The sequence below is a fragment of the Mycetohabitans sp. B8 genome, from assembly GCF_021991875.1.
Classification (GTDB): Bacteria; Pseudomonadota; Gammaproteobacteria; order Burkholderiales; family Burkholderiaceae; genus Mycetohabitans.
In genome coordinates this window covers 1-115,343 of the sequence record NZ_JAHLKR010000001.1, presented here as the reverse complement: position 1 = coordinate 115,343, position 115,343 = coordinate 1, and the positions used below count along the sequence as shown (strand labels likewise).

Here is a 115,343-nt window from a genome sequence, read left to right as displayed (position 1 = left end):
TCTGGCGGTATCTGCTACGGAGCATAAAGATCGAGCGGGCCACCAGTTGTGGGCGCTGGACACAACCTATGTTCCTATGGTGCGTGGCTTCGTGTATCTGACGGCGGTGGTGGACTGGGTTAGCCGCAAGGTAATCGCGCACCGGGTCGCCATCACGCCGGAAGCAACGCACGCTGTCGAAGCGCTCGAGGAAGCGTTCGCGCGCTACGGCAGCCCAAAACCGCGAACACAAACCAAGGCAGTCAGTTCACAGCGAACGCGTTCATTGAGGACGTGCCGTGCTGGGCCGGAGCATTCGAGTGTTAATAATGGGCAAAAGAAGTTGGCGCGACAATGTATTTGTTGAACGAATGTGGCGAAAAATCACTAAAATTGTCCGAATAACTGATGCCAACTCTGGCATCTATTACAAGAATAAATTGTACTAAACTATTTTTCACACTGAACTAAACTTTTAGCCACGGCGATACACTGCCGACTGCGGATGAAGCATCACTCGGGCGGTGCTGGCGCAGGAACCGAGTCAGAGGTGAAGGTCCAGCGCGAACCGGGTGAATTGTCAAAATCACGAAGCATAAGAAGGATACGAAGATGACAACACTGAGTTGGCCTTTATTGCTTGTTCAGCCGCGGGCGGGTGTCGATATTCGAAGCGTTGAAGCTCGGCTTGCTTAGCTGGTCAATCCATTTGCTCAATGAAGCGACGTATTACCGCCGATGAGTTGGGTGCGTCTATCAGCGGATCAAGATATCGCTGAATGGCACGGTAAACGTCGTGTCCACTGTACGCAATACGTGCCAGTCAAACGGCACGGGCTCATGATGCAATCGGGACGCAAGGTTTCCTTTCCTAATACACAATAAAGGAGAAGTTATGGCAACCACGGCAGATCAAATCGCAACAACTTACCCGATTCCGGTTTACCGGTTCAAAGTGACGATGGGCAAAGACGAGATGGCATTTAGCAATGTCTCGGGGTTGGATTTGGGATTTGAGACGATTACCTATAAGGATGGAGCGGGACATGTGTACCGGATGCCCGGGCAGCCCAGTGAGTTAAATATCACATTGCGGCGGGGCGTGATTAAGGGTAAAAACGAGCTGTATGACTGGATTAGCAAGATATCGAAGAACCTGATCGACAAACGGGACCTCTCAATTAGCCTGACCGACGAGGCGGGCACCGCGTTGCTGGTCACGTGGAATGTGACGGATGCATTCCCAAGCAAATTGTCGGGGCCGAGCTTTGATGCGACAAGCAATGAGGTGTCGATCGAGGAGTTGACGCTCGTAGCCGATCGATTAACGATAACATTCCACTGAAAGCGCGATCAGCGGCGCATGCCGCCAGTGCCCTATCCCGATTGAGGTAAGAACATGGCTTACGATTGGCCGGGTGTCTATGTCGAAGAAGAGAAAGGTCTGTCCTTGGCGATTACCAGCGGGGCGACCGCGGTGCCGGTGATTGCGTACGACCTTGGCGACCAAAATAAAGATAAAAGTAAAGCAAGTAACCAAGAGTTAATCTCAGCACCGACCCGTATCGATTCATGGATGGCGTTTATGAATTTGCCCAATGTTCAGTCCGCGGTCGAGAACGAGGCAAAAGATCCAAAAAATCCTCTCACAAAGCATCTGGTCGATTACTCACTCTATGTTGCGTTAAAAACCTATTTCGACAATGGCGGTGGCTATTGCTATGTGTGTCCGACGAACGGAAAAGGTGATACTACCGACGCCTTAATCAAGACTGTACCCGAGCTGGATGACGTGACGTTAATTGTTCAAGCGGGGGTACCCAAGTTGGCAGACGCGGTCTTTACGCCAGGTACAGGTTTATGTGCAGAGGGCAAATCGCGCTTTGCGATCCTGGATGGTCCATCCCTTAAGCTTGCCACGGACCCCAGTCAGAGCATGACAAAGGATTATCCTAATAGTTCATATGCTGCTGCTTACTATCCCCCTTTGCAGGCAAACTGGGCAACGTATGTCACGACGGATAAAGGTACAGGGAAGGATGCACAGGTCGTAAAGGATATCCCGGTGAGTGCGGCGGTTGCTGGTGCATACTGTGCTGTTGACCGTGACCGCGGTGTGTGGAAGGCGCCAGCCAATGTTCAGTTACAAGGCGGGGTCGTGCCGAAGTTTGTCGTATCCGATGCAATTCAGGGGATCTACAATCAATATACCAAACCCCTGAACATCATTCGCTGTTTTCAGACAGACGTGCCATTGGTGTGGGGTGCGCGCACGCTGGCAGGCGACAGCGAGAAGGAGCGTTGGCGATACGTGCCGGTGCGGCGGCTATTCGGTGCGGCGGAAAAAGATATCAAACGGGCGATGGCGTTTGCGGTGTTCGAACCGAATAACCAGCCGACGTGGGAGAAGGTGCGAGCGGCAATCGATGCATATCTGTACGGTATCTGGAAGGCGGGCGGGCTCATGGGTACGAAGCCGGAGGAGGCGTACTTTGTGCGGTTAGGGCTGGGGGTGACAATGACGCAGGACGACATCGATGAAGGCAAAATGATTGTCCAAGTTGGCATGGCGCCCGTGTTTCCTGCGGAGTTCATTATTTTGCGCTTCACTCAGGACATGCACACTGCGTAATGCGGATGGATGGTCGAGCGGATAGGCTGTACTAAAAATTAAGAATGTAGAAATAGTGAGGATAGTCATGGGTGGACCTTATAAAGTTCCTGGCGTTTATATTGAAGAAGACCATTCGTTGTCGCTGAGTGTGCTGTCTGGTGCAACGGCCATTCCAGTGTTTGTTGGACAGTTTTTTAAGCCCGGGAAGAATGAAGGTGATCCTCCAATTTCAATACCAGAGGGCACAAATCCAGTAGCTTGCGTCAGAGTGAATAACTGGGCTGAATTTACTAAGCAGTTTGATAACACGCTTGATTTAAAGGAGGCCGCGCTTCAAGTGGCTAACGACGCCATTAAAGGTACATGCACCGTTGTGCCCAACTCCGCCAGCGCCATATCGGTACGGGCATATTTCGAAAACGGTGGTGGGCCATGCTATATTTTATCAATTCAGCAATCAACACTACAAGCCGATATTGAAAGTGCGATTCTGGCCTACCCTGATATTTCGCTGCTGTGCTATTGTGGAAATGAATCGTCGGAGCCGGAGAATGTTAAAAGTACCTTCAAAAACTTGATTGATCCGCAGAAAAACCTTGGCTATTTTGTGCTGACGGACAGCAATCTTGAAGATGTAACGAAGGTTGATTTCGGCAATAAGGAGCAGGTTGCGATTTACTATCCAGCATTGCAGATGGACTATCAGATGATGATGCCTGATGATGATAAAATTAAATTAAGTGGAAATTTTAAAAGTTTTTCCCCTCCCGGTCCGTCTTTGCCGCCAACACTTAAATCACTGAGCGATTATAAACCAAAAAATGACGCGGAACAGAGGGATAAAGAAGAACTGATTGGAAAGATTAGGACATTGTCAGCCATTCCTCTGCGTGCAAGTGGAGTCATGGCGGGAGTCTATGCGCGTACCGATGCATTGCGTGGAGTATGGAAGGCCCCGGCGAATGTGACCTTGTCGTCGGTAAAAGGGACGGTGTGGCCTTGTCCAACACCCCAGCAAGTACTCCAGCAAGCACCTCAACCGGTGACGGTTACCGATGAGCTTCAGGAGAAACTGAATCCAAAAGGCATCAATGCAATCCGATATTTCACGAATCAACAAGCTTATGTGGTCTGGGGGGGGCGGACACAGAACGGTTTCGACGACAATCCTGATAAGCGTTGGCGGTATATCCCAGTGCGGCGCTTATTTAATGCTGCTGAACGGGATATCAAGGCTGCGATGAGGCAAGTCGTGTTCGAGCCGAACAGTCAGCCGACATGGGAAAAAGTTCGTGCGGCTATTGATGCTTATCTGCACGCGATATGGCGTAAGGGCGGCTTGCAGGGCACAAAACCGGAAGAGGCGTATTTTGTGCAGGTGGGCAAGAATGTGACGATGACCGATGCCGATATTCGCGCGGGCAAATTGATCGTTAAGGTTGGAATGGCTGCGGTGCGCCCGGCCGAATTTATTATCTTGCAGTTTTCACAGAAACAACAAGACGAGTGAGCGCTTGAGTTTGGCACACCGAGTGCCGGTTGGAGGCATTGAAATGCGTTGAGATTGAAGAATTTTGGAGTTTGAACAGTGCATCACGAACCTGGTGTCGGTTTCAATTTTCAAGAGGAAGCTCGTACGACCACACCGGCCGATACGACGGTGCCGTTATTTGCTGGCTATACGGAAAAAGACCCGGAATCACAGGATCCAAAATTAAAATGTCCAAAATCTCCCGTCCTGCTGAATACGTTCGAAGATTTTACGCAGGTTTTTGGTGGTTTTCCGTCATCTAATCCACTGGTTCCGTTGACGCAGGAAGCTGCTTTCTATTACACCGTGAGACATTATTTCGATAACGGTGGTAGTGCATGCTATGGTGTTTCATTGGGAAGCTATGCGAATTTGCCAGAAGGGGACGACTATTACGCACGGCAAGACATAGCCGATTGCATCACCAGAACTGACTGGAATGATTTTCTTGAGCAGGCGCTAGATGCAACGCTGCTGGCGGTGCCCGATATGGTGATGCTATCGGCGCCCCAGTACTATCAGGCAAATGGCAGCGATCAGTTGAGCGATCAGCAGGTACCGCAGGAAGATGCGGGGCTTTGGACGTCGGTGTGGAAGAAGTTATTAGAAACAACCGAATCCCATCGGCAGGTTTTTGTAGTGCTCGATGCGCCGGATAATCAGAAGCTTGTGCGCCAGTGTCTGGATAGCCTGGGGCTAATGGATGAGGCACTGCGCGCGCGCGGTGCGGTGTATTGGCCGCGTCTGCAAACGAATTATTACGTTGATTATGATGACGGCCGTCAGCGTACTCGCCAAATCGTCGTTCCGCCTTCAGGCGCTGTGGTTGCAGCAATCGGTAAAACCGACCGCGATCGTGGTATTTGGAAGGCCCCGGCCAATGTCGAATTAACCCAAGTGACCCGGCCTAACTATCGGAGCTGGCGCGATGTATTGCTCTCTGAGCCGCCGTTATTCGATGAAAATAAAATCAGCATTAATCTGATTCGAAGCTTCGTCGGGCGCGGGGTGCGTGTATGGGGCTGCCGCACGTTGGTTGCCCCACCGTTGCCGGATCGGTGGCGCTACATTCAGGTACGGCGCACGCTGACCTATATAGAGACCACTTTAACAAACATTGGCCGTTATACGATGTTCGAGCCGAATACCGCGATTACGTGGACGACGCTCAAAAGCTTAGCGCGTGCTTGGCTACGCGATCTATGGCTCGCGGGAGGACTGGTTGGGGCACAGGAAGGCGATGCGTTCCAGGTCTTGTTAGGACTTGGCGAGAGCATGACTACAGAAGATATTCGATCGGGCCGGTTAATTCTGATCGCGAAGCTTGCGATGCAATATCCGGCGGAATTTATCGAGCTGCGCGTGTTGTTTCAAACGGGCAGCGATGCTGTGGTAATGGAATCGACGGAGAAAGCGACATCATGAGCAGTGCAATTTTATCAACCGCCGAGGCGATGGCTAAGGCACCGATCACCGGTGATTTTTACGCGCATAGCCACCGGTTTCTAGTCCAAATCTTTGCTAAGAAGAATTGGGGATTCACGGGTAATCTGCAAGCGCTCAATGTACTGCCAACGGTCGTTGATTTTCGTTTTCAACGCATTAGTGGACTGGGCCGGACGATCCAAACACAGAAGTTTCATCAAGGCGGTGATCCTATTAACCAAATTCACTTACCGAAGGAACTCACACAGGAGAACATTGTTTTGGAGCGCGGGGTCACGACATTATCGCCGTTGACGACAATGTTCATCGACACGATGCGTCAATTCAAAAGCCGGTACTTGGTGGTGGTCATCTTGTTGCTTGATTCATCGTCGTTGCCGCTGTGCAGTTGGATTTGCATGGATGCGTTACCTGTGAAGCTGCAATGGGGTGAACTTGATGCCAATAGCAATACCGTCTTGCTTAATACGATGGAACTTGCTTGCCGGGATGTGCAGTGGATGGGATTGGTGGCATGATTGAAATTCATGAATTAATCATCGAGGCGCGCATCGGTACGCCAGGGACACGGAGTGTGCCGGCGACCGCCCTGGATACGACTGCGTCGCCCATACCTTCTCGGGAAGCAGCACAGGGTGAGGCGCGTTGGGTGGATGCGATCGTGCGGCAGGTTATTGAACGGTTGCGTGATGAATGGCGCAGTGATGTCCACGGAGGTAGCGTATGAGCGGAAGCGATCAGTCGTTACAGAAATTGAAGATGACACCCTATTCGCTGGACAAGGGGGGAGCGCTCAAAAACTTGGGCGGGCCCTTCGAAGTTTTGTATAACCCCGAATCATTGACGATTGGGTATGGTGCGGATTTTCGGGAAGAGTCGCTGGCCGACAGCTCCAATACCCGCGTCAAATTCGGCGCGGTGACACCTAGCACGCTGGCGGTGGAGTTGATCCTAGATAGCAGTTTGCCAGACAGCAAAACAAGCGTCGATGAGCAGTTGTCTAGTCTGTACATCACGTTTTTTAGGATCAACGGTGCGGTGCGTACGCCCAACATTGTTAAGGTCGAATGGGGCCATTTTGGCTGGGCGGGGCAAATGAAGTTTACCGGCTGGATGACGAACATGACGGTGACATGTTCGCTTTTTGACCGCAGTGGCGCGCCTCAACGTGCCAACCTCTCGGTCCACTTCCTTGAAGAGTTGGAGCTAGATATGGGAGGCAAGGGAGGCAGCGGCGGTAACGTGTCGCAGGGAGGCGGCCAAGGCGGTAGCGGTGGTAGTACGCGGCAAGCCAGTATGTTGTACGAGGGCGGGCCCGTTCCAGATGGTGCCACATTGGCTCATATTGCCGAGGGAGCGTGGTCTGTGCCGAGCCAAACGACGGCGAGCGATTATCTCTCGTACGCCCGTGAAAATGATCTGGATAGCCTGGAGGCCTTGACACCTGGCCAATTTTTGCGTGTGCCTGGCTCTAGGGAGGCGTGATGGCGCTTCCCTTTGCGAGTAAAAGATTTGACATCCAGGTGCAAGGCCAGCCGCTGTCTAAGCTTGGTTTAACGGTGATTGAAGCGGAAGTTCAGTATGCAGTTAACCGGATTCCAATGGCCCGGTTAACGTGTCGGGTGGATATAGAAGATCCAGCTAACAGCTGGGCATCGTTAGGCCAGATAGATAAGGCATGGCAGCCAGCTCATCCCGTCAAAATCAGTTATACGGATGAAACAGGCACGCGTGTTCCGATTTTTGATGGGATGGTTGCCAGGCCACTGAACCCAAGCTATGTGCAACGGCAACTAACGTGCCAGCTCGAGGTGGTCCATGAGCTGCAAAAAATGGCTAACAGCCACCGCAGTCAGGTGTTGACCCAAAAAGGCGAAAAACTCACCGATGCCCAGGCTCTGCAAAAGCTATTCAAGGAGCACGGCATCAAGGTGAAGAAAATGGATGGCATGACGGTTTCGCACGCACAGCTGATCCAATGGTCTTGCTCGGACTGGGCCTGGTTGATGAGCCGGATTAGCGCGTATCCGGTCTGGTTGATCGGTGCTCCCGAACAATCGGTGTCGATTCTCAAACCGGATATTGGGCAAGCGCCCCAAGGCCTCGTCTTGAAAGCGGCGAAGCAGAATGCTGGGATCGAGTTGCGTGATATGAAGTACCGGCGTGATAGCCGAAGACTACCGAGCCAATTGAGCGTGAATTATTGGGATGTCACGCAGCAGAAAAGCCGGTCTGTGAAGGCGAAATCTCCGACAGTCGGATCGGGCGTATTCAAGCCGCTCACCTATGCTGTGTCCGATGCGATGCACTGGACACTGAACTCAGGCTTGCCGCTTAGCGAGACGGAAGCGCAATCTTTCGCGGATGCTCGCTTGCTAGGTTGCCAACTGGCGGGTACCCAGGCGGAGTTTACGGTGGATTGGAGTGAAGCAACGGCTAAACTGGCACCTGGACAAACTCTGGAGTTGTCAGGCTATGGCACTTTCGACGGCAAAGGGCTAATTGCCGAAGTGCGGCACCAATGGCTCGGTGCTGGCCAAGGTAAGACGATCTTGACGACGGGCCGGCCTAACGCCGTGATCGGCCTTCAAGTACCTGAGATTGATGCGCCCTTGATGCCAAGGGTTCAAGGTATGGCACCCGGTGTGGTTGTGAAGCCTGGCCGCGAAAAGGACCCGACTGGTTGGGGGTGTATGGCGGTGCGCGTGCCAGGTCTGGGAGGCAAGCCAGGACAGGAGCCGCCGGTCTGGGTGCGGCCCGGCATGGCCTATGCCAGCAAAGGCAGCGGCTTATGCTTGTATCCGGAAGCCGATGACGAGGTGATGCTGGCATTTCTGAGTGACGATCCGCGCTTTCCAGTGATCGTCAGCGCCGTGCATAACCCGAAAAACAAGGCACCGTTCGAGCCGAGCGAGAAAAACGAGCAAAAGGGCTTGGTTTTGGCGAAAGATGGCAAGACGCAGTTCCAGTGGCTTTTTGACGTCAAGGACGGTGGCACGCTTACGTTGGAAGCGCAGAAGACAGCACTGATGATGTCTAAGGCAAGCCTGCGCTTGCATGGCGAAGAAGCGTTCGCGCTTGATGCGAAAAAAATCACGGTAGAAGCTAAAGAAGGTCTCACCCTCAAAAATGGTCAATCCGAAATGAAGATGGGAGGAACCTCCCTAAGCGCCAAATCGCAGACGCTTTCGCTGCAGGGCTCAGCCAAAGCTGACCTCAAAGGCGGCCAGGTCAATTTGGGTTAATCGTATGAATGGAGGACAGGATGGCGAACGGACCTCAGGATCAGCTTGGATGCGGCTGGAAGTTCCCAGTGCAGTTCGAATGTGTCCCCGGCAAGCCAAAAGCAGCGCAAGTGACGATGTCACGCGATGCGGACAATATCAGAGAGAGTCTGCAGGTACTGTTTAGTACGCAGCCGTACGAACGGGTGATGCGTGCAGGCTATGGATGTGATTTGCAGACCTTTGTGTTTGAGAACATCAGCGATGGGCTGCGCACCGCAATTCGCCAGATGATCAGTGACGCGGTTCAAACCTACGAGCCCCGGGGCACGCTGGTCTCAATTGATTTCAGACCAGACAGCAATTCGCCGTGGACGCTCAATATCGATATTGCTTACCGGATTCCCCTGAACAATACGGTGCAACATGTCGGTGGCAAGCTGAATATCAGCAGTCCGCAGGGAGGATGGCTTGCACAATGAATAGCCGGATAAGGCGCCCTTGAGCCAGTGTGATGTAGTAGAGCATGCGTACCACGCGGCGAGCCAATGAGAGCAGTGCTTAGAGAAGGAAGTCCAAACCGGGTAAATAGAACGTTCTCTTACGATCAGCTTAAAAAAACCTATTATGACAGTGAAGAAGACATTATCGCCTCAAGAGTCGTTCATACTGGATCAACGCGATTTGGCATGGCACTTAAAGGCTTGGCGAGACTATGTAGCTTTGCTGCCATTTGATGACCCGTTTGCCACGCCGGGCAGCTTTAATAAAGACGATGAGTCGTGGAAGAAGTTTTTTTTTCCGTTCGATGAAGCCGGTGATTCAGTCGACCCCGTCGCGGCCCTACTTGAGGCGGTAGCTCAGCCCAATGGCATGCTGCCTCCCCAGCAAGCCTTTCTGATCGCATTTTTAGCCTCGCTCAACGTGCCGCGAGATCTGCTTAACACGATACCGGCTCGGCATCGCGCGCTTTATTATCGGGACGAGCTTGGTGTGCGGGAAAGCCCTGCCGTGCCGGATCAGGTGATGCTGTCATTCACGCCAAGCCAGCCAACCTTAATGTTGCCGGCCGGTGAACGGTTCAGTGCGGGCCAGGATAGCGCAGGCACACCATTGGAATATCGGCTTGATGAGGATGTGTGGGTGAACCAGGCGGTGCTCACGGACGTGTGCTGGTATCAGTCGGAAAACCATAGCGATAACCCTCAAATCCAGCATCCTGCCACGAAGCGGGTGGTGCTTGATACGCTTGGTCAGTCTGCCACGGTGTGGCCAAACGAAGGGGTGCGGCTATTTAGTTACGATCCTCAAAGGGACCAGACCGTAGTGTCCGGGCGCGTGGTGGCTTCGCCGGTGCTGGCTGTTGCGCAAGGGGAGCGCGAGATCGAGGTGACGTTTGATGGTGCCGGCAGCCTGATGGAAGAAGACCAGAATCTTAGTGCATGGATAAGCGGGGAGGAAGGTTGGGTCCCCCTAAAGAGGCTTCACATCATCGGTATGCCGCCTGATGGCTGGAAGGCGGCGTTTGTATTACAGGCCGATCAGGGCGCCATAGCGGTGCCCGCGGGGTTGGATGATTTTAATGATCCCGTGCCGTTGCTCAAGATAACGTGTTTATTGGCTGATATTCCACGTGTTAAGCAAATTACCGTCACGGTGTGCAACCCCACCCAGGTGATGATGGCGACCGATGACAGTGTGGCAGAAGCAGGTAAAAAGAGCACGCCATTCGGTGAATTTCCCGCATTGGGCAGTAGCTTGTATTTGATGTCGCCTGACTGGTGCAACAAGCCGGATTGTACGCTGACCATCACACTGAATCCGACGTGGACGGGATTGCCCACGCAGAATTTCCACGATTGGTACCAATGGGACAGCGTGGGCGGCCAGGGTGGAGAGTCTGGCTACGCCATTTATGGCGGTGGCGTACCCGCAAATAATCAGGCGTTCACGGTCAAAATGACGGTGGCAAATGGTCAATCAGATGGTGGAACGGTTCCTTTATACGACGACCAATTGTCGGGAGACGCTCCGCCGCCGATAGGCGCTTTACTGGCCTTTAATGAGATTGAGACACTTACCGCCCCCATCATTGAAAGTACCGATCCGCACGACTGGACACAGTATCTTCGTTTCGAATTAACGGGCCAGGACTTTGGGCATGTTGCTTATCAGAATTCACTTGTCGCGCCGCAATATAAGAAGACGCCTACGATTATCGAGCTCCATCCTCCGTATACGCCGTGGTGGACATCGTTATCCGTGTCGTACGAGTTATCGACAACAAAGCAGCTCACCCGGCATCCACTCTCGTTGGGTTGCGCCATTGCTTCGTCGGTGCTGGCCGTTGCGGGCGGGCAGCGTGTGATCGAAGTGACGTTTGATGCCTCTATCGGGGCAAAAGAAGACCTGAGTGCATGGGTGAGCGGAGAGAACCAAAGTTGGATCTCCCTGCAGAACCTCGAGAAGAGCGATGATGATGAAAAGGCTTCATTTGTATTACTGGCCAGTCAAGGCGCAGTAGCGGCGCCCGCAGGGTTGGATGGCTTCGATGATCTTGTGCCGTTGCTCAAGATGACGCGTTCATCGGTTGAGGTTCCAGGTGTTACGCAGATCAACGTAACCGTGCGCAATTCTCCCCACGTGATCATGGCGACCGATAGCGGTGTGGCGGAAATAGATAAAGAAAACAGGCCATTCGGTGATTCCCCAGTATTGGACAGAAGCTTTTATTTGATGTCGCCTGACTGGTGCAACAAGCCGGATTGTGAGCTGACCATCACGCTGGATCCAAGTTGGGCGGGATTGCCCACGCAGAGTTTCCAGAGTTGGTATGAATGGGACAGCGTTGATGGCCAGGATGAGAAGTTTGGCTATGCCATTTATGGCGGCTGCGTACCTGAAAATAACCAGGTTTTCATGGTCGAAATGACCGTGGAAGGCGGCCAATCGGCGATGGCGGGCAATCTATTAGATGACGGGAAGCTCCCGCTATTCAAAGACAAATCGCCGGGAAACGCTTCGCCACCGATCGGTGCTTCGTTAGCCTTTAACGCGATTGATGCGCTGACCGCCGATATCATCGAGGATACCGATCCGCGCCATTGGGACCAGTACCTTCGTTTCAAACTGACGGGCCAGGACTTTGAGCACGACGTCTATCAAAGTTCTCTGAACACACCGCTCTACAAGAAGACGCCCACGATTATCCGGCTTCATCCCCCGTACACGCCGCAGTGGTCATCGTTATCCGTATCGTACAAACTATCGACGGCTGCACTCGACACCCAATACCGGCTTACGCCATTTGGCCATTGTGCGGACGATGCGCCAATGGCCCGCGAGTTGGGCCAGCCAGCGCGTCAATTAATGCTGGGCTTCGCGGGGATACAGCCGGGACAAGATTTGACGCTGTACTGGAAAGTGCGAGCAGCCAACCCCGATGTGCTGTTCTCTTGGGACTATCTTTCCCAGGACAAGGATAAGAAGAGCTGCTGGCAAGCGCTGGACATGCAGGTGCATGATAAAACAGAAAAATTGTCAATGTCCGGCTTATGGCGGACAACGTTGCCGCACGATGCGAATCACCAAGACCCGGCCATGCCCGCAGGGCGCTATTGGGTACGCGCACAGTTCAAGCCGCCTGCCCAGCACGAGCACGATGAGGAGCAGGATGATTTTGCGGTCAGTGACGATGCGGTGCGGCCTTCCGATTTTCCGTGGCTGTTGGGCCTGAATGTCAATTGCATGACGGCTACGCTTGTCAATGTTGAGCATATTGCCGCAGATCATCTGACCACGCCCCTGCCTGCTGATACCGTCACGCGCAGTGTCGAGCCCATCGAGGGTCTGCAAACTATCACACAACCCTGGCCTTCCGAGGGCGGCCAACCCGTGGAAGATACAGGAAGATTTTATCAACGAATTGCCCAGTGCCTGCATCACCGCGGCCGTGCATTGACATGGGGCGATATCCGGCAATTGCTCACGGAGCGTTATACGGAAATTCATGACGTACGAGAGGCCGCCCCCCGCGTGCAAGACAAAGATGATCCGAACGCTCATCCTTTAATTCAGCGTCTGGTCGTCATTCCAAAGCCTGATCAATCCGATAGCGGTGACCGGTTGCGTCCTGCATTCAATGCGTCACGGCTGAAGCAGATGAAACAATTCATTCTCGACAAAGCGACGCTATGGCTTAACCTTGAAATCGGCAACCCAGCTTATCGTGATGTCCCGCTCGCTTATACGATCGACTTTACTGCGAGCACGAATTCTGACCAGGGCTATCGGCTGGTGGCGCAGGCGCTCAGCGCTCAGTATATGCCGTGGGCCAATGGCTCCAGCCCAGGTGAAGTTTATACGGGTGCAACGCTCGACTACTATGCGATGCTTGCTTTCATCGAACGCTTGCCGATCGTGATGCGCGTGAAGAGCCTATTGCTCGATGGACAAGCGCGAACCGTTTCGGCAAACGGTCTAGAGGCGTTGGTGCTCACGTTTGGCGAACGCACGTCAACACTTTTTGGACAACCTCAGCAGGTGAAGCTTCCGGCAGGCTATACCCTTGTTGGCAATCGCGTACGCATTAGCCATGACGGCCAGTATCTAGCGGTCGATGCGACTAAGGAGTCCGACAAGTGGGCCATTGCCATTTATGGACCAGACAACCAATGGCGCCAGATTGACCTAGATGCCGGGCAGGCGGCCATATTTGAGTTGACTGGGCCGCATGCCTGTCCTGGTATTGCCTATCTTCGCGGTACCGCCGTGCAGTTTGATCTGCTCAATAACCAGCCGTTTGGCATCGGCCCAAGCTTCGAGGTGGGCACAAACGAAGGTGCTGTGACGGATCTCAGCGTTGAGGACAACGGGCAGTTCATCGCTGTGGCTCAGAAAGAAGGGTACCTTCGTTTCTGGACACTCAATAACAATACGTATCAGGAAGGGCAGAGGAGCCCGATAACGCTGCCGGATTGGAAAGATCGCCAGATTGACCTCAATGGCGGCGGAACGCTTCCCTTAGTCGCAAGCTGCAAGGACGGTACGGGCGTTTATGTGTACCCGGACGTGATCCATCATCCTGATAAGCTTGTCCAATTGGGAAGTACATCAAGTGCCGTATCTACTCTTAGCCGGAACGCGCAGGTGGTCACATGCGCGTATCAAACGGATATTACTATTGATCAGATACAAAACGGCCTCTGGCAACGTGCCGGTAAGGGCATCTCATTGACCCAGCCGGTGACCAGCGTGAGTCTGAGCGATACCGGCTATGTTCTGGCCGCCGGCGCTGCTGATGGCAAGCAGGTTGAAATTTGGATCGGTGTGAATGGTCCCGATCCCACTTTGTTACAAACGCTTGAGGCGGAAACAGAGTTCGGCACAAGTGTGGGCTTAAGTGGCAATGGCTTAATACTTGCGATGGGCGGCGAACAAGACTCAATCCTGTTGTATCACCGGGCAGCAGAGTCAATATGAGCCCGCTGTTAGTTCGACGGCACGCACCGTCTACGCGCCAGGGAACGGACACTTTTATCGACTGGGGCTTATCTCATGGATGACGCTGAGCAGCAGTACGACGCGATTCACTTTGATAGCCTGTGGGCTACGGCACTGGATACGGTGCGTACGCTCGCCGGCCAACAATGGACCGAGTTTGGCGAGCACGATCCAGGTGTAACGTTTTTGCAGGCGCTCACCTATAACGTGGCCGATCTAGCTTATCGGCACACGCATCCGTTAAAAGATTTGCTGACGCTCAGTCCCGAGGATGTGCAACGGCGTGAAGAAAAAAATCGGAAGCGAATTTTTCCATTGACGTTTGGTCCAGATTGGGCGCTAACCTGCTCACCGGTCACGGAAGACGACTATCGGCGCGCGATTCTGGATCTGCGCTCGGATGAGTCAACGCAGGCTGCGACACTATCGCAGGACTTTTACTTTATGGATGCGCAGCTGATACGAGAGCCCTTCGATCTCGAACAGATGTATAGCTATCGGTACGATAAAGACAATCACCGTTTCCGATTCGATTTCGATTTGCCTTTTGATCAACCGCACCTTGAGCCCAATCAATTCTGTTTGTTAGGCGGATACCACTTGTATGTGGCGAAGCAGCGCGGCATCGATGAAGAGAAAGCCAAGAAGGCCTTGCAAACGTGTCTGCAAAACAATCGTAATCTGTGTGAGCAGGTGCGTAGGGTTATCTGGCTCAAGCCCCAAAACGTGGACGTGCAAATCGATATTGAACTCGACGATGAGTGGCAGGATCCGGTCAAGACAATGGCTGCTCTTTATCAGCAGGTGGATGCTTGCATCAGTTCACCGACGAGGCGCGCGGGGGCGCGGCAGCTCATCGAGCAAGGCATTCCGGCGGAGGCTGTCTATGATGGTCCGCGATTACAGAACGGCTGGATCACCTCAATACCCGGTCCCGTTGACTACATGCAGTCCCGTGCCGTCGATATTAGTGGACTTGCTCAGTCATTACTGGCGCTTGCCGGGGTCGATAGGATGATGAAGCTGCAAATCGGAGATATACCATCCTGGACAATGGTGATCGGCCCGGAATGCTATCCGGTCGCCTGGGGGGACGATCCGATTGCTTCGTTAACCGGTAATTCACCTAAAGTCCGCTTATTTAAGCGAGGCAAACTACAAACTATTAACCCAGACGCTCTCCAACAAGCGATCCAAGATGCGCAACCCGCCATCGTCACGGACACACCTACGGGTGTGCCGATTGGCCGTTGGCGTGGCGATACCTACGCACCGGCGAGCAACCGCATCCCGCCGTGCTACGGCTTACAAGATGATATTAATTATCACGAGGATGAAGAGGATGAGGAAAAAAAACGTCTGCAACGCCAATACCAATTCTTTTTGCCGTTCGAGCAGTGGATTGCGAACGGCATAGCGCAAGCGTCCAATGTTGCCAAATTATTGGCATTCGACCGGTACACTTTGAAGCAAGCTTCGCCAGGGAACATATGGGGATTTCAGTGGCCCTATTTGCCGGATTCTCGCTTGAATGACTTGTTCGATCACTGGAAAAAAGACCTAACCGATTGTATGGTCGAGCGTTCGGACGATTGGGTCAAAGAACTAGCGATTATCGACTATCTGCTGGGGTATTTCGGGGTTCCGCAAGGCCGAGGCGTGTTGCGTGATAAGGCGCGACTTCGTGAATTTCTTCATGTTCAGCAAGGCTACCTCGAACATTTTTGTACGCTGACCTACAACCGTGCCAATGTCCAAATCGGTCAGATTTCCGATCTTCAGAAGCGGATTGCCGCTCGACTGGGCATCGGCGCAGAACTCTTTGCCCTGCCTTGCGGCGGCAAGCTGAATAATCTACCGTTTTACCTGTTCGAATATTGGCTATTGTTACCACCGCAACCCAGAAAATCCATTCAGTTGGGAGCTGCGTCTAAGGCAGTCATTGAATTTTTAGACGAACAGGAAACGGAGAAAAAAGCACTAGCTCTGAGCTTTGTAAAGGGAGCAGATGTTCCCGAAATCGGACAAATTTTCAAAATGACTGTGACAGGCGGTTCCCCACCGCCCGATGTTAGTGCTTATCCTTGGGCGGTTGTTTCGAATGTAAAGGATGAAGGAGGGTCTATTACGCTATCGTTCGATCTGCAACACAATAACCAGTTGTATGTTGATGCCGAATACATTGTGGACGGTGTATCCAATAAAGCATGGCAACTGTCTTGCGAGACATTGAGCGAATGGATGTGGGGCGTAGACTATCCACTCGTCTATGCTGCTGATCAATCTGGCTTACTCGATAATCAGCGAAAGCGTTGCCAAATTGCCTCCAGCGCGACAGCGATCCAGATCGGAGATACGATCGATATTCCATCTAATCCAAACATTCCGGGTGATCCGATCAACGTGGTGGTTGAACAGGTGAACATATCGCAGGGCACCTTTGTAGCGAAATGCGGCAATGGCGCCCAGTGGCCAGGAACCAACGGAGATGGCAAAACACTTCGGCGCTGCTACGTCGAGCGTTCGTTACCCTTGACAGACCAGTTTTCGTTTAGCATCGGCGTCGTGTTGAATCGCGATAACGATTGGTTTTCTCCGTCTTCTAAACCCAGCGATGTTATCGAGTGGGTCGAGCAGGTTGTACGAGATGAAATTCCATGTCATATCCAATCGACTGTCCACTGGTTGAACCGTAGCGCATTCCGTTCCTTTGGACATGCGTACAATGGTTGGCAAAATAGTGGTTGTCCGTTCGGCAATGACGCGTATCAACTGCTCGAGCTCCTGTCACTGAGCCGCTTGCCGGATCAACCGGCTGGCATTGGCACGGTCTCTCTGTATAAAACAGATGGAGATGTAAAGCTCAAGCCTGATGGGACTTATCAAGACGAAGAGGCTGTCAAGAAAAACGAAGTGATGTATATCTTAACAGATAAACAGTACTAATCACCATGCGATATTTGAGCGCGACGTTGCTGATATTACCGTCGAGGAGCTTATGACGCTGCAAAAAGCCATGCGCCGAATATTGGACGCCCGTTTGGAAGTTAAGATTGCCGATTTGAAAAAGCGTTTCGGGACCGGCAGAAAACCGAGTGAAGGTGATTATGTCCTCTTGTTTAACGTGCTCGAGGCATTATGTGATGCGCTGGACATGGCGCAGGATCTAACGAAAGTTGTGCCGGGTGATGGGCTGCGGTTGGAACAAGACCGTCTCGCGCTGAATCTAGAGGCAAAGGGCGGGTTGAAAATCAACGCATTGGCGCCGTATCTTTTTGCCGATTTCGACGGCAGCACATGTTTAGCGGCCGATGACAACGGTATCTATGTTAAATGCCGCCCCGTGCTTCATGATGGCAAAGGCCCCCTGTCTGTGCAGGCGGGATTTGGCGTGAGAGTCGAAACGGTCAGTGGTATCGAAAAAGTGGTGCCGCAAGGCGTGAATCAACCCGTGGGCGGTATTCGGGCTACGGAGGACGGCTTAAGGGTGGAGGCAGCCGGTAGCGGGCTTACTATCGAAGAGGGGCTGGCGTTGAGGTGCGGCAAAGGCATGAGCGCTGAGCAGGGGCTGCAGATCGTGCTGGCTAAGGATACAGCGTTAGCGCTCGATGCCGATGGTCTGCGTGTGTGTACAGGCAAAGGCAATGCGCTGCAGATTGACGAGAATGGTCAATTGACACTTAATCCAAAAGTCTCGGTGAGCACGTTTGAAAAGATGTCATTTGCCGAGCGTCAAGAGATATGGAAGCTTTTGGAAGCGACCGCTTACCCCCCTGCGATCGGTAAACTGCGTATTTTGAGTCAGTCTGAAGATGTGCACTTGAGTGGCATCCTCAATGATCAGGAAAAAATTGAACTGGCCAGAGTTTATTTTGTGCCAGCTGCTTCAAAGCAACCGGATCATGCGGTCACGGGTGATTTGGCATCGGTCATTGTGCAACTCAAGAAGGCATTTCAGACAGAAAAGTTACCGTGTCCCGAGCATTACGTGTCATGGTTCAATGTGCTCGAAGCGTTGTTTGACGCGCTGGGTATGACGCAGGATCTAACGAAAGTCGTACCGGGTGATGGACTGCGATTGGAACAAGACCGTCTTGCGCTGAATCTAGATAAGAAAAGCGGGTTGAGTGTCGATCAAAAATCATGCCTCACGGTCCATCTTGACGACAGCACATGTTTAGTGGCTGATGACAAAGGGATCGATGTAAAGTGCCACCCCGTGCTCCATGATGGCCAAGGCTGCCTGGCTGTGCAAACGGGGCGCGGCGTGACGGTCGAAAAGGTGGACGGTGTCGAAAAAGTGGTGCCAAGCAATTGGCAAAGCAACAATCAACCCGTGGGCGGTCTTCAAGCCACGGCGCAGGGTTTAAAGGTCGCGGTGGCCAGCAGCGGGCTGACGACCCGCGAGGGGCTGGCAGTGGCCTGCGGTGGCGGTGTGAGTGTCCAGGGCGGGCTGCACGTCGCGCTGGCTCAAGACACAGCGTTGGCGCTCGATGCAAACGGACTCCGTGTGCATACCGCCGAAGGCAACGCGCTGCGACTGAACGGCAGCGGTCAATTGACGCTCGACCCGAGCAATTTGGTCTCAGTTGAAACGTTCGAAAAGATGCCGCTTGCCCAGCGTCAAGAGATATGGCGGATTTTAGTGAAAGCAGGTCAAGAAAAAGAGGAGGATGAGTTGACATGAGTTTAGACGATGAAAACGGCAGGCCGCAGAATACGCTCGTTCGGAATAGCCCGCTGAGAGACCGGATTGCAGAGCTAAAAGGATATTTTCAAGCGGGGCAGGTCCCGACTGAAGCTGACTTTTCCGAACTATTGGATCTATTGCAAGAAGCCTGCCAAGCAGTTGGGGCAGTGGATCTTAATCCGGGAGCTGGTTTGCAGCTATCTCCGTCGTCGACAAAATTGGACGGTCCGTTGAAGCTGAGCGTTAAGTGTGACGGCCGGACAACTGAGCTAGGCGCGGAGCAAGAAGGGTCAAAGGCACTGAAACTGAAAACGAACTCGGACGGCGCGTTGCAGGTTTCTGATGATGGAAAGCTTCAGCTTGTTTTCAGTTCGGAGTTGGAAGGGGAGGGTTTGCTTCAAATCCAAACGGGGCCGGGACTGGAAATTATGAGGAGCAAGGGCAAAGAAACCCTTGCGATGAAGTTGCAAGAGGATAAAGGTTTGAGGTTTGACAGCACAAAAGGCGACAGCGTGCAAATCCATTGTGGGCCTGCCATCAAGATCGATAAGGGTCCACTTGAGGTTGTGCTGGGTGAAGGATTGCAGTGGAATGATCAAGATAAAACTCTCGAACTTAATCTGGCAACAGATGGTGGTTTGGTTTTTAAAGAAAATACTGTCGATTTGCTGCTTAATTCTCAAAAAGATAACGTGATAGAAAAGGCCGAAGAGAATGGCCAAAATGCTTTGCGCGTAAAGGAAGGCACGTTGCTTTGTGATGTTGTCACATTTAGAAAGCTCGATGAAAAACCAGAGGGTTGCCAGACCTTGAAGGATATTTATCAGCTTCTATGCAAAGCTGCACAGGAAGATTCGTGATACAGCAGAATGAACGAGAGCGCTGCATGTGGTGGAAAAAACGGTAGAGTATTAATTTTAATCTTTGATAGAAAATGGGGCGATTCGACGAAAGTTGATGAAAGCGTTAAATTTAGATAGCGGAGTATATTCTTCGTATCAACGTGGAATCAGCGGGACTCGATCGAATAGTGAGTAATGGAACCAGATAAAGATCCCGGTACGAAAAAAAATGTCGATGAAGAGGGCTCCTCTACAGAGGGCCCCTGGTCGCTATCAAAGCTGAAATCGTGCTTTGAAGCCAAACATGTTCCACGGCAGGAGCACTTCGAAGCCATTTTGGATGGATTGTCGAAATGTTTTAAGGCTGTTGGTATTGATTCAGAGGGAAAGCCAGAGTTGCCTGCGAATGGGTTGTATTTGAATAAATTATCCAACGATAACTATCAATTATCTGTGTACCTGGATGAAAAACGGTCCATGACCAGCAAGACAGGTAGTGTGGCTGTCAAGGTGGACAAGGGTCGAGGAATCGGTTCTGATAGTAATGGTTTAAAATGTATTTTTAGTAACGAATTGAAAGGAGAGGAAAATGAAAATGGTGTGACAACGCTTGCGCTGCAGGCGGGCTATGGAATTGAGGTCACAAAGGGTGGTGAAGATGGTAAGGGTAAAAAGGTCAAACTAAAAATCAAGAACAAAGATGCATTAGTCTTAGATAAACAAGAAGGTCTGGGGTTGAAGTGCAAGGGGAACAGTGGATTCAAGATCGACTCTACCTTGCAACTCGATATACTTAAGGGAAAGGGGCTAGTCATCCCAGATGAGGGGAGTAATCAAAACGAATTGAGTGTCCAGCTTGATAAGATAAGGGGCGTAGAATTTAATGACGGGTTAAGCTTGAAACTTGATGCGGAGAGTCATTTTGAAAGCCTTTCAGAAGGGCTTTGTTTAAAGCAGAGTGATATATTTTCGAAGGGCGTTTTTGAGGGTCTCGGGAAGGAGTCGTTGAGAAAAATATACAATCTACTTCGTTCTGTTTTTGATGAAGATGGTGTGCCGTTTGGACCTGAAGCTAAGGATTTTTTATGGGCGGATGCCGCTTGCAATCATTACGATAATTATCGCTCAAATGGCGGATGGTTTTCTGTCTTGACTCGTGATGAAAATGGCAAAAAAAAATCATTAATGTTTTTGGATAAAGAGGAGAGAAAGGATATTGGTGGGGAGGTTGGAAATTCAATTGTTATTATTGATAATAAATTGGTTGGCATCGGCGTATGCGAAGAAGAATCTGAAATTCACTATATAGACATAAGTACTACACGCTATAGGGATGAAAAATTTCAACTTGAACAGAAATCTGGTCAGGAAACTTGTTTTTGTGGGTCGTTGTGCTTTAATTCGGATGGGGGGCGGATAATTTTATTGGATGGCGAAAATAAAAATGTCAATGTATATTATTTTAGTGACGAAGGCGGTGGTGACGATGACGATGAAGAAGGCGGTGGTGACGTAAAGAAAAAATACGAAAAAAGTAACGATTTTTTCACTGATGATGATTCTCCTCCCCATGTTACTCCAACCTGTGTAACGTTGAGTGGAAACGGAAGATTTGCAGCGGTGGGGGACGAAGAAAAAATATATTTTTTCAAAGAAGAGGATGGAAAAAAATGGACTAAAGAGCACGAATGTGAGTTGCCCCATTCTGCGCTAGCCATCGGTGAGAATGGAGATTACTTCGCCGCGATAGAGAACGATGTCATTGGAGTTTATCGAATTAAACGGAAGAATTCTGCGACTTTGTCTATTGATAAAGTGCAAACGCTTGATTATTCCGCACGGTCCATCTCGATGAAAGTAATCGAAAACTCGGAAGGACAAAAAGAACAGTATCTTGTTGCAATCAGAGCAGCCAATGGCGAGGCCTCACCTTTGGGGATGGTTTTTAAAGGCTCAGTCATCGTGTGACATCACAGTTTGATGATTGCGCCACGCGTCTGAAAGGGGGCCTGTATGCGCTGGCTGAATGGCAGGCTGTCCCGCTTTTTGGAGAGCTTATGTTAGAAACTCAATTACAAGCTGATGAAGCCGTTCAAGACACCGCGGCAACAGCGCTTGCGCCCTTTGTCTCGGCGTATGACCGCTTGCCGTACACTTCGTATCCGTTCGAGCAGACACACCCAGGAGCACTGGCTGCGCTGGCAGGACTGTTCGGACTTACCGCGCCGCCAGTGCATACCGCGCGGATTCTGGAGCTGGGTTGCGCGGCTGGCGGAAACCTGATTCCGCTCGCCGCTGAATTTCCTGAGTCAGTGTGCGTGGGTATCGATCTGTCGCCGGTCCAAATTGAGGATGGGCAACAACGCATTGCCTACTCGGGTTTGCGCAATGTGCGCCTCGAGTGTCGCGACTTGCTCGAGCTTCCTGGCACATTGGGTCTATTCGATTACATTATTTGTCACGGTGTCTACAGCTGGGTGCCGCCTGCGGTACGTGCGGCGATTATGCAAATCTGCCAACAGCATCTGGCCCCCGACGGAATCGCGCACGTTAGTTATAACGTGCTGCCGGGTTGGCGGCAGCGGCAGGCGATTCGGGATGCGTTATTGTGGCATATTTCAGCGGATGCGGAGCCCGCTCAGCAGCTCGAGCAGTTGCGTGCAATGCTGAGCTTTTTACGAACGCATGCATCGTCCGATTCAATGTATGGCTCGGCAGTATGTGCCATTATCGACGATTTGATGCAGCGTTCAGATCCGTATTTGATGCATGAATATCTGGCCGCAACCAACGCACCGTGCCTATTCAGCGAATTCGTGCAGGCGGCTAAAGGGCTGGTGTTTCTGTGCGAGGCGCGCTTAACCACCATGCTGCCGGAGTTGAGCGCCCCCGAGCGGGCAGCCGCAATCCGCGCGTGGACGGGCGACCGGTTATTGGCGAACGAGCAGGTGAATGATCTCGTCTCGGGCCGCCCGTTTCGCGAAAGTTTGCTCGTGCATGATCATCGGACGATTGATCGCACATTGCGGGCTATGCATTTAGATAAGCTGCACGTCGTTTTGTGTGGGCCTTACCGGTTCGAGTTGGAGAATGACGCTTGGATGTTGCATGCTCCTCAAGGTCAATACCGGACGTCCGATCCCATTGTGCAGGCGGCTTTGAATACGCTTATCTCACGGTATCCGGCTTCGAGTACGTTGGATGAATTGAGCGCGGCTGCGGTGGGATCTGGCATTTCAGAGCCCGTTCGAGCGGCAATACGTGACGCGCTGTTTTACCTCGTGGTGGGCGGGCTTGCGATCGCGCGCACGGAACCGGTGTGCGCACAACCCGCGAGTACACTGGAATGCGCGGTGCTGGAGGATAAACTGGACACAACATTTTTCTGTGCCAGTGCGCTGGCGCGCAGCGATGCCGCAGCCGGCGCGCGGGCCACGGCAAATCTGCTTCACCGGCCTGTGCAGCTTACAGCCATTGATATCCTTCTGTTACCCCGCTTAACGGGGGGCATGTCGATCGCTGCGCTACTCACAGCACTGGCGGGTGCAGTGACAGAAGGGCTGCTCAAGTTTGCTGAGCACGGTGATGTGTCGCTGCGTGAGCTGCTCATCGCACGTTTGCGGCATTATGCGCGGGCGGCATTGCTGGTCGCACAGGCAAAGGACGAACCAGACGGCAACCAGCAGGATGCCGAGCACGGCCAGGTGCAAGCGATGACCTTATCAGGGGAGGTGTCAAGATCAGGGGAGGTGTCAAGCACAGCCGGGCAATCGATTAATGAAGCGATTGTCTCCTTCAGTTCGCCAGAAAATTGACTGGAGAGCAGCCGTGTCCAAAATTGACCGACTGCGCTTATCGTTCAAGGCTGAGCAGTTCGATGGTCACGCGTTGCTGCGTGAATGCAGCCAGTTGTTTCACCAGCGTGTGCTGGCTGATCTCGATCAACTCATCCATCGTTTAGCGAAGCGAGCCTCTCGTCCCAGACTCATCAAACGGCTGGTGGTTGATCTGGGTGTGTTGGATGCGTCCGGCTGGAAAGAGCAATGGAGAACGCGCTTGCTGCAGCAAGTGGAGCAGGCGCTTATCGAGGAATTGGCACGTGCTGAGCAAGACATGGCCAATGAGGATTCGATGACACCGCATGATGAGTCCGAGGCTTGGATGCACTGGCTGCACACGGGCGTTGGGACAGCGTCAGCTGCACCGTCTCTTTCCACGATGAACGTGCAGGCACATCTGGCGATGCCCGCAGCACCTGTGACGCAGTTCACCGAGAGCGCTATGCGCACTGTGCGAACCCGGCTGCAACAATGGCTGCAAGCGAACCCGGTATTGCACTCAGCAGTGCGTCACCGGTTGGCGCAGCTGTGTGCGATACCGGCGCTACAGGATATTTGGGCGGCCTATGAGGCCCAGCACTTCAAACTGGCTAAAGCGGGTAGCCTAGCCCGTGCGGCGCAAGACATTCCATCCGCCACACGTCTGCCGGACGCTATTGCAGAGTCCAATCGGCCAGCTTCGGAGGCAGTGCCCGCACAGCAAGGTACCATCTGGCCAGACGCATCTGCACGCGCACCGGATATGCCTTATCGGATAAACCCCGCGATCGTGCCAAACGAACTAGCTGGCTTTAGCGCTGGTTTTGGGCTGCTCTGGCCGCTGTTGCCGGGCATGTTTCGCGCGCTGGAACGCAATAAACCGGCGGCGGATACTGATGATGCATTGCTGTGGACTGCGTTGGAGTCTTTTCAGTCACATCCGGTAATGCCGACAACCTCCGCAATGCAGATCACCGAGAAAGCCATACATACCGCGCGAGCCCGTCTGCAACAATGGCTGCAAGCGAACCCGGTATTGCACTCAGCAGTGCATCACCGGTTGGCGCAGCTGTGTGCGATACCAGCGCTAAAAGATATCTGGACTGCCTACGAGGCTCAGCACCCCGAACCGGCTAAAGCGGATAGCCTAGCCCGTGCGGCGCAAGACATTCCATCCGCCACACGTCTGCCGGACGCTATTGCAGAGTCCAGTCGGTTGGCTTCGGAAGCCGTGCCCGCACAGCAAAATACCATCTGGCCAGACGCATCTGCACGCGCACCGGATATGCCTTATCGGATGAACCCCGCGATCGTGCCGAACGAACTAGCTGGCTTTAGCGCTGGTTTTGGGCTGCTCTGGCCGCTGTTGCCGGGCATGTTTCGCGCGCTGGAACGCAATAAACCGGCGGCGGATACTGATGATGCATTGCTGTGGACTGCGTTGGAGTCTTTTCAGTCACATCCGGTAATGCCGACAACCTCCGCAATGCAGATCACCGAGAAAGCCATACATACCGCGCGAGCCCGTCTGCAACAATGGCTGCAAGCGAACCCGGTATTGCACTCAGCAGTGCGTCACCGGTTGGCGCAGCTGTGTGCGATACCGGCGCTAAAAGATATCTGGACTGCCTACGAGGCTCAGCACCCCGAACCGGCTAAAGCGGATAGCCTAGCCCGTGCGGCGCAAGACATTTCATCCGCCACACGTTTACTGGATGCTATCGCAGGATCCAATCGGCCAGCTCCAGAGGCGGTGTCCGCACAACGTACCGTTCGGCCAAATGCACCCGTGCTACCAGATACTCCTGATCGTATAAACAGAAGCCGTGACCGGAACGCCGCGTTCGTACCGGCCGAGTTTGCCGTCTTAAGCGCGGGTCTCGTACTGCTGTGGCCGATGTTGCCAGGCTTGTTCCGCACGCTTGCGCTACTCGATGATGCCAATCACTTTATCGATGCCAGCGCACCGTTGATTGCTGCGGGTTGGCTTGATGAACTGGCTTGGGGCGATGACACGGTTGCCGAGTGGCGTACACCGATTAATAAACTACTGTGCGGTGTGGCACTGGACGCTATGTTACCCGATTGGCAGCCTGACCCAACGGTGAGGGCGCAACTGAACGGCTGGCTCGCGGCGTTGCCATCTCGCCTGCCGGGGTTGCATCGCTGTGCTGTGACTGATGTGCGGCAATTGTTCCTGCAACGTCCCGGCATGCTGACGCGTCAGCCCAATAAGCGCTGGACGCTGCAGGTTGAACCGCATGCGGCTGACGTGCTGTTACACACGATTCCGTGGCCACTCGAGCAGGTGTGGTTGCCATGGTGTAACGATTTGTTATGCGTGGAGTGGCGCAGATGAAGAGTAAGTGCTTACCACACTCGTCTTGCGGAAGATGAGCATGGTAAGCACCATGGACTACCCGCCCCCTTCCCACTTAAAGGTGGTACTGGCGGCGAGCGTGGTTTGCAAGGGATTTTGCTCGTCATACCCGCTTTTAAAGTAGCCGAGCGTATATTCGATGCCATTCTCGATGTTTTGACCTTCAGGGAGGGTGAACACACCGTTCCCCTTGTTGGTGTGGATTGGCACCGGCGAAAAGCATCGAGGTCTTTTGTAATAAAGCTCAGATACCGTAGAGCCCTCCCACAGTCCGACCCAATCGTTGTCGTCCTTTGGATTCATCCCTCTTGGCACGCAGAGCCAGTACGACAACGATGCCGGGCCGATCTGAGTTACCGAAAACGATAGGCTATCCGTAGGGGAGGATACCGTGAATCGACCGTCGCCCACACCTTCGATGAGCAGCGTGGCGACAATAGCCCTAACGTTGTCGTTTACCGCGTAGGCCATTAAGTACGGCTCTTTACTCAATGAAAGCCCCGTGAAGTTGGTCGAGGCGTTAGGTTCGTTGCGACTGATGGATTGCAATCTGAAAGGCGTGATTTTGACGAGAACGTCCTCTCCCTTCGTTTGCCAGAGATAGACAGTATTTTTGTTTGTCTTGGGCTGGTTCCCCGGCAGTGTGTCATAGCGAAAGGGGATGATTCTCGGCTTGATGTCCTCCGCTTCGACAGTGAACTGAGTGATCGAAGTTGCTTGGGAGGAGGGCTCGTCCATCATTTTTCCCCTCTTAGTTTGAGAAAAAGGACCGCATACTTTTGACTGACTTGACGCAGCTGATTTAGGCACGGGCGCTCGCCGGGGCCCCTTCATCCGCCCAGGTGCCGCTCGGCGTTTATGGGCCAGTAAAGATGGTAACGGCGGCGAGCGTGGTTTGCAAGGGGTCTTCCTTACTCCCTCCTTCTTGATTGTTATTATAATTTTCTTCTTTACCTCCCACTGCTTGTTCGTTGTTCTTATCTTCTTTTTTACCGATCTCTTCTTTATCGACTTTCTTATCTTTCCTATGCCCGCTCTTGAAGTAACCAAGGATGTATTCGATACCGCTCATGAGGTTTTGGTCTTCAGGCAGCGTCAGTCCACCGTATCCGCTGTTGATGTCGCTTAACACCGGCGAGGAGAATAGGGGTTTTTTATAGTAGAGTTCCGATACCGTAGAACCTTCCCACAGTCCGACCCAGTCGCCATCGTCCTTCGGACTCATTCCTCTCGGCACGCAAAATTGGTAACACAATGATGTCGAGCCGACCTGGACCACTGAGAACGCCAGCTTATCTTCTGGTAGGGATACATCAAATCGGCCATCACCCACACCCTTGATGAGTAGCGTGGTCACAACGGCGTTCACGTTATTCGCTACCGCGTAGGCCATCAAATACGAGTCTTTAGCCAGCGAAAGCTCGTCGAAGTTGACGAGATTATCCGCCCGATTAGAGTCGATGAGCATCGATTTTCGCTGCGGGTCTTCATGGAAGGGGACCTCTTCTCCATTCGTTTGCCAAAGGTAAACGATATTCTTATTTGCCTTCGGCTGGTTCCCAGGCAGCGTGTCATAACGAAAGGGTATGATTGTTGACTTGATGTCTTCCGGCTCGACAGTGATTGAAGTGAGCTGAGAGTGGAACCTACCTGGGCTTATTATCATATTGCCTCCTAGTTTGCGGTCTACCCGGATGCTGCTTAGTGCTTAGGGGCCCCTGAAGTGGACAATGGCGGCGAGCGTGGTCCGCACGGGTTCGTTTGGTTTGTTCTGATTGTATCCGCTCTTGAAGTAGCCGAGCATGTAGCTGGTGTTGCTCGCGAATTGCTGGCCCCCAGGAAGGGTCAAACTATCGTTCCCGTGGCTGTCGTCGATTGATATCGGCTTTAAGCCAAGGGGTTCTTCCGCATCGTTGTATAGTTTCGAGACCGTAGTACCCTTCCACACTCCGATCCAATCCCCATTGGTTTTCGCGCTCATCCCCGCCGGTGTACGGAAGCTGTATGACACCGTTGTCGTATTGACATTGGTTATCTTTAACGAGAGTGCCTCGTCGCTGGGCGGCGGGATAATCTTGTAGCGCTTGCTGTCTTCCTGGTACTCTAGGCGCTGGGTGGTTACAACAGCATTCACTGCTGGGCCCACCGCGTAGGCAATCAAGTAATTCACCCGATCCAACTTAACGCTAAGGTTCTGGGAATCTTCGGCTGTATCAGAGGTGATTAAATACTCCTCGCCCGTCGTTGAGGGGACTGTCCAACCTTCTGTTTTCCAGAGGTAGACGGTATTTTTGTATGTGTTCGGCTGGTTCCCGTCCAGCGTTTTATAGTGAAAATCAATTTCGGTCGCGTCGCTGTTAATAATTTTAACACTGAACTGGGTGAGACTAGGCTTCGGGGGGCCCTTGAAGGAGGTGACGGCAGCGAGCGTGGTCCGCAAGGGTTTTTGCGTATCGTACCCACTCTTGAAGTAGCCGAGCATATAGTTGACGCCGATTTCGAATTGCCGGGCATCGGGAAGGGTCAGGCTACCGTTTCCATTGCTGTCGTCGTCTTCTAACGGCAAGAAGTGAATAGGGTCTTGCTCGTAGAGATCCGACAGCTGGGGATCCCTCCACACTCCGATCCAATCCCCATCGTCCTTCGCGCTCGTTCCACTCGGCATGCGGAAGCTGTACGACACTGTTGTCGGATTAACATCGGTTATCTTAAACGAGAGTGCCTCCTCCTCGGGCGGTGTGATGACCTTGTACTTACCATCGCCCAAGGGCTCTAGGCGCTGCGTGGTCACAACGGCATCCTTTCCTTCGCCCACCGCGTAGGCGATTAAATAATTCGCACGAGTCAACTCAACGCTAAAGTCCTGGGAGGAGCTGGATTCGTCGGCGATAATTAAAGGCTCTCTTATTAGATTCGGGCTCGATGGAGGAAGCTCCCAACCGTCTACCTGCCACAGGTGGACAGTATTTCTGTATGTGTTTGGCTGGTTTCCCTCTAAAGTATTATAGTAAATGGGAATGCTTGTTGCGGTGAGGTGTTGCTCATCGACATTGAACTGGGTAAGAACAGAGGGATCGGCGAGAAATTTAGCTGGCAACACCATCATTTTTCTCCTATTTGACTTTTTGATTTAAAGGATGTTTGACTTGCTCGGCGCAGCTGAACTGAGGGGTAGGAGAGAGGGCGCCCGGGCACCTTCGTCTGCCCGGGCGCTGCTTAGTGCTTAGGGACCCTTGAATTTGACAATGGCAGCGAGCGTAGTCCGAACGGGTCCGCCTGGTTGGCTGGTGTTCCACCCGGACTTGAAGTAGCCAAGCATGTAGCTGGCGCCACTTACGAATTGCTGGCCGCCAGAAAGGGTCAACCTATCGTTCCCGTAGCTGTCGTCGATTGATATCCCCTTCGAACTAATGGGCTGTTTCGACGAGTCGTAGAGGTATGCCCCCGTAGTACCCTTCCACACCCCGACCCAATCCCCGTCGGCTTCCGCACTCGTCCCACTCGGTATGCGGAAGCTGTACGACACCGTTGTCGTATTGACATTGGTCATGTTAAACGAGAGTGCTTCCTCCGGAGGCGCCGAAATTACATCGTATTGACCGCCGCCTTGGGACTTCAAGCGCTGCGTGGTCACGACAGCTCCCTTCCCTTCGCCTACCGCGTAGCCTATCAAGTAGTCCTGGTTAGTCAATCCGAGATCTGCAAAGGTCTGGACGCCACTGGCTAGTGGGGAGTTGATTTTATGGCTTTTGTATACCGATCCGGGAATTTCCCAATTAGCTGTTTGCCACAGGTAAACAGTATTTTGGTTTTTATCCGGTTGGTTACCATCCAGCGTATTATAGAAAAAATTAAGGCTGTTGGCGTTGATGTTATCCTTATCGACCTCGAACTTAGTGAGAATGGCTGGGTCAGCGAGAAGTCTAGCTAAAAACATCATCATTTTTCCCCTATTTTGCGTTTTGGGCAAGGTGGTTGGCTACTTCTTATTAGGACCACGACGCTTTCTCAACTTACCGTTTCTTTCCATCCATTGAGAATGGCGCCGCTAAAAGGCCCCATACATCTGACTTGCCCGATGCAGCTGAACTCGTCATCGATGGGGTGATTGTCCCGCCAGCTTAAGTTCTCTGACCAACCGACAGCGAACTCAACATCACTTTAGTCTATGTTTGAAAATAGTCAATGACTAAATTGACCCGGATGTTGTGGAGGCTCGAGAATGGGGCCATGAACAAGAAGCCGAGCAAGTTTTCCCCGGAAGTCCTAGCCCGCGCAGTGCGCCTGGTGCGTGAGCAGTGGCTACCGGCGCCATGCCGTACAGCTTCGTGATCCGTCAAAACGCTATGCCTGTGCGAAGCGCGATGAGATTCTGCAACTGGAAACAAGCTGCCCACTGACACATTCATTGTTGCAATGTTGACGCATTCAATGCAATCCACGTCTTTTGCGGTGGAATTTTATCTTTTTTATTCACAATTGCATTTCGTTTCCTTCACAATACAATGTGACAAAGCTATTTAGTTAACCTAAATATAAGGCCAAATAGTGTTGTGAGATTTGCAAGAAACGTGCATATTGACGCGTGAGGACTGCACATCCTGAAAGGTGTAGACGGGTCCGAGGACAGCGGTGAGCGAGGGAGATTGATTCCGCTAAGCGCTGCGCGAGCTGTTCCTATAGCGCCCGGGCACGCTGCAGCAAGAAGACGGCAGGCTGCAGTTTAGCGTCGAGCGCGCGGCGATCGACATACTACTCAATGAAGTGCCGTGGCCGCTCACGTAAGTATCGCTGCCGTGGCTGCCGGCCCCAATCAGCGTGATGTGGCTTCAATGAAAACTTTTTCGACTGACTTGTTAGACGCCCTGGCATCGGGCGCTGGGCAACCCGATACGGTTGATCGGGCCAATGCGCCGCCTGCGAATGCACGCGTGGCACATGCGTTCGAGGCGCTGGGGCCATGGCTCGAATACGTCGACCAGGCGCTGCAGCATCTGCTGGTGTGGCAGCACCAACGCGAAGACGACCGCTTTAACATAGCGGAGTTACTGCGCACGCAGGAGGCGCTTGAAGCCACACGCACGCAACCGCGCGGCATGCCGCATTGGAGCACAGCGAGCGGCGACGCTCCTCCGTGGACAACGCTGTGCGCACCCGTGCCGCGCGGCCGGCTCGCCAACGTTATCGACCGATTCGGGCTGACGCATTTTGAAACCCAGGTGCTGGTGCTGTGCTTATTGCCGCTCATCGAGCCACGCTACCGCGCACTGATTGCTTATTTGCAAGGTGATGAAGGTGCGATTTGGCCTGGCGTGGAGCTGGCGTTGACGCTATTTAGCGCCACGCCGGTGGAGCGTATCGCACACCGCCACCAGCTTTACTCGAGCGCAGGCAGCCTGTTGCTTAATGAGCTTGTGCATACGACCGAGCGCAATGGTCGCGCATGCGCGCGCGACGATGCAGCCTACCTGCGCGTGAACGAGACCGTGTTTCGCTATCTCAGTGGGGCGGACGCGATGTCGCTGCCCATGGCACTGACGGAACTCGCGCAATGGCGCCCAACCTCACACGCCGGCGAGGCGCTGCGTCACGGCGCGTGGGCCGCGTGCGCGGAGCAGATTGCGACGTTCTGTTTCGGGACCGGAGCAGGCGCGATGCCTACCCCCTTACTACTACTGCAAGGGGGCGATGGAAGCCAGGCGCTTATCGCACAGCTAGCCAGCGAGGCAGGCCGCCCAGCCTTGATCGTCAATCTGCGGGCGTTGCCAGACGATGCAACGGATGCCTGGCCGCTGCTATTGGCGGTGCTGCGTGAGGCGCGCTTGCACGGCGGCATACTGGTATTACACCACGTCGCCGAAGGCGTATCTCGGCACGGGCCGCTACTCGAGGCACTGGAGCCACGACTGGCGCGGCATGGTCAACCCATCGTGTGTTTATTGCCTACGCAGGAAACAGCAGAGGCGTTTGCAAGCCTGCCGAAGTTGCGCCTGTCGATGCCGCCGCGCATGCACGAGGATAACGTGCGGTTGCTGCAAGCTGGCCTGGGGGCTAGCAGTGATGGGTGGAATTTGGCGGGCTTGTTTAAGCGCACACGGGTGAATCCGGACACCCTGACTTCAACGCTGCAGGAGGCGCAAGGCTATCGGGCACTGCGTGGGGCGCAAGCGCCGCTTGCAGAAGCCGACCTGTGCCAAGCGCTGCGTGTGCGGGGCCAGCAACACTTTGGACAACTCGCACAGCGCATGCAGCCGCAGCGCACCCTCGACGACCTGATCGTGAACGAGAACCTACGTGAGCAGCTGCACGAGATTCTCGCGGCCATCCGGCAGCGCGACGTGGTGCTGACGCGCGGGTTCGCCCGCAAAGTAGGCTATGGCACTGGCATCAGCGCACTGTTCTATGGCGAATCGGGTACGGGCAAATCGATGGCCGCAGAGGTGCTCGCTGGGGAGTTAGGGCTGGATCTGATCCGAGTGGACCTGTCGACGGTGGTCAACAAGTATGTCGGCGAGACAGAGAAGAATCTGTCGCAGATCTTCGATCTAGCGGTGGCGGACACGGGCGTATTGTTGTTCGATGAGGCGGATGCGCTGTTCGGTAAGCGCAGTGAGGTGAAGGACGCGCAAGACCGGCACGCGAACATTGAAGTGTCGTACTTGTTGCAACGGTTGGAACAGTACCCTGGGCTGGTGGTGCTGACCACGAACAACCGTGCGCACTTGGATGATGCGTTCACACGCCGCTTAACGTTTATTACGCGTTTCGAGGCACCCAATGCCGTATTGCGTGAACGCATGTGGCGGGCGATCTGGCCGGAGCAGGTGGCGGTGGATCAGGAAGTGGATTTTGCGCGTATCTCGGCAGCCACGGAGTTAACGGGAGCGGGAATCCGGAACGTGGCGTTGCTGGCGAGCTGGCTTGCTGCCGAGGAGGATCGAGCAGTAAGTTGGGTCGATATCGCTCGCGCGGTGCGCCGCGAGCTGAGCAAGACGGGGAGGATTATGCCGCAGCTTTAAGTAAAGGTCTTTGCCAATGCAAGACGGGAATGATCAAGAACGTCAATTTTAAATGACGGGTGCGGTCATGGCAGACTAAATCATGGATAGGGGCGAGGAGTCAGAAAGTATGCAGCCGATCATCACTCTGAATAAAGCGATTGCACTTTCATTGGAAAAATACTTGTTGCGGATAAGCGATGAGTCAATCGATATTCGTTTTGATATTCCGGACAAAACATTGCTACCGGATATGCCAACCGTTTGTGTGTTCCTCTATGACATTCAAGAAGACCTTGAGCTACGCCACGGGCAATCACGCCAGTATTGCGCAAAGACAGGGACATTTGATGCTAGACAAGTCAACGTGCGTTGTTGTTACCTTGTGACGTATTGGGAGCAACCGAAGAAAGAGGGGATGAAGCCAGACGGTCAACCGATGGTAGTAATGAATGCGGTGCTCGATGCATTACTCAGTGCTGAACTGGATACGCTTCTTCGAGAGGCAGGCCTGCCATCATTTGCGCGGGTGATCGCACCATTGGAGCATTTGTCGAGTTTGGGGAATTTTTGGCAATCATTGGGCGATCGGCCACGCCTGTGCCTGAATTTTCAAGTGACGATACCAATTAAAATAGTTCCGGATCAGCCTGTAAAAGCGCCACCCGTGTTCAGTACGGAACTTGAATCGTCAAAGTGGGAACAGTATGATAAATCGTTGCCTTTCAAGCGTGCGCTGGTTAAACAAGTTCTGCAGAAGTCGGACGTCAATACAATGCCTGAGGTACGAGCACAACTCGCACGTTTGGCCATAACATGTGAGTACAAAGAGCCCAATCAGCCTGCGGTTTACGTAAGCGGTCTACTTGATCAAGCGACAAATAATGCAGCAGAAGAAGTGATTAAAGAGTATAACAATCGTTGGAATGAGATAGATGAGGAACTACCTAATTCTCTATTGGTGATCACTGATTTGACTGTAGTGAACGCTCCCGCGCACGATGCCGATTGATGAATGAAAGCTGACTTGCGTGCCCGCAGTGTCATGAATTTTGAGTATGGGAAAGATGCCGATGGTGGATTGGAGATTGGCTTAGCTGTGACAGCAGTATAGATGCCGTAGTGATATGCCAATTCAAGCTGGTATTCCCGCGTAGACGATTTTGAATTTGATGTGTTGAATACGCAAACCTAGCATTGATTTGTTGCCTATAAAGTAATGTGGTGCCGTTAAGCCTGATGCGCTGGTGCAAGCGGGCCAACGTCATCAAAAGTCCGAGTCTGCAACGGGTGATCATTGACACATTAAAGTTATGAATAAACACAGCTATTCATGAGGTGCACAATGCCAAAGACAAGTTCGTATGATATTCAATCCAAAAAACAAAGAAGAAATCAAGCTGCTCTTGCTACGTCAGACCAGGACGCGATGGACTTACAAGTTATGCCGCTCAGCCGGCGTAACTTGGACCCGGAAAATCCGGATCGACTACCCGAGAATCTGCCACCTTTAGATCACGCAGACCTACCGCCTCAAACACGGTTAACCCAGCTCAACATGCTGGGTTCACACGATGCAGGCACCTATTTGTTTAGTAAAGAAAAAGCGCAAGGCGGCTTTGCGTTGGGAAAAACATGGCCGGGCCCTTTTAAGTGTCAATCCCTAGATTTGGTGGGACAAGCTGAAGCGGGTATCCACTATTTTGATTTGCGAGTAGAACGTGATAAAAGCAATATTTACCGATTTTTCCATGGCCCTAGCTCGACAGGCGGGGATGCATTGGAAGAAGTCAAAAAGCTACTTAGGTATGCGGCCGGAGATGAAAGAAATTTATATATAATGAAGTTGCATTTCAAAAAGAGAGATGCGAGGCACTTCATTCGTCAGCTATCAGATTTCGAGCAACGTATTATTCAAAATAACGCATCAGGTTCAGAAAAGCCTCTTGGGAGTTTGACCGTTGATAATACGATTGGCCAAAATAGAAATATTTTGCTGCTGGTCAAAAATGCGGAGGGTAGTATTATGGATGGGTCTTTAAAGAAATATTTCTGGGACTATGATAAAAATACCAATACAAAATGGGCCAATCAGGCCAGTGGCTCAGGAACAGGATCTCATATTCTAAATTTTCATGGTGATCGTAGTGGTGACAGGGAAAATAAATTCAACATTATACAAACAAATATGCCAATGAGGGCTAATCCTATTTCAAAGGATTTTAATTATTTCCTTGGTATAATGAAATTATTTAGCGTTAAAAATCTGGCTGCGGATCAAAAAGAGCTAGTTACCAATTTTGTTCGCCACCTTGTTTTGCGAGGTGTTAGTCCGGGCATTATTTCGATAGATTATTCGGGAAATAATGATAGATCTGATACGGGTTTATATAGCCAATTGGTTAATGATGAAAATCGTAAATTAGCTAACGCCAACAATGCATAACAAAAATTTAACTGGTGAAATATTTGTTGGTTTAGGCTACTGTATTCGCTGATCGAAACTTGCAAGGCAAATCGCGTCGAATCGTATGGCTATCTCGTCGCGCTGTTCAGGCCCCTACCACTGGCAAACATTGCCGACGATTACCAGGCTCTGCTGCCGTGACGGCTCTTCGCCTCAACACACTGACGCATGGCAGACCACCCAGAGCAAACCATGTCGTCTACTGAAAGCTTACCTTAATCCTGCGCATGCAGGTCCCCCATTAGCGCCTCAACGCTATTGAAGCGCTTGAGGTTACCTGCATGTGCCTCACGCATAGCCGCGATAGTAGTTTCATTCGGCACCAGCGGCTCAAATGGAAGAGTCTTTTCGTGGGCGACGCGGGTCAGCATGATGCGAAAAGCGTCGGGTACCGTAAGGCCCGTCGCCGCCAGTATGAGCGATGCCTCTTCTTTGATACGCTTGTCGATGCGGGCGGGAACAACCGCGTTTGCAGACATCCCATCAAAGCATCCAGGAATCGACAACGTGGAATCCCTTTCAACATTTGTCCAAAGTCCAGTCCTTTCGCCACTATCTATCATCTTCGGCGGGCCGATTATGGCCGGCCTATTTTGGTGGCGTGCCGGCTCGATTCACGTCGTGCTGGACCGGCTCTGGCAGCTGGTTGCCGGCAAGGCCGACGTGCATGACCCAGTACTGAAAGCGCTCCTGCTTGAAAGACGCGACATTGAAAAATTTAAATATACCTATCGGTTGAAGGTAGAGACCATGGCTGCAATCCACAGGCTCGACAAATGGAGAAGAACACATGAAATCAGCATGTCTCGGCTTCAAAAAATGCGCTTTTGGATTGATACCACTTCACACGAGATGGTGCGCCAGCCACCCAGGCACTATGTTTTGATCCATTTAGCGTTGGCTTGCTTGACACTGCTCCCAATGTTCGGGATCAGTCAACTCGCCGGGTCGGGCGATGCTTACCTTCAAACGCGCACATCCAAAGTGTTGTTCAAGACCGACGCTGTCACGGTCAAGGCACCGCTGGGAGGTTGGTCCTTCGATTCGGCAAAATGCGCGGCCGACAAAGCTGGCCTCGCGCAACTGACCGGCTTCAATGCCTCCGAAACCGACGCAATTTGTAATGCTCTGAAAGACGATAATTTGAAAGCGCTGGTCAAACAAACCCTGAAAGAGCAAGCATGGGTCGCAATTGCTGGCGTCCTGGTTGCCGTTGTCGTAGCCTTGAGCAATATCTTGGCTGCGCGTTCAGCAAAAGAAGCCCTGTGTCTGAGAAAGCAACTGTATCCATCCTGTGAAGGTGACGGCAAGGAGGAGGACCAGGCAGTGCAGCCTGGATCGCCAAAGTCCAAATCTTCGCGTTTTAAGAGCCGAATGAAGGCTGTGCCGGATGGCGTGGATGTCGATCACCCATTTGAACCGCACGACCAGTGAAATTCGCCTTCAAGGTTACCGGCCCGATATCGAACTTTGCGCGTTGTCTCACCATCTCAAGTGCCACTTTAAGTCGGTAGTTGATGAAGTACCGTTGTAGCTACGGCGAAGCGCTCTTCAACGCCTCGCCTGTCGCCCGGCTCGACAAAACGTGCACAATGAAGGCCAGAGTCGCAGTGGCCGGGGAGCACAACGGAAAGTCTCACTCTCTCCCGCTAAGCAAACGGCGGATACTCGTTGTCGGTCGATCCGACCGTCTGGTGTCGTCCGGCGGCACGCGGTTGTTCCGGCTCATACAGGAAGATTTTTGCCAAGCTACGAGAACATCGCTGCTCGCAACGTACGCGAGAACGAAGGTAAGCCAGGCCTCAAGCAACTGTTTCCTTCGTGCAGCAGTAGCTGGATGTTGAACGTGACTTGCGCGCTGGCCACAAACCGTCTCGGCACACTAAAAATCTGGCGGGCTCCTACGGCAGCCGTGTCAAATGGGGTTCAGCCAACTTGGCAAGTCGACCGACAATGCATCATGTATCGAATCCTTCAGCGGTCAGCTGTCTCAGGACTGCGTGGACACCAACTGGCTCTTGTCGTTGGCCGACGCGCGGCACAAAAATAAAAAAGACCCATAAGTCTTTCAACTGATGGGTCCACTTTTTTCGGATTATGCGCCTATTTACCGCAGGCCTCAAACATCAATATTCCCCGCCCGCAACGCATTACTCTCGATAAACGCCCGTCGCGGCTCGACCTCGTCGCCCATCAATGTCGTGAAGATCCCATCGGCGGCAATCGCATCCTCGATCTGCACGCGCAGCAACCGACGCACGGCCGGGTCCATCGTGGTCTCCCACAGCTGTTCCGGGTTCATTTCGCCGAGCCCCTTGTAGCGCTGCTTCGATACGTTGCGCTCCGCATCCGCGATCAGCCACTTCATTGCGCTCTTGAAGTCCGTCACGGCTATTGTTCGCTCGCCGCGCTTGATCATCGCGCCGGCGCCGATCAGCCCCTTGAACGTATTCGCGGTATTCGTCAGTTGCTGGAAGTCCGCGGTCAGTAGGAACTCCTCGTCGATGATCGAGACCTTGACATTGCCGTGATGCCGCCGCTCGATGCGCAGCGAATGCAACTCGCGCACGGCGTCATAGTGCGGTAAGACCGATACGTCCGGCTTGAGCGCGCCATCGCGCAGCTTGTCCTGCAGGGCTTGTGCGGATTGTCGCGTCGCGTCTTCGGACGTCAGATCAATGGTCACGCCGTCCATGACCGCTTCGAGCGAAGCCTCGTCATAGAGCTTGCTGAGCCGGTCCACTACCGCCTGCGCAAGCAGGTACGAGCGAGCGAGCTCGCCCAGCGCGTCGCCGACGATCGGTGTCACGCCTTCCGACGGCACCAACTCCGCACCATGTAACGCCAGCTTTAGCATGTGCTGGTTTAATTCGTGCTGGTCCTTCAGATAGCGCTCATCTTTGCCCGCTTTCAGCTTGAACAGCGGCGGTTGCGCAATGTAGACATATCCGCGTTCAATCATCTCGGGCATCTGCCGATAGAAAAACGTCAGCAGCAGTGTGCGGATGTGTGCGCCGTCCACGTCCGCATCGGTCATGATGATGATGCGGTGGTAGCGTAGCTTCTCGAGGTTGTAGTCGTCCTTGCCGATGCCGCAACCGAGGGCGGTAATCAATGTGACGATTTGCTCGGACGACAGCAGTTTGTCGTACCGCGCTTTCTCGACGTTCAGCACCTTGCCGCGCAGCGGCAGGATTGCCTGGAACTTACGGTCGCGCCCCTGCTTCGCGGAACCGCCCGCGGAGTCGCCCTCGACGATATAGATTTCCGATTTCGCCGGGTCTTTTTCTTGACAATCGGCCAGCTTGCCGGGCAGCCCGACGCCATCCAGCACACCCTTGCGGCGCGTCATCTCGCGCGCCTTGCGCGCCGCGTCGCGCGCGCGCGCGGCATCGACGATCTTGCCGCAGATGACCTTCGCATCGTTTGGCGTCTCGAGCAGGTATTCCTCGAGCGCCTTCGCCACGACCTCCTCGACCGGCGCACGCACTTCCGACGACACCAGTTTGTCCTTCGTCTGCGAGCTAAACTTGGGCTCCGGCACCTTGACGCTGAGTACGCATGACAGCCCTTCGCGCATGTCGTCGCCGGTCGTCTCGATCTTCGCCTTCTTCGCGATCTCAGTGTCGATGATGTACTTGTTGATCACGCGCGTCATCGCCGCGCGCAGTCCGGTCAGGTGCGTGCCGCCGTCCCGCTGCGGAATGTTGTTCGTGAAGCACAGGACGTTTTCGTTGAAGCTGTCGTTCCACTGCATGGCGACTTCGACGCCGACGCCGTCTTTTTCGCCGACGACATGGAAGATGTTCTGGTGCAATGTCTGCTTGGTCTTGTTGATGTATTCGACAAAACCCTTTACGCCACCCGCGAATGCGAAATCGTCTTCTTTGCCGGTGCGCTGGTCGGTCAGCCGAATCCGTACGCCATTGTTCAGGAACGACAACTCGCGCATGCGCTTAGCGAGGATATCGTAGTGGTACTCAACCGTGCCAAAGATCGTGTCGTCGGCCAGGAAGTGCACTTCGGTGCCGCGATTCTCGGTGTCGCCGATGAGCACCATGGGCGAGACTTGTTCACCGTCGCGTTGCTCCAGCACACGGTCCTGCACGACGCCGCGATGAAATTCCAAGAAATGCTTCTTGCCGCCACGGCGCACGGTGAGCCGTAGCCATTTGGATAGGGCATTGACACACGATACGCCGACGCCGTGCAGCCCACCGGACACCTTGTAGCTGTTCTGGTCGAACTTGCCGCCGGCGTGCAGCTCGGTCATCACGATTTCGGCCGCGCTGCGCTTCGGTTCGTGCTTGTCGTCGCGCTTGATGTCGGTCGGGATTCCCCGGCCGTTGTCGGTTACGGAGATCGAGTTGTCCGCGTGAATAACCACATGGATGTCGTTGCAGTGTCCGGCGAGTGCCTCGTCAATCGAATTGTCGAGTACTTCGAATACGAGATGGTGCAGACCGGTGCCGTCGGAGGTGTCCCCGATATACATGCCTGGGCGCTTGCGTACAGCTTCGAGACCTTCGAGGATCTGGATCGACGACTCGCCATAGCTGTTATCCGCGCTCGAATTCGCTTGCAGATTGTGCTGTTCAGTCATGAATTTCTTCCGGTTCTGCGTACTGCTTAAACACCCAATAAACATCAAAGGGGCCGGGATGGTTCCCTAGGCCCCTTGGTCATCGTTCTGCTCTGCGGGTTATATCCGCATTGGCATCACCACATATTTAAATTGTTCGTTCTCGGGAATCGTGATCAACGCGCTCGAGGTCGCATCGCTGCCCAACGCGACCTGAATCATGTCGACTTTCAGGTTCGCGAGCACGTCCAGCAGGTACGTGACATTGAAGCCCACGTCCAGTGTATCGCCCTGATACGCGATCTCTAGCTCTTCCTGCGCCTCTTCCTGATCGGCATTGGTCGACATAATTTTCAGCTGGCCAGGCGCGACGATGCACCGCACGCCCTTGAACTTGTCCGACGTCAGGATTGCCGCCCGTTGCAACGAATGCTGCAATTCGTCACGGCCGATCATGAACGTGTTCTTGTAGCCTTTCGGGATCACGCGCTGGAAGTCTGGGAACTTGCCCTCGACGAGCTTGGACACCAGTTCCACTTGGCCGAACGTGAATTTCACCTGCGTGGACGCGATGTCGATCTTCAGCGGGTCGTCGATGTCTTCCAGCAGCCGCTGTAGCTCAAGGATCGTCTTACGCGGGATGATCACTTCCTGGCGCGCGAATGCGCCGTCCGTCTTCATCGACGAGAACGCGAGGCGGTGGCCGTCGGTTGCCACGGCCATCAACTGATCACCGTCGACCACTAGAAGCATGCCGTTTAAGTAATAGCGGATGTCCTGCTGCGCCATCGCGAAGTGGACCATCCCGAGCAATTGCTTGAACGTCTTTTGCGGCACCGACAGGCTCGCGCCGAAGTCCTTTGCCTGCGCCAGCGTCGGGAACTCGTCGGCCGCCAGCGTTTGCAGCGCGAACCGGCTCTTGCCGGACTGAACGGTCAGCCGCTTGTCGGACAACGTCAGCGTGACGTCGCCGATTGGCATCGCGCGCAGGATGTCGACGAGCTTGCGCGCGGCCACCGTCGTGGCGACTTGCTCGTTGCCGATGCCGAAGTCGGCACGCGTGGTGATCTGCAATTCGAGGTCGGTGGACAGGAACGACACGTCCGGGCCGTTTTTGGAGATCAGCAGATTGGCGAGGATCGGCAGCGTGTGGCGGCGTTCGACAATACCGCTGACCGTCTGTAACGGACGCAGCAGGGTGTCTCGTTCGGTCTTGACCAATTGCATAGAATTCCTTCGTTGATATGACGGCTCATCCGCCCCCATCGCCATTGCTGTGCGTAGCGCCCGGTGCGGGGCGGCCCCGGGCCCCGCGCTGCAGGGCATGTGGCGGTCGATCAAACAGGCGTTTGAACAAGGCGTTGCGCCCGGCTGTCGGCCCGCCGGCCATAAACCCGTATTGTGCCTGAAAAACGCCCAGTTTTGCCCGACCCATATGGGGGTGATCATGCAGGCTTCTCAGGCGGTGCCTGCGGCGGCGTATGGGTTCTGCAGCACGGCATCCTCGAGGGCCGCCGCCGGCCACGCAGCGTGGGGGCGACGGCAGCCGGTGCCGTGACGCAGCACCGTGGCGTAGCATGGGCCGCTCGCGGACCGCCGGGGCGGCTACCCCTTAAGAGTTTGTTCGAGCACGTGCAACTCGTGGTTCAACTGCGCATCTTTGCCGCGCTCGTCGGAGATCTTGCGCACCGCGTGCAGCACGGTTGTATGGTCGCGACCACCAAACAGTTCGCCGATCTCGGGCAGGCTCTTCTGCGTGAGCTCCTTGGCCAGGTACATCGCGATTTGACGCGGCCGCGCAATGTTGGCCGGGCGCTTCTTCGAGTACATGTCGGCGACCTTGATGTTATAGAAGTCGGCGACGGTCTTCTGGATGTTCTCGACTGAGATCTGGCGGTTCTGCACCGTCAACAGATCCTTGAGCGCCTCCTTGGTCAGCTCGATCGTGATTTCGCGTCCGTGGAACTTCGAGTACGCGAGAATCTTGCGCAGTGCCCCCTCGAGCTCGCGCACGTTCGAGCGCAGGTGCTTCGCGACGAAGAACGCGACATCCTCGTTCAGCGCGACGCCCTCGGACTGCGCCTTGCGCATGAGGATCGCGACGCGCATCTCCAGCTCGGGTGGCTCGATCGCCACCGTCAGGCCGGAGTCAAAGCGCGAGATCAACCGGTCATCGATGCCGGAGATCTCCTTCGGATACGTATCGCTGGTAATGATCACCTGCGCTTTGTTCGCGACCAGCGCCTCGAACGCGTAGAAGAACTCCTCTTGCGTGCGCGACTTGCCGGAGAAGAACTGGATGTCGTCGATCAGCAGCAGGTCCAGCGAATGGTAGTAGCGCTTGAATTCGTCGAACGCCTTGCGCTGGTACGCCTTGACGACGTCGGACACATACTGCTCCGCATGGATGTAGCGGATGCGCGCATTGGCCTTGTCCTGCAGCAGTTGGTTGCCGATCGCGTGGATCAAGTGCGTCTTGCCCAGCCCGACGCCGCCGTACAGGAACAGCGGGTTGTACGATACGCCGGGGTTGTCGGCGACCTGGATCGCCGCGGCGCGCGCGAGTTGGTTCGCCTTGCCGGTAACAAAGTTTTCGAACGTGAGGACCGGATTGAGCTTGGAGCGCTCATACGCGGAATCGGCCTCGGGCGACGGCGCGGGCGTCCCAGCACGGAAATTGCGCCGCGCCGCCGCGGCTTCGTTCGCGTCCAGGTTCGGCAAGTCCAGTTCCGCGCTGCTGTCTGCGGTCGCGGCGCTGGCCGTGCTGAGCGCTTGAGCCCTCGCCGGGTGAGGCGTTGAGCCATTGGCCAGCGCGGCGGCCGACGTGCCCGAGGCTGCGGCAATAACCGCGTCCACGGCATTGGCGAGCGGGCTGCCGCTCGCGCGCCGCGCCGGCGTGGCCTTCATGCCAGCTTTCGGATCGAGGACGAACTGAACGTGCACCGGATGCTGCCAAAAGTCTCGCGCCAGGTCGGTGATGCGCCCGGAGAATTGACTCTTCACCCAGTCGAGCTTGAAGCGGTTCGGCGCGGCAATGCGCACCGTGTTAGCTTCAGCGTCGAAGTCGACCAGTGTGAGCGGTTTGATCCACGTCGCGTACTGCTGGGGCGTCAGTTCCCGCGCCAGCAGTGTCGAGCAGTGTTGCCAGAAATCGTTCATGTGGTCCGTTGTGGTGTCGCGACGCCGTATCGGCCGCGCCGCTCGACGCGAACGGCGCGGTTTCCCTCAGGATGTTTCATAGGGTTGCATTCGAAGCTGTGGGACGCATTCAGCCGCAGATGCGATAACGCATTGCGGCGGCCGAAGTGGCGTACTGGATTCTTGGGATAGCCGGGATTCTACCGCCAAACGCGTCGGTCAGGGCGAGTTATCCACAGGGTCGGGTCCACGCCGTTGCCGTGACCGCCCGGGGTGGCGGCATGGGCCAGCGGACGTAAGATATTGACGCCGCAAAGAAAAGCGGTTTAAATAGCGGGTTCCGCGAAAACTGATTTTTTGGCTCGGCGTCGCACTGTCGTTGTGCTGGCGCGTCAGGTTCTTGCAAAACACGCCGCGGCCCATCCTCCAACGAGTGAGAGCAACATGAAACGTACCTATCAACCGTCCGTGACGCGTCGCAAGCGCACCCATGGCTTCCGTGTTCGCATGAAGACCACGGGCGGCCGCAAAGTCATCAACGCTCGCCGCGCGAAGGGCCGTAAGCGCCTGGCCGTCTAGGGCCGGCGTGACGCTGGGTGGCGACGGTCGGCGGCCGAGCAGCGCGGTTTGCACGTCAATGCCGGGCGATGCCCGCCATGGGCGGGATGATACCGGGCAGCGCGATGGGCTGGCCCGCTAGATAAAAGGCCTGAGCGCGTGCGCACGACACCTGCTGGTTTCCCAAAGGCCGCAAGGCTGCTGAAAACGGATGAATTCTCATCCGTTTTTCGTTTGCGCCCATGGGAGCGTTCCGCTCACTTCGTGTTGTACGGTCGCCCCACCGGGCAGGCTGCGCGGCTCGGTGTGGTCGTCGGCAAGAAGCAGGCGCCACGCGCGGTGACGCGCAACCTGGTCAAGCGGCTGGTTCGCGAGGCGTTTCGTGTGCGACGCGTGGAGTTGACCGGCTGGGACGTGCTGATCCGGCTGTCGAGCAAGATCGATCGTGCGCAGTTTCCGAGTGCTGGATCTGCGGCGCTCACACAGATGCTGCAAGCACAGATCGAGGGCCTGGTCGGGCGCGCGGTGCGCGAGGCCGCACGTCGCACGGGCGACGTGCGGCTTGTGCAGGCCCAGCCATGGGTGCCCGCGCCGCACCAGGGGGCGGCGGCGTCGGCCTCATCGGGCACGGTGCCGGGCGAGGGCCCGCCGAGCCGGACGTCCACCGACACGCAACGATGACATGCAAACGGTGCTAATCGCGCTCCTGCGCCTGTACAAGCTCGCCGTGAGCCCTTATCTCGGCGATCGGTGCCGTTTTTACCCTTCATGTTCGGACTACGCGCGCGAGGCAATCCAGTATCATGGCGCCGCGCACGGGACCTATCTGGCAGTGAAACGATTGTGCCGCTGCCATCCGTTTTCGGTAGGCGGCGTCGACCCGGTGCCACCGGTCCGTGCCGACAGGCGCTAGTCGCTCAGCTCATTCACCACGAGACAACGCATGGACATCAAACGTACCGTCCTATGGGGCATTTTCTTCATGTCAGTCGTCATGCTTTACGACAACTGGCAGCGGGACCATGGACGTCCGTCGCTGTTCTTCCCGAACACGACATCGACCCAGACGGCCGCTTCGGTGGCGCCGGGCACAACCACGCCGGGCACACAGCCGGCGGATCTGCCGCAGACCGCGGGGACGAGCGACGCGCTGGGCACGGCGCCCGCCGCGCAACTCGTGATGAAGGGCCAGCAGATCCACTTCAAAACGGACGTGTACGACGGCGACATTAGCACGGTGGGCGGCACGTTGTCGCGGCTGTCGCTAGTCAAAGAAGGTGAGGGCAAGCAACCCGACCTGTACATTACGCTGTTCGACCACGCGGCCAACCATACGTACCTGGCGCGCACTGGCCTGATTGGCGGTGATTTTCCGAACCACAACGATGTGTTTACCGTCGTGCCGGGACCGACGTCGCTGGTGGCCGGCGCGAACACGGTGTCGATCAGCCTCGAATCGCCGATCAAAGGCGGCGTGAAGGTCGTGAAGACCTATACGTTTACGCGCGGCAGCTATGTGATCGGCGTCAATACGAAGATTGAGAATGTTGGCTCCACCCCAGTGACGCCGACGGTGTACATGGAGTTGGTGCGCGACGACACGCCGGTTGAGACGCCGCGTTTCTCGCATACGTTCATCGGCCCGGCTGTCTACACCGAGCAGCACAAGTTCCAGAAGATGAGCTTTTCGGATCTGGACAAGGGCAAGCAGGACTATGCGCCGTCGGCCGACAACGGCTGGGTCGCGATGGTGCAGCACTATTTCGCCTCCGCGTGGATCCCGAAGGAGGGCGTGCAGCGCCAATTCTATGCGGACAAGTTTAGCCAGGCACTGTACCGCGTCGGCATGAAGGAGCCGGTGCAGAGCATCGCCCCGGGCCAGAGCGCGGACGTGGCCGCGCGCTTGTTCGCCGGCCCGCAGGAAGAGCGTAAGCTGGAGAAGATTGCGCCGGGCCTGGAGTTGGTCAAGGACTACGGCTGGGTGACGATCATCGCGAAACCGTTGTTCTGGCTGCTCGAGAAGATCCATGGCTTTGTCAGCAACTGGGGTTGGGCAATTGTGTTGCTGACGCTGCTGATCAAGGCGGTGTTCTTCCCGCTGTCGGCGGCCAGCTACAAGTCGATGGCGCGGATGAAGGAGATCACGCCGCGCATGCAGCAGATTCGCGAGCGCTTCAAGAGCGATCCGCAGAAGATGAACGCGGCGCTGATGGAGTTGTACAAATCCGAGAAGGTGAACCCATTTGGCGGCTGCCTGCCCATCCTGATCCAGATTCCGGTGTTCATCTCGCTGTACTGGGTGCTGCTCTCGTCAGTCGAGATGCGCGGTGCGCCATGGGTGCTGTGGATCCGTGATTTGTCGCAGCAGGACCCCTACTTCATCTTGCCGGTGCTGATGGCGGTCTCGATGTTCGTGCAGACCAAGTTGAACCCGACGCCGCCCGATCCGGTGCAAGCGAAGATGATGATGTTCATGCCGATTGCGTTTTCGGTAATGTTCTTCTTCTTCCCGGCCGGACTGGTGCTGTACTACGTTGTGAACAATGTGCTGTCGATCGCCCAGCAGTACTACATCACGCGAATGATGGGCAAGGACAAGAAGGCCTGAGCCCGTGATGGTGAGGCGGGCAGCTTGACGAAGTGCCCGCCGCCGGCATAGGCCGTCGCGGTATCCGACGCGAATCGCCCGGCTGGTGCTGCCCGACCGTCCGGCGTCGCTCCGCCGCTTGGTGCTGCCCGACCGCTCGACGTCGCTCCATCGCCTGGCGTTGCTCGAGCTCGAGCGCTAACGCCGCGACAATGCTTGACATCCCGTGATCCGGCGGCCTTGGCGGGCCGCCGGATCACGTCGTTTAGCGCGTCTTAGCGAACGCGTATCGCGCGATACAATGACCGCAAGCCGTTATCGGCGGCGACCCGTATTGCCGCTCCTATTTATTCGAGTTAATGCAAACCGATTCTGATCCGATCGTCGCGATTGCCACCGCGTCGGGCCGTGGTGGTATAGGCGTAGTGCGTGTCTCGTTCGGCGCGGCTGGGGCCGACGCGGCGGCGCGGCTGATGGACGCATTATTCCGCGATCGGCTTGCGCCCCGCCGGGCCGTCTATGTGCCGTTTTTCGATGCGGCCGGCGTGCCGCTGGATCGCGGCATCGGCCTGTATTTCCCTGCGCCCCATTCGTACACCGGCGAGCATGTCATCGAATTGCAGGGGCATGGCGGGCCGATCGTATTACAACTCGTGCTGCAGCGATGCCTCGACGCCGGCCGTGACATCGGCCTGCGGCTCGCGCAGCCTGGCGAATTCACGCGCCGCGCGTTCCTAAACGACAAGCTCGATCTCGCGCAGGCTGAAGCCGTGGCAGACCTGATCGAAGCCAGTACTGAAGCGGCCGCGCGCTCGGCCGGCCGTTCGTTGGAAGGGGCATTCTCGCGCGACATTCATCTGCTGGTCGATGAGGTGGTCAACCTGCGGATGCTGGTCGAGGCCACCCTCGATTTCCCGGAGGAAGAAATCGATTTTTTGGAGGCGGCCGACGCGCGCGGCAAGCTGGCACATATCCGCGATGCATTGGCGGCCGTGCAGCGCGATGCGAAGCAAGGCGCATTGCTGCGCGAGGGGCTGTCCGTCGTACTGGCCGGGCAACCGAACGTCGGCAAGTCCTCGCTGCTGAATGCGCTGGCGGGTGCCGAACTGGCGATTGTGACACCGATTGCCGGTACGACGCGGGACAAGGTTGCGCAGACTATTCAAATTGAAGGCATACCGCTGCACGTGATCGATACCGCCGGCCTGCGCGATACGCAGGACGAAGTGGAGCGGCTCGGTATTGCACGGTCATGGAACGAGATCGAGCAAGCGGATGTCGTGCTGCACCTGTTGGATGCGCGTGATGGGATGAGTGTGGAGGATCACGCGATCGCCACGCGGTTTCCCGCCGGCGTGCCGGTGGTGCGGATTTTCAATAAGATCGACCTGGCAGGCATCGAGCCGGCGGTGCGCGATGCCGGGGATGGCGCGGCGCGCGAGGTTAGGTTATCCGCAAAGGCGGCGCTCGGTATCGACCTGCTACGTGCCGAATTGCTGCGCATTGCCGGCTGGCAGGCAGGCGCGGAAAGTGTCTATCTGGCGCGCGAGCGTCATTTGCGCGCATTGCGCACAGCAGGCGAGCATTTGGCGAAGGCTGCGGAGCACGCGGCGCGCAATGCGCAGGCGCTCGATCTATTTGCCGAAGAGTTGCGACTGGTGCAGGAGCAATTGAACGCGATCACCGGTGAGTTCACGTCGGATGATTTGCTGGGGGTGATCTTTAGTCGGTTCTGTATTGGGAAGTAATGCCGGGCCCATAGACATCCGTTGGCAACCTTTAATGTCCTAAATTTTCACCTGGACCGGCTCGAACTCGTTAATCCCGACCTGCCTGCGTTGAGCGTTACACCGCAAAACGACCCGTTTTGCTGCGATGTTGCGCGCATGCCTGGATTCCATTCCATGTCAGCGGATCATCGGGTGTCGTAGCGTGCGTCTGAGTCGGCTGGCGACGGGGCGCAATGGTCGGAGTGCGTTGAGACGCTGCATCGCATCTCGATTGTTCTTTTTTTGATAACAGTGAATTCGAGAATTCAATATTTACCCTTATTTGTCTGGCTCCTACACTGCATTTGTCGGCTACGGACCTTGACGTTTGTAGCTTCAATGTGAAACGAATAATCGGAGGTTGTGTCATGCATGCGCTGATCAAAGCTGTCGCCATTACCACTGTTGCCGCCGCTGCTGCGGTGCCGCTGACTTCGTTCGCACAAACGAACGCACCGCTCACGCACGCCCAAGTGCGGGCCGAGTTGATTGAGCTTGAGCAAGTTGGCTACAGCCCCGCCACGGCCAACGACTACGACTATCCGAACAACATCCAAGCGGCTGAGGCCCGCGTGGCGGCCAAGCATGCCGCCGAGCAACGCGGCGCCGCACAAGCGGTGGGCGGCGTGGCCAGCGGTTCGACGCAAGCGGGCGGCCCGACCATTGCCCATGTGTCTCAATCCGTCTATATGGGCCACTGAGCCCGCCACTGCACTAAGAGGAGCCTGCCGGCGCCAACAGTATTCGCGGGTGCACCTGATGTGCAACGTGTGTGAGGATAGCACCGTGAGTGCTGCGTCGGCCGACGATGACGGTAAAGAGCAAATAAAGCTGTGGTGTGCCACGCCGGGTGTCGGCGGGGCGCTGCACCCCTTCGCACCATCGAGTAGGGGCAGATCGATTGTTTTTGGCAAGTCGACGCTCAACGTCTGCAGTGCATCACCCTCCCGGATCTCGACCAGGTCGCTGAGGCTGCCGGCTGCGACGTGATCGCGGGCCCGTGCCACCTTGGACGGCTCGAATTCACTCGTGATCAGCCTACCGCTGCCGTTGTCCCGTAACGCCGCCGCGATGGCGGACATGTTTGGTGCGTACCTGCGCGCGCTCAATGGCGGCTGAATCAACTGGCCGCGCGCAGGCGCGTGTCTTTGCCCCTTTTCGTCGCTATCCGATTGCCTACAATAAAGTGATGAGTGTTCCCAATGGAGGGCAATCATGGAAGGCGAAACGGTTGTAGGTCTGATCGGTGGTGGATTAGGCCTGCTGATTCTATTGTCACTGTGGGGGTTTGAACTCTTATCACGTTGGCGCGAGCATCCGGAACGCAGTCGCGTACTTCATTGGATGGAGACTCGTCATCTGGCGGGATGGCTGCGCCGTCATCATTGATTGGACGCCGCGCGTGCGGTGCGCCGGTGCGCAGGTGCGGCATCATTTGCAAGCGGCATCCTGAAGCCGGCCGGTGATTGTGACGAATCGCGTCACGCATCCGTCAACGAATAAGGCCGCGCGCTCGGCGCGGCGCATGACTGCGTAACCGGTGCTCTTGCCATAGTCCGTCAATGAAAAGAAACGCAACGATCACCAATGGCAGTAAGAGAAATGCGTCCAGGATAATCTGCTCGCCGATGATCGGGTTTCTACGCTAGTTCTTATTCATTTTAGGTCGCTGTCCATTACCCACCAGCATTCCAGCTAGTCGGTCAGCACCAGCATTTCCATCTTGTGTCCCACATCGACATCCAGTTTGCGCACCGGGACTGGCATTCTGGCTGGCGAGCGGGACTAGCGTGGAGGCTGTTAATGGGGCGCATGCCTACCCGGAACAATCCGCACGATTTATCGTGCAATGTGATTCGGATTGCCCCGCTTTGCGTATCCCGGCTTGGGGCACGTATTGTGTCTCTCCCCGGCGGTCTTTTATTCAGCAAGCATTTTAGCGCCATATTAATTTTGGGCAAAATGGCGCTGGTGGCTTACCCGCTGAGCGGGCTAGTTGTTTTTATGCAGACGTTAATGCGGCAAACTACGCGCCATTTTGGCTGCATACTACAGCGCGATATGTGCGGTGCGGCAAAACGCCGCAATGCTCGTGGCAGGCATGTTACCACTAGGTGCGGCATTTTGGCCTATTGCGGCTGCACACAAGTTCTGCTTGTGCTTCGCGTACATTGGTCTACGATGGAACTGCTGCGTTTATCTTTAGCTAATGACATACCAAGGTGTGCGCAGCCTACAGGGGAGAGATTCATGATGAAACAGGCTGGAAGGACTTTTGCTCTCGTCGCGCTCGCCGCCGCATTTTCTGCGGCGCAAGCCCAGGACAAAGTCGTGAAGTGGGCGCCGGACCAGACATTCCGGTTCAAGGCAAATGCCTATGGGTGTTTGTCGCGCGATAAGCTGGACGCGGCTGATCGGCATGCGTTGGCCGGTGAACAAGGAAAAATGCAAGAGTTGTTCAATGCGTATCAATGCCTGTCGACGCCGGAGAATGACGAATTCAGAATTATCCGAGTAGTCGGGCATGCGATTGAATTTCAGAACGCGGGCAATCGAGATCCGAACGGCTTATGGACTTCGGACCGCTTTATCAAGCAATAAATAGCTAGGATCGCTTGCATGGCGATGAATTGCCGTGTTGCGACAAGGGCGCTGCGCTGATTTACAATGCTGCGGCAGCCTGGGTCCAGTTTTGCAGATGGAGCGGACTTGTTTTTTGCAGCGGCCGTGCAATTCCGATTGGGCGCTGACATCTCGCGACCTCGTGCTGCCGTCGGACGTGAAGGCGACATGCGGTTTGTTTTCGCAGATGACGCTTCCGTTGGCCGAGGCCGGATACTATGTGTTATCGGTGGCCCCCACGGAGGAGGCATTCAAGTACAACGGGCTGACCACGCCAACAGATATTCAAGGTGTCACGCCCGCGAAGCTTCGCGACATCTTGGGTGCTGACGCAGCGCTCTATACGAAGGTCAAGCAATATGGCTGCGTCTACACCGTGCTCGACAGTAAGACGGTCGTGGCAGCATCGGCCAAGCTTGTCAATCTGAAAACCGGTGATGTGCTGTGCAGGGCGAGGGGCGCGCTACCGGTGACGAGATGGGCGCCAACGTCAACGAGGATTCGACTATTTGCGCTTGCCTTACAAGGATGAGTCGCCAATGAACATCGACGCCTCTGATGCCGAGCGCGGAGAGAAGTGCCGCTCGACTGGAACGACAAATTGCGCGTGCGAAGCAGGCGCTGGCGAGCGTCGAAGCCGGCTATTACGTAACCGATAACGAGTTCGATGAAAATGCGCAAGCGAGCAAGATCCAGCGTGCGCCGTTCAGGCGCAACTGGATGATTTTGCACGCAAGAGACACCGCTCGCCTTCTCTGACGCCGCCACGCGCAGCTATAGACGGAAAAAAGCACCGCGATCGCTCACAAGTGCTTGATTTCCTACAGCTAAATTCAGTGGTGGGGCGTGAGTGACTCGAACACTCGACCTACGGATTAAGAGTCCGCTGCTCTACCAACTGAGCTAACGCCCCGACAGAAGAAAAATTATAGCAGACTTTTCGCGGCATGCACACATTTCTATGGGCAGGGCTTTGGGGAATCAGACATTCTTCGTGTTATATCAGCCGTGGTCTCTGCGGCCCCGACGCACGTGCGCATCAACGCCGCACCCGCGCCGTGAGGGATTCCGGGTTCACGATGTTTTGCGTATCGCCGTCTAGATACGCGAGGATGTTGTTGAACGCCGCGCCGAAATACAGTTCATAGTTCTCGCGTTCCACGTAGCCAATATGCGGCGTGCAAATCGCATTTTCCATGCGCAGTAAAGGATAGCCTTGCAGGATCGGCTCGCTTTCGAATACGTCCACCGCGACCATGCCCGGCCGCCCTTGATGAAGGGCTGATACGAGCGCGTTCTCCTCGAGCAACTCGGCGCGACTCGTGTTGACGAATAGTGCCGTCGGCTTCATCTGCACCAGGTCATTGACGGTCACGATGCCGCGGGTCTCATCGTGCAGCCGCAGATGCAGGCTCAGTACGTCGCTTTCGGCAAAGAGTTGCTCGCGCGTCTGCGCCACTTTGAAACCATCGTCTTTTGCCGACTGCAACGAATGTTCGCGTCCGTGGACCAACACGGTCATGCCGAACGCACGCCCGTAGTGGGCGACGATCTTGCCGATTTTCCCGTAGCCCCAGATGCCCAGCGTCTGCCCGTGCAGTCTCTGGCCGAGCCCGAAGTTCGGTGGCAGCGCGGTGGTGCGCAAGCCTGATTGCTGCCAGGCCCCTTGCTTGAGGTTCGCGACGTATTGAGGAATGCGCCGCTGCGCCGCCATGATCAGCGCCCACGTCAGTTCGGCGGGCGCAACGGGCGAGCCCGTGCCTTCGAGCACCGCAATGCCACGCTCGGTGCACGCCTGCAGGTCCAGGTGGCTGGATACGCGGCCTGTCTGGCTGATGACTTTCAGTCGCGGTAGTTTGTCCAGCAATTGCGGTGTGATGCGAGTACGCTCCCGGATCAATACGAGCGCTTCGACTTCCGCGAGTCGGCTAACTAATTGCCCGAGCCCGCGCACCGTATTGTTGAACACCTTGACGTCATGCTCGGCGAGCAGTTGGAAACAATCGAGCTTGCGGACGGCGTCTTGGTAGTCATCAAGGATGGCAATCTTCATGGGGACTTGGAACAGTGCGGTCTTTTGCGGTGCACTACTTGCACCACGGACGGGGTGCTATGCTTGACACTCCAACCGGCATTGCAGTGATCGGCAGCGCTGCTGCACCGAGGCCAGGGAGCCGCTTTCATGCGCTTGAGCGCACCTATGCCGTGCCGAGAATCAAACAGCCTTTTCAATTTTTAACAGCTTGTCGAGCGTCGATGCAAGCCACGTTACAAGATGGTACAAGCTGCCATGTCCGCGACGTCCGCTTCGCACGCGCGCCTGTTGGCACGCGCCTCTCGTTGCCAACATCGTCGGACTCATACCGTTTTTTTCTTGTCAAAACGGAGACAGCTCCATGAATCAACCTGCCCAAGGAGGCACGCTCACCGTTGACCTCGATACGCCGACATACGTCAGGCACCGCAAGCTGATCGAGTGGGTCGAGCAGGTCGCAGCGTTGACGCGGCCGGACCGTGTCGTCTGGTGCGATGGCTCTCAACAGGAATATGACCGGCTGTGCGAGCGGATGGTTCGGCACGGAACGTTCAAAAAACTCAACGAAGCGAAGCGTCCGAACAGTTACCTCGCCTGCTCAGACCCGTCCGATGTCGCGCGGGTGGAGGACCGAACGTTCATCTGTTCGCAGCGCAAGGAGGACGCGGGTCCGACGAACAACTGGATTGATCCTGGCCAGATGCGCACGACGCTTGGGCAGCTTTTCAATGGCTCAATGGCCGGGCGCACGATGTATGTTGTGCCGTTCTCGATGGGACCGCTCGGCTCGCCGATTGCGCACATTGGCGTCGAACTGACCGACAGCCCATATGTGGTCGTGAACATGCGGATCATGACGCGGATGGGGCGGCCAGTCTACGACATACTCGGCGAGCACGGTCAGTTCGTGCCGTGCGTGCACTCGGTCGGTGCGCCGCTCGCCCCAGGTCAGTCCGATGTGCGCTGGCCGTGCAACGATACGAAATACATTGTGCACTTCCCGGAGACCCGCGAGATATGGAGCTACGGCTCGGGCTATGGCGGCAACGCATTGCTCGGCAAGAAGTGCTTCGCGCTGCGTATCGCGTCGACGATGGGGCGTGAAGAAGGGTGGCTCGCCGAACACATGCTGATCTTGGGTGTGACTTCGCCGCAGGGGCGTAAGTACCATGTCGCTGCGGCGTTTCCGTCGGCCTGCGGCAAGACGAATTTCGCGATGCTGATTCCTCCGCAGGGGATGAACGGCTGGCGTGTGTCGACGATCGGCGACGACATCGCATGGATCAAGCCAGGCACGGACGGCAGGCTGTACGCGATCAACCCGGAGGCCGGTTATTTTGGCGTCGCGCCGGGTACCAGCGAAAAGACCAATTTCAATGCGATGGCCACGTTGCGCGAGAATGTGATCTTCACGAATGTCGCGCTGACCGATGACGGCGATGTCTGGTGGGAGGGCATGACGGACACCCCGCCCGCGCATTTGATCGATTGGCAAGGTCAGGACTGGACACCGCAAATCGCGCAGGAAACCGGTCGCAAGGCCGCGCATTCGAACGCGCGCTTCACCGCGCCTGCATCGCAGTGCCCGTCGATCGATCCTGATTGGGAAAACCCGCAGGGTGTGGCGATCGACTTATTCATCTTCGGTGGCCGCCGCTCCAGTATCGTTCCCCTGGTGACCGAAGCGCGTAACTGGGAAGAGGGTGTCTATATGGCCGCGACGATGGGTTCCGAGACGACGGCCGCCGCGGCGGGCCAACAAGGCGTCGTGCGTCGCGACCCATTCGCGATGCTGCCGTTCTGCGGCTACAACATAAGTGACTACTTTGCGCATTGGCTCGACATCGGCGCCCGGCTGCAAACGCAAGGCGCGACGTTACCCAGGATTTATTGCGTGAACTGGTTCCGCAAGGGCGCTGACGGCAAGTTCGTCTGGCCGGGTTTCGGCGACAACATGCGCGTGCTGCGGTGGATGCTCGGGCGCATCGACGGGCAGGCGCGCGGTGTCGAGCATGTGTTGGGCGTTTCACCGCGCCATGAGGATATCGATTGGACCGGCCTGGCGTTTTCAACTCAGCAGTTCGAGCAGGTCATGTCGGTCGATGCCGGGGCGTGGCGCGAGGAGCTAGCGTCGCACGGGGAACTGTTCGCCAAGCTGGAGCGGCGGCTGCCCGAGGCGTTGAGCCGGATCAAGGACCGGATCGAGCAACAACTCGCGGCATAGTCCATGCGCACCAGAGGGGTGCGGGCGAGGACTTTTTGCGTTGTGTGGCCCGTTACCCCAACATTACGCCGATTTTGCTACGGGGTTTCGGCGTTTTTTCGGAAGTGACGTGCCGCAGTGCCGCAACTTCTGCAGACTTTCGCAAGTCATAGGAAAATCCCGCATTGCAATTGTGCAACAACGCCATTTCGGTTGCACGCAGTAGGAGTTTCCTTATGGATCATTTGCAGTCGATGCGCGTTTTCGTCAAGGTGGCAGACTTGGGCAGCTTTGCGAAGGCTGCCTCTATGATGGACATGTCGAATGCTGTTGTCACCCGGCACGTCGCCGACCTGGAAAGCCGGTTGGGGACCCGTCTGCTGAATCGAACCACGCGTTCGCTTTCGTTGACCGAGTCCGGCCAAGTTTATCTTGAGCGTGCTCGCCAGATCCTGGACGAGTTGGAAGATGTCGAGCAGATGGTGGTGGCGCGCAATCACGAGCCGGTCGGCACATTGCGCATCGTCGCGCCAGTGGTGTTCGGGCTGCACAATTTGGCGCCCGTGCTGCACTCGTACGCGCAGCGTTTTCCGCAAGTCATCCCGAACGTCACGCTGGTGGACCGGGAGGTCGATATGGTGGAGGAGGGGTTCGACGTCGGTGTCGTGATTGCGCGCAACGTTCGCAGCGCCAGTGTCGTGATGCGTCGGCTGACGACCGGCTGCATCACCGTCTGCGCAACGCCTGAGTACATCGCCAAGCATGGCGCGGCGCCGCAGCGACCCGAGGACTTGCTTGAGCATCACTGCCTATCATTGCCTGCGGACTATTGGGGCGACGAGCGCGTATTTACCGGTCCGGATGGCCAAGAGGTTCGGGTGCGGCCCACCAATGTGATGATCGCGAACAATACCGAGATGTTGCGTCAACTTGCGTTACTCGGCAATGGCATCGCGTTGTTGCCGAGCTACTTGATCGGCCGTGACATGGCCGAGGGGCGCTTGATGCGCTTGTTGCCGCAGTATCACCTGCCGCGGGTCGATATCAACATTGCTTATCCTAGCCGGCACTATCTGCCGGCCAAGGTGCGCACGTTCATCGATCACCTCGTCGAGCACTTCAGCCAGACGCCGAACAGCATGCTCGGTGAACAATGGTCCGGCGTCGATGGCGCGCATACAAAGGCTGCTGACGGCTCGATGGGGCCGGCCGACGCGGCGGCGCACCCGGCCCCGGCACCCCGGCACCCGGAACAAAAGTGCGGCGAAGGTGAGCTGAACCAGCTTGATGAACAATTGCGCGCCAACGGTATCGAACGCAAAGGGACACGCCGTGCGCCGGTGGCGCCACGGCGATATCCGAGCAACGCTGAACGTCGCACGTACGAACCGGCATAGGCAGCGGAATATGTTTGGGCGGCGCGACCTGCCGCCGTCGGCACACCGGGCCTGCGCCGCCAGCACGTCGGGCCTGCGCTCGCCGGGGCAGTCAGCCCGCGGCGCGCTTGCGTGCCGGCGTCTTGCGTGCGGTGGTTTTCGCGGCAGGACCCGCCGTTGCCGTGGTGGTCCGGGTAGCCCGTTTGGCTGCGGGCTTGAGCGACGTCTTGCGGTTGCTGTCGCCGCGTTGCGTCGTATCGGGCACGGCGTCCCCGGCTTCGCTGTTTGCCTTCGCACTACGCGTTGAGGACTTCGCTGCGGTCTTTGCCGCCGGTTCCTTCTTCTCAAACTCGAAGCCAATCGAGCCATCTTTCTGTTTGACGAGGAATGCCTTGAAGTTGCGCCCGGTGCGGGACGACTTGAAATTCGTCAGCAGGTCGGTGCGTCCCTGGTCGAGCAGCTTTGCCATTTGCTCCCGCGTGATTTCCTGCTGCAGGATCACCTTTCCGGAGCGGAAGTCGCAGGTCTTTGGATGGGCGGCTTGATTTTCGCAAACATAACTCATGCCGTGCTCGAACACGCGGGCATGACACTTCGGGCATTGGCCGACGGGTTCCTGTGAGGAGAAGTCGGGTGCTTCACCCTCTTCTCCCATTGTATCCTGACCGAAGTCAAATTCCAACTTGTAATTGTTTGCCTCTTCGTCGCGCGCGAGCTTTAGGATGGCAGAGAAGGGTCGGCCCATCTTCGAACGGAAGCCGGACAGCGGGCCGATCGATTTCTCCGATAGCAACTGCTCGACCTCGTCAATCTCGAACTGTCGGCTGCCCGGTATCTTCGAGATCGAGAATTCGCATTTCGTGCACGCGAAGCGACGGTAGTTCTCTTTGACTTCGCCGCCGCAATTCGGGCAGGTTGTCTTTAACGTCGCGTAATCGCCCGGGATCGTGTCCGAATCATATTCTTTCGCACGTTTAACGATCGTTTGGGTCATGCGCGCGATCTCGCGCATAAACGCTTCGCGCTCCAGGCGGCCCCGCTCCATCTGCGACAGCTTGTGCTCCCACTCGCCGGTCAGTTCGGGGGCGGTTAGCTCTTCGACGCCCAGGCCGCGCAGCAGCGTCATCAACTGGAATGCCTTGGCCGTCGGGATTAACTCGCGGCCCTCTCGGAGCAGGTATTTTTCGCCAAGCAGCCCCTCGATGATCGCCGCGCGCGTGGCAGGCGTGCCCAGGCCCTTGGCCGCCATTGCTTCGCGTAATTCGTCGTCCTCGACCAGCTTGCCCGCTCCTTCCATCGCCGAGAGCAGCGTCGCTTCGTTGTAGCGGGCGGGCGGTTTGGTGGTCAATTGCTGGGCTGCGATCTTGTCCGTCTGGACCTTCTCGTCCTTGGCGACCGGCACGAGGCTCGCATCGTCGCCCGACGTCTGGCGACCATACACCTGCAACCAGCCCGGCTCGACCAATACCTTGCCTTCGGTCTTGAAATGATGGCCCACCACTTCCGTGATCCGGGTCGTCACTTTGTACTCGGCGGCCGGGAAAAACACGGCCAGGAAACGCTTGACCACTAAGTCGTACAGCTTCTGCTCCGGCTCGGACAGGTTCTTGGGCGCCTGCAGCGTCGGAATGATTGCAAAGTGATCGCTGATCTTAGCGTTATCGAAGATCCGCTTGTTCGGCCTGACCCAGCCCTTGTCCAGCACCTGCTTGGCGAACGGCAGGTAGTTGTTGCTTTCCTTAAGTACCTCCAGCGTATCACGGACCGCGGGCATATAGTCTTCGGGCAGCGCGCGCGCATCGGTACGCGGATAGGTCAGCACCTTGTGCCGTTCGTACAGCGCTTGGGCTAGCGCGAGCGTATTCTTGGCCGAGAAACCGAAGCGTCCGTTCGCCTCACGTTGCAGGCTGGTTAAATCAAACAGCAACGGCGAGAGCTGCGTTGACGGTTTCGATTCCTCACTGACCGAACCCATTTGCCCGCGGCATGCCGCGACGATCGTTTCGGCCGCGGCCGCGCTCCAGAGTCGGGAATCGCGTTGCTCGGGATCAAACTCGTTTTTCTTAAATTTCGGGTCGAACCAGCGCCCTTCGTAGAATCCCGTCGCGCAAACAAATTCAGCCTTTACTTCCCAGTAGTCGCGCGGCACGAAGCGACGAATCTTTTCCTCGCGCTCCACGACGATCGACAGCGTCGGCGTTTGCACGCGTCCGACCGTGGTCAGGAAAAAGCCACCGCCCTTGCTGTTGAACGCCGTCATCGCCCGTGTGCCATTGATGCCCACGAGCCAATCGGCCTCAGAGCGGCAGCGCGCCGCGTCGGCCAGCGGTTGCATCTCCTGGTCGCTGCGCAATTGTGCGAAGCCGTCTCGAATCGCCGCCGGCGTCATCGACTGGAGCCACAAACGCTGCACCGGTTGCTTAGCTTTTGCATGCTGCACAATCAGCCGGAAGATCAACTCGCCTTCGCGGCCCGCGTCACATGCGTTGATCAGCCGGTCGACGTCCTTGCGCTTGATCAGTCGAGTCAGCAGCTTCAGCCGAGACTCGCTCTTGGCGATTGGCTGAAGGTCGAAATGGGGCGGAATAACGGGCAGATGCGCGAAGCTCCATTTGCCGCGCTTGACTTCATACTCCTGTGGCGCCGCGATCTCCACTAAGTGGCCGACAGCCGACGACAACACATAGTCATCGCTCTCGTAGTACTCGTCATGCTTTGTGAAGCCGCCCAGCGCGCGCGCGATATCGTTCGCGACAGACGGCTTTTCGGCGATGATCAGGGCTTTTGACATGACTATTGGAAAGTACAGATGCGCGGAATCGAACGCTTTATAGCATATCGGCCGCAAACACATCGCGGCTCGAGCGCGGCAAGCGGCTTGCAGCCATAGTTCAGCCGCGCATGATAAGCGCGTGCCAAGGCTGGCCGCAAGCGCTTAGCGCAATTGCATGCAAGCGCGGCGCAAGGCGGCCATAGCCGGAGACTGGGCAATTTGCGTGCCGCGTCGCTCACGCGTCGACGAGCGCCGGACGCAGTTTAGGCGCGCGCGTCACGCCAGGCAGCGAGGACAAGTCGAGCAGCATCCGCGCAACGATCTGTGGATGGGGCAATACCGTGCCGAAAAAGCGCGTGGCATGAGCATCCTCGATCAGGAGGGTGGGAAAGTTCTCCACATCGAGGTCATCGAGCCGGTCGGCATGCGTCTCGATGTCGATCCAAACAAAGCACGTTTCCGGATGCGCGTCCGCGAGCGCGTCGAAACCGGCCCGGTATTCGCGGCAAGAGCTGCACCATTCGGCGCACAGGCAGGCGACAAACAGCGTGTCAGCGGATGACAGACGCGTGGTAATGACGTCAGCGTCGTGGTCAAGGTCAAGGGCAGGCATGATCGAGAAATCCTGGCAACGCATCGTGACGGCGTGGCTCGCCCGGCGGGTGCCGCCGTGGCGTCCGCCGCTGCTGATGCAATCTAATTTTGGACTGTAGCATGGTCGCCGTGCGACCGGCACGCAATCCGCTCACGCGCGCTGAAAGCGCCCGCCTGGCAGCGCAACGATCGTACCGGCCAATTCCAGTTCCAGCAGTACCGCTTGCAGTGTCGCGCAGTCCAAATGGGTACGCTGTACCAGGGTTTCAAGCGTGACGGGATCGTGTCCAATCGCTTCCAGTGCCGCGCGCCGGGCTGCGTCTGCGGCGTGGCCGGCTTGGGTGTCCCGTGCAGCGGCGAGGTACGCCGGGCGGCGGCGGGCGCTCGACCAGGGTCCGATTGTGCGACGTCGGGTCAGGGCGTGCGCCGCAGCGGTGCCGCGCCGTGCGTCACCGGGCGTGACGGTGTGGTACCGCCGCGGCCGCGCGCGCTGGCCCGTCACCCACGGATCGACCGGTACGACGGCTCTGGCGTCGGCCCAATCGGCTGCCGTCGCGTCAGCCGATTGGGCTGTTCCAGCGCGCGCTGGCCGGGTGGCGGCGTGCTTGGCCGGGTGGGTTATCGAAGCCTCGGCCGTCTCGGTTGTCGAAGCATCGGGTGTGTGGGCCGTCGAAGCATTGAATGTATGAGTCGTCGCAGTATCCGGTGTGTGGGCCATTGAAGCATTGGATGTATGGGCCGTCAAAGCATCCGGCGTGTGGGTTGCTGACGCATTCGAAGCAGGGATTGCCGGCTCGGGCCGATGGGTTGCCGCCGGCTCGGGCGGGTGGGCTGCCGGCGCATTGGGCGCGCAAACGGCCGATGGGGCTGCTTGCGCGCTGGCCGGGGCGGTGGCGGGCGCAGCCTCGACGCCGGGCTCCGGCAATCGAAGCTCGGTCAGCACGTCGTGCGGTGTTTCGACCAGCTTGGCGCCGTCTTTGATCAGCCGGTGACAGCCACGGGACATCGGCGAATGGATGGAGCCGGGAATGGCGAAGACGTCGCGGCCGATGTCGTTGGCCAGGCGCGCGGTGATCAACGAACCGGAATAGGGGGCGGCCTCCACGACGAGCACGCCCCGTACCATCGCGGCGATGAGTCGATTGCGTTGCGGGAAGTGCTGGCTCAGCGGCGCGGCGCCCAACGGCCATTCAGTCAGGATCGCCCCGCCACGCTCGACGATTTCAGCAGCCAGGTCAGCGTGACGTTGCGGGTAGATAACATCCGCGCCAGAGCCGGTGATCGCCACCGTCACGCCACCGCTGTCCAGCGCGCCGCGATGCGCGGCACCGTCGATGCCCAGCGCCAGTCCCGAGACGATGCACACACCCTGTGCAGCAAGCGCCTGCGCGAACAAGTGCGCATTGTCATTGCCTTGCGGTGTCGGATTGCGGCTGCCGACGATTGCCAGCGCTGGTCGGTGCAACGCGCCGATCGCGCCGTGCACGTAAAGCAGCGGTGGCGGATCGTACAGTGTCAGCAGCGCGGGCGGATACGCCGGGTGGCCGAACGGCACGATCAGCCGTGCGCCCCCGGCCGCCCATGCAAGCGCTGCTTCCACGCGCGGTGCCACCGCGTCGCGGCTTTGCAGTAACGCCTGCGCGGCGACGGCGCCGATCACCCGCTCCAGGCCCGTGGCTGTCTCGGTCATAATGGGTCGCGGCGAGCCGAATGCCGCGAGCAGCGCGAGCGCCGCCGATGCCGGCACGCGCGGTGTATGCGCGAGCGTCAACCAGGCGGCGAGCTCGTCTGCTGCAAGCATTGGAGGCTGAATCGTGGTATTCATCGCGTGATAAAATTTCGTCAGTCCAGTAGGTTGGTTTCCGGCGTTCCCGGTCCGCGTCGCAGGACCCGCGCGCCACGTCCGCCAGTGCAAGCGCCAAGCGGCCTTTGTGCGTCCGCCGCCCATGGCTTGATTGGAGTGCGCTGCGCCCTGACTTAACTATTACCGAAGATGAAGAGGTGGGCGATTCGGCCGATTGGCCGACGCTTGCGCGTGAATACGAGTCCGCTCGAGAGGACTGATTGATCATGGCTTTGCTCAATATCCTGCATTACCCCGATAAGCGCTTACACAAGGTCGCCAAGCCCGTCGAACGTGTCGACGAGCGCATTCGCAAGCTGGTGGCCGACATGGCCGAGACGATGTATGCGGCGCCCGGCGTCGGGCTAGCCGCCACGCAGGTCGATGTCCACGAGCGCGTCGTGGTCATCGACGTGTCGGATACCCGTGACGCGTTGCGCGTGTTCATCAACCCGGAGCTTGTCTGGTCGAGCGATGAACGCAGGGTCAATGAAGAGGGGTGCCTGTCAGTGCCGGGCATCTATGACAGTGTGGAACGCGCCGAGCGGGTCCGTGTGCGTGCATTGAACGAGAACGGCGAGCCGTTCGAGTTGGAGTGCGAAGGATTGCAGGCGATTTGCATCCAGCACGAGATGGATCATTTGCTCGGCAAGGTATTCGTTGAATACCTGTCGCCGCTCAAGCAGATGAGAATCAAGACGAAAATGAAGAAGCTCGAGCACGCGATGTGACGGCCGCGATGACATCTACCCTTCGCGTAATCTTTGCCGGTACGCCACAGTTCGCGGCGACCGCCCTGCGGGCGATTCACGACGCGGGCTTCGCGGTGCCGCTCGTGTTGACGCAACCCGATCGTGCGGCGGGACGCGGAATGAAGTCCTCGTCGAGTCCGGTTAAACAGCTCGCGCTGGCGCGGAAATTGGCGCTCGCGCAGCCGCCCTCGTTGCGATGCGACGGCAAATATCCACTCGAGGCGGCCGACGCGTTGGCGCTGTTGCGTGCCACGCCGCACGACGTGATGGTGGTGGCTGCATACGGGCTGCTGTTGCCGCAAGCGGTGCTCGATATCGCACCGCAGGGCTGTATCAATATCCATGCGTCGTTGTTGCCGCGCTGGCGCGGCGCGGCGCCGATTCACCGCGCGATCGAGGCCGGTGACCGAGTCACGGGTGTTACGTTGATGCAGATGGACGCGGGTCTGGACACGGGCCCGATGCTCATGCGCGAAGCCGTGGCGATCGAGCCGACGGACACGACGGGGACGCTGCATGACAAGCTGGCTGCCACTGGCGCGCGGCTCGTCGTCGCCGGGCTGCGCGAACTGGAGCGTACCGGCTCGTTGCCGGCCACGCCGCAGCCAAGCGAAGGGGTCACGTATGCGCACAAGCTATCGAAGCAGGAGGCGGCGCTCAATTGGTGCTTGCCAGCCGACGTGCTCGCATGCAAGGTGCGTGCTTTTGATCCGTTTCCAGCCGCGCATGGGATACTGGATGGCACGCCACTGAAGATTTGGGCCGCCGAGCCGGTACGCGCCGGCGGGTCTGACCTGACTCCGGGCACTATTCTGGCCGTGGACAGCGCCGGTGTGACGATCGCCTGTGGCGAGCACGTGTTGCGTGCTACCCAGTTGCAAAAGCCGGGAGGCAAGCGGCTTGCCGCCCGGGAATTCGTGGCGGGATTTCCGCTGCGCGTGGGCCAGCGCTTTGAGACCGGGCCAAACGATTGGTCACGGGCTGCGCTACCGTCGCAATAGAGGATTGCCATGCTGGGAATCACGCATTTTCCGCTCTTCATCACCGCGGTGTTCCTGCTCAATCTCACCCCGGGCCCCGACACCGCGTACATCGTGGGGCGCAGTCTCGCGCAGGGCCGCAAAGCCGGTGTATTGTCCGCGCTCGGCGTGTCCACCGGCGCCTGCGTGCACACGCTGGCGAGCGCGTTCGGCCTGACTGCGCTGCTCGCTGCGTCGGCGGCGGCGTTTTCGGTGATCAAGATCGCGGGGGCAGTGTACCTCGTTTATTTAGGTATTCGGTTGCTGCTGGCCAAGCCACAGTCCGGCGGTGTGACGACGGCGGGCGCCGCCGCAGGCGTGCCCAGGCCGTGGCGCGCGGTGTACCTGCAGGGTTTTTGGACGAACGTGCTGAATCCAAAGGTCGTGCTGTTCTTCGTATCGTTTTTTCCGCAATTCGTATCGGCGCAAAGTGACCGCAAGCCGCTAGCGTTCCTGGCGCTCGGTGGGATATTGGTCGCGATGAGCCTGGTCTGGTCCTGTTTCGTTGCCTGGATCGCCGGCACCGCGACGCAGCGGCTGTCGGCGCGCGCGCGGGTCAGGCAGTGGCTGGAGCGCGGTGTGGGCAGCGCTTTCATCGGGCTCGGCATCAAGCTGGCGATGACGACACGCTGAGGGGGGCGGGCATTGAATTTTCGATGCATCCCCCTATCTAACACATTCCTTACGACGGGTCGTTTGGTTCGGAGTAGCTAATATGTTCAATTGGTTCAAGACCGCGCTGCTGATGGCCGCGATCACCGCGCTGTTCATCGTGATTGGCGGCATGATCGGCGGCACGCGCGGCATGACGATCGCGCTGGTGTTCGCACTGGCAATGAATTTTTTCTCATACTGGTTTTCAGACCAGATGGTGCTGAAGATGTACAACGCGCAGGAGGTCGACGAAACCAGCGCGCCACAGTTCTATCGGATGGTTCGCGAACTGGCCACGCGCGCTGGGCTGCCGATGCCGCGCGTGTACCTGATCGACGAGGACCAGCCGAATGCGTTTGCGACCGGCCGCAACCCGGAGCACGCGGCGGTCGCGGCGACCACCGGTATCCTGCGCGTGTTGTCCGAACGCGAGATGCGCGGTGTGATGGCGCACGAGCTTGCGCACGTCAAGCACCGCGACATCCTGATCTCGACGATTTCGGCGACGATGGCAGGAGCGATCTCCGCGTTGGCCAACTTCGCGATGTTCTTTGGCGGTCGGGACGAGCAGGGCCGGCCAACCAACCCGATTGCTGGTATCGCGGTCGCGCTGTTGGCGCCGTTGGCCGCCGGTCTGATTCAGATGGCGATCTCGCGTTCGCGGGAGTTCGAGGCGGACCGCGGCGGCGCGCAGATCAGTGGTGATCCACAAGCGTTGGCGGCGGCGCTCGACAAAATCCATCGTTATGCGGCGGGCATTCCGTTCGCTGCTGCGCAGGAGCACCCGACGACCGCGCAGATGATGATTATGAACCCGCTGGCCGGCGGCACGATCCAGAGCCTGTTTTCGACCCACCCGTCGACCGAGGAGCGGATCGCGCGGCTAATGGCGATGGCGCGTACGGGGCGCTACAGCTGAGTGAGCTACGTGCCTCGGAAAAGGCCGGCCTCCGGCGCCATCGCCACGCTGCGGCCGGATTCCCTCGCGTTTGCGTTGGACGGCGCGGCGCGTGCCCTCGCGCGGCTGCGGGCTGGGACTGCGCTACCGGACGCGCTGGCCACCGTCTATGCGGACATCGCGTCGGTGCAGGCCCGCGGCGCGATTCAAGACCTTGCCTATCGCGCGACGCGGCAACTGGCACGGGCTGACGCGTGGTTGGCCGCGTTGGTTCGCAGGGCGCCTGATGAGCACGTGGCGAATGTGCTGCGCTGCGCCTTCGCGTTGCTTGCCGAGCCCGATGCGACGCGCGCGTATCGTGACTTCACGGTGGTCAACCAGGCGGTCGATGCGATCGCGGCCCGCGCGCACGTCGCGCATGCGAAGGGATTGGTCAACGCCGTGCTACGTAATATGGTCCGTTCACGGCCCGCATTGCTCGCCGAAGCGATGCTCAATCCGGTCACCCGCTGGAACTATCCCCGATGGTGGATTGAGGCACTGCAGCGCGCGTGGTTCGACGATGCGCAGCATTTGCTTGAAGTGGGCAACACGCATGCGCCGATGACGCTGCGAGTGAACCGTCGTCAGACGGATGTGGTGGCCTATCTCGAGAGGCTACGGGCAAGTGGCATCGACGCGTTGCGCAACCCGGCTTGCCCGGATACCGCGCTCACGCTGCGCGAGCCGATGCCGGTCGAAAGATTGCCCGGTTTCGCACAAGGCACGGTTTCAGTGCAGGATGCGGGTGCGCAGCGTGCCGCCGCGCTGCTCGACGTGCGCGACGGGATGCGCGTACTGGACGCGTGTGCGGCGCCCGGCGGCAAGACCGGGCATCTACTCGAATGCGCCGACATCGAGTTGGTGGCGCTCGAGCGTGATGCGGCGCGGGCCGCGCGCATCAAGGAGAACCTCGCGCGGTTGAAGCTGCGCGCCAGCGTGCAGACCGGTGATGCGGGCGAGCCGGTCCAGTGGCACGACGGCCGACGATTCGACCGTATCTTGGCCGATGTGCCATGCTCCGCGTCGGGCATTGTTCGGCGCCATCCGGATATTCGCTGGCTGCGACGTCCCACCGACATCATCGCGTTGGTCGCCGAGCAGCGCCGTATCGTGCAGGCGCTCTGGCCGCTGCTGGAGCGCGGCGGGCAATTGCTGTATGTGACGTGCTCGATCTTTCCGGAAGAAGGCGAGCAACAGGCCGCATGGTTTGAACACGCGCTCGAAGATGCGGTACGATTGGACGCGCCGGGCCAGATCCTGCCCACGGCGGCGCGCCCGGGTGATCATTGCGATGTTCACCGTGACGCCCGATCGGACCTCGACCAAGACGGATTCTTCTACGCGCGCTTTCAGAAACGGTGACCCAATCACGCTTTTTCTCGTCACGGCTCGTCGCCGTTTTCGGTCTGGTGCTGGCGGTCTGGTTCGCGACATTCGCATCGGGCTCGCGCGCGGACACGTTCTCGGTGCAGCGGGCGTCGTTACAGGCCGACGGCAGCGGCTGGAGCCTGGACGCGCGGTTCGACTTCCAACTCAACAGTAACCTTGAAGACGCCGTTAACCGGGGCATCCCATTGTACTTCACGACGGAGTTCCAGTTGAGTCGAGCGCGCTGGTATTGGTTCGACGAGCAGCCGGTCAACGTGTCGCAAAGTATAAGGCTGTCGTTCCAGCCGCTCACGCGCGAGTATCGCGTGTCCACCGGCGGGTTACAACTGGGCTTTCCGACATTGGAGGACGCGTTGGCGGTGATTCGCCATGTCACATCGTGGCACGTGATCGATCGCTCGCAGGTCAAGCCCGACGAGACCTATACGGCGTCGGTACGCATGCAACTCGATACCGCACTGATGCCCAAGCCGTTCCAGATCGACGCGGTCAACAATCGCGACTGGAACCTGGCCTCGGACTGGAAGCGGTTCACGTTCACGGCGGGCGAGCATGGCAAATAGCGCGAGACTTAAGAGCCTGCTGGTCAGGCTGCTGATCGGGACATTCGTGCTGACCGCGCTGCTGCTGTTGGGGTTGCTGGCGCTCGCCAGCGCGAACACCGAGTTCTTCGACCGCTATTATTCGTGGCTGTACACGGCAAACTTCGTTGTCGCGTTGATCTTCATGCTGATCGTCGGTGGATTGGTGTGGATCATCGTCAGCCGGCTTAGGCAGGGGCGTTTCGGCACGCGGTTGCTTGCCAAGCTGGCGGTGTTCTTCGCGCTGGTCGGTGTGCTGCCGGGCGGTATCATCTACCTGGTGTCGCTGCAGTTCGTATCGCGCAGCATCGAATCGTGGTTTGACATCAACATCGAGACGGCACTGACCTCCGGTCTGAACCTTGGGCGCGGCATGCTCGATGCGTCATTGTCAGACCTGCAGAATAAAGGTCGGCTGATGGCAGATCAGCTTGCCAATACCGATCCGTCCAATATCACGCTGACGTTGCTGCGGCTGCGCGACCAGTTTGGCGTGCATGATGCGACGATTGTCGAGCCGGCTCGCAGCGTATCCGGCGCGACCGGCGAAATGCGCGTCATCGCGCAGGCGTCGTCCAATTTTGCGGCGCTTGTGCCGGATGAGTTGCCCACGCCGCTGATGCTCGGCCAGGCGCGCGAGCGTGGCTATGCGGCCGTGGAGGGCGAGGTCGACAACAGCGGCGCAGGTGCGCATACCGCCGTTAAGGACGTATTGCGGTTGCGCGTGGTGGTCCGTATCCCGAGCACGGACACGAGCGCGCTGCAACCGAGCGAGCGCTTTCTGCAAATCGCGCAGCAGGTGCCGTCGTCGCTGGCGCACAATGCCGACGCCGTGCAGCGCGCGTACCGCGAATATCAGGAGAAGGCGCTTGGCAGGACCGGCTTGCGCAAGATGTATATCGGTACGCTGACGCTTGCGTTGTTTCTCGCGACGTTTACCGCGATGATGCTGGCGTTGGCGTTGGGCAACCAGTTGGCGCGTCCGCTGTTCCTGCTGGCACAAGGCACGAAGGAGGTGGCGCGCGGGGATTACACGCCCAAGCGCGAAATCAAGACGAACGACGAACTGGGCTTCCTGACCCAATCGTTCAACGCAATGACGCGCCAGCTCTCCGATGCGCGCGCCGCGGTCGAGCGCAACCAGATCGAGCTCGAGCATTCGAAGGCTTACCTGGAAAGTATTCTCGCGAACCTGACGGCGGGGGTGTTTGTATTTGATCACCAGTTTCGGCTGACCACGGCGAATCGCGGCGCAGAGCGGATTTTCCGGCAACCTTTTGATGCCCTGCTCGGCATGCCTCTGGAGCAGATCACCGTGTTGAGCGCGTTTGGCGCGATGATCCGCAAGGTGTTTGCCGAACGCGATGCGGCGCGCTCCGCTGAACAAGGTCTGCCGCCCGACCCGGGGCATTGGCAACAGCAGGTCGCGATCGAGGTACCCGGTGAGAGCGACCCGCTGACGCTGCTCGTGCGCGGCAGCCGCCTCGCGCAGCCCGGCCTGACTCATGCGCCGCAGGTGGGCACCGCGGGCTATGTGGTGGTGTTCGACGATATCTCCGACCTGATCTCGGCGCAGCGCTCGATTGCGTGGGGCGAAGTTGCCCGGCGGCTCGCGCACGAGATCAAAAATCCGCTCACGCCGATCCAGTTGTCGGCCGAGCGGTTGCAGATGAAGCTTGGCGACAAGCTCGCGCCGGAAGACGCGGGCTTTTTGAAGCGCAGCGCGACGACGATCGTCAATCAGGTCGCCGCCATGAAGCGCATGGTTGACGATTTCCGCGAGTACGCGCGCACACCGCCGGCGGTGCTCGTGAACTTACAATTGAACGAGCTCGTCACCGAAGTATTAACGCTGTATGGGATCGAGGACGGCAAGGGTCCGTTGAAGGTGGAGTTGTCGGCATTGCCGGTGATCAAGGGCGATCCGACACAACTTCGGCAGGTCGTGCACAACCTGTTGCAGAATGCGCTGGATGCGGTCGCGGACATTCCGAGCCCGTATATCCTGCTCGAGACCAGGACAGTAGAATACGGCGAGTCCGATGCGCAAGGGCAATCGTGTGTCGCGGTCCGGCTTGCCGTATCGGATAATGGTCCGGGCTTTCCCGCACGCATCCTGACACGCGCGTTCGAGCCCTATGTCACGACCAAAGCTAAAGGGACAGGTCTCGGGCTTGCTACGGTGAAGAAGATTATCGACGAGCATGGTGCGCGTATCGACATTCGCAATCGCACGAAGCCGGGAGGAGGCGTGGCCGGCGCGCAGATATCAATCTTGTTCCTGCAGTTGGCCGACGGCGTCGATGCACCGGACCCTTCAGGCGGCGCGCGCATGCCGCGGTCCGCGACGGCGGCGAAGGACACGGCGCATACAAAAGCAATAGCGGCAACAGCGCAGACAAAGGTAGCGTAAATGGCAACCATCCTGGTGGTAGACGACGAAATGGGTATCCGGGAATTGCTCTCGGAGATCCTGAGCGACGAAGGACATGCGGTCGACGTCGCCGAAAACGCACAACAGGCCCGCGAGTATCGGCAGCAATCGACGCCGGACCTCGTGCTGCTCGACATCTGGATGCCGGATACTGACGGCGTGACGCTGCTCAAGGAATGGGCGGCACAGGACCAACTGACGATGCCGGTCATCATGATGTCAGGGCACGCGACGATCGACACCGCGGTCGAGGCGACGAAGATTGGTGCACTGAATTTCCTTGAAAAACCCATTGCGCTGCAGAAGCTGTTGAGCGCGGTTGAACAAGGGCTGGCGCGCGGGGAAGCCGCACCGTCGGCGATGGCGGTCAGTAAGCCGCCGGTGTCGGCGACGCAAACGGTCGCTGGAGCGGCGGCATTGCCGATCGCGGACGCATTGGGTGCCGCGTCCAATGGCGTGGCAGGTGTGCCGACCACGGCCATCTCGTTCGACATTCCGCTTCGCGATGCGCGCGACGCGTTCGAGCGCGCGTACTTTGAATATCACCTCGCGCGTGAAAATGGCAGCATGACGCGCGTCGCGGAAAAGACCGGGCTGGAGCGTACCCATCTGTATCGCAAACTCAAGCAACTTGGCGTCGAACTGGGCAAGAACAAGGCAGAATGAAGCCGCCGCGCGCCGCCTGCTTCGCTAAGCCGCCCGCGCCACGTCTGCTATGTCGACAAAAAACTTGAGGCCTACAGCCGACCTTGATATACTTCTTGCTTCGCGTGGCCCGGTAGCTCAGTTGGTAGAGCAGCGGATTGAAAATCCGCGTGTCGGTGGTTCGATTCCGCCCCAGGCCACCATCGATTGATTGACAAAAACCCAAGAGCCGAAAGGTTCTTGGGTTTTTGTTTATTGATCGCTTGTTCATGGATGTGAGGCCCGCGCTGTCAGTGTATGTGGCGCTCAAGGTAACGCAGACAGGCAAGGGACCCTACGAATCATGCAACACGACAGGTATGTGGCACGCGCGGCTGAGAACACACGCACCCGCATCGCATTCCATATCCACCATTTTGGGCTTGGCGGGACCGAGACTGCACTGATGGGATGGTTGCATGCGCTGGATCGGGGCGTGTTCGACGTCGACTTGATCGTCGGGTTTCCGACGAAAGAATTCGAACAGCATTTCCGGGCGCAGCTGCCTGACGACGTGCGTGTGCACTTTCTCGCCGACCGGCCGTGGCAGTATCGGCTCGAGACGTTGCGGCTGCAACGCCGGCTCAGCCGGATGGGTCGTATCGTGCAACAACTGGTGTTGCGACCGTGCTTGCGACAGGTGTTCGCGCGCCGGATTCGCGCACTTGCGGCTCGCTACGACTTAATCTGCGACTTCGATCTGTCGCTACGCCAGCATGCGGGTGCCGGCGGCAAGCCATGGATCGGCATCAGCCACTTCAGCCTCGCGGCCCGGCTCGGTAATCGGCCAGCCAAGGTTAGGCGGCTCGCATGCCAATACGCACGCTACGCGGCGGTCGCGGCGCTCAACGCGGACATGGCGCGCGAGGCGCGGCAGATATTTGGTGCGCAACTGCGCGACGTCATCGAATTGCCGAATGTCATTGACCCTGCGGCGATCCGGGCACAGTCCGAAGCATCGGTCGAACTACCGACACGTCCGTATATCGTATCGGTCGCACGGCTTGACGGCGATCAAAAGGATTATGAGACGTTATTGGACGCGTACGCGCGGATGCGCGAGCGCGGCCACGGCGACGCGATGCTCGTGCTGGTCGGTGATGGTCCTTATCGCCCGGTATTAGAGCAGCGGGTCAGCCGTCTCGGCCTGGCTGATAGCGTCATGTTTGCCGGCTTCCATGCGAATCCGTTCCCGTTCATACGACATGCGCGCGTGTTGGTTCTAAGTAGCCGCTCCGAGGGGTTCGGGATGGTGTTGCTCGAGGCGATGGCGCTTGGCACGCCGGTTGTGTCAAGCGATTGTCCGAACGGCCCACGCGAAGTACTGGCCGGCGGTGAAGCAGGACTGCTGGTGCCGGTGGGTGACGCGATCGCGATGGCAGAGGGGGTGCAGCGCGTACTGACGGATGACGCGTTACGCAGGCATTTGGTGTCGCGTGGGCTCGCGCGCGCTCAAGAATACGGCCCGTACGCAGCGAATCGCCGCTTGGTGGAGTTGGCTTCCCGTTTATGCCAGCGCGATGCTGGATTGGCCGACGTGGGTGCGTCCGTGAAGTCCGCTGGGTCCGCATGATAAAATCCATTGTTTTGCGCAACCCTCCGGCAGGTCCGGCAGGCCGATGACCGTATAACACTCGCGCGCAGTGGCCCGCGCGGCGCCGGCCTATACTGCCTGCATCTGATCGAAGGAGTGCCACGGTGACTCGGACAGACGCCCAACGCGGCGCGCTCGTATTGTTTTCCGGTGGGCAGGACTCGGCCACCTGCGTGGCATGGGCGCTTTCGCGCTACGATCGCGTCGAAACCATCGGCTTCGACTATGGGCAGCGGCACCGCGTCGAACTGGAATGCCGCCAGGGGTTCCGCGATGCGTTGATCCGCGCGTTTCCTCAATGGAAGCCGGCGCTCGGCGACGACCATCGCGTTGACCTGTCGGTGCTGGGGGCGATCAGCGACACAGCAATGACGCGCGAGATCCAGATCGAGACCCAGGCCAACGGGTTGCCGAACACATTCGTGCCAGGCCGCAACTTGATGTTCATGACGATCGCGGCAGCGGTAGCATACCGGCGCGGGCTCGGTGTGCTGGTAGGCGGCATGTGCGAAACGGATTTTTCCGGATATCCAGATTGCCGCGATGACACGATGAAGGCGCTGCAAGTGGCGCTGAATCTGGGCATGGACCAGCGTTTCGTGCTTGAAACCCCGCTGATGTGGCTGGACAAGGCGGACACTTGGCGGCTTGCAGAATCGATCGGCGGCGAAGCGCTGGTCGAGCTGATCCGCGTCGATACGCATACATGCTATGTCGGCGAGCGGGCTGAATTGCACGATTGGGGCTTCGGTTGCGGCGAGTGTCCGGCATGCAGGTTGCGCGCACGTGGCTACCACGCATTCCGGCATGGCGGTCGCGTTGACCCCGCGTCGCTTTGACGTTTCAAGGGCAGGCAGTGAGATGACGTACGCGGTCAAGGAAATCTTCTACACGTTGCAGGGAGAGGGCGCCAATGCCGGTCGACCGGCGGTGTTTTGCCGCTTTGCGGGCTGCAACCTGTGGTCGGGCCGCGAACAGGACCGCGCGGATGCGGTGTGCCGCTTTTGCGACACCGATTTTGTCGGCACCGACGGCGAGAACGGCGGCAAATATCGCGATGCCGATGCGCTGGTGGCGAAGATCGCGTCGCTGTGGCCGCCCGGCGAGACTGCGGCACAATACCGTTTTGTCGTTTGTACCGGCGGCGAGCCGATGTTGCAACTCGATGCGGCGTTGATCGACGCGCTGCACCGCGAGCGATTCGTCATCGCGATCGAGACCAACGGCACCGTGCCGGTGCTATCCGGTATCGATTGGGTCTGCGTGAGCCCGAAGACCGGCTCGTCCCTCGTGGTGACGCGCGGCAATGAACTGAAAGTCGTGATCCCGCAGGACAATCAGCAATTGTCGGAATACGCGCAGTTGGATTTCGAGCACTTTCTCGTGCAACCGATGGATGGTCCATCGCGCGAATTGAACACGAAGCTAGCCGTGGATTGGTGCAAGCGGCATCCCCAATGGCGCCTGTCGATGCAGACGCATAAGTACTTGAACATTCCCTGAACCAGGCGCTGGACCACCGTGCTGACTATCACGCGCAAACTCGCATTCGACGCAGGCCATCGTATCCCGGATCACCGCAGCCAGTGCAGGAACCTGCACGGCCATCGGTATGTGCTGGAAATTACCCTGCAGGGCGAACTCATCGATACGGAGGGCGCGCCGGATCGCGGCATGGTGATGGACTTTGCCGACGTGAAGCGGCTGGCGATGGAGCACTTGGTGAACGTGTGGGATCACGCGTTCATCGTCTATGAGCAGGACGTGATGGTCCGCTCTTTCCTTGATACGCTGCCCGAGCACAAGACGGTCGTGCTGGACCGGATTCCGACTGTCGAGAATTTGGCAGCCAAGGCGTTCGAGATCCTGGCCCACGTCTATGATGCGCATTACGGCATTAACCTGCGGCTGGCCAAGATACGCTTGTATGAGACGCCCAATTGCTGGGCCGATATCACCCGCGACTGAGCGGGCGTATGATCGTGCCATCTGCACTGGAGCGGCACGATGAATACGTTGACCAATTCGCTCAAACCCCGACTTCGCGAGGCCGAACCGTTGTTCGGCTTGTGGTTGTCGCTGGGCAGTCCGACTGCCGCGGAAGCGCTCACGCACGCCGGCTTCGACTGGTTGTGCATCGACATGGAGCACGCGCCGAACGATACACACGATGTGGTCGAGCAGTTGCGCGCAATCGCTGCTGCGCATTTGCCGACCGAGGCCATTGTGAGGGTACCGTCGCACGACGGCTGGCTCGTCAAGCGAGTACTGGATGCCGGCGCGCGCACCCTGATGTTTCCGAACGTAGAGACAGCCGAGGATGCCGCGCGCATTGCGCGCCTGACCCGTTACCCGACTTCCGGTGCGCTCGATGGGCTGCGCGGTGTTGCAGGCGCAGTGCGCGCGGCCGCCTATGGCGCGCGGCGCGACTATTTGCAAACGGCGAACGAGCAGATCGCCACGATCGTGCAAGTGGAGTCGTCGCGTGCGCTGGAGCAAGTGGACGCGATCGCTGCGACGCCCGGCATCGACATGGTGTTCGTCGGCCCAGCGGACTTGGCGGCCAGCCTTGGGCATCTGGGCGACATACGCCATCCAGATGTACAACAGGCCATCGCAACGGTGCTGCAGGCCACGCGCCGCGCCGGCGTCGGCGCAGGGATCTTTGCCGCAGACGTCGCAACGGCACGGCAGGCGCGCGATGCGGGATTCAATGGCATCGCACTCGCCGCGGATCTAAGTTGGATGGTCTGTGCGGCGCGCGATGCGCTGCAAGAGGTGCGGCGATGAGCCCTATGCGGGCGTGCGACCCGGCCGAGGTGCACCGCTGGTTCCTGCTCGCGGCGCGACACGGCCATACGCAGGCTCGGCTTGCGCTCGCAAACCCGTCCTGGACAGGCGCGGCACGGTGCGCGACAACGCGCAGGCGTTCTATTAGTACAAGAAGGCCGCAGAGGCTGGTGACATAACTGTGCCGTACGTCACTGGTCGTTAGCTTTGCATCAGGCGCTTTTGTCGCGCCACGCTCATGATCATCCCGATCGCGATGCCCAGTGTGATCAGCGCGGTGCCGCCGTAGCTCATGAATGGCAGCGGTACGCCTACCACGGGCAGAATACCGCTGACCATGCCGATATTGACGAAGGTGTACATAAAGAAGGACAGCGCCAGCGCCCCGGCCAGCAATCGGCCGAACAGCGTGGCGCCGTTGGCCGCGATGTACAGGCCACGCGCGACGAGCAGCAGGTACAGGAACAGCAGCACGAGCCCGCCGGCCAGGCCAAACTCTTCGGAGAACACGGCGAAAATGAAGTCCGTGTGTTTTTCCGGAATGAACTCCAGGTGCGCCTGCGTTCCCTTGAGCCAGCCTTTGCCGAAGGCTCCGCCGGAGCCGATCGCGATGACCGCCTGGATCGTGTGAAATCCTTTGCCAAGCGGGTCTGAACTTGGATCGAGCAGCGTGCAGACGCGGTGCTTCTGGTAGTCGTGCAGCAGAACCCATTGCACGTCTGGCTGACAAATCCGGTCCTCGGTTGCGATCAATGAGCCGACGCCGATCACCAGCGCCAGCAACAGCGGCACGATGAGCTTGAAGCTCAGGCCCGCGAAGTAGATCACGAATAGTCCCGTGGACAGCACCAGGATCGCAGTACCCAAGTCGGGCTGTTTGGCGATCAGCCCGACCGGCACTGCCAGGATGATTAGGCCGATCAGGTAGTCGTACCACCGTATCACGCCCTCGCGTCGCTGGTAGTACCACGCGAGCATCAGCGGCATGGCAATTTTCAGAATTTCAGATGGCTGGACCACGACGCCGACATTGATCCAGCGTTTGGCGCCTTTCTTAGTCAAGCCGAACAGCGCCACGGCGATGAGCAGTGCCACGCCGAACGAGTAGGCGGGCACGGCAAAACGCATCAGCGTCTGCGGCGGGACGTTCGCGATCGCCCACATCAGCACGAATGTGAGCAGGATATTGCGGATCTGGTCCTCGACGCGTCCGGGTACGTCCATGCTGGCGCTGTACAGCGTGAGCAGACCCACGCATAGCAACAAGAAGACGATCAGCGCAAGTGGCTTGTCGAAGCCAGCAAACATCCGTTTTGCGCGTCCAATCAGCACGCGGGGCTCGATGGGCATGGCGACTCCTAGTGCGCCGGGGTAGCGCCGTGCGCGTCCCCGGATCGATTCAACGTGGCCGGCGTGTCGGCCGCCGACGCGCCCACAGCGCCCGCAGCGCCGCGTGGCGGAGTGCTGCGAGTACTTTTGCGCGCCGCATCTGCGAGCGCCGACGCAGACGTCACCGCCGCTGCGACGGCTGGGTTCGACGCGGCCTGTGGCGCGAAGGCGGCGCTACTGCTGACTACCGACGCTGGCAGTGCGGCTTGCATCGGGGTCTGTGCGCCGTCGATCATCGGCGTACCACCGAGGTCAGTCGCCGACGCCGCCATCGCGATGGCGGCGGCTTCGGCACCGGGTTTGACGCGGTCAATCAGATAATAGTCAAGCACCTTGCGGGCAATTGGGCCGGCCGCCCGGGCTCCCCAACCGCCATTCTCGACGATCAATGCGAGCGCGATCTGCGGGCGCTCGACCGGCGCGAACGCGATGAACAGCGCGTGGTCACGCAGGTGTTCGGCCAGCGCGTGCGCACGGTATTTCTGGCCTTGCAGCGAAAATACTTGCGCCGTACCGGTCTTGCCGGCTGACGTATAGGGGGCGTTACCAAAGATTTTGTACGCGGTGCCTGAAGGGCTGTCCATCACGCTTTTCATCGCATGCTTGACGACGTCGATGTCCGCTTGCGTGATGCCTTGGATGCGGCCACTGGGTTTGGGCACCGTCAGCCGGAATTCGCGCGTGATCGGGTTCTCGACATCCTTGACCAAGTGAGGTTTCATGATCACGCCGTTGTTCGCCAGCGTCGCGACAGCGTGCGCGAGTTGCAAGATCGTATACGAATTGTAGCCTTGGCCGATGCCGAGACTGATCGTCTCGCCTTCGTACCAGCGCTGCTGCTCGGGCTTGCGATAGGCGCGTTTCTTCCAGTCGGTGGACGGCAGCACACCGCGGGCCTCGCCCTCGACGTCGATACCGGTCTGCTGGCCGAACCTCCACTGCTTCATAAAATTCGCAATCGTGTTGACGCCCAGATCGTGCGCAAGCATGTAGTAATACGTGTCGTTGGACACGACGATCGAGCGGTACATGTCGACCCAGCCCTGCCCCTGTGGCACGTCGTTGCGGAATGTGTGGCCGCCGAGCGTGTACGAGCCCGGGTCCTGGAAGCCCCAGTTCGGCGTACGCTTGTGCGTGGCGAGCGCAGCCAGCGCCATGAATGGCTTGTATGTCGAGCCAGGCGGATAGGTCCCACGTAGCGGCCGGTTCAGCAGCGGCCGGTCGGGTGACGTGTTCAACTCGTCCCAGGTTGGCTGATCGATGCCATCGACGAACAGGTTCGGATCGAAGCTGGGCGACGACACGAACGCAAGCACGTCGCCCGTGGACGGTTCGATGGCGACCAGCGCGCCGCGCTTGCCTGCAAATGCCTGTTCCGCGCTTTGCTGCAGGCCGATATCGAGTGACAGCCGCAGATTGTTACCGGGCTTGGCCTGGGTGCGCGACAGCGTGCGCACCGGGCGGCCGCCCGCGGTCACCTCAACTTCTTCGAAGCCCGTCACGCCGTGCAACTCGGTCTCGTAGCTCTGCTCGACGCCGATCTTGCCGATATAGTCGGTGCCGTTGTAGTTGTTCGCATCGAGCCGCGGATCATAGTGCTCCGGGTCACTGTCGTTTTTTTCGCTGGCCGCGTCGATGCGCTCCTGGTCGCGTTGTGAAATACGGCCGATGTAGCCGATCACGTGCGCCGCGGTCGTACCGAGCGGGTACTGCCGGAACAGCCGCGCGCGCACTTCCACGCCCGGAAATCGGTAGCGCTGCACGGTGAAGCGGGCCACTTCGTCGTCGGTCAGTCGCGTGCGAATCGGTAGACTCTCAAAGTTTTTCGAGTCCTCCTGCAGCTTCTTGAAGCGGCGGCGGTCGCGTGCATCGATATTGACCACGTCCGACAGCCGCTCGATGACCTCATCCAGTGTGCCGTCGATCTTCGATGGCGTGATCTCCAACGTGTAGGCCGAATAGTTCTTCGCGAGCACCACGCCGTTGCGGTCGATGATGATGCCGCGATTTGGCACGATCGGCGCGACCGAGATGCGGTTTTCGTTAGCCTGCAGCGAATATTTATTGTAGTTCCAGACCTGCAGGTACAGAAAGCGACAGCCGATCAGCGCGAAGCACGCGAGCATGAACACGCCCGCGGCGGCCACGCGAAGCTTGAAGCGCGCCAGTGCCTGCCGGGGATTGTTGAACTCCGTCATCTGAGAGCGGGCCCGGTCAAATCGGTCGCGTGTCGTCGGGGTCGGCCGCGCGTTTCTGCGGCAACAGCAGCAGCACGCTTGTAACCGGCCACAGCAGTGCGCCGACGAAGCCGTCCAGCAAGTAGCCCCAGCCCGGGAATGCGCCGCCGGCAAGCAGCCGAATCACGAACGGCACGGCCTGCGCGACCACCAGCAGCGGCATCACGACAAAGACCTGCGCGCCCAGCGAGAGCCACAGCACGCGCCGGTGCACCATGATTGCTCCGTACGACAGCAGTGTGTAGGCGAGCGCGTGCTCGCCAAACAGGCCCGCATCGTGTACGTCGATCAGCAGCCCAAGCAGGAACGCGATGCCCATGCCGACCTTGCGCGGTTGATGCACGTTCCAGAACAGCAGCACGATCGCGACGAAATCGGGCACGCCGACCCACTTGCCCCATGGCAGCAGATTCAAAAAAAACGCGGCGGCCAGGCTGAACGCAATGAAGTACGGATTGACCGGCAGCAGGATGTGATGGGGTCGGTTCATTGCCGTGCTCCGGTTACCGTGGCCGACGCAGTTCGGGCGGGTGTGGCGGCCGGTTTCGCGGTGCTGTTGCCAGCGGCTGCCTTCGCGTCCTTCCTGGCCTTTGCCTTGCCGGCGACCTTGGCCGCGCCGGTGTCCGTGTCGGTAGGACGCGGCGGCGTGCGCGGATCGTAGCGCAGTACCAACAACTGACGGGCGCCTCGCACCGGCGCGAGCGGCTCGCAGACCACTCGGGCGAATGTGGTGTCCGCTTGGTGGTCGACGCGAATCACCTTGGCCACCGGCAGTCCTGGCGGGTAGACGCCGTCCAGCCCGTTTGTGACCAGTTCGTCGCCAATTTTCACATCGGCGCTGGTCGGCACGAACCTCAGATCCAGTACGTCACCCTTGGGGGTGCCGTAGATCACGCTGCGAATACCGGTGCGTGCCACCTGCACCGGCACCGCCTGATCCTTATCGGTCAACAGCGTGACTTCAGATTGCAACGGGAAGACGCGCGTGACTTGCCCGATTACGCCTTTTTCGTTCACCACCGGTGCGCCTGCCTGCACATCTTGCTGGCTGCCGCCGGCGATGATGACCTTCTGCGTGAACGGGTCGCGCGTGTCGTACTGAATCTCGGTGGGCGTTGTCTGTATCGTTGAATGCTGCTGCAACTGCAGCAGCCGGCGCAGATGTTCGTTCTCGGCCAGCAAGTGGGCCGCTTGCGACGCATGTACCGACAATTGCAGGTTTTTGTCGCGCAGCGTCTGGTTCTCGCTGCGCAACGAATGGATCGTGACGAATAGGTCGGTGCCGCCGACGATTAGATCACGCGGCACCAGCGCCGCGCGTTGTAAAGGATAAAGCCCCGTGCCGATCACTTCGCGCACGACTTCGAGCGTCTGGAAACGCGCGTCGGTAATCAACAGCATGAGCGCGAGACCGACAAACGTGAACAGACGCGCGAGCGCCGAAGGACCTTGCTTGAACAGGGGCGGCGGACTGTATTCCATGGTCGACGCCCGAAACCGCGCTTACTTCAGTCTGATCACTCGTACGAGAAGATGCTGCCGAGCTTGTCCATCCGCTCGAGCGCCATGCCGGAGCCGCGCACCACGCACGTGAGCGGATCCTCGGCTACCAGTACCGGCAGCCCCGTTTCCTCCGCGAGCAGCCGGTCCAGGTCGCGCAGCAGGGCGCCGCCGCCAGTCAGCATCATGCCGCGCTCGGCGATATCGGCGCCCAGTTCCGGCGGTGTCTGCTCCAGTGCGATCTTGACCGACGAGACGATCTGGTTCAACGGGTCTGTCAGCGCTTCTAAGATCTCGTTGCTTGAGATCGTGAAGCTGCGCGGGATCCCCTCGGACAGGTTGCGGCCCTTGACCTCCATTTCCTTCACTTCGGAGCCGGGGAACGCTGAGCCAATTTCCTTCTTGATCGCCTCGGCGGTCTGCTCGCCGATCAACATGCCGTAGTTGCGGCGAATGTAGTTGACGATCGCCTCATCAAACTTGTCGCCGCCAACCCGTACCGAGCCCTTGTATACGATGCCGCCGAGCGAAATCACGCCCACTTCGGTCGTGCCGCCGCCGATGTCCACGACCATCGAGCCGGTCGCCTCCGACACGGGTAGGCCGGCACCAATCGCCGCGGCCATCGGTTCCTCGATCAGGTAGACCTGCGATGCGCCGGCGCCGAGCGCAGCTTCGCGAATCGCTCGACGCTCGACCTGTGTCGAGCCGCACGGCACGCAGATGATGATCCGCGGCGACGGCGAGAACATCCTCGACTCGTGCGCGGTCTTAATGAACTGCTTGATCATCTGCTCGGTGACGCGGAAGTCGGCGATCACGCCATCCTTCATCGGGCGGATCGCTTCGATGTTGCCCGGCACTTTGCCGAGCATCTGTTTAGCTTCTCTGCCCACGGCCTGGATCGTCTTTTTTCCGTTGGGTCCGCCTTCTTGGCGGATCGACACAACCGACGGCTCGTCGAGCACGATACCCTTGCCGCGCATGTAGATCAGTGTGTTGGCGGTGCCTAGGTCGATCGCCAGATCGTTCGAGAAATAGCTGCGGAGAAAACCGAACATTAAAAATCCTGTCTCGCGGATGCCGGTCGCGGGAAATGTGCGTATGCGCCGGCGGCGGGTAAAACAACAGCTTCGGCAGAGGTCCGGAAGGCGGCCGCCGCGCAGTCACGAAGCTGCGGGAACAAAAATTTTACCGGCGCAGGCGGTGCGCGCATCTGGGCAACACGAATGCCGCAGCCACGGGAGGACGTGCGTGCGGAGGACCATTGCTGAAAGATGACGGTAAGGCCGACCGGGTTTGGGGCGAACGCGTAATGATACCTTATAATTTCAGCTCATTCGAAGAAAAGCGGGGGACGTTTTGGCCCGCTTTTCCCCCTCCATCCTTGGTGACCGCATGGCCTTGACCCCCACTGACGTAAACCGCATTGCGCACCTAGCGCGCATCGAGCTCGGGCAACGCGAGGCCGAGCACACACTCGAGCAACTGAACCAGTTCTTCGGCTTGGTCGAGCAGATGCAGGCCGTGGACACGACTAGCATCGCGCCACTCGCGCATCCGACCGAGCAGATCGAGGACGTCGCGCTGAGGCTGCGCGAAGATACTGTGACCGAGCACGTGCGGCGTGAGGACAACCAGCGCTGCGCGCCGGCGGTGCAGGACGGCCTGTATCTGGTACCGAAAGTGATCGAATAACGCGACGCAGGAAAACCGCACGATGCATCAGAAAAGCCTTACTGAATTGCGCGCCGCGCTCGATACGAAGCAGGTATCGGCACTCGAGCTTGCGCAGCACTTCCTGCAGCGTATCGAGGCCGCACGCGAGTTGAACGCGTTCATCGATGTGAATCCGCCACTGACGTTGGACGCGGCGCGCGCGGCTGACCAGCGGCTCGCGCGCGGCGAGCGCGGGCCGCTGCTCGGCCTGCCGGTTGCGCACAAGGACGTGTTCGTGACCCGCGGCTGGAAGTCCAGCGCCGGCTCTCGGATGCTGGCCGACTACGTGAGTCCGTTCGACGCGACGGTCGTCGAGCGGCTGGCGGCGGCGGGCATGGTCACGCTGGGCAAGACCAACATGGACGAGTTCGCGATGGGCTCGTCCAACGAGAATTCGTTCTTCGGCCCGGTACGCAACCCGTGGGACCGTAATGCGGTGCCGGGCGGCTCCTCGGGCGGTTCGGCCGCAGCGGTGGCCGCCGCACTGGCGCCTGTGGCCACCGGCACCGACACCGGCGGCTCGATTCGCCAGCCGGCGTCGCTGACTGGGATCACCGGCATCAAGCCGACCTACGGTCGCGTCTCCCGCTACGGGATGATCGCGTTCGCGTCGTCGCTCGACCAGGCAGGGCCGATGGCGCGTTCGGCAGCCGATTGCGCGCTCGTGCTAGGCGCGATGAGCGGTTTTGACCCGCGCGATTCGACGAGCTTGCAACGCGACGCGGAAGACTACACGCGCTGGCTCGGTAAGCCGTGGCAGGATGCTGGCGCGCTCGCCGATCGCCCACTCGCCGGGCTGCGCATCGGATTGCCGCGCGAGTACTTCGGCGCAGGGCTGTCGGGCGACGTGCGGGCGGCGATCGATGCGGCACTGCGGCAATACGAAGAGCTTGGCGCGACACTGGTGGACGTATCGCTGCCTAAGACGGAGCTGTCGATCCCGGTCTACTACGTGATCGCGCCAGCCGAGGCATCGTCGAATCTGTCGCGTTTTGACGGCGTGCGCTACGGCCATCGCGCGGCCGAGTACCGCGACCTGCTCGACATGTATACGAAGACACGCTCGGAGGGCTTCGGCGCCGAGGTCAAGCGCCGCATCCTGGTCGGCACATACGTGCTGTCACACGGCTACTATGACGCGTACTACCTGCAGGCTCAAAAGATCCGCCGGATCATCGCGCAGGACTTCCAGGACGCGTTCGCGCAATGCGATGTGATCATGGGCCCGGTGTCGCCGAGCGTCGCGTGGAATCTGGGCGAGAAGGCCGACGATCCGCTGCAGATGTACTTGGCGGACATCTATACGCTGTCCGCGAGCCTGGCCGGATTGCCGGGCATGAGCGTGCCGTGCGGCTTTGGCACCGGCGCCCATGCGGCGCGGCCGATCGGCCTGCAGATTATCGGCAACTATTTCAACGAAGCGCGGATGCTGCAAGTCGCTGATGCGTTCCAGCGCGTCACCGATTGGCACCGGCAAGCGCCCGCAGGAGTCTGACTATGCAGTGGGAAGTGGTAATCGGGCTGGAGACACACGCGCAGCTGTCGACCCAATCGAAGATTTTCTCCGGGGCCTCGACGCGGTTCGGCGCTGAGCCGAACACGCAGGCCTGCGCAGTCGACCTAGCTTTGCCCGGGGCGCTGCCCATCATGAACCGGGGCGCTGTCGAGCGGGCAATACGCTTCGGGCTGGCGATTGGCGCGACGATCGCGCCGCGCAGCGTGTTTGCGCGCAAGAATTACTTCTATCCGGATTTGCCCAAGGGCTACCAGATCAGCCAATATGAGTTGCCGGTCGTGCAAGGTGGCTCGATCACGATCCAGGTGGAAGCGAACGAAAAGGCTGGCCGCGACGCGTACGAGAAGACTATCCGGTTAACCCGCGCCCATCTGGAGGAGGACGCTGGCAAGTCGTTGCACGAGGATTTCGCCGGGATGACCGGCATCGACCTGAACCGCGCGGGCACACCGCTGCTGGAGATTGTGACCGAGCCGGACATGCGCAGCGCCGCCGAGGCGGTGGCCTATGCAAAGGCGTTGCATTCGCTGGTCGTCTGGCTGGGTATTTGCGACGGGAACATGCAGGAAGGCTCGTTTCGCTGCGACGCGAACGTGTCGGTGCGCCGGCTCGGCGAGCAGGCATTGGGCACACGCGCCGAAATCAAGAACCTAAACTCGTTCCGCTTTCTGGAGGAGGCCATCCAATACGAGGTGCGCCGCCAGATCGAGTTGATCGAGGACGGCGGCACCGTCGTGCAGGAAACCCGGCTGTATGATCCGGACCGCGGCGAGACGCGCTCGATGCGCAGCAAGGAAGACGCGCATGACTACCGTTACTTCCCTGACCCGGACCTGATGCCGCTTGTGATCGACAGCGAGTGGATCGCCGAGGTCCGCCGTGCGATGCCGGAATTGCCGGACGCGATGAAGCGCCGCTTTGCCGAGCAGTACGGCTTGCCCGGCTATGACGCGGGCGTGCTCACGGCGTCACAGGCGCTTGCCGCGTACTACGAGCAAGTGGTGTCCAAGGTGGGCGTTGCGAATGCGAAGATGGCGGCGAACTGGGTGATGGGCGAGCTTGCGTCGCAGTTGAACCGCGATGGGCTGGACATCGCGCGCTCGCCGGTATCGGCCGCGCAATTGGCGCTGGTTCTCGTGCGGATCGCCGACGGCACGATCTCGAACAAGATCGGCAAGGAGATTTTTGGCGCAATCTGGGACGAGAAGGCCACCGACGATGCGGCGGCCGACCGCATCATCGACGCCAGGGGACTCAAGCAGATTTCCGACAGCGGCGCGCTCGAGGCCATCCTGGACGAGGTGCTTGCCGCCAATCCGAAGTCCGTCGACGAATACCGCGCGGGCAAGGACAAGGCGTTCAACGCGCTGGTCGGCCAGGCGATGAAGGCCACGAAGGGGCGGGCAAATCCGCAGCAGGTCAACGAACTGCTAAAGAAAAAGCTGTCCTGACCCTACGCGGCAAGTGCGTGGGTAGGCCACGGGCATCGCTCAACGGCATCGTCGTCGAGTCATCCGTGGCGGCTGCCGCGCGCCGCCGGCTCCCACGATCGTGCGTCAACAAGGGAACAACAACCATGCTACGAGTCATCACTGCCAACCTGAACGGTATACGTTCCGCCGCGAAGAAAGGCTTTTTCGACTGGTTCGGCGAACAGAACGCCGACATCGTCTGCGTGCAGGAAATCAAGTGCTCGCAGGAGGACATGACGCCCGAATTCCTCGCGCCGCACGGCTTCACCGGCTATTTTCAGCATGCGCAGAAGAAAGGTTACAGCGGCGCCGGGCTCTATACAAGGCATGAACCGGACGAGTTCATCGCCGGCTTCGGCAGCAAGGCGTTCGACCACGAGGGACGCTATGTCGAGCTGCGTTACGGCGACCTGTCGCTGGTATCGGTCTATGTGCCGTCGGGCTCGAGCGGTGACGAGCGGCAGGCGGTCAAATACCGCTTCATGGACGATTTCTATGCGCACCTGGACGCGCTTCGGCGCGAGCGCGAAGTGATTTTCTGCGGTGACATCAACATCGTGCACAAGGAAATCGATATCAAGAATTGGAAGGGCAACCAGAAGAACTCTGGGTGCCTGCCCGAAGAGCGCGCATGGTTAAGCAAGGTATTCGACGAGCTCGGCTATGTGGACGTCTTTCGCATGCTGGATCCGCGGCCCGAGCAATACACGTGGTGGAGCAATCGCGGCCAGGCCTATGCGAAAAACGTCGGATGGCGGATCGACTACCAGATCGCGACAGCCGGCATTGCCTCGACGGCCAGGCGCACGTCGATCTTCCGCGACATCAAGTTCAGCGACCATGCACCGCTGACGATCGACTACGACTACACGCTGCGCCGCCGCGCGGCGTGACACGGCACGCGGCGCGTGCGCTGCGGCGGCGCCACATGGTTCAACGGTTGCGTCGGTAGCGCGGCAATGCGTAGGTGGTCGTGCCGAGCGCCTTTGCGTACAGGGGCAGCATGTCGGGCAGTCGCTTGCGTAGGTCGGCAGCGCGCTGCGGCGTCATCGGATGGATCGCGATAAAGCTCGTCTTGCTGGCGCCCGGCAGGGCGGCGGCGCGGCTCCATACCGTCAGCGCGGCCCTTGGGTCAAAACCGGCACGCGATGCGATCTCATCGCCGATTACGTCAGCCTCGGTCTCGTCGGCCGCATCGTAGCGTAAGTGCGCGAGCGGCGTGCCGATGCCCAACGGCGCGGACCCGGGCTCGGCCAGTCCGAGCAACTGCGGGACCGTGCCGGCACCCCATTGCGTGGCTTGTTGCCGCCCCAGGCGCTCGCGCGCGTGTTCGCGCAACGCGTGGGCTACCATGTGGCCCATCAGCATCGCCAGTTCGTCGTCGTTCGGGCGTAGACGCGTGAGCAGCGCGCTGTCAATCAGCAGTTTGCCGCCGGGCAGGCAGTGGATCATCACGTGCTGCGAGCGCACCACATAGGCTTCCCATTGCCACAGTTTCGCGCGCTCGTTCCATTTCAGCGCATACGGGATGAGCCTTTGCAGCATCGCGCGGACCCGTTTGACCTGCGGGTCGCTGTCGGGCAGCAATTGTCCTCGCTGCTGGGCGTTGTGCACCCATTGCCGGTATTCGCCGCTGGCCTGTTGCTCAAGCATCGACGGCGGAATCAGGTGGCGGGACGCCGCCGCATTGCCGAAGCGCACCGCCTGCGCCGGATCATATGACCCGGCGTTGCCGGTCCTCGGCTGCGCGCCGGACGGCGGCGCGACAGCACCGCCGATCAGCAGCGCCACGCCAGCCAGTCGTCGGGCGAGCGCCAAGACGCCCGCCCGAGGCGGCCGCGGGCACCGAGCGCGTCCAGGGCACCAACCGACATACAGGCGCCGCATCAGCGTGCTCTCCATGGTGCAACCCGCGGCAGCAGCAGCATGCCCGGAATGGCCAGTACGGTGCACAGCAGAAAGAACTCAAACCAGCCGATCTGCGCGACGATATAGCCGGCGCCGGCATTGGCGAACGTGCGAGGCACCGACGAGAGACTGGTGAACAACGCAAACTGCGTTGCGGTATAGCGCGGGTCCGTAGTGCTGGCGATGTACGCGGTGAACGCAGCCGTCCCCAGGCCTGTGGCGAACGCCTCGAGGCTGATGACCACGGCTAGTCCAGGCAGCGTATGGCCCGTGCGGGCGAGCGCCGCGAAGCCAAGCACCGCGACCATCTGCGCGACGCCGAAAATCCACAAGCTGCGCGCCGTGCCGATGCGCATTAGCCATAGGCCGCCGAGGATGCCGCCGGCAATACTCGCCCAGAAGCTGCTGGTCTTAGACACCAGTCCGATTTCAGTTTTCGTAAAGCCGATATCCAGGTAGAACGACGTCGCCAGCGACGTCGCCATGTTGTCGCCGAGCTTGTACAGGAAAACGAACGCCAGCACGATCAGCGCCTGCTTGGCACCGTCGCGCGCGACGAATTCGCGAAACGGCATTACCACGGCTTCCTCCAGCGTGCGTGGCAGTGTGCCCTGCACCTGCGGCTCGCGCACCACGAGCGCCGTCGCCACGCCAGGTAGCATGAACGCCGCGGTGACCGCGAAGACCGTCGACCATGCGAAGTGGTCCGCGAGGATCAGCGACAGCGAACCGGGTACGAGGGCGGCCAGCTTGTACGCGTTGACGTGGATCGCCGTGCCGAGGCCCTGTTCGGTATCTTTCAGCAACTCGCGTCGGTACGCGTCGAGTACGATGTCCAGACTTGCGCTGGCGAATGCAAGGGAGGCCGCGAGTACCGCCACCGTGCGGATTGAGTTGCTCGGCGACACGAAGCCCATGGCGACGACCAGCGCTAGCACGCCGAGCTGAGTCAGCAACATCCAGCCGCGCCGGCGCCCAGGGCGCCAGCGGCCAAACCTGGGCACGAAGCGGTCCATGAACGGCGCCCACACGAATTTCCACGTATAGGGAAACTGCAGCAACGCGAATAGGCCAATAATTTTGATATCGACGCCGCCGCTGCGCAGCCACGCCTGCACCAAATTCAGCAACGTAAACAGCGGCAGGCCCGACGTGAATCCAAGGAACACGCAGATCAACATGCGTGTGTTGAAGTAGGTTCGCCAGCCCGAGTGGGGAGCGTGTGCGGCCAGTGTGCGGGTTTCGTGAGGCGGAGTGGACATGGATCTGCGGTCAACGAACGGAGGTGGTCAAATTTTCTTGACGCGATAGACCGCAAGACTACCACGCCAGTTCGTCCCCCACCGGATTGCACGGCCGCCGTGTAGTACGGCCCGGTCCAGGATCCGGATGCCGACCTCCGGGGCGAGTGTTTCGAAGTCGCGGATTGTTAGCACGCGCACGTTCGGCGTGTTGTGCCACTGGTAGGGCAGCGACTTGGAGACCGGCATGCGGCCGTTGAGCACCGTGAGCCGATGCCGCCAGTAACCGAAATTTGGAAACGACACGATGCACTCTTTGCCGACCCGCACGGTCTCGCGCAGAATCGCCGCGGTCTGGTGGATAGTCTGCAGCGTCTGAGACAAAATCACGAAATCGAAGCTCTGGTCCTCGAATAGCCGCAGGCCGTCTTCCAGATTTTGCTGGATCACGTTGACGCCCTTTTGTGCGCAGCCGAGCACGCCCACATCATTGATTTCGATCCCGTAACCTTGCACGTCCAATTCCTCGGCGAGGATGGCTAGCAGCGAGCCATCCGCGCAGCCGGCATCGAGTACGCGCGCGCGCGGCTCGACCCAGCGTGCAATCATGCGGAAATCGGCGCGGGTGGACAGGGTATCGAAGGCTTGCTGGTTCATGCGCCGATCTCCGTGGCGATGCGTTCATAGTAGGCGCGCACCAGGTTGTGATAGCGCGCGTCGTCGAGCAGGAATGCGTCGTGGCCGTGCGGCGCGTCAATTTCGCCATAGGTCACGTTGCGCTTATGGTCGAGCAGCGCCTTGACGATTTCGCGCGAGCGCGCTGGCGCGAAACGCCAGTCTGTCGAAAAGCTGATCACGAGGTAGTCGGCTTGCGTTTGCGCGAGCGCCGCGGTCAGGTCGCCGTTGTACGCCTTGGCGGGGTCGAAGTAGTCCAATGCGCGCGTGATCAGCAAGTAGGTATTGGCGTCAAAATACTCGGCGAACTTGTCGCCCTGGTACCGCAGGTACGACTCGACTTCGAATTCGACGTCGAAATTGAAGTTGTAGGCATCCAGCGCCCCGTGCGCGCGGCGCAGCGCGCGGCCGAATTTCGCGGCCATGTCGTCGTCGGACAGGTACGTGATGTGCCCAATCATGCGCGCGACCCTGAGGCCGCGGCGCGGCTTGACGCCGTGCGCGTAGTAATCACCGCCATGGAAATCCGGATCTGACAGGATCGCCGAGCGGGCGACCTCGTTGAACGCGATGTTTTGCGCCGACAGCTTGGGCGTCGAGGCGATGACCACGCAATGTGCGACGCGCTGCGGATGCAGGGTGCTCCAGACGAGCGCTTGCATGCCACCGAGCGAGCCGCCCATCACCGCGGCAAAACGCTCGATGCCGAAATGATCGGCGACGCGCGCCTGCGCATTGACCCAGTCTTCTACGGTGATCACCGGAAAGCGCGCGCCATAGGGCAGGCCGGTGGCCGGATTGATGCTCATCGGACCGGTGGAGCCGAAGCACGAGCCGAGATTGTTCACGCCGATCACGAAGAAGCGGTCCGTGTCGAGTGGCTTGCCCGGACCCACCATGTTGTCCCACCAGCCGAGGTTTTTGGGCTCGTGTTCATACACGCCGGCCACGTGGTGTGACGCGTTCAGCGCGTGGCAGACGAGCACCGCGTTGGAGCGCGCGGCGTTGAGCGTACCATAGGTTTCAATCGTCAGTTCGTAGCCGGCGAGTGACAGGCCACTTTGCAGGTGCAGCGGTGTGGCGAAGTGGAGCGTTTGTGGAACGACGATGCCGATCGAACTCATACCCTTGCCTGTGTTGTTGCCCGCTTGTGCGGGCGGGCGGACAGCAAGTCGGCGAAGGGTCAAGGGCGCTGCGTGCATGGGCGCACGCATGGACCGCTGACGACCGCTTTAGCCGGATTTGTACTGAACCGCGTGGGTTCGCGCGCCCGCAATCAAGTCAGCAAATCGGCGCGCAGAGGAAAGCTTGTGGCTGACAAGTATAAACGAAATTGTTCCGCTGACGTAAGCGACGCAGGCATGGCCGCCAGCGCCTGTAGGATCTGCACGCGTTGCTTGCCTGGCTTGGGCGACGGGCGCGATCCTGTGGGCCGGCTGCGGCGCCGGACGGCGCGTGCGGCCCCGTGCCGTCCGTGGGCGAGGACCGGCGAGGTCGGTCAGTGCGCACGGCGATTCGGGCGCCGTGCCGGGGAGTCTGGGCTGCCGCATGGTGCCCTGCGCGATGCGTTTAGAGGCGTGTGAGTCGTAACGATTTTATCGAACGTACGCGGCGGTCGATATAGTGCGCACGTCCAGTGCCCGCCAGCGCCGGCGTGCCGCCCGATGCTCTGGGCACGGGTGGTAAGTGCCCAACCATCCATACGGTGCGTAGTCCCAGGCGCTTGTAGCGTTTTAAGTGCAAGCGGGTGTCTTCGACCAACGTTGCGTCGCGCGCCCGTACTCGCGTGCGGCGCAACGTGCGTCGCAGCATGCCGGCATCGGGTTTGGCATGCCAGCGGCCGCGGTACTGCATCTGCTCGATGGCGATTACCTGCTCAAACAGCTCGGAGATGCCTAGCGCGTCGAGCACGGCCTGCGCGTAGCGGCGCGGGCCGTTGGTCAGCAGGATTCGGCGCCCGGGCAGCGCGCGCAGTAGCCGGGCGAGTCCGCGCTCGGCGCGCAGCATCGAATGCAGGTCGTGGAATCGGTGGACCTGCGCGAGAAAATCGTCGGGATCGAGTAGATGGTGCCGCGCGAGTCCCAGTAGTGTTGCACCGTAGCGCTGCGTGTAGTGCACGCGCAGCCGGTCCGCTTCGTCCCGGCTGACCTGCAGCGCACGCTCGATGTAGTCGGTCATCGCCCGATTGATCTGCGGGAATATCGCGTGCGATGCGTGGTGTAGCGTATTGTCCAGGTCGAACAGCCAGACCGGGCCGCGCGGATGGGCAATGCGCCGCCGGCGGGCACGTGCGGCCATGGTCAGTGCGACCGGATCATCGTGCCGAATGCCTGCTCGGTCAGGATCTCGAGCAGCACCGAGTGCTCGATGCGTCCATCGATGATGTGCACGGAGCGCACGCCGCTCCTGGCCGCATCCAGGGCCGACGAGATCTTCGGCAGCATGCCACCGGAGATCGTACCGTCGGCAAACAGCGCATCGATCTCGCGCGCCGACAGGTCCGTGAGCAGTGTGCCACTCTTGTCCATCACGCCCGGGATGTTCGTCATCATCACCAGCTTTTCTGCGTTGAGTACGACCGCCAGCTTGCCCGCGACCAGGTCCGCGTTGATGTTGTACGCGAGCCCATCCTCACCGAAGCCGATCGGCGAGATGACGGGGATGAACGCATCGTCCTGCAGCGCTCGCACGACTGCGGGATTGATCGAGTCGACCTCGCCGACTTGGCCGATGTCGAGAAATTCACCCGGTTTTTCCCGGTCTGGCATGAGCAGCTTGCGTGCGTGGATCAGTCCGCCGTCCTTGCCCGTCAAGCCGACCGCGTGGCCACCAAAATGGTTGATCAGCGTGACGATGTCTTGCTGCACCTCGCCGCCGAGCACCCACTCGACGACCTCCATCGTTTCCTCGTCCGTCACGCGCATGCCTTGTATGAACGTGCCCTGCTTACCGATTTTCTTCAGTGCCTGGTCGATCTGCGGGCCGCCACCATGGACGATGACGGGATTGATGCCCACCAGCTTTAACAATACGACGTCGCGCGCGAAGCCTTGCTTCAGGCGCTCCTCCGTCATCGCGTTGCCACCGTACTTAATCACGACCGTCTTGCCGTGGTACTGGCGGATGTAAGGCAGCGCTTCCGCGAGGATTTCGGCCTTCAGCGCGGGTGAGATGGCAGGCAGATCGTGGGTGTCGGACATGGTGCGAGCGGACTGAGCAGGCAAACAACCGCGAATTGTACAGGACTGAGGTGTCGGCACGATGCCGCCCGGCAGGCTTTTTTGACTAGACTGTATCGGGCTAGGTGCGGCTACCCACTCGTCGTTGACGCTGTGCTCGGCGACCCAGGCGTGTGCGTCCCTCATGGAAAGCTTGGGTTTGACTTCGCGAGCGCTGCGCCGTGTCGGCGCTGCCAGTTTCAGAGCCCGTCCTCCCTTTGCCGGGGAGCGGCGCCGGGCGTCGCGTTCCCTTCGCACGACACAGGGCCACACGAATGGCACCGTGGACGACTGCGCGGGCCCGTCTTCAAGTGGCCGAAAGTGGCGTATCCTTCAGTGCCGTCTCGAGCGTGCAGGGCGCGGGCCGCGACTGCAGCGCGTCGGCGATTGCCTCCATCAACCGGGCGGCATGGGAACGAGCTGCACCCGCTTGCTTTTGCCGTGCCGCAACGCGGCCGGCGCGAAGTGTCGCTGCATGGCGCCGACAACAGCGACGCGATGGCCGTCGTTCTGGACGTGTGCGACGCGCTGTTTGACATCACCGGACATTGCCGCGAGATGCCTCGAGACTGAGGCCATCCGAGCGCGTTGCTCAAGCAAAAGCCGTTTTCTAGAGAGCTTTCAAGCGTGCGTCGCCCCGCTGCTTGATAAGCTTGCCCGGTTTTTCATGATGCGGGAATGGTTGGGGCTTGAACCCGACGCGATTTTCGGGAATGGCGCATGAGCCCGGCCCATGCGTGGGCCATGCTGTATTGCGCCTGCATGCGCTTGTGCGTATGCCTGCAACGCAATGGGTTCGACGGCGTGGCCCCCGAAGGCCTGGTTCCCGGGACAAAATGAGTTTTCCTCAAATGTCATGAAGCGCATCGGTTGGCGCGGGCGCAAATGGACGGGGAACTATCGCGGCTGGAGACGTTGCGGCATGCGGATGTGCCCGAGTTGCGGCATGTGGATGCGCCCGAGCATGTACGGCGCTTGTACGCGGATCGGCGCACAGGCGAGGTTGATTCGACAGACGATGCGGCGCACAGGCGCTTGCGTCATAGTGTCGCGAGCATGATCGAGCTTGAGGTGACTGCGGGGTTGTGCCACGTCAAACCGGTAAACTTGTCGCATGACACTGTATGCAAATCCCGGCCGGGTCAATCTCGGCCATATGTTCTGGCTCCGTTGCCTGGCCATCATTGGCCAACTGGTGACGATTGCCGTCGTGCAGATCGCCTATGGCGTGCATTTGCCGCTCACCGCGATGCTGATCGTTATCGCGTTGGAAGTGGTCTTCAACATTCTGACGTGGATCCGCGTGGCCCAAGCCAGGCCGGAAACGCACATCGAGCTGATGGGGCAGCTGTGGGTTGACCTTGGTGCGCTGTCCGCGCTGCTGTTCCTATCCGGTGGCACGACCAACCCGTTCGTGTCGCTGTACTTGCCCTCGCTGGCGATTGCGGCGGCGGTATTGCCGTGGCGTCTGGCCGCCTGGCTCGCGGCGTTTGCGGTCGCCTGCTATTGGCTGCTCGGCTTCGACTCGGTGCCGTTGAACATGGACAATCCGGCCAACCTGTTCGATTACTACCGGGCCGGCATGTGGGTGAACTTCATGGTCAGCGTCGGACTGATCTCGTGGTTTGTCTCGCGCATGTCGTCCGCGTTACGCAAGGGGGATGCGGCGTTGGGCGAGGCGCAGGAGCGGCTGTTGCGCGACGAGCGGGTGGTGGCGTTGGGCGCGCAGGCCGCCAGCGTCGCGCATGAGATCGGCACGCCCCTGTCAACTATCGCGATGGTGGCCGAGGAGTTGCGTGACCTGTCCCACACCGACCAGGCGCTTGCGCCCTACCAAGCCGATTTCGACCTGCTCGAGCAACAGCTGGCGTTGTGCCGCTCGGCGCTCGCCCGGCTGCGTACGCGGGCGGCGTTGCCCACCGGCCAGCAACCGGTGGCCAGTTGGCTCGACGCATTCATCGAGCAATGGCGGTTGCGTCACCCGCATGTAAATTTCTCGCGGATCGGCACGGCGCCCGCCGACGTGTTGGTCGCCGATACCGTGGCGGTCGGGCAGATTCTGACCATCTTGCTGGACAATGCGGCTCGAGCCAGCCGCGAATCAGTGACGTTGGAGGTGGCGCGCGACGGCGGCATGCTGGTCTTTGACATTCGCGACCGCGGTCCCGGCATTGCGCCTGAACGGCGCGCCAAACTTGGGCAGGCACCGGTCGAAAGCACGCAAGGGGGCCACGGTGTGGGCTTATATCTCGCGTTTACGACAGCGGCGCGGCTGGGCGGCTCGATCGAGCTGACCGAGTTGCCGCAGCCGGCCACCACGGGCACCCGCGCAATACTGCGCCTGCCCGCGATCCGAGCGCATTCAAGTGGAGAAGCACAATGAGCGAAATGAACTTTCTGGTGATCGACGATGACGAGGTATTCGCTGGCATCCTCGCGCGCGGTCTGACCCGGCGCGGCTATACCGTTCACCAAGCGCACGACCGCGACAGCGCGCTGAAGCTTGCCGATGCGCTGCCGTTCGGCCAGATCACGGTCGATCTGAACCTGGGCAATGATTCGGGGCTGCATTTGATCGCGCCACTGCGCAAGCTGCAGCCCGAGGCGCGGATTCTCGTGCTGACCGGCTATGCGAGCATTGCGACGGCGGTGCAGGCCGTCAAGGATGGCGCGGACAATTATCTAGCCAAGCCCGCCAACGTGGAGACGATTCTGGCGGCGTTGCGCGTGGACGCCAGTGAGTCGCAAGCAGAGGAGGCGCTCGAGAATCCGATACCGCTGTCGGTGGCGCGGCTCGAATGGGAGCACATCCAGCGCGTGCTGTCCGACAACGGTGGCAATATTTCGGCGACCGCGCGTGCACTGAACATGCACCGCCGCACGCTGCAACGCAAGCTGGCGAAACGGCCAGTGAAGCAATGAGCGATGCACGCACGGCGGTGAGCCGCGTTATAGCACGTAGCGTGACAGGTCTTCGTCCTGCGACACATCGTTCAGCGCGCGGTCCACGTACGCGGCGTCAATCTTGACCGATTGGCCCGAATGGTTGCCGGCCGAGAACGAAATGTCTTCGAGCAGCTTTTCGATCACCGTGTACAGCCGCCGCGCGCCGATGTTCTCAGTCTTTTCGTTAACCGAAAAGGCGATTTCTGCCAGGCGCTTGATGCCGTCGTCGGCAAACTCCAGGTGCACGTCTTCGGTCGCGAGCAGGGCCTGGTATTGCTTGACCAGGCTCGCATCGGTGCGTACCAGGATCGATTCGAAGTCACCGACCGACAGCGAATCGAGTTCGACGCGGATCGGAAACCGTCCTTGCAGTTCGGGAATGAGATCGCTCGGTTTGGCCAGGTGAAACGCCCCGCTGGCAATGAACAGGATGTGGTCGGTCTTCACCATGCCGTACTTGGTGTTGATCGTCGTGCCTTCCACGAGCGGCAGCAGGTCGCGCTGCACGCCCTGGCGTGACACCTCGCCGCCGCCCGCTTCCTGACGCGACGCAATCTTGTCGATCTCGTCGAGGAAGACGATGCCGTTCTGTTCGGCGTTCTGTACCGCGCGGGTCTTGATATCTTCTTCGTTGACCATCTTGGCGGCTTCCTCATCGGTCAATAGCTTCAAGGCTTCCTTGATCTTGACCTTGCGGTGCTGCTTCTTGCCGCCGCCGAGATTGGCGAACATCGAACGGATTTGCTCCGTCATTTCCTCCATGCCGGGCGGGCCCATAATGTCCATACTGGCCTGTGGCGCCTCGATGTCGAGTTCGATTTCCTTGTCGTCGAGCTGGCCTTCGCGCAGCCGCTTGCGCAATGTCTGGCGCGTCGCGTTCTCGCGCTCGCTTTCCTCGCTGGTCGGGCTGAAGCCAACGGGGCGTGCCTGCGGCAGCAGGATGTCCAGGATGCGGTCCTCCGCCAGGTCCTGCGCCTTCGTGCGGACCTGACGCATTGCCGATTCGCGTGTTTGCTTGACCGAGATATCGATCAGGTCGCGCACGATGCTATCGACATCGCGTCCGACGTAGCCGACTTCCGTGAACTTTGTGGCCTCGATCTTGATGAACGGCGCGTCGGCGAGCTTAGCCAGGCGTCGCGCGATTTCGGTCTTGCCCACGCCAGTCGGTCCGATCATCAAAATGTTCTTCGGGGTGATTTCCTGGCGCAACGGGTCCGGCACCTGCTGACGGCGCCAGCGGTTGCGCAGCGCGACCGCGACGGCGCGCTTGGCGCGGCCCTGGCCGATGATGTGCTTGTCCAGTTCGGAGACGATTTCAGCGGGGGTCATGGTAGTCATGTTCGGCATCCTTCAGGTGGCGCCGGGCCTGAATCGGCCCGCAAGCCTCGATGCGCAGGCATAATGGGCCGCGCATGGTCGCCCGGCACCCGGCTTCATTTATTCGATGGTTTCGATGACGCGGCTGTGATTCGTATAGATACACATGTCGCCGGCAATCGCGAGCGACTTTTCGACGATGTCGCGCGCGCTCAGCTCAGTGTTCTGCGCGAGTGCGCGGGCCGCAGCCTGCGCGTATGCGCCGCCCGAGCCGATGGCGCAAATGCCACCTTCCGGATCCAGCACGTCGCCGTTGCCGGTAATCACCAGCGTCGTTTCCGTGTCCGCGGCGATCAGCATCGCTTCCAGGCGGCGCAGCATGCGGTCGGTGCGCCAGTCCTTGGCCAGTTCGACAGCGGCGCGGGTCAGGTTGCCCTGGTGCTTTTCCAACTTGCCTTCGAAGCGGTCCAGCAGCGAGAATGCGTCCGCGGTGCCGCCGGCGAAACCCACCAATACCTTGCCACCGTAAATGCGCCGCACTTTCTTGGCGCCGCCCTTCATGACGATGTTGCCCAGCGTCACCTGACCGTCGCCGCCTAATGCAACGCTGTTGCCTCGCCGTACCGAGACGATGGTTGTGCCGTGATATTGCTCCATGTGAATTCCTTTAAAGCGGGGTCGCGTGCCAGCGGCGCAGGACAGGACTGAAGTCGCGCGTTCCGACCTATTTTAGGGCGGTTGGCCCAATATCAAGGCGTGCGCACGCGGCGCGGTATCGATATTGACGCAACGCGCGCGCAATGCTCGTGCAATAAGCGCACGCCATAAAAAAGGCACGCCTATCGCGTGCCTTCCGACGGGAGTCGGCCGGACCGTACCGCGCGCCATGCAGGCGCACCACGCTTTAGTCGCCGAACAGCTTCTGGCGCAGTTCGCGGCGCTCCTGCGCCTCGAGCGACAGCGTCGCAGTCGGCCGCGCGAGCAGGCGCGGAATGCCGATCGGTTCGCCCGTTTCCTCGCACCAGCCATAGTCACCGGTTTCGATCCGCGCGAGCGATTGCTGCACCTTCTTCAACAGCTTGCGTTCGCGGTCGCGGGTGCGAAGCTCAAGCGCGTGCTCTTCTTCGATCGTCGCGCGATCGGCCGGATCGGGCACAATCACGGTTTCCCGAAGATTTTCCGTTGTCTGCCCGGCATTGCGCAGGATTTCCTCCTGCAACTGTTCGAGCCTGTGCTTGAAGAAAGCGAGCTGATCCTCGTTCATGTAATCCTTGTCGCTCATCTTCAGGATTTCGGCTTCGGTCAAAAGTCGTGTCGTCGTCATCTGGCTTGCTGTCTTCATTGTGAGGCGATGCATCAAGCATTGCCCACTTACCATTGCCCGCAATTGCGGCGGCCGAGTGCCTTGCGGCGGCCACGCTGGATTCGTCGTGGCAGGTGCGGCGGCCGTTGCGGGGCCGAACTCCTTCTGGCGCCGCGTCGTTATCATTCTCCAGTGGGCACGTATTGTAACTGAACCACAATCGGTGCCAATAGCGGCGGAAAACCCTGTCCGAAACGGTATTTCGCGGTCCGACAGCGGACTTCCGGCGTCGTTGCGAATGTCTCAATATACGCCAAAAGAAATGAAATCTCGACCAAGCCGCCCCTTATTTACCAATGCGAGATACCGCCGCTACACCGAGGTAGAGAGGTCGGCGCGCGATCTCGTGCGCTGCCGCGACCCAGTGACCTGGCGCACGACGTTGTTACGCCACGCACGCGTCCAGGCCGTCGGTAATCAGATCTTGAGGCAGGTCCACGCCAATGAACACCATCTTACTGGTCTTCTTCTCAGCCGGTAGCCAGCGCGCGGCCAAGTCGCTGCCCATCATCTGATGTACGCCCTGGAATACCACCTTGCGCTCGATTCCCTTCATGAACAGCACGCCTTTGTAGCGGAGTAAGCGCTCACCGTAGATTTGCAGGATCCCGCCGAGGAAATCCTCCAATTTTTGGGGATCGAACGCCCGGTCGCTGCGGTACACAAACGATTGAATCTTGTCGTCGTGATGCGCATGGTGGTGACCGTGCGTACAATGGCCATGATCATGGTCACAATGCTCGTGCTCGTGCTCGTGGTGGTGCACGTGATCGTGCCCGTCCTCGGCGAGAAAATCCGGGTCAATTTCAAGCTTCGCGTTCAGGTTGAATCCGCGCAGGTCAAAAATCTCCTTGATATCGGCGTTGCCGAAATTGACCACCTGAATTGGCGCCTTTGGGTTCATATGCAGCAGTCGATGGCGCAGATCGGCGAGCGTCGCCTCGTCCACCAGATCGGCCTTTGTGATGAACAAGCGATCGGCGAAGCCCACTTGACGTTGCACGACCTCGTGTTCGTCAAGCTGCTGGTTAGCGTGCTTCGCGTCGACCAGCGTGATCACTGCGTCGAGCAGGAATTCGTCGGCGATCGACTCATCGATAAAGAACGTCTGCGCGACCGGCCCCGGATTGGCCAAGCCCGTGGTCTCGATCACTACCCGGTCGAACTTGAGCTTACCTTCGCGCTTTTGCTCGGACAGGTCCGACAACGCACGGGATAGGTCGCCGCGGATCGTGCAGCAGATGCAGCCATTGCTCATTTGCACGATTTGTTCCGCCGACTCCTGCACGAGGATGTCGTTGTCGATGTTCTCTTCGCCGAATTCGTTTTCGATCACGGCGATTTTCATACCATGCGGCTCGTTTAGGATACGCTTGAGCAGCGTGGTCTTACCGCTGCCGAGAAAGCCGGTCAGGATGGTGACGGGAATCATATTCATCGTCGATCGTCTGTCTTTACTTACGTGAAGTTTCGTGGAATTTTTGAGTAGGTCCGCGTGAGCGCAACGCGAAATGTTCTATTGAAGCACAAATGCGATGGCAGCGTTGTGATCGGTGTCGCTCACCGATGATGTGGCGGCTGGGTGGCCCACGAAGGAGTGCTTGCCCGGGGATGGCTTGCCAATTTCATCCAGTACAGATCGCGCGGCTCGATGCGGCACCCTTACCTGCATGAATTCCATAAAGTATGAATAAAATGACCTGTGAGGACATGCATATCCGATGGGGCAGTCCGTATTTTTATGAATGTTTGACGAATAATTCATCGCAGCCCTCTCTGCTTCGCTGAGCGTCGAACAATGCCTGATTTAAGCAATTTCCCAACTGAGCGCGATGATGAGCATCATTCATTATAGTGGCATGGTTGCCAGGAATTTGAATGGTTTTGATCCCATTGGGGGACGTAATCGCTTGCCATCCTCGGTCCGAAGGCAATGACACACGCTCCTCAGTGGAGCCAGGACGCCGCATTGATGTAGGAAGTGGCAATGTTTCGGTTGAATAAAGTTGGTGCACGGTAATAGGTAAGGGTCGGGGTTCATAGGCGATCAACTGTCGTGTGATATGGGCATGAAATTCCCACCTTTCAGCCTCAGTGCAGGCAGACAAGCCTCGAGGAAAGAGTCCCAATCGTTGGACTTCTTCTATCAGTTGAACTAGCTCCATGTGGTCAGCATCGCGACGCAATCTTCCAATCAGTGTGGGAGATTCGACTTTAAATGCATATTCGACATAATCGAGAAAGAGCGACTTTGTCTGAGTTGGCCATGCTCGAAGGCAGTACGGCGCCAGTGTGTCGATGAGTCCGACAAAGGCTACCTCGTCGCCGTTGGCCAATAAAACCTCTGCGATGGTATAGGCGAGTATGCCTCCCCCCGAATATCCAATAAGGCGGTACGGTCCCGTCGGTTGGACAGCTTTTAAGAAAGAAATCAGATAAGAAGCCAAATCTTTTGCCGTGGCCGGGGGGGACTCTCCCACCGAAGGCCAAGGTAAGCCATAGATAGGCCAACTGGCATCAAGATGTGGAGCCAGTGCGAAGGCATAGGAATAGTCGCCCAAACCCGTGGGTACGAAGAAAATGGGCAACCCGGTTCCGCCGGCGCGGACGTTAATGACACGTGAAAGCGGCCCGACATCAGAGGTGGGCGTGATATGCGAAGCCAAGTTCCCCAGTACTGGAAACTGAAAAATATCCTTAAGCGCAACGTAATAGCCATAATCAGCCATGCGGTTAACCAGCAACACCGCTAGCAGGGAGTGCCCACCCAAAGCGAAGAATGCATCATGCCGACTGACCTGCTCAACACCGAGCAACTCGCTCCATAGGGACGCGAGCAGTGTTTCGATTTCGCCCTGCGGCGCCGCGTAGCATGAGGTATGGGCCCATGCATCGCCGCTCGGCGCCGGGAGGGCTTTGCGGTCGAGCTTGCCGTTGGGCGTGAGAGGCAGTGCGTCGAGCCGAACGAAGGCGGCGGGGATCATGTACTCGGGTAGCCGGGTCTCGAGATGAGCCCGCAGTGCATTCGCGGGCGAAGCATCGACAGGTGCGCCCTCGCGCAGCGTGACATAGGCGACAAGACGTGTCTGGCTCTGCTGTCCATCACGCGCGAGCACGATCGCATCGCGCACCTCGGGATGCGTCGCAAGCTGGACTTCGATCTCATCGAGTTCGACGCGAAAACCGCGGATTTTGACCTGGTGGTCGTTGCGGCCCAGGAACTCAAGCGTGCCGTCAGTCAGGTAGCGGACCATGTCACCCGTCTTGTACATCCGTGCATCGGGTACATGGGTGAACGGATCAGGCAGGAAGCGTTCGAGGGTCAGATCGGGGCGGTTCAGATAACCGCGCGCGACCCCAGCTCCACCAATATACAATTCACCGACCGCGCCTGGCGGCACGGGTTGCATCCACGCGTCCAGAATATAGATCCGTGTGTTGGCGATCGCGCGGCCGATCGAGCGCCATCGGCCATCATGGCGGGTGACCTCGTGCGTCGTGGCGCTAATCGTGGTTTCGGTCGGACCATAAGTATTTAACAAGCGCGGCCGATGGCCATCGCCGGCAAACCACGCGCTCCATGCTGATGCACTCAACGTGTCCCCACCCACGATGACCACGCGCACACTGTCCGGGATGGGTGCTTTTTCCTGGATCAATTGCGCCCAGAACTGGGTAGGTAAGTTCACCACGCTGATGCGGTTGGCCTCGCAAAGGGTCCAAAATTGCCGGGCTCCTGCCAACCAGGTGTCGCTACGCAGTACCAATGTCGCGCCGCTAGTCAAAGTGGAGAAAATCTCTTCGACCGACGTATCAAAAGATAGCGAGGCAAATTGCAGCGCTCGGTCCTTCGCGCTGAGTCTAAGCGCCCGGGCCATTGCTGTAACTTGGTTCACCACACCGCTGTGCTGGATCATCACGCCTTTCGGTCGGCCCGTAGAGCCCGACGTATAGATCACATAGGCCAAGTGATGCGCATTGAGCCCTACTTCTTGAGCGTCGAGATTGTTTGCACTCCGGTCCCTCCATTGCACAGCATGAGCCTGCAGATCCAGTACTGGTACACCAGCTCCCAGGCGTTGTGCCACGGCGGTATGCAGTGCTTGTATGCTGAGTACGGCCACTGGCGTGCTGTCCGTCACCATGTCAGCAAGACGTTCGGGTGGGTAAGTGGGATCTAGCGGCACATAAGCGCCACCCGCTTTGAGCGTGGCGAGCATGCCAATCACCATCTCCGGGCTGCGCTGCACATACAGCGCCACGCAACTGCCGGGACGTACGCCCAAGGCCCTCAAATGGTGTGCGAGCCGGTTGGCTCGCGCGTTCAGCTCCTTATAACTGAGCGTCTGATTCTCGACTATCAGCGCAGTGGCGTCCGGTGTGCGCTCCACCTGCGCTTCGAACAGCTGGTGCACGCACAGATGCGACGGATACTCACACTCAGTCGCGTTCCACTCAACCAGTAACCGCCGTCGTTCCGCGGCATCAAGCAGGTCAATGCTCTTAATCGGCCGCGACGGATCGGCAGCGAGCGTTTCCAGCAGCTTAACAAACCGGCGTTGGTGGGCAATCAGTTCATCTGCCGTATAGCATGCAGAATTGGCGTTGCAGTCAACCCGTAGCCGAGGGTTGTCCGGCAATAGATAGACTCCGAGCATGAGATCTTCGATTGGACCATTGAGTAGATTATGGTTCGTCGATGTGTGTCCCCCGAAAGACAAGTTGTAGTCAAACGGCATGATATTGACCGTGGTACTGAACAGTGGCTGACTGGATATCCGTGCAAGCTTGCGCCGCAACGCTTCACTCGGATAGCGCTGATACCGAAGCCCGCGTTGAATGCCTTGTGCTATTTGCTGCATCAACGACGATAGGTTCATGTCCGGTTGCACGTTCAACCGAAGTGGCACAACATTCGCGACCATGCCCGGGGTATGGCGGTCAGCGCCGAAGCGGGCTGTGACCGGCAGACCCAATACCACGTCCTGCGTACCCGTCATTCGATGAAGATAGGCGGCCATAGCAGCTGTGACAAGCTGTGCCAGCCGGCTAGCATCAGCTGCGTAATCGCCTATCGACTGAGATGAAAGATAGCTTGTCTGACGAATCCGGTGCTGCAAAGAGGAAGCGGCCCGACTTGCCAGTGTTGTGGGTTCGGGCCAGTCCGTACAGTACTGGAGCCAGTATGCTTCGTCGCGCGTCCATTGATTGCCAGTGCGGTACTGAGCGTCGCTCTCTAGCAACTGGCGTACTGATCCAAAAGGACACGGCTCCGGTTCGACTTTGTCGCACATCGCGCTGTATACATGGGCGACGCGTTGAGCGATGAGATGCATACCCACTCCGTCCATCACGATATGGTGATAGAACTGGTACCACAACACTCGGTCCGAGGCGATTTTCAACACCGCATAATGGAAAAGCGGACCGCATAAAATATCCACGGGCCGCTCATAATGGGCTTGCATCCATGCTTCAGCGGCTGCTTTGGGATCCGCTTCTGCACTGAAGTCAACCAGTGGCAACGACCATGGTGGTGAGTCGACATACTGACGCAGACCGCCATCGCTTTCGATGAAGCGCAAACGCAGGATTTCCGCTTCATTGATCACTTGCCGCAGCGCAGTTTCAAACAGAGAGGGTTCAATGGCGCCGTGAATGGTCGTGTACTGGGCGATGTGATAGACAGGGGCGTTTGTATGGATTTGCTGGGCGAGCCAGATCTCTGTTTGCGCAGTAGTTAACGGACAGGTAAGCGGGGTAACGTCAGCAGACATCAATATCTCCAAAATCCAGGTAGGAAAAACTGGACTGACTTCGAGTTTGTCAGTGAGATAACTACTCGGCCCATGTTGGCAGAGCGGCGCGCGCAATAGGTCATGGACGCTCTCCAGAAAACTGTTGGGTTGAGCGCCAAGCTTAAGTTAAGGCACCTATCCCGCTCACGCTTTGCTATTTCATCGTTTTGCCTCCGCCATACAGTGCACGCGGTTACGAGGCTCGACTGTTGTGCGTACAGATTGAGTTGGCTAAAGCAAAAGTACTATAAAGTATCTATCGAGAGAGTCCAAGCTTCTTGCCATTATTTGCACCGCTAAGTTGCGAAGTTGGCGAGCCTATAGATCCATCTGTGTGGCACGTCAAGCCCCGACTTCTGGGCGCCATGTTTGGTAGAAATGGATCAGGCGAAATTTCGAAAAAAACCTCAAACGGATGGTTTTTAAATCGTTTGTTGCGCAAACGTGCTAGGTCAGTGTATGCCAAATCGGACATGGCTAAATTCATGGGACCCGCGGTTGATGAAACTCAGCCAATACAAAGCTTGATTTTTTTGAGTAGGTGCTCTATACCTATAGGCCTGCAGTGAAATCTACGCGCGTACTAGCAGTTGAGTGCCGTAGTTCGGTCCTAGAGGGCTGGTGGTAAGAGGTGACTCGTCAGGGGCGCAGGCGCATCATAGTGTTTAGCTTCTGTTTCATGAAAGCGTTGTCTGGAGTGAGCAAACATGACGAAGTACGGGTTTTACGCCGGTTGTACTAGCATTAGAAGTGAGAACCTGGTCTTAGCGCAGTACAGCGTTACCCTCGCAAGGCTGAGTGCATACGATGTCCTCGATGTGGGTTATCGGCACGGCTTCATCCGCGGTGTGGGGCGGCTGATGCCCAAAGCGCCGATTCGCGGGTTGATAACTTTTCTTTTCCAAGCGGGCCAAAGCAGGCGATCGTTGGTTGATCGTGTTCAGCGCTGTGCATATCGCATGGGTGCGTGGCCCGCAATCATGGCAATAAAGTTGCGCGAATGCGTGCCGCAAAGACTCGGCGTTGCATCAGCTGCCTGATCGGCATGCATCAACTGGGCGATCCAGTGAGCCACGTAAAGATGCTATGTCGCGATACGCTCAAAGCAGCGGATATTGCTTGCATAAAAATTGACCTTCTTCATTGAAAATAAAAAAGGTGTAGATAATATTTTTTTGGTGTATTGGGATTTTTAAAAATCTTGTTTTAGATGAATTTCGCTAGCTGCTAGCCTGGGCGGGGCAGCTATTAACAGCTATGTATGAGAAGCTGTAGTGGGGTTGAAAATTTATTTGAAATTGGTTGGCAGTACTATATAGTTGGGCGGACAATAAGCGTGAGAGGGTAAGGTCAAGCTAGTCTATATGGCCTATTTGCCGAGATAGTGCGGCTGCGGTTTCCGGCTAAGCATGCAACTGTTTTAAAGGGATGATACAGGATGTACATTGCTTACGTTTTCCCCGGCCAGGGCGCCCAGTTCAAAGGGATGGGCACCGAATTATTGGACGCGTTTCCAACGTATGTTAGAGAAGCAGACAGGATACTTGGTTATTCAATCAAGTCGCTTTGCCTAGAAGATCCGCGTGGGGTGCTGAGCCAGACCGAATACACCCAGCCCGCGTTGTATACGATTGGCGCTTTGACGTATCTCGAACGCAAGCAAAACGGTGGCGCCGAGTCTGCCGCTTATCTTGCTGGCCATTCGCTCGGCGAGTATTGCGCGCTCTTTGCCGCCGGCGCATTCGACTTTTCGACCGGGCTCACGCTCGTCAAGCGCCGTGGCGAGCTGATGAGCCAGGCGCCGAAAGGGGCGATGGCAGCAATCATCGGCCTGAGCGTCGAAGCGATCCGCGATATTTTGCGACAGGCTGATTTGGAAGCGGTCGATCTCGCGAACATTAATTCCGGCAATCAGATCATTCTGTCCGGTCTCTACGATGACATTCATTCAAGCCGGATGGCGTCAATGTTCGAGAAAGCGGGCGCGACATTCGTCCCGCTGAATGTGAGCGCAGCTTTCCATTCCCGCTATATGCGCAACGTCGAGCGGCAATTTTCCGACTACCTTGCGGCCTTCACGCTGCGACCGTTGTGTGCTGATGTCATCTCGAATGTGACGGCCCGGCCTTATCCGCGGGAAGGTTACGCTGACTTGTTAAGCAAGCAAATTTCGAGCCCGGTGAAATGGTATGAAACCGTGTCGTGGTTGCTCGCGCACGGCTGCGAGCGCATCGAGCAGCTCGGTCCGGGCACGGTACTGACGAAGCTCACAACGTCAATTAAAGCGGCGCCGATGAGGATTGACGCCCATTCCATGCCTGTTTCGTCGCCCCCCAAAAAACGCGGCGCGAACCGTGCGCTGTTCATGTACGGCGGGCAAGGTACCCAGTATTTTCAGATGGGGCGACAGCTCTACGATAAACATTCGGTGTTTCGGCAGCACTTCGACGCGTGCAGCGCGTTAGTCGAGCCAGAGTTGGGGCAATCACTTGTTCAGATTGTCTACGATGATGCGCGCCAGGTTTATGACCCGTTCGATTCAATCCTCCACACACACCCGGCGCTCTTTAGCGTGGGTTATGCGTTGACGGCTGTGCTGCGGGAAGAAGGTATCGAGCCGCAGGCGGCGCTCGGATATAGTCTCGGCGAATACGTTGGATTGACCGTGGCAGGCTATTTGTCTTGGCAGGACGGTCTGCGTCTTACGATGCGGCAAGCTCGGTTGATTATGAACATGTGCCCGAAAGGCGGCATGCTCAGTGTGCTTACACCGCTTGCGCACTTTGACACTCATCCCGAGATTTACGATGGCGTGGAGCTCGCTGGCGTAAATTTTGACGAAAACTTCTGTGTGTCGGGCCCGCGGGCCGTACTGGATCGAACCAAGGCGAAGCTGACTGAAGCAGGCGTGCTGTCAATTGATTTGCCGGTCCAATATCCGTTCCATTCAAGCTACATCGGATCGATGCGCGATGAAATAAAGGCGCTTGCTGTTGACATTGTGCCGCGTTCACCGCGCATTCCGTACTATTCGCCGACCTATGGGCGAATGATTGACGAGCGTGATCTCACCGACCTAGGTGAGTATGTCTGGAATATCGTGCGCAAGCGGGTGGATTTTTACCGGCTCATTCGGACGCTCACCCTCGATACGCCATCGCGCGTTTTTCTTGACCTGAGTGCGTCCGGATCGCTGGCTAATTTCATCAAGTACATATCGCGCGGCTCGACGCGGCACCATCACGTAATCAACCAGTTCGGCAAGGACCTGGATAACCTGGCTGCCTTGCGTCAAGCGTTTGCAGACCTTCAAGAAACTGAATATGTTGGCTGACCATGTTTCATCGGCATGGAACCGCACGGCGCGCGATATCGACGTCGATGTCGGATTCCATCATATTTTCGAAACAGTGGCGAGCGCACGGCCGGACGCGCTGGCAATCAGCGATGGCGAGCGTGCGCTCAGTTACGCCGAGCTAAACGAACGTAGCGCGCGCCTCGCCACCTACCTTGGTCTACGGGGGATCGGGCCTGGCGAGAAGGTAGCGATCTTCATGGACCGCTCGATCGATCTCGTGGTCGCCATGCTTGCAATCGCCAAGGCGGGCGCGGTCTATATACCGGTGGATCCTGGGTTTCCAGAGCAGCGGTTGCGCGGCATGCTCGAGGACAGCGCGACGACGCTCGTTCTTACGCACTCCGCACTGCAGTCTAGAGCGGGCACGCTCGTCGATCACCGATGCGAGTGCGTGCCACTGGACGCGCACTGGCCGCAAATTTCGATGTGCGACGCCCAGCCGTTTGCCCCCCCGCTTTGCGATGAGCAATTGGCTTATGTCATTTACACGTCCGGTAGCACTGGGCAGCCTAAGGGTGTCATGATCGGGCATCGCGCATTGACGAATTTTTTGCTGTCGATGGCCGAAGTGCCCGGCATGACGCATGACGACGTATTGTTCGCGGTAACGACGCATTGCTTTGACATTTCCGGGTTGGAATTACTGCTGCCGCTCGTCACGGGCGGTCAGTGTTGGCTTTGCCCGACCGACGTGGCCTCAGATGCACATCGGCTGATTGCGGCGATCGAGCACGTCAAGCCGACGATCATGCAGGCGACGCCAACCACTTGGATGATGCTGTTCAATGCGGGATGGACGAACGCTGAGCAAATCCGGATCCTTTGCGGTGGAGAGCCGTTGCCCGAGACGCTGAAGGGCTTCTTTGAGCGAACGAGCCGCGACGTTTGGAACATGTATGGGCCAACCGAGACGACGATCTGGTCGACCGTCGGGAAGCTCGATGCGGGACAGCCCGTGACGATCGGCCGGCCGATCGCTAATACACGGGTCTATATTGTGCGCGACGATGGCAGCTTGAGCGATGTGGGTGAGGCGGGTGAATTATGCATCGCGGGGCTAGGACTCGCTCAAGGCTACCTGAATCAGCTCGAGCTGACAGCTGAGAAATTTGTTGACAATCCATTCGAGCCCAGCGGCAAGTTGTACCGTACGGGCGACCTCGCGCGTTGGCAGGCCGATGGCACAATCGTTCATCTCGGGCGCATCGACAATCAAGTCAAAATTCGCGGCTATCGAATCGAGACAAGCGAGATCGAAGCGCATTTGGATGCCCACCCCAATATACGACGCTCTGTTGTGGTAGCAAGGGAACATCTCGGCGTGCAGCAACTCATCGCGTATTGCGTTGCCGAGGATACGGTTCAGCAAGGGCGCTTACCCGCTGACGCGCTGCGTGATTATCTGACTGCGCGCCTACCCGGCTATATGGTGCCTGCGTTCATCGTCCAAATCGACGAAGTCCCACTTACGCCGAACGGCAAGACCGACCGTAAGGCGTTGGCGCAGCGCCCTGTTTCCGCTGCTGGCACCCGCATATCCGCTCTCGGCAACGATGAGGTGATGCATTTCATCATTGACGAATGGAGCCGGCTGCTCGGTGTGGTTGATATTGATACGGATAGTCGTTTTCAGGACATCGGGGGCGATTCGGTTGCGGCAAATCTCTTCGTCACCCATCTCAACAAGACGTTCGGCTGCGCGTTGACGTTATCGGCGCTGAAGGATCACCCGACGCCGGCGGATATCGCGCGGCTCGTACTGGCGCCACGTGCGCGGCAGGCGAGCGAACTGGGGGGCGAGCGTAAGCATGCGTTCGCACAGTCGCGTCAACGGGCTCACGACGATTTGCGTAACGAACGGCGACAGCAAGTGTCACGCGCGCAAAGTGAGCCCACCCATGCGCCCGAAGCGCCGGCGCGTCGCGCCGGGCGGCACGACGTTGCGATTGTCGGTATGGCTGGCAAATTCCCGCTCGCAGACACCCCCGATGATTTTTGGACCCATATCGCTGCGGGTCGCAATTGCGTGTCGGCTATCGATGAGGCGCATGCAAAATGGTGGGACGACACCGGCGCGGCGCGCCCACGCGGATTATGGGCGGGGCTGATATCGGGAATTTTCGAGTTCGATCCGGCATTTTTCCGGATCGCGCCGAGAGAAGCCGAGTTGATGGACCCACAACAGCGCCTGATGCTGATGTGCGCATGGCACGCGCTGGAAGATGCAGGTATTGCGCCTGAAGTATTTCGTGAGCGGCGCACGGGTGTCTTCGTTGCCGCGTCGCAGAATGACTATGCAATCCACGCAGCAAGGATTGCCAAGAATAAGAGCTATCTCGTCACCGGGCATATGGCCTCGATGATTCCGCATCGAATCTCGCATGCGCTCGACTTGTTTGGCCCGAGCGAATGCATCGAGACGACGTGCTCGTCGTCGCTCGTCGCGCTACACCGCGCAGTTAGAGCGATCCGCGATGATGAATGCGAGCAGGCGATTGTGGGCGGCATCAACTTGCTCATTTCATCGGATTATTTCGACAGTTACGGGGCGATGGGCCTGCTCAGTGCCGACCAGCGAACAGCGACATTCCAACCCGATGCAAGCGGTTACGTTCGCGCCGAAGGGTTCGGTGCCGTGATACTCAAGCCACTCGAGCAAGCGATCGACGATCACGACACGATCCATGCGGTCATTAAGGGAACGAGTGTTAATCACGGGGGCGCAGCGGCGTCGCTGACAGCGCCCAGCGTCAAGGGCATGGCGGCGGCGATATGCGACGCGATTGCCGATAGCGGTGTCGCAACCGATACGATTCGCTATATCGAGGCGCATGGTACGGGTTCAGTTGCGGGTGATGATGCCGAGATCGACGCGCTGTGGTGCGCCCTCGAGCGGATGACGGGCACCGGCGCGGCGCGCCGTGCCTACGCGCTCGGCGGCCTGAAGCCTTGCATCGGACATGCTGAAATTGCGTCGGGCATGGCTGCGTTGTTCAAGGTCGTGCTGGCGATGCGTCACGGCGTTATTCCAGGCATACCCGGCATTCGTGACGAGGACGTGGACTCGCGCTGGCCCGACAGTGCATTTTGTTTCAGCGCGGACAATCGTGCGTGGGAGCGTGCGCGAGACGCGGGCGGAGCGCCGCTGCCTAGACGCGCTGGAATTAATGGCTACGGGTTTGGCGTCAATGCACACTTGATCGTCGAAGAATATTGTCCGGCGGAGCAACGCGCGCGTGAGCAAGGGCAGGCGGCGGGTGCCGCGGGCGCGAAGCAAGTGGCTGTGCTGTCGGCGTGCGCGCCGCAGCAGCTTGCGATCGTCGTGCGTGAATTGCGTGCTTTCTTGCGTGCGCATCCGGATTGCGATCTTGGACGCGTGATCCACACGCTCCAGGTTGGGAGGCAAGCGTTGCAGGTCCGGCTCGCCCTCGTCGTTTCAACGGTAGACGAGCTGGCCGAGCGGCTCGAACAAGTCGAGCCAATTATGCTGCGCGGTGGCGCGAACACGGCTGACAAGCTCGCCAGCATTCGTGGCGTGTTTTATTCGACGGTACATCGCGGTGCGTCGGGCAGTGCCGATGCGGCACCGCCGGTTGACGTCAATTCGGATCCGGCTGTGCTCGCGCGCGCTTGGACAGCGGGCGCGCGCGTGCAATGGAGGGCCTTGGGCGATGGTCCAGCGCGTTTATCGCTGCCGCACTATCCGTTTCGGCTAGGTGAGTATCGAGCCGGCTTGGGCGAGCATGGGGCCAAGCGGCAGGCAGTCGATGCGTCCTCGACGCGTGTCGTAGGCACGCCGCATACCAAGCGCATTTGCGTCGTCGGTGCCGGACCTGGCGGTCTGGTGATGGCAAAGTCGTTGCTGGAAGAGGGCCATCGGCCTGTCGTCTACGAGGCGCAGGCGCTTCTCGGCGGCGTGTGGAACTTGGAGCGGAACAAGACGGTCGGCGTCTATTCGACGACTCGCTTTCAAAATTCGAAGGACACGAGTTTTTTCTCGGACTTTTATCCGCAGCATATCGCAGACATTTTTCCGAACGTGCGTGACGTGCGCGCCTATCTTGAAGCGTACGCGGACCACTTTGATTTGAAGCGCCATATCCATTGCGGTGTTACCGTGATCTCGGTGCGGGAGACCAGTGGGCGCTGGCAAGTTGAGACTGTGTCGGATAGTGGTGAACGCCGAACCGAGGTGTTTGATGGCGTCGCGCTTTGCCATGGCCGTTATCAAATTCCGCGCCGCCTTGCGCTCAAAGGGCTCGATACCTTTGACGGACTCGTACTTCACGCGGGCGAGTATTACGACAACACCCCGTTTGTCGGCAAGCGTGTGCTGGTCATCGGCAACGGCGTGAGCGGCATGGACATTGCGACCGAAGCGAGCAAGGTTGCGGATGCCGTGTACTGGAGCATCCGCTCGCGCAAGTTCATTCTGCCGCGAATGGTCGGCTTCTTGCCCAATGACTTCGTTTCACCCGCTAGCCTGCTGTTGCCATGGCGTATGCGCACGCAACGGCAATTGGATCGACTCGAGCTGGCGGTGCCCACGTTTAACAATGCATTCGAGCGCAGCGGATTGCGTCCGAGTATTGAAGAGTTTGGTCGGCATCCGTTCATTCATATTAATGACGAGGTCGTCGATCTTGTTGCCGCAGGCCGCATTAAGACGATGTTGGGCCAAATCGATAGGTTTGCCGGCAATGCATGCTTTCATCGCGGCAGTGGTGAAGTGATTGAGGACATTGACGTTGTGGTCGAGTGCAGCGGCTATCGGACGGATGCGTTGTGGCACTACCTTGACGATATCGAACCGCAACGCGATTTTGCGATGGGTCTTTTCCATCGGCGCAACCCCATGCTCGTCAACCAGTATGGGCTGCAGGAGATTGGGGTCATCGGCACGTTCCCGTACCTCGAAATGGTGGCGCGCTGGTACGCGCAAATCGTATCGGGTAAGTACACGCTCAGCGAGGCGGAATTGGCGCTTGGGGCCGACACGCGCCAAATCATCATGGGACCGCTTGCGAGCGTCGTGATCGGCATGAAGCTCGGACTTGTGCCCAATCCGCATGTCGAGTTCAAGCAATTCTGGTCGCTGCTCAACAGGCCGTGCTTTCCGGCGCAATACCGACTAACGGGCATACACGCCGCATCGGAGGCGGCAGACATCGTCGACGCGTGTGCAAAGCGCGCGTTTGTTCACGGCGAAGCGCAGGATTCAGAGATCAGACAGCTGAAATTTCGGTTGTTGGCGGGGCTGGGTCTCGACTCGTTGCGGCATTTGTTGAGTACCGGAGAAATTTCTCAGCACGAGTACGAAAACGCGTGTATGCATTTCGACAATCCGCTCGTCATCGACTGGGAATGCCAATTTCTTACGCCGCTTTGCGATGACGAATCTGGCGGCGGGTCAGCGCGCGCGCCGGATAAGCCATCCAGCACGCTAGAGGACGAATATCGCGCGCTCATCCAAAAGCTTAAGCTTCAAACGATGGATGGAGACGACCTATTGATGGAACTCAAAAAGCTGTCGAGGGCATCGTGACGACCGAACTGGACTCATTTATTCAACAGGTGCGAGGTGAAAAGCTATCCGAAGCGGATGCGCTCGACGTCATTCGCGATTTACATCACGCGATGCGCGCGAGTGATGCCCCGGGTGGCGTGAGCGATACGTCTTCGACAGACATACTGGGCGAGTTGGCTGGATTCTTATGCGAGACGATCGGCTGCGTCGCCGACGAAGTTGATCCGCATCGTGCCCTTGCTGATTATGGCTTTAATTCAATTTCGTTGACCGATTTCTCGAAGCGGATTGCTACCCGCTACGCGGTCACACTGGGGCCCGCGGCTTTTCTTGAACATCCGTCGCTTGCGGCGTTGGCGGACCATGTCGTCGCAAAGCTTTCGTCCGGGTCTCAGCGTTCGGCCGAGCTTGCCGCAGCGCGTGCGCGTCGTCATCCGCGCGGCGAGCAAGCGAGCGCAAGCCCGCGCGAGACGGCGCCACGACATGGCGCGGATCACGCGCGCGAACCGCGCTGGCACGCGTGCGTCGCCGAGCAGAATCCGAAGCAGCGTCCTATCGCCAATCGTGTCGATGACATTGCCATTATTGGCATGGGCGCGTGCTTGCCCAAATCGGACAGCTTACAGGATTTTTGGCGGCGGCTCGTTGCGGATGAATCGTTCATCTCCGAAGTGCCCACTGAGCGATGGGATTGGCGCGCGCACTTCGACGATCCAGCGCTTGCCAATAAGACCGATTGTCGACACGGGGCGTTTATCAACGATGTGCGCGGCTTCGACGCGTTGCATTTCAACATCGCGCCGAACGAAGCGGCGTTGATCGATCCACAGCATCGGCTTGCGTTGCAGGTCGTGTGGGAAACGCTGGAATCCGCCGGCTATGCGCGCGAGTCGCTGCGACAGTGCAAGGTCGGCGTATTCTTCGGCATTGAGCGCAGAGATTACGCGGACTTGATCCGTGCATGCGGAATCGATATCGACGGGCATTTGAATACCGGTAACGCACCCGGCATGCTTGTCAACCGGATAGCCCATTTCTTCGATTGGCGTGGCCCCGTGTCGGCAGTGGATGCGGCGTGCGCGAGCTCGTTCGTTGCGCTCAACGAGGCGGTTATTGCGCTGCGTTACGGGTGTGCCGATGCGGCGGTCGTTGGCGGCGTCAACTTGTTGCTGACGCCCGACGTCAATATTTACAATCGCAAATTGGGCTTGTTCACGGGCGCGGGCAAGGTCAGGCCATTCGACAAACACGCGGATGGGCACGTGTTCAGTGATGGCGTGGGTGCGGTGTTTCTCAAGCGTTTAGACGATGCCGAGCGCGACAATGACACGATCCTCGGTGTCATCAAAGGCCTATCGGTGCGCCATGGCGGCAAAAGTCTGTATCTGACGGCGCCCAACGCCGAAATCCACCGCGTGACGATCGCGGAGGCCCTTGAACAAGCGCGCCTCACGCCGGAGGATATCGACTACATCGAAGCGCAGGGCACGGCCAATCCGATGGCGGACGACGTCGAGTTGCGCGTGCTCCATGAGGTTTTTTGCGATCGCAAAGCGGGCAAGCCAAAGCTCGGTACCCTCAAGGGGCAATTGGGCCATTGCTCTGGCGCTTCTGGTGTGATCTCGCTTCTCAAAGCGATGCTGTCGTTGCATACCGACACGCTCGTTAAGATCGCAAATCTGCGTGAGCTTAATTGGGCCGACGACGAAGGCGAGTTTGCATGCGAGCCGGTGACTGAAACGGCCACCTGGCCGAGCACAACGCGCGACGGCAAACGGTTGCCACGTCACGTGGGCATTCATAACTTCGGTTTCGGTGGCGTGACAGGGCATCTTGTACTCGCCGAATACGTTGATCAGCGACAGGCCGAGCGGGGCGCCCGCCGATTTGACGAGCAGGCCATTGTGTTGTCAGCGCGTACCGCACCGCAACTCGAGCAACTCGCGCGACGATTGCTCGATTTTCTGACGGCCGAACAATGCAGTGATGCGCCAACGCACACACTTGACGACATCGCCTACACGCTGCAGACGGGGCGCGATCACTGGAACGAGTATCGCATGGTCGTATTTGCTGATTCGTTGGCCACACTCGTCGTTAACTTGTCGCGCTGCCTCGACGGAAACGATGATGAGCGCGCGTTTGTGCAGCGAGACGTGCAGGCGGGCCGGGACGTGCGTCAACTGTTCTCGAGCCCCGACATGCAATCGACTGTGCACCACTGGCTCGACAAGCGTAATATGCGCGGCCTTGGCCGCATCTGGGCGTCCGGCGTAGCGGTCGATTGGGCAAGCCTCTATGCGGGAGGACGCTTGCCCAAAAAGGTCACGCTGCCTACCTACCCTTTCACGCGGCAGTCGTTGTGGATTCCTTCGCAGGCAAACTCAAGCCGAACTGTGGCCTCTGCGCCGCGCTCGATGCTCGATCGCAACGTGTCGACGTTTGCATCGCAGCAGTATGTATCGACTTTCGACGGCAGCGAAGACTGGTTCCGCTTATCCCCCGACAGTACTGCACGCGCGTTCATCGAGCTTGCGCATCTCGACATGATCGACGAAGCAGTACGGCAGGCGGCCGACGTAGCCGCCAGCGAATCCGTCTACTTGCACGTGCGCGATATCGTGCATCCGCAGCCACTCGCCGTGACGGACAAGCCGGTGCAAGTGCGCACGATCGTTGCGCCCGCAGGCGACGGCGGTATCGGCTATCGGCTTGTATCGGACGGTGGCGACGGTGAGCGCGTCTACGCGACGGGCAATGCGGAACTCCTCATGCTCGAACATACGCCCGTTCTCGATGTGAACACGCTCGCGAGCGTCGATGGTGTGCTCGAGTGCGCGGACGTACTGGTCGCATCGGCAGTGAGTTGCGACGATGGCACGAGGCGTGACGTTATAGCCGTGGCCGTGATGGTCGCGTCCTGGGTGGCGAGTGCAAAAGGGTGTGTGCCGCTGCCCGCGGTGATCCGCTCGATCGGTGACGCAAACTTTTACGGGCGTGCCCGTTCAGACAGCCGGATCTGGGCGCGACTGGCCCCGCGTGCGGACGACAAAAGCGGTGTTGGCTGTGTCGACGTGGATGTGTTCGACTCAAGCGGACGGGTATTCATACAACTGCGTGAGGTGATCTGCGCGTGGTCGTCTGAGTTATCCGGTGCGCGCTCCGAGGCGCACGCGTTGCCCGCGCAATCGAACGGGATGATTCCGACGCTAAACGGCACGGGCGCGATGACGACGCGTTTGCTCGCGTGCTCGGAGGCGTTCGTTGAATTCGCGGCGACGGCGGCGGGTGATGTGATGGACATGGGCTGCGCGTACGGCGTGGCCACTCTTGCGGCGCTCGAGCGCGGTGCGCGGGTGTGGGCGGTCGATATCGACGAGCGGCATTTGTCGATTTTGTCCGAGCAAGTGGGGCCCGCGCTGAAGGCGCGCCTGGTCACGCACTGCGGTGCGCTGCCAAGTATGGATATCGCCGAAGGGCAGTTTGCCGCGATTCACGCGGCCCGCGTGTTGCACTTTTTGGACCCGGATGCGTTTCGTGAGTCGTTGTGCAAGATGGCGCGCTGGCTTGCGCCCGGCGGCAAGCTCTTCGTGACGTGCGACAGCCCGTACTTTCCGCACTGGTCCGCGCGGGTTGCCGAGTATGAGCAGCTTGCCGCCGGCGGACACGCGTGGCCGGGCTATATCGCGGACCTCGCTGCGTATTTCCGACAACGCGTCGGGGCGGGCGCGGGCGGGGCAATGGACAC

83 protein-coding genes, 2 tRNA genes and 5 pseudogenes (1 of these 90 running past the window's edge) are annotated in these 115,343 nt (G+C 58.4%); 60 read left to right on the top strand and 30 right to left on the bottom strand.

What is annotated here, in order from left to right:
* From KQH60_RS14925 to KQH60_RS00370, 17 genes are all read left to right on the top strand, one after another.
* On the top strand, positions 1-346 hold the 3' portion of the coding sequence (locus KQH60_RS14925) for a DDE-type integrase/transposase/recombinase (RefSeq protein WP_368669301.1). 89 nt of this gene lie to the left of the window's left edge; only the last 346 of its 435 coding nucleotides appear in the window; the start codon falls outside the window, past its left edge; the stop codon is at positions 344-346.
* A gap of 528 nt (positions 347-874) precedes the next feature.
* Entirely contained in the window at positions 875-1,324 is a 450-nt protein-coding gene (locus KQH60_RS00445) for a phage tail protein (RefSeq protein WP_104076374.1), read from the top strand.
* Between the two features lie 54 nt (positions 1,325-1,378).
* Positions 1,379-2,611, top strand: coding sequence for a phage tail sheath C-terminal domain-containing protein (locus tag KQH60_RS00440; RefSeq protein ID WP_237574560.1), 1,233 nt, complete (start codon positions 1,379-1,381; stop codon positions 2,609-2,611).
* A 67-nt stretch (positions 2,612-2,678) separates the two neighbouring features.
* On the top strand, positions 2,679-4,103 hold the full coding sequence (locus tag KQH60_RS00435; RefSeq protein WP_237574559.1) for a phage tail sheath C-terminal domain-containing protein: 1,425 nt from the start codon (positions 2,679-2,681) through the stop codon (positions 4,101-4,103).
* Between the two features lie 78 nt (positions 4,104-4,181).
* Positions 4,182-5,549 (top strand): phage tail sheath C-terminal domain-containing protein, encoded by a 1,368-nt coding sequence (locus KQH60_RS00430; RefSeq protein ID WP_237574558.1) that lies wholly within the window; start codon positions 4,182-4,184, stop codon positions 5,547-5,549.
* Positions 5,546-6,088, top strand: coding sequence for a phage tail protein (locus tag KQH60_RS00425; protein ID WP_235091453.1), 543 nt, complete (start codon positions 5,546-5,548; stop codon positions 6,086-6,088). The genes KQH60_RS00430 and KQH60_RS00425 overlap by 4 nt, the downstream gene beginning before the upstream one ends.
* Positions 6,085-6,297 (top strand): DUF5908 family protein, encoded by a 213-nt coding sequence (locus tag KQH60_RS00420; protein WP_237574557.1) that lies wholly within the window; start codon positions 6,085-6,087, stop codon positions 6,295-6,297. Before KQH60_RS00425 ends, KQH60_RS00420 begins: the two co-directional genes overlap by 4 nt.
* Positions 6,294-7,055, top strand: coding sequence for a hypothetical protein (locus KQH60_RS00415; protein ID WP_237574556.1), 762 nt, complete (start codon positions 6,294-6,296; stop codon positions 7,053-7,055). The genes KQH60_RS00420 and KQH60_RS00415 overlap by 4 nt, the downstream gene beginning before the upstream one ends.
* On the top strand, positions 7,055-8,815 hold the full coding sequence (locus KQH60_RS00410) for a phage baseplate assembly protein V (protein WP_237574555.1): 1,761 nt from the start codon (positions 7,055-7,057) through the stop codon (positions 8,813-8,815). The genes KQH60_RS00415 and KQH60_RS00410 overlap by 1 nt, the downstream gene beginning before the upstream one ends.
* Before the next feature lie 20 nt (positions 8,816-8,835).
* The gene (locus KQH60_RS00405) at positions 8,836-9,276 is read left to right on the top strand and encodes a GPW/gp25 family protein (RefSeq protein WP_237574554.1); all 441 of its coding nucleotides are present in this window, start codon (positions 8,836-8,838) and stop codon (positions 9,274-9,276) included.
* Positions 9,277-9,421: 145 nt separating this feature from the next.
* The gene (locus KQH60_RS00400) at positions 9,422-14,275 is read left to right on the top strand and encodes a WD40 repeat domain-containing protein (RefSeq protein ID WP_237574553.1); all 4,854 of its coding nucleotides are present in this window, start codon (positions 9,422-9,424) and stop codon (positions 14,273-14,275) included.
* A gap of 75 nt (positions 14,276-14,350) precedes the next feature.
* Positions 14,351-17,242, top strand: a complete 2,892-nt coding sequence (locus KQH60_RS00395) for a hypothetical protein (protein WP_237574552.1) — start codon at positions 14,351-14,353, stop codon at positions 17,240-17,242.
* 52 nt (positions 17,243-17,294) lie between these two features.
* Positions 17,295-18,983: a hypothetical protein gene (locus KQH60_RS00390; protein WP_237574551.1), complete on the top strand. Its 1,689-nt coding sequence runs from the start codon at positions 17,295-17,297 to the stop codon at positions 18,981-18,983.
* The gene (locus KQH60_RS00385) at positions 18,980-19,846 is read left to right on the top strand and encodes a hypothetical protein (RefSeq protein ID WP_237574550.1); all 867 of its coding nucleotides are present in this window, start codon (positions 18,980-18,982) and stop codon (positions 19,844-19,846) included. Before KQH60_RS00390 ends, KQH60_RS00385 begins: the two co-directional genes overlap by 4 nt.
* 177 nt (positions 19,847-20,023) lie before the next feature.
* Positions 20,024-21,796, top strand: coding sequence for a hypothetical protein (locus tag KQH60_RS00380; protein WP_237574549.1), 1,773 nt, complete (start codon positions 20,024-20,026; stop codon positions 21,794-21,796).
* Positions 21,797-21,885: 89 nt separating this feature from the next.
* Entirely contained in the window at positions 21,886-23,643 is a 1,758-nt protein-coding gene (locus KQH60_RS00375) for a class I SAM-dependent methyltransferase (RefSeq protein ID WP_237574548.1), read from the top strand.
* A gap of 13 nt (positions 23,644-23,656) precedes the next feature.
* On the top strand, positions 23,657-26,005 hold the full coding sequence (locus tag KQH60_RS00370) for a contractile injection system tape measure protein (protein ID WP_237574547.1): 2,349 nt from the start codon (positions 23,657-23,659) through the stop codon (positions 26,003-26,005).
* A gap of 57 nt (positions 26,006-26,062) precedes the next feature.
* On the opposite strand, the gene KQH60_RS00365 is transcribed toward KQH60_RS00370, so the two are convergent.
* The 4 genes from KQH60_RS00365 to KQH60_RS00350 all read right to left on the bottom strand — a co-directional run bounded on the left by KQH60_RS00365 (position 26,063) and on the right by KQH60_RS00350 (position 29,969).
* Positions 26,063-26,764 (bottom strand): hypothetical protein, encoded by a 702-nt coding sequence (locus tag KQH60_RS00365; RefSeq protein ID WP_237574546.1) that lies wholly within the window; start codon positions 26,762-26,764, stop codon positions 26,063-26,065.
* 118 nt (positions 26,765-26,882) lie between these two features.
* Complete coding sequence (locus tag KQH60_RS00360) at positions 26,883-27,692, bottom strand: hypothetical protein (protein ID WP_237574545.1); 810 nt, start codon at positions 27,690-27,692, stop codon at positions 26,883-26,885.
* Positions 27,693-27,734: 42 nt separating this feature from the next.
* Positions 27,735-29,132: a hypothetical protein gene (locus tag KQH60_RS00355; RefSeq protein ID WP_237574544.1), complete on the bottom strand. Its 1,398-nt coding sequence runs from the start codon at positions 29,130-29,132 to the stop codon at positions 27,735-27,737.
* Positions 29,133-29,249: 117 nt separating this feature from the next.
* Entirely contained in the window at positions 29,250-29,969 is a 720-nt protein-coding gene (locus KQH60_RS00350; RefSeq protein WP_237574543.1) for a hypothetical protein, read from the bottom strand.
* 752 nt (positions 29,970-30,721) lie between these two features.
* On the opposite strand from KQH60_RS00350, the gene KQH60_RS14920 reads away from it, so the two are divergent.
* From KQH60_RS14920 to KQH60_RS00330, 5 genes and pseudogenes are all read left to right on the top strand, one after another.
* Positions 30,722-30,811 (top strand): hypothetical protein, encoded by a 90-nt coding sequence (locus KQH60_RS14920; protein ID WP_368669306.1) that lies wholly within the window; start codon positions 30,722-30,724, stop codon positions 30,809-30,811.
* Between the two features lie 47 nt (positions 30,812-30,858).
* A complete protein-coding gene (locus KQH60_RS00345) occupies positions 30,859-33,045 on the top strand; it encodes an ATP-binding protein (RefSeq protein WP_237574542.1) in 2,187 nt (728 codons plus the stop codon).
* Positions 33,046-33,154: 109 nt separating this feature from the next.
* Complete coding sequence (locus tag KQH60_RS00340; protein ID WP_237574541.1) at positions 33,155-34,036, top strand: DUF4255 domain-containing protein; 882 nt, start codon at positions 33,155-33,157, stop codon at positions 34,034-34,036.
* 333 nt (positions 34,037-34,369) lie between these two features.
* On the top strand, positions 34,370-35,470 hold the full coding sequence (locus KQH60_RS00335) for a hypothetical protein (RefSeq protein WP_237574540.1): 1,101 nt from the start codon (positions 34,370-34,372) through the stop codon (positions 35,468-35,470).
* 39 nt (positions 35,471-35,509) lie between these two features.
* Positions 35,510-35,632: pseudogene (locus KQH60_RS00330) on the top strand (transposase domain-containing protein); the annotation flags it as partial.
* Positions 35,633-35,706: 74 nt separating this feature from the next.
* Here the strand turns inward: KQH60_RS00330 and KQH60_RS00325 are convergent.
* Complete coding sequence (locus tag KQH60_RS00325; RefSeq protein WP_237574684.1) at positions 35,707-35,970, bottom strand: type II toxin-antitoxin system RelB/DinJ family antitoxin; 264 nt, start codon at positions 35,968-35,970, stop codon at positions 35,707-35,709.
* Between the two features lie 28 nt (positions 35,971-35,998).
* Between KQH60_RS00325 and KQH60_RS00320 the strand changes: the two genes are divergently transcribed.
* The gene (locus KQH60_RS00320) at positions 35,999-36,925 is read left to right on the top strand and encodes a DUF6216 family protein (protein WP_237574539.1); all 927 of its coding nucleotides are present in this window, start codon (positions 35,999-36,001) and stop codon (positions 36,923-36,925) included.
* Positions 36,926-37,610: 685 nt separating this feature from the next.
* Here the strand turns inward: KQH60_RS00320 and gyrB are convergent.
* The 3 genes from gyrB to dnaA all read right to left on the bottom strand — a co-directional run bounded on the left by gyrB (position 37,611) and on the right by dnaA (position 43,232).
* Positions 37,611-40,094: a DNA topoisomerase (ATP-hydrolyzing) subunit B gene (gene gyrB / locus KQH60_RS00310; RefSeq protein ID WP_237574538.1), complete on the bottom strand. Its 2,484-nt coding sequence runs from the start codon at positions 40,092-40,094 to the stop codon at positions 37,611-37,613.
* Between the two features lie 99 nt (positions 40,095-40,193).
* Positions 40,194-41,300 carry a DNA polymerase III subunit beta gene (dnaN, locus tag KQH60_RS00305; RefSeq protein WP_237574537.1) on the bottom strand — a complete coding sequence of 369 codons (1,107 nt, stop codon included), beginning with the start codon at positions 41,298-41,300 and terminating at the stop codon, positions 40,194-40,196.
* Between the two features lie 378 nt (positions 41,301-41,678).
* Positions 41,679-43,232 carry a chromosomal replication initiator protein DnaA gene (gene dnaA / locus KQH60_RS00300; RefSeq protein WP_237574536.1) on the bottom strand — a complete coding sequence of 518 codons (1,554 nt, stop codon included), beginning with the start codon at positions 43,230-43,232 and terminating at the stop codon, positions 41,679-41,681.
* A gap of 423 nt (positions 43,233-43,655) precedes the next feature.
* Between dnaA and rpmH the strand changes: the two genes are divergently transcribed.
* The 6 genes from rpmH (at position 43,656) to KQH60_RS00270 (ending at position 48,826) form a co-directional block, all read left to right on the top strand.
* The gene (gene rpmH / locus KQH60_RS00295) at positions 43,656-43,790 is read left to right on the top strand and encodes a 50S ribosomal protein L34 (RefSeq protein WP_237574535.1); all 135 of its coding nucleotides are present in this window, start codon (positions 43,656-43,658) and stop codon (positions 43,788-43,790) included.
* 138 nt (positions 43,791-43,928) lie between these two features.
* A complete protein-coding gene (gene rnpA, locus KQH60_RS00290) occupies positions 43,929-44,450 on the top strand; it encodes a ribonuclease P protein component (protein ID WP_237574534.1) in 522 nt (173 codons plus the stop codon).
* 1 nt (position 44,451) lies between these two features.
* Positions 44,452-44,682: a membrane protein insertion efficiency factor YidD gene (gene yidD / locus KQH60_RS00285; protein ID WP_237574533.1), complete on the top strand. Its 231-nt coding sequence runs from the start codon at positions 44,452-44,454 to the stop codon at positions 44,680-44,682.
* 30 nt (positions 44,683-44,712) lie between these two features.
* Positions 44,713-46,377 (top strand): membrane protein insertase YidC, encoded by a 1,665-nt coding sequence (yidC, locus tag KQH60_RS00280; protein ID WP_237574532.1) that lies wholly within the window; start codon positions 44,713-44,715, stop codon positions 46,375-46,377.
* A gap of 338 nt (positions 46,378-46,715) precedes the next feature.
* Positions 46,716-48,104 (top strand): tRNA uridine-5-carboxymethylaminomethyl(34) synthesis GTPase MnmE, encoded by a 1,389-nt coding sequence (gene mnmE, locus KQH60_RS00275; RefSeq protein WP_237574531.1) that lies wholly within the window; start codon positions 46,716-46,718, stop codon positions 48,102-48,104.
* Positions 48,105-48,493: 389 nt separating this feature from the next.
* Positions 48,494-48,826 carry a DUF4148 domain-containing protein gene (locus KQH60_RS00270; protein WP_237574530.1) on the top strand — a complete coding sequence of 111 codons (333 nt, stop codon included), beginning with the start codon at positions 48,494-48,496 and terminating at the stop codon, positions 48,824-48,826.
* A gap of 171 nt (positions 48,827-48,997) precedes the next feature.
* Here the strand turns inward: KQH60_RS00270 and KQH60_RS00265 are convergent.
* A pseudogene (locus tag KQH60_RS00265) lies at positions 48,998-49,198 on the bottom strand (O-methyltransferase); the annotation flags it as partial.
* Positions 49,199-49,340: 142 nt separating this feature from the next.
* On the opposite strand from KQH60_RS00265, the gene KQH60_RS00260 reads away from it, so the two are divergent.
* The 4 genes and pseudogenes from KQH60_RS00260 (at position 49,341) to KQH60_RS00245 (ending at position 51,506) form a co-directional block, all read left to right on the top strand.
* Entirely contained in the window at positions 49,341-49,514 is a 174-nt protein-coding gene (locus KQH60_RS00260) for a hypothetical protein (RefSeq protein ID WP_237574529.1), read from the top strand.
* An 861-nt stretch (positions 49,515-50,375) separates the two neighbouring features.
* On the top strand, positions 50,376-50,726 hold the full coding sequence (gene sap1 / locus KQH60_RS00255; RefSeq protein ID WP_237574682.1) for a surface attachment protein Sap1: 351 nt from the start codon (positions 50,376-50,378) through the stop codon (positions 50,724-50,726).
* 172 nt (positions 50,727-50,898) lie between these two features.
* A pseudogene (locus tag KQH60_RS00250) lies at positions 50,899-51,242 on the top strand (GNA1162 family protein); the annotation flags it as partial.
* 63 nt (positions 51,243-51,305) lie between these two features.
* Entirely contained in the window at positions 51,306-51,506 is a 201-nt protein-coding gene (locus KQH60_RS00245) for a hypothetical protein (RefSeq protein WP_237574528.1), read from the top strand.
* 78 nt (positions 51,507-51,584) lie between these two features.
* Here the strand turns inward: KQH60_RS00245 and KQH60_RS00240 are convergent.
* Both KQH60_RS00240 and KQH60_RS00235 read right to left on the bottom strand, forming a co-directional pair.
* A tRNA-Lys gene (locus KQH60_RS00240) sits at positions 51,585-51,660 on the bottom strand.
* Positions 51,661-51,786: 126 nt separating this feature from the next.
* The gene (locus tag KQH60_RS00235; RefSeq protein WP_237574527.1) at positions 51,787-52,800 is read right to left on the bottom strand and encodes a D-2-hydroxyacid dehydrogenase family protein; all 1,014 of its coding nucleotides are present in this window, start codon (positions 52,798-52,800) and stop codon (positions 51,787-51,789) included.
* A 343-nt stretch (positions 52,801-53,143) separates the two neighbouring features.
* Between KQH60_RS00235 and KQH60_RS00230 the strand changes: the two genes are divergently transcribed.
* Together KQH60_RS00230 and KQH60_RS00225 are read left to right on the top strand one after the other, a co-directional pair.
* Positions 53,144-55,006 carry a phosphoenolpyruvate carboxykinase (GTP) gene (locus KQH60_RS00230; protein ID WP_237574526.1) on the top strand — a complete coding sequence of 621 codons (1,863 nt, stop codon included), beginning with the start codon at positions 53,144-53,146 and terminating at the stop codon, positions 55,004-55,006.
* A 215-nt stretch (positions 55,007-55,221) separates the two neighbouring features.
* A pseudogene (locus tag KQH60_RS00225) lies at positions 55,222-56,145 on the top strand (LysR substrate-binding domain-containing protein); the annotation flags it as partial.
* A gap of 328 nt (positions 56,146-56,473) precedes the next feature.
* Here KQH60_RS00225 and KQH60_RS00220 read toward each other — a convergent pair.
* The 3 genes from KQH60_RS00220 to dprA form a co-directional block, all read right to left on the bottom strand.
* Entirely contained in the window at positions 56,474-59,152 is a 2,679-nt protein-coding gene (locus KQH60_RS00220; RefSeq protein WP_237574525.1) for a DNA topoisomerase III, read from the bottom strand.
* Between the two features lie 217 nt (positions 59,153-59,369).
* Positions 59,370-59,747, bottom strand: a complete 378-nt coding sequence (locus tag KQH60_RS00215) for a thioredoxin family protein (protein WP_237574524.1) — start codon at positions 59,745-59,747, stop codon at positions 59,370-59,372.
* 132 nt (positions 59,748-59,879) lie between these two features.
* Entirely contained in the window at positions 59,880-61,553 is a 1,674-nt protein-coding gene (gene dprA, locus KQH60_RS00210; protein ID WP_237574523.1) for a DNA-processing protein DprA, read from the bottom strand.
* Positions 61,554-61,798: 245 nt separating this feature from the next.
* On the opposite strand from dprA, the gene def reads away from it, so the two are divergent.
* The 15 genes and pseudogenes from def to KQH60_RS00135 form a co-directional block, all read left to right on the top strand.
* A complete protein-coding gene (def, locus tag KQH60_RS00205) occupies positions 61,799-62,302 on the top strand; it encodes a peptide deformylase (RefSeq protein WP_237574522.1) in 504 nt (167 codons plus the stop codon).
* A gap of 8 nt (positions 62,303-62,310) precedes the next feature.
* Positions 62,311-63,324, top strand: a complete 1,014-nt coding sequence (gene fmt / locus KQH60_RS00200; RefSeq protein WP_237574521.1) for a methionyl-tRNA formyltransferase — start codon at positions 62,311-62,313, stop codon at positions 63,322-63,324.
* A gap of 9 nt (positions 63,325-63,333) precedes the next feature.
* Positions 63,334-63,975: a LysE family translocator gene (locus KQH60_RS00195; RefSeq protein WP_237574520.1), complete on the top strand. Its 642-nt coding sequence runs from the start codon at positions 63,334-63,336 to the stop codon at positions 63,973-63,975.
* An 82-nt stretch (positions 63,976-64,057) separates the two neighbouring features.
* Positions 64,058-64,915, top strand: coding sequence for a zinc metalloprotease HtpX (htpX, locus tag KQH60_RS00190; protein WP_237574519.1), 858 nt, complete (start codon positions 64,058-64,060; stop codon positions 64,913-64,915).
* Entirely contained in the window at positions 64,916-66,298 is a 1,383-nt protein-coding gene (gene rsmB / locus KQH60_RS00185; RefSeq protein ID WP_237574518.1) for a 16S rRNA (cytosine(967)-C(5))-methyltransferase RsmB, read from the top strand.
* Positions 66,295-66,888, top strand: coding sequence for a DUF4390 domain-containing protein (locus tag KQH60_RS00180; protein ID WP_237574517.1), 594 nt, complete (start codon positions 66,295-66,297; stop codon positions 66,886-66,888). Before rsmB ends, KQH60_RS00180 begins: the two co-directional genes overlap by 4 nt.
* Entirely contained in the window at positions 66,878-69,319 is a 2,442-nt protein-coding gene (locus KQH60_RS00175; protein ID WP_237574516.1) for a PAS domain-containing sensor histidine kinase, read from the top strand. The genes KQH60_RS00180 and KQH60_RS00175 overlap by 11 nt, the downstream gene beginning before the upstream one ends.
* Positions 69,320-70,006 carry a response regulator transcription factor EsaR gene (gene esaR / locus KQH60_RS00170; protein WP_237574515.1) on the top strand — a complete coding sequence of 229 codons (687 nt, stop codon included), beginning with the start codon at positions 69,320-69,322 and terminating at the stop codon, positions 70,004-70,006.
* A gap of 106 nt (positions 70,007-70,112) precedes the next feature.
* Positions 70,113-70,188, top strand: a tRNA-Phe gene (locus KQH60_RS00165).
* Between the two features lie 140 nt (positions 70,189-70,328).
* Positions 70,329-71,597 carry a glycosyltransferase gene (locus KQH60_RS00160; protein ID WP_237574514.1) on the top strand — a complete coding sequence of 423 codons (1,269 nt, stop codon included), beginning with the start codon at positions 70,329-70,331 and terminating at the stop codon, positions 71,595-71,597.
* Between the two features lie 125 nt (positions 71,598-71,722).
* On the top strand, positions 71,723-72,457 hold the full coding sequence (gene queC / locus KQH60_RS00155) for a 7-cyano-7-deazaguanine synthase QueC (RefSeq protein WP_237574513.1): 735 nt from the start codon (positions 71,723-71,725) through the stop codon (positions 72,455-72,457).
* A 22-nt stretch (positions 72,458-72,479) separates the two neighbouring features.
* Positions 72,480-73,121, top strand: coding sequence for a 7-carboxy-7-deazaguanine synthase (gene queE, locus KQH60_RS00150; RefSeq protein ID WP_237574512.1), 642 nt, complete (start codon positions 72,480-72,482; stop codon positions 73,119-73,121).
* Positions 73,122-73,139: 18 nt separating this feature from the next.
* On the top strand, positions 73,140-73,586 hold the full coding sequence (queD, locus tag KQH60_RS00145) for a 6-carboxytetrahydropterin synthase QueD (protein ID WP_237574511.1): 447 nt from the start codon (positions 73,140-73,142) through the stop codon (positions 73,584-73,586).
* 39 nt (positions 73,587-73,625) lie between these two features.
* Positions 73,626-74,408 (top strand): HpcH/HpaI aldolase/citrate lyase family protein, encoded by a 783-nt coding sequence (locus KQH60_RS00140; RefSeq protein ID WP_237574510.1) that lies wholly within the window; start codon positions 73,626-73,628, stop codon positions 74,406-74,408.
* A 17-nt stretch (positions 74,409-74,425) separates the two neighbouring features.
* A pseudogene (locus KQH60_RS00135) lies at positions 74,426-74,553 on the top strand (sel1 repeat family protein); the annotation flags it as partial.
* Between the two features lie 56 nt (positions 74,554-74,609).
* On the opposite strand, the gene rodA reads toward KQH60_RS00135, so the two are convergent.
* Genes rodA through KQH60_RS00110 form a run of 5 tightly spaced genes read right to left on the bottom strand, consistent with a single transcriptional unit; the run spans position 74,610 to position 80,595 of the window.
* Positions 74,610-75,758 carry a rod shape-determining protein RodA gene (gene rodA, locus KQH60_RS00130; RefSeq protein WP_237574509.1) on the bottom strand — a complete coding sequence of 383 codons (1,149 nt, stop codon included), beginning with the start codon at positions 75,756-75,758 and terminating at the stop codon, positions 74,610-74,612.
* A gap of 8 nt (positions 75,759-75,766) precedes the next feature.
* Positions 75,767-77,995 carry a penicillin-binding protein 2 gene (gene mrdA, locus KQH60_RS00125; RefSeq protein WP_237574508.1) on the bottom strand — a complete coding sequence of 743 codons (2,229 nt, stop codon included), beginning with the start codon at positions 77,993-77,995 and terminating at the stop codon, positions 75,767-75,769.
* A 16-nt stretch (positions 77,996-78,011) separates the two neighbouring features.
* Positions 78,012-78,524, bottom strand: a complete 513-nt coding sequence (mreD, locus tag KQH60_RS00120; RefSeq protein WP_237574507.1) for a rod shape-determining protein MreD — start codon at positions 78,522-78,524, stop codon at positions 78,012-78,014.
* Entirely contained in the window at positions 78,521-79,516 is a 996-nt protein-coding gene (gene mreC / locus KQH60_RS00115) for a rod shape-determining protein MreC (RefSeq protein ID WP_237574506.1), read from the bottom strand. The genes mreD and mreC overlap by 4 nt, the downstream gene beginning before the upstream one ends.
* Positions 79,517-79,551: 35 nt before the next feature.
* Positions 79,552-80,595 carry a rod shape-determining protein gene (locus KQH60_RS00110; RefSeq protein WP_076785893.1) on the bottom strand — a complete coding sequence of 348 codons (1,044 nt, stop codon included), beginning with the start codon at positions 80,593-80,595 and terminating at the stop codon, positions 79,552-79,554.
* Between the two features lie 337 nt (positions 80,596-80,932).
* Here KQH60_RS00110 and gatC point away from each other — a divergent pair, with 337 nt between their 5' ends.
* The 4 genes from gatC to KQH60_RS00090 all read left to right on the top strand — a co-directional run bounded on the left by gatC (position 80,933) and on the right by KQH60_RS00090 (position 85,134).
* Entirely contained in the window at positions 80,933-81,232 is a 300-nt protein-coding gene (gene gatC, locus KQH60_RS00105; RefSeq protein WP_237574505.1) for an Asp-tRNA(Asn)/Glu-tRNA(Gln) amidotransferase subunit GatC, read from the top strand.
* Positions 81,233-81,254: 22 nt separating this feature from the next.
* Positions 81,255-82,748 carry an Asp-tRNA(Asn)/Glu-tRNA(Gln) amidotransferase subunit GatA gene (gene gatA / locus KQH60_RS00100; RefSeq protein ID WP_237574504.1) on the top strand — a complete coding sequence of 498 codons (1,494 nt, stop codon included), beginning with the start codon at positions 81,255-81,257 and terminating at the stop codon, positions 82,746-82,748.
* 2 nt (positions 82,749-82,750) lie between these two features.
* Positions 82,751-84,220 carry an Asp-tRNA(Asn)/Glu-tRNA(Gln) amidotransferase subunit GatB gene (gatB, locus tag KQH60_RS00095; protein WP_368669300.1) on the top strand — a complete coding sequence of 490 codons (1,470 nt, stop codon included), beginning with the start codon at positions 82,751-82,753 and terminating at the stop codon, positions 84,218-84,220.
* Positions 84,221-84,345: 125 nt separating this feature from the next.
* Positions 84,346-85,134, top strand: coding sequence for an exodeoxyribonuclease III (locus tag KQH60_RS00090; protein ID WP_237574503.1), 789 nt, complete (start codon positions 84,346-84,348; stop codon positions 85,132-85,134).
* A gap of 40 nt (positions 85,135-85,174) precedes the next feature.
* Here KQH60_RS00090 and KQH60_RS00085 read toward each other — a convergent pair whose 3' ends face one another.
* The 6 genes from KQH60_RS00085 to argB all read right to left on the bottom strand — a co-directional run bounded on the left by KQH60_RS00085 (position 85,175) and on the right by argB (position 91,265).
* Positions 85,175-86,059, bottom strand: coding sequence for a M48 family metallopeptidase (locus KQH60_RS00085; RefSeq protein WP_237574502.1), 885 nt, complete (start codon positions 86,057-86,059; stop codon positions 85,175-85,177).
* Positions 86,060-86,127: 68 nt separating this feature from the next.
* Complete coding sequence (locus KQH60_RS00080; RefSeq protein ID WP_237574501.1) at positions 86,128-87,411, bottom strand: AmpG family muropeptide MFS transporter; 1,284 nt, start codon at positions 87,409-87,411, stop codon at positions 86,128-86,130.
* A gap of 27 nt (positions 87,412-87,438) precedes the next feature.
* Positions 87,439-88,047 carry a methionine biosynthesis protein MetW gene (metW, locus tag KQH60_RS00075; protein ID WP_237574500.1) on the bottom strand — a complete coding sequence of 203 codons (609 nt, stop codon included), beginning with the start codon at positions 88,045-88,047 and terminating at the stop codon, positions 87,439-87,441.
* A complete protein-coding gene (locus KQH60_RS00070) occupies positions 88,044-89,189 on the bottom strand; it encodes a homoserine O-acetyltransferase (protein WP_237574499.1) in 1,146 nt (381 codons plus the stop codon). The genes metW and KQH60_RS00070 overlap by 4 nt, the downstream gene beginning before the upstream one ends.
* Positions 89,190-89,634: 445 nt before the next feature.
* A complete protein-coding gene (locus KQH60_RS00065) occupies positions 89,635-90,363 on the bottom strand; it encodes a pyrimidine 5'-nucleotidase (protein ID WP_237574498.1) in 729 nt (242 codons plus the stop codon).
* 2 nt (positions 90,364-90,365) lie between these two features.
* A complete protein-coding gene (gene argB / locus KQH60_RS00060; protein WP_237574497.1) occupies positions 90,366-91,265 on the bottom strand; it encodes an acetylglutamate kinase in 900 nt (299 codons plus the stop codon).
* A gap of 405 nt (positions 91,266-91,670) precedes the next feature.
* Here argB and KQH60_RS00055 point away from each other — a divergent pair, with 405 nt between their 5' ends.
* The 3 genes from KQH60_RS00055 to KQH60_RS00045 all read left to right on the top strand — a co-directional run bounded on the left by KQH60_RS00055 (position 91,671) and on the right by KQH60_RS00045 (position 94,205).
* Positions 91,671-91,856, top strand: coding sequence for a hypothetical protein (locus KQH60_RS00055; protein ID WP_237574496.1), 186 nt, complete (start codon positions 91,671-91,673; stop codon positions 91,854-91,856).
* 541 nt (positions 91,857-92,397) lie between these two features.
* Positions 92,398-93,666 carry an ATP-binding protein gene (locus KQH60_RS00050; protein ID WP_237574495.1) on the top strand — a complete coding sequence of 423 codons (1,269 nt, stop codon included), beginning with the start codon at positions 92,398-92,400 and terminating at the stop codon, positions 93,664-93,666.
* Complete coding sequence (locus KQH60_RS00045; protein ID WP_013436568.1) at positions 93,663-94,205, top strand: response regulator transcription factor; 543 nt, start codon at positions 93,663-93,665, stop codon at positions 94,203-94,205. The genes KQH60_RS00050 and KQH60_RS00045 overlap by 4 nt, the downstream gene beginning before the upstream one ends.
* A gap of 27 nt (positions 94,206-94,232) precedes the next feature.
* On the opposite strand, the gene hslU is transcribed toward KQH60_RS00045, so the two are convergent.
* The 5 genes from hslU to KQH60_RS00020 form a co-directional block, all read right to left on the bottom strand.
* Positions 94,233-95,570 (bottom strand): ATP-dependent protease ATPase subunit HslU, encoded by a 1,338-nt coding sequence (gene hslU, locus KQH60_RS00040; RefSeq protein ID WP_237574494.1) that lies wholly within the window; start codon positions 95,568-95,570, stop codon positions 94,233-94,235.
* Positions 95,571-95,669: 99 nt separating this feature from the next.
* Positions 95,670-96,206: an ATP-dependent protease subunit HslV gene (gene hslV / locus KQH60_RS00035; RefSeq protein ID WP_237574493.1), complete on the bottom strand. Its 537-nt coding sequence runs from the start codon at positions 96,204-96,206 to the stop codon at positions 95,670-95,672.
* A 247-nt stretch (positions 96,207-96,453) separates the two neighbouring features.
* Positions 96,454-96,873, bottom strand: a complete 420-nt coding sequence (dksA, locus tag KQH60_RS00030; protein WP_237574679.1) for an RNA polymerase-binding protein DksA — start codon at positions 96,871-96,873, stop codon at positions 96,454-96,456.
* A gap of 424 nt (positions 96,874-97,297) precedes the next feature.
* Positions 97,298-98,344 (bottom strand): GTP-binding protein, encoded by a 1,047-nt coding sequence (locus KQH60_RS00025; protein ID WP_237574678.1) that lies wholly within the window; start codon positions 98,342-98,344, stop codon positions 97,298-97,300.
* Positions 98,345-98,651: 307 nt separating this feature from the next.
* On the bottom strand, positions 98,652-102,785 hold the full coding sequence (locus tag KQH60_RS00020) for an amino acid adenylation domain-containing protein (protein WP_237574492.1): 4,134 nt from the start codon (positions 102,783-102,785) through the stop codon (positions 98,652-98,654).
* Between the two features lie 1,363 nt (positions 102,786-104,148).
* Between KQH60_RS00020 and fabD the strand changes: the two genes are divergently transcribed.
* The 3 genes from fabD to KQH60_RS00005 all read left to right on the top strand — a co-directional run.
* Positions 104,149-106,044, top strand: a complete 1,896-nt coding sequence (fabD, locus tag KQH60_RS00015; RefSeq protein ID WP_237574491.1) for an ACP S-malonyltransferase — start codon at positions 104,149-104,151, stop codon at positions 106,042-106,044.
* Positions 106,034-111,613, top strand: a complete 5,580-nt coding sequence (locus KQH60_RS00010; protein WP_237574490.1) for an amino acid adenylation domain-containing protein — start codon at positions 106,034-106,036, stop codon at positions 111,611-111,613. The genes fabD and KQH60_RS00010 overlap by 11 nt, the downstream gene beginning before the upstream one ends.
* Positions 111,610-115,343, top strand: a 3,734-nt coding sequence (locus KQH60_RS00005; protein ID WP_237574489.1) for a beta-ketoacyl synthase N-terminal-like domain-containing protein, incomplete at its 3' end; no start/stop codon positions are given. The genes KQH60_RS00010 and KQH60_RS00005, both read left to right, overlap by 4 nt.

Excerpts from the sequence above, each read along its gene's own strand:
- KQH60_RS00445 (WP_104076374.1), top strand. The coding sequence starts at position 875 with ATGGCAACCACGGCAGATCAAATCGCAACAACTTACCCGATTCCGGTT.
- KQH60_RS00440 (WP_237574560.1), top strand. The coding sequence starts at position 1,379 with ATGGCTTACGATTGGCCGGGTGTCTATGTCGAAGAAGAGAAAGGTCTG.
- KQH60_RS00435 (WP_237574559.1), top strand. The coding sequence starts at position 2,679 with ATGGGTGGACCTTATAAAGTTCCTGGCGTTTATATTGAAGAAGACCAT.
- KQH60_RS00425 (WP_235091453.1), top strand. The coding sequence starts at position 5,546 with ATGAGCAGTGCAATTTTATCAACCGCCGAGGCGATGGCTAAGGCACCG.
- KQH60_RS00420 (WP_237574557.1), top strand. The coding sequence starts at position 6,085 with ATGATTGAAATTCATGAATTAATCATCGAGGCGCGCATCGGTACGCCA.
- KQH60_RS00415 (WP_237574556.1), top strand. The coding sequence starts at position 6,294 with ATGAGCGGAAGCGATCAGTCGTTACAGAAATTGAAGATGACACCCTAT.
- KQH60_RS00410 (WP_237574555.1), top strand. The coding sequence starts at position 7,055 with ATGGCGCTTCCCTTTGCGAGTAAAAGATTTGACATCCAGGTGCAAGGC.
- KQH60_RS00405 (WP_237574554.1), top strand. The coding sequence starts at position 8,836 with ATGGCGAACGGACCTCAGGATCAGCTTGGATGCGGCTGGAAGTTCCCA.
- KQH60_RS00400 (WP_237574553.1), top strand. The coding sequence starts at position 9,422 with ATGACAGTGAAGAAGACATTATCGCCTCAAGAGTCGTTCATACTGGAT.
- KQH60_RS00395 (WP_237574552.1), top strand. The coding sequence starts at position 14,351 with ATGGATGACGCTGAGCAGCAGTACGACGCGATTCACTTTGATAGCCTG.
- KQH60_RS00390 (WP_237574551.1), top strand. The coding sequence starts at position 17,295 with ATGACGCTGCAAAAAGCCATGCGCCGAATATTGGACGCCCGTTTGGAA.
- KQH60_RS00385 (WP_237574550.1), top strand. The coding sequence starts at position 18,980 with ATGAGTTTAGACGATGAAAACGGCAGGCCGCAGAATACGCTCGTTCGG.
- KQH60_RS00380 (WP_237574549.1), top strand. The coding sequence starts at position 20,024 with ATGGAACCAGATAAAGATCCCGGTACGAAAAAAAATGTCGATGAAGAG.
- KQH60_RS00375 (WP_237574548.1), top strand. The coding sequence starts at position 21,886 with ATGTTAGAAACTCAATTACAAGCTGATGAAGCCGTTCAAGACACCGCG.
- KQH60_RS00365 (WP_237574546.1), bottom strand. The coding sequence starts at position 26,764 with ATGGACGAGCCCTCCTCCCAAGCAACTTCGATCACTCAGTTCACTGTC.
- KQH60_RS00360 (WP_237574545.1), bottom strand. The coding sequence starts at position 27,692 with ATGATAATAAGCCCAGGTAGGTTCCACTCTCAGCTCACTTCAATCACT.
- KQH60_RS00355 (WP_237574544.1), bottom strand. The coding sequence starts at position 29,132 with ATGATGGTGTTGCCAGCTAAATTTCTCGCCGATCCCTCTGTTCTTACC.
- KQH60_RS00350 (WP_237574543.1), bottom strand. The coding sequence starts at position 29,969 with ATGATGATGTTTTTAGCTAGACTTCTCGCTGACCCAGCCATTCTCACT.
- KQH60_RS00345 (WP_237574542.1), top strand. The coding sequence starts at position 30,859 with ATGAAAACTTTTTCGACTGACTTGTTAGACGCCCTGGCATCGGGCGCT.
- KQH60_RS00340 (WP_237574541.1), top strand. The coding sequence starts at position 33,155 with ATGCAGCCGATCATCACTCTGAATAAAGCGATTGCACTTTCATTGGAA.
- KQH60_RS00335 (WP_237574540.1), top strand. The coding sequence starts at position 34,370 with ATGCCAAAGACAAGTTCGTATGATATTCAATCCAAAAAACAAAGAAGA.
- KQH60_RS00325 (WP_237574684.1), bottom strand. The coding sequence starts at position 35,970 with ATGTCTGCAAACGCGGTTGTTCCCGCCCGCATCGACAAGCGTATCAAA.
- gyrB (WP_237574538.1), bottom strand. The coding sequence starts at position 40,094 with ATGACTGAACAGCACAATCTGCAAGCGAATTCGAGCGCGGATAACAGC.
- dnaN (WP_237574537.1), bottom strand. The coding sequence starts at position 41,300 with ATGCAATTGGTCAAGACCGAACGAGACACCCTGCTGCGTCCGTTACAG.
- dnaA (WP_237574536.1), bottom strand. The coding sequence starts at position 43,232 with ATGAACGATTTCTGGCAACACTGCTCGACACTGCTGGCGCGGGAACTG.
- rpmH (WP_237574535.1), top strand. The coding sequence starts at position 43,656 with ATGAAACGTACCTATCAACCGTCCGTGACGCGTCGCAAGCGCACCCAT.
- yidD (WP_237574533.1), top strand. The coding sequence starts at position 44,452 with ATGCAAACGGTGCTAATCGCGCTCCTGCGCCTGTACAAGCTCGCCGTG.
- yidC (WP_237574532.1), top strand. The coding sequence starts at position 44,713 with ATGGACATCAAACGTACCGTCCTATGGGGCATTTTCTTCATGTCAGTC.
- mnmE (WP_237574531.1), top strand. The coding sequence starts at position 46,716 with ATGCAAACCGATTCTGATCCGATCGTCGCGATTGCCACCGCGTCGGGC.
- KQH60_RS00270 (WP_237574530.1), top strand. The coding sequence starts at position 48,494 with ATGCATGCGCTGATCAAAGCTGTCGCCATTACCACTGTTGCCGCCGCT.
- KQH60_RS00260 (WP_237574529.1), top strand. The coding sequence starts at position 49,341 with ATGGAAGGCGAAACGGTTGTAGGTCTGATCGGTGGTGGATTAGGCCTG.
- sap1 (WP_237574682.1), top strand. The coding sequence starts at position 50,376 with ATGATGAAACAGGCTGGAAGGACTTTTGCTCTCGTCGCGCTCGCCGCC.
- KQH60_RS00245 (WP_237574528.1), top strand. The coding sequence starts at position 51,306 with ATGCCGAGCGCGGAGAGAAGTGCCGCTCGACTGGAACGACAAATTGCG.
- KQH60_RS00235 (WP_237574527.1), bottom strand. The coding sequence starts at position 52,800 with ATGAAGATTGCCATCCTTGATGACTACCAAGACGCCGTCCGCAAGCTC.
- KQH60_RS00230 (WP_237574526.1), top strand. The coding sequence starts at position 53,144 with ATGAATCAACCTGCCCAAGGAGGCACGCTCACCGTTGACCTCGATACG.
- KQH60_RS00220 (WP_237574525.1), bottom strand. The coding sequence starts at position 59,152 with ATGTCAAAAGCCCTGATCATCGCCGAAAAGCCGTCTGTCGCGAACGAT.
- KQH60_RS00215 (WP_237574524.1), bottom strand. The coding sequence starts at position 59,747 with ATGCCTGCCCTTGACCTTGACCACGACGCTGACGTCATTACCACGCGT.
- dprA (WP_237574523.1), bottom strand. The coding sequence starts at position 61,553 with ATGAATACCACGATTCAGCCTCCAATGCTTGCAGCAGACGAGCTCGCC.
- def (WP_237574522.1), top strand. The coding sequence starts at position 61,799 with ATGGCTTTGCTCAATATCCTGCATTACCCCGATAAGCGCTTACACAAG.
- fmt (WP_237574521.1), top strand. The coding sequence starts at position 62,311 with ATGACATCTACCCTTCGCGTAATCTTTGCCGGTACGCCACAGTTCGCG.
- KQH60_RS00195 (WP_237574520.1), top strand. The coding sequence starts at position 63,334 with ATGCTGGGAATCACGCATTTTCCGCTCTTCATCACCGCGGTGTTCCTG.
- htpX (WP_237574519.1), top strand. The coding sequence starts at position 64,058 with ATGTTCAATTGGTTCAAGACCGCGCTGCTGATGGCCGCGATCACCGCG.
- KQH60_RS00175 (WP_237574516.1), top strand. The coding sequence starts at position 66,878 with ATGGCAAATAGCGCGAGACTTAAGAGCCTGCTGGTCAGGCTGCTGATC.
- esaR (WP_237574515.1), top strand. The coding sequence starts at position 69,320 with ATGGCAACCATCCTGGTGGTAGACGACGAAATGGGTATCCGGGAATTG.
- KQH60_RS00160 (WP_237574514.1), top strand. The coding sequence starts at position 70,329 with ATGCAACACGACAGGTATGTGGCACGCGCGGCTGAGAACACACGCACC.
- queE (WP_237574512.1), top strand. The coding sequence starts at position 72,480 with ATGACGTACGCGGTCAAGGAAATCTTCTACACGTTGCAGGGAGAGGGC.
- KQH60_RS00140 (WP_237574510.1), top strand. The coding sequence starts at position 73,626 with ATGAATACGTTGACCAATTCGCTCAAACCCCGACTTCGCGAGGCCGAA.
- rodA (WP_237574509.1), bottom strand. The coding sequence starts at position 75,758 with ATGCCCATCGAGCCCCGCGTGCTGATTGGACGCGCAAAACGGATGTTT.
- mrdA (WP_237574508.1), bottom strand. The coding sequence starts at position 77,995 with ATGACGGAGTTCAACAATCCCCGGCAGGCACTGGCGCGCTTCAAGCTT.
- mreD (WP_237574507.1), bottom strand. The coding sequence starts at position 78,524 with ATGAACCGACCCCATCACATCCTGCTGCCGGTCAATCCGTACTTCATT.
- mreC (WP_237574506.1), bottom strand. The coding sequence starts at position 79,516 with ATGGAATACAGTCCGCCGCCCCTGTTCAAGCAAGGTCCTTCGGCGCTC.
- KQH60_RS00110 (WP_076785893.1), bottom strand. The coding sequence starts at position 80,595 with ATGTTCGGTTTTCTCCGCAGCTATTTCTCGAACGATCTGGCGATCGAC.
- gatC (WP_237574505.1), top strand. The coding sequence starts at position 80,933 with ATGGCCTTGACCCCCACTGACGTAAACCGCATTGCGCACCTAGCGCGC.
- gatA (WP_237574504.1), top strand. The coding sequence starts at position 81,255 with ATGCATCAGAAAAGCCTTACTGAATTGCGCGCCGCGCTCGATACGAAG.
- gatB (WP_368669300.1), top strand. The coding sequence starts at position 82,751 with ATGCAGTGGGAAGTGGTAATCGGGCTGGAGACACACGCGCAGCTGTCG.
- KQH60_RS00090 (WP_237574503.1), top strand. The coding sequence starts at position 84,346 with ATGCTACGAGTCATCACTGCCAACCTGAACGGTATACGTTCCGCCGCG.
- KQH60_RS00080 (WP_237574501.1), bottom strand. The coding sequence starts at position 87,411 with ATGTCCACTCCGCCTCACGAAACCCGCACACTGGCCGCACACGCTCCC.
- metW (WP_237574500.1), bottom strand. The coding sequence starts at position 88,047 with ATGAACCAGCAAGCCTTCGATACCCTGTCCACCCGCGCCGATTTCCGC.
- KQH60_RS00070 (WP_237574499.1), bottom strand. The coding sequence starts at position 89,189 with ATGAGTTCGATCGGCATCGTCGTTCCACAAACGCTCCACTTCGCCACA.
- KQH60_RS00065 (WP_237574498.1), bottom strand. The coding sequence starts at position 90,363 with ATGGCCGCACGTGCCCGCCGGCGGCGCATTGCCCATCCGCGCGGCCCG.
- argB (WP_237574497.1), bottom strand. The coding sequence starts at position 91,265 with ATGTCCGACACCCACGATCTGCCTGCCATCTCACCCGCGCTGAAGGCC.
- KQH60_RS00050 (WP_237574495.1), top strand. The coding sequence starts at position 92,398 with ATGACACTGTATGCAAATCCCGGCCGGGTCAATCTCGGCCATATGTTC.
- KQH60_RS00045 (WP_013436568.1), top strand. The coding sequence starts at position 93,663 with ATGAGCGAAATGAACTTTCTGGTGATCGACGATGACGAGGTATTCGCT.
- hslU (WP_237574494.1), bottom strand. The coding sequence starts at position 95,570 with ATGACTACCATGACCCCCGCTGAAATCGTCTCCGAACTGGACAAGCAC.
- hslV (WP_237574493.1), bottom strand. The coding sequence starts at position 96,206 with ATGGAGCAATATCACGGCACAACCATCGTCTCGGTACGGCGAGGCAAC.
- dksA (WP_237574679.1), bottom strand. The coding sequence starts at position 96,873 with ATGACGACGACACGACTTTTGACCGAAGCCGAAATCCTGAAGATGAGC.
- KQH60_RS00025 (WP_237574678.1), bottom strand. The coding sequence starts at position 98,344 with ATGATTCCCGTCACCATCCTGACCGGCTTTCTCGGCAGCGGTAAGACC.
- fabD (WP_237574491.1), top strand. The coding sequence starts at position 104,149 with ATGTACATTGCTTACGTTTTCCCCGGCCAGGGCGCCCAGTTCAAAGGG.
- KQH60_RS00010 (WP_237574490.1), top strand. The coding sequence starts at position 106,034 with ATGTTGGCTGACCATGTTTCATCGGCATGGAACCGCACGGCGCGCGAT.